111 protein-coding genes and 1 pseudogene (1 of these 112 running past the window's edge) are annotated in these 115343 nt (G+C 34.0%); 43 read left to right on the top strand and 69 right to left on the bottom strand.

Annotated features, from left to right (window positions below):
- Nucleotides 1–854, top strand: the 3' portion of a protein-coding gene (locus tag ACHRWY_RS17500) for an SdiA-regulated domain-containing protein (RefSeq protein ID WP_395356405.1). Its footprint begins 10 nt before the window's first position; 854 of the gene's 864 nt are visible here — the last part of the coding sequence; its start codon lies beyond the left edge, outside the window; its stop codon occupies nt 852–854.
- Nucleotides 855–941: 87 nt separating this feature from the next.
- On the opposite strand, the gene ACHRWY_RS17495 is transcribed toward ACHRWY_RS17500, so the two are convergent.
- The gene (locus ACHRWY_RS17495; protein ID WP_395356404.1) at nt 942–4676 is read right to left on the bottom strand and encodes a metallophosphoesterase; all 3735 of its coding nucleotides are present in this window, start codon (nt 4674–4676) and stop codon (nt 942–944) included.
- Nucleotides 4677–4702: 26 nt separating this feature from the next.
- Here ACHRWY_RS17495 and ACHRWY_RS17490 point away from each other — a divergent pair, with 26 nt between their 5' ends.
- Nucleotides 4703–5881 carry a Pycsar system effector family protein gene (locus ACHRWY_RS17490; protein ID WP_395356402.1) on the top strand — a complete coding sequence of 393 codons (1179 nt, stop codon included), beginning with the start codon at nt 4703–4705 and terminating at the stop codon, nt 5879–5881.
- A gap of 15 nt (nt 5882–5896) precedes the next feature.
- Here ACHRWY_RS17490 and ACHRWY_RS17485 read toward each other — a convergent pair whose 3' ends face one another.
- Nucleotides 5897–8266: a GAF domain-containing protein gene (locus tag ACHRWY_RS17485; RefSeq protein ID WP_395356400.1), complete on the bottom strand. Its 2370-nt coding sequence runs from the start codon at nt 8264–8266 to the stop codon at nt 5897–5899.
- Between the two features lie 231 nt (nt 8267–8497).
- Here ACHRWY_RS17485 and ACHRWY_RS17480 point away from each other — a divergent pair, with 231 nt between their 5' ends.
- Together ACHRWY_RS17480 and ACHRWY_RS17475 are read left to right on the top strand one after the other, a co-directional pair.
- On the top strand, nt 8498–9250 hold the full coding sequence (locus ACHRWY_RS17480; protein ID WP_395356398.1) for an SDR family oxidoreductase: 753 nt from the start codon (nt 8498–8500) through the stop codon (nt 9248–9250).
- A gap of 73 nt (nt 9251–9323) precedes the next feature.
- Complete coding sequence (locus ACHRWY_RS17475; RefSeq protein ID WP_395356396.1) at nt 9324–9905, top strand: TetR/AcrR family transcriptional regulator; 582 nt, start codon at nt 9324–9326, stop codon at nt 9903–9905.
- Between the two features lie 73 nt (nt 9906–9978).
- Here the strand turns inward: ACHRWY_RS17475 and ACHRWY_RS17470 are convergent, their stop codons facing one another.
- The 11 genes from ACHRWY_RS17470 to ACHRWY_RS17420 all read right to left on the bottom strand — a co-directional run bounded on the left by ACHRWY_RS17470 (nt 9979) and on the right by ACHRWY_RS17420 (nt 19385).
- A complete protein-coding gene (locus ACHRWY_RS17470) occupies nt 9979–10938 on the bottom strand; it encodes a hypothetical protein (protein WP_395356394.1) in 960 nt (319 codons plus the stop codon).
- A gap of 10 nt (nt 10939–10948) precedes the next feature.
- Complete coding sequence (locus tag ACHRWY_RS17465; RefSeq protein ID WP_395356392.1) at nt 10949–11989, bottom strand: hypothetical protein; 1041 nt, start codon at nt 11987–11989, stop codon at nt 10949–10951.
- Nucleotides 11990–12244: 255 nt separating this feature from the next.
- Nucleotides 12245–13303: a nucleoid-associated protein gene (locus ACHRWY_RS17460; RefSeq protein ID WP_316633601.1), complete on the bottom strand. Its 1059-nt coding sequence runs from the start codon at nt 13301–13303 to the stop codon at nt 12245–12247.
- Nucleotides 13304–13348: 45 nt separating this feature from the next.
- On the bottom strand, nt 13349–13708 hold the full coding sequence (locus ACHRWY_RS17455; protein WP_395356391.1) for a four helix bundle protein: 360 nt from the start codon (nt 13706–13708) through the stop codon (nt 13349–13351).
- Between the two features lie 116 nt (nt 13709–13824).
- A complete protein-coding gene (locus ACHRWY_RS17450) occupies nt 13825–14364 on the bottom strand; it encodes a hypothetical protein (protein WP_395356389.1) in 540 nt (179 codons plus the stop codon).
- Between the two features lie 160 nt (nt 14365–14524).
- Complete coding sequence (locus ACHRWY_RS17445; protein ID WP_395356387.1) at nt 14525–15124, bottom strand: HPP family protein; 600 nt, start codon at nt 15122–15124, stop codon at nt 14525–14527.
- 94 nt (nt 15125–15218) lie between these two features.
- Nucleotides 15219–16499, bottom strand: coding sequence for a chloride channel protein (locus ACHRWY_RS17440; RefSeq protein ID WP_395356385.1), 1281 nt, complete (start codon nt 16497–16499; stop codon nt 15219–15221).
- Nucleotides 16500–16872: 373 nt separating this feature from the next.
- The gene (locus tag ACHRWY_RS17435) at nt 16873–17262 is read right to left on the bottom strand and encodes a VOC family protein (RefSeq protein WP_395356383.1); all 390 of its coding nucleotides are present in this window, start codon (nt 17260–17262) and stop codon (nt 16873–16875) included.
- Nucleotides 17263–17265: 3 nt separating this feature from the next.
- Nucleotides 17266–17838 (bottom strand): sugar O-acetyltransferase, encoded by a 573-nt coding sequence (locus ACHRWY_RS17430; RefSeq protein ID WP_395356381.1) that lies wholly within the window; start codon nt 17836–17838, stop codon nt 17266–17268.
- Nucleotides 17839–18125: 287 nt separating this feature from the next.
- A complete protein-coding gene (locus ACHRWY_RS17425) occupies nt 18126–18584 on the bottom strand; it encodes a DinB family protein (RefSeq protein WP_395356379.1) in 459 nt (152 codons plus the stop codon).
- A gap of 72 nt (nt 18585–18656) precedes the next feature.
- A complete protein-coding gene (locus ACHRWY_RS17420) occupies nt 18657–19385 on the bottom strand; it encodes a carbon-nitrogen hydrolase family protein (protein ID WP_395356378.1) in 729 nt (242 codons plus the stop codon).
- A 147-nt stretch (nt 19386–19532) separates the two neighbouring features.
- Here ACHRWY_RS17420 and ACHRWY_RS17415 point away from each other — a divergent pair, with 147 nt between their 5' ends.
- From ACHRWY_RS17415 to ACHRWY_RS17380, 8 genes are all read left to right on the top strand, one after another.
- Complete coding sequence (locus tag ACHRWY_RS17415) at nt 19533–21692, top strand: TonB-dependent receptor domain-containing protein (protein WP_395356376.1); 2160 nt, start codon at nt 19533–19535, stop codon at nt 21690–21692.
- Nucleotides 21693–22041: 349 nt separating this feature from the next.
- Nucleotides 22042–22665: a hypothetical protein gene (locus tag ACHRWY_RS17410; protein WP_395356375.1), complete on the top strand. Its 624-nt coding sequence runs from the start codon at nt 22042–22044 to the stop codon at nt 22663–22665.
- A 22-nt stretch (nt 22666–22687) separates the two neighbouring features.
- Nucleotides 22688–24046: a 2TM domain-containing protein gene (locus ACHRWY_RS17405; protein WP_395356373.1), complete on the top strand. Its 1359-nt coding sequence runs from the start codon at nt 22688–22690 to the stop codon at nt 24044–24046.
- A 2-nt stretch (nt 24047–24048) separates the two neighbouring features.
- Entirely contained in the window at nt 24049–24351 is a 303-nt protein-coding gene (locus tag ACHRWY_RS17400; RefSeq protein WP_395356371.1) for a 2TM domain-containing protein, read from the top strand.
- Nucleotides 24352–24353: 2 nt separating this feature from the next.
- Nucleotides 24354–24683 (top strand): 2TM domain-containing protein, encoded by a 330-nt coding sequence (locus tag ACHRWY_RS17395; RefSeq protein WP_395356370.1) that lies wholly within the window; start codon nt 24354–24356, stop codon nt 24681–24683.
- A gap of 2 nt (nt 24684–24685) precedes the next feature.
- Nucleotides 24686–24991, top strand: coding sequence for a 2TM domain-containing protein (locus ACHRWY_RS17390; protein WP_395356369.1), 306 nt, complete (start codon nt 24686–24688; stop codon nt 24989–24991).
- 15 nt (nt 24992–25006) lie between these two features.
- Complete coding sequence (locus ACHRWY_RS17385) at nt 25007–25378, top strand: 2TM domain-containing protein (RefSeq protein WP_395356368.1); 372 nt, start codon at nt 25007–25009, stop codon at nt 25376–25378.
- A gap of 29 nt (nt 25379–25407) precedes the next feature.
- Nucleotides 25408–26175, top strand: coding sequence for a LytR/AlgR family response regulator transcription factor (locus ACHRWY_RS17380; RefSeq protein WP_395356366.1), 768 nt, complete (start codon nt 25408–25410; stop codon nt 26173–26175).
- A gap of 146 nt (nt 26176–26321) precedes the next feature.
- Here ACHRWY_RS17380 and ACHRWY_RS17375 read toward each other — a convergent pair whose 3' ends face one another.
- The 4 genes from ACHRWY_RS17375 to ACHRWY_RS17360 form a co-directional block, all read right to left on the bottom strand.
- A complete protein-coding gene (locus tag ACHRWY_RS17375) occupies nt 26322–27347 on the bottom strand; it encodes a COX15/CtaA family protein (RefSeq protein ID WP_395356365.1) in 1026 nt (341 codons plus the stop codon).
- 23 nt (nt 27348–27370) lie between these two features.
- Nucleotides 27371–28798: a CCA tRNA nucleotidyltransferase gene (locus ACHRWY_RS17370; protein ID WP_395356364.1), complete on the bottom strand. Its 1428-nt coding sequence runs from the start codon at nt 28796–28798 to the stop codon at nt 27371–27373.
- A gap of 14 nt (nt 28799–28812) precedes the next feature.
- A complete protein-coding gene (locus tag ACHRWY_RS17365) occupies nt 28813–28911 on the bottom strand; it encodes a GxxExxY protein (RefSeq protein WP_395356363.1) in 99 nt (32 codons plus the stop codon).
- A gap of 109 nt (nt 28912–29020) precedes the next feature.
- The gene (locus ACHRWY_RS17360) at nt 29021–29146 is read right to left on the bottom strand and encodes a GxxExxY protein (RefSeq protein ID WP_395356362.1); all 126 of its coding nucleotides are present in this window, start codon (nt 29144–29146) and stop codon (nt 29021–29023) included.
- Between the two features lie 404 nt (nt 29147–29550).
- On the opposite strand from ACHRWY_RS17360, the gene yaaA reads away from it, so the two are divergent.
- Nucleotides 29551–30309, top strand: coding sequence for a peroxide stress protein YaaA (gene yaaA / locus ACHRWY_RS17355; RefSeq protein ID WP_395356361.1), 759 nt, complete (start codon nt 29551–29553; stop codon nt 30307–30309).
- A gap of 295 nt (nt 30310–30604) precedes the next feature.
- On the opposite strand, the gene ACHRWY_RS17350 is transcribed toward yaaA, so the two are convergent.
- The 26 genes from ACHRWY_RS17350 to ACHRWY_RS17225 all read right to left on the bottom strand — a co-directional run bounded on the left by ACHRWY_RS17350 (nt 30605) and on the right by ACHRWY_RS17225 (nt 56188).
- Nucleotides 30605–32191 carry an MDR family MFS transporter gene (locus ACHRWY_RS17350; protein WP_395356359.1) on the bottom strand — a complete coding sequence of 529 codons (1587 nt, stop codon included), beginning with the start codon at nt 32189–32191 and terminating at the stop codon, nt 30605–30607.
- A 4-nt stretch (nt 32192–32195) separates the two neighbouring features.
- Nucleotides 32196–33275 carry an HlyD family secretion protein gene (locus tag ACHRWY_RS17345; RefSeq protein WP_395356357.1) on the bottom strand — a complete coding sequence of 360 codons (1080 nt, stop codon included), beginning with the start codon at nt 33273–33275 and terminating at the stop codon, nt 32196–32198.
- Between the two features lie 12 nt (nt 33276–33287).
- Nucleotides 33288–34616, bottom strand: a complete 1329-nt coding sequence (locus ACHRWY_RS17340) for a TolC family protein (RefSeq protein ID WP_395356356.1) — start codon at nt 34614–34616, stop codon at nt 33288–33290.
- The gene (locus ACHRWY_RS17335; RefSeq protein ID WP_395356354.1) at nt 34606–35235 is read right to left on the bottom strand and encodes a TetR/AcrR family transcriptional regulator; all 630 of its coding nucleotides are present in this window, start codon (nt 35233–35235) and stop codon (nt 34606–34608) included. Before ACHRWY_RS17335 ends, ACHRWY_RS17340 begins: the two co-directional genes overlap by 11 nt.
- 134 nt (nt 35236–35369) lie before the next feature.
- On the bottom strand, nt 35370–37052 hold the full coding sequence (locus ACHRWY_RS17330; protein WP_395356353.1) for a M1 family metallopeptidase: 1683 nt from the start codon (nt 37050–37052) through the stop codon (nt 35370–35372).
- Between the two features lie 86 nt (nt 37053–37138).
- Nucleotides 37139–38020, bottom strand: coding sequence for a hypothetical protein (locus ACHRWY_RS17325; protein WP_395356352.1), 882 nt, complete (start codon nt 38018–38020; stop codon nt 37139–37141).
- Between the two features lie 27 nt (nt 38021–38047).
- Entirely contained in the window at nt 38048–38809 is a 762-nt protein-coding gene (gene trpA, locus ACHRWY_RS17320) for a tryptophan synthase subunit alpha (RefSeq protein WP_395356350.1), read from the bottom strand.
- A 146-nt stretch (nt 38810–38955) separates the two neighbouring features.
- Nucleotides 38956–39693: a carbon-nitrogen hydrolase family protein gene (locus tag ACHRWY_RS17315; RefSeq protein WP_395356348.1), complete on the bottom strand. Its 738-nt coding sequence runs from the start codon at nt 39691–39693 to the stop codon at nt 38956–38958.
- A gap of 78 nt (nt 39694–39771) precedes the next feature.
- The gene (locus ACHRWY_RS17310; RefSeq protein ID WP_395356347.1) at nt 39772–40092 is read right to left on the bottom strand and encodes a gamma-glutamylcyclotransferase family protein; all 321 of its coding nucleotides are present in this window, start codon (nt 40090–40092) and stop codon (nt 39772–39774) included.
- A gap of 153 nt (nt 40093–40245) precedes the next feature.
- Nucleotides 40246–41427, bottom strand: a complete 1182-nt coding sequence (gene trpB, locus ACHRWY_RS17305) for a tryptophan synthase subunit beta (protein WP_056195987.1) — start codon at nt 41425–41427, stop codon at nt 40246–40248.
- Between the two features lie 12 nt (nt 41428–41439).
- The gene (locus ACHRWY_RS17300; RefSeq protein WP_395356346.1) at nt 41440–42072 is read right to left on the bottom strand and encodes a phosphoribosylanthranilate isomerase; all 633 of its coding nucleotides are present in this window, start codon (nt 42070–42072) and stop codon (nt 41440–41442) included.
- Nucleotides 42073–42265: 193 nt separating this feature from the next.
- Nucleotides 42266–43051 carry an indole-3-glycerol phosphate synthase TrpC gene (trpC, locus tag ACHRWY_RS17295; protein ID WP_395356344.1) on the bottom strand — a complete coding sequence of 262 codons (786 nt, stop codon included), beginning with the start codon at nt 43049–43051 and terminating at the stop codon, nt 42266–42268.
- A gap of 70 nt (nt 43052–43121) precedes the next feature.
- Entirely contained in the window at nt 43122–44114 is a 993-nt protein-coding gene (gene trpD, locus ACHRWY_RS17290; protein WP_395356343.1) for an anthranilate phosphoribosyltransferase, read from the bottom strand.
- Between the two features lie 76 nt (nt 44115–44190).
- Nucleotides 44191–44598 (bottom strand): GNAT family N-acetyltransferase, encoded by a 408-nt coding sequence (locus tag ACHRWY_RS17285; RefSeq protein WP_395356342.1) that lies wholly within the window; start codon nt 44596–44598, stop codon nt 44191–44193.
- Between the two features lie 93 nt (nt 44599–44691).
- Entirely contained in the window at nt 44692–45258 is a 567-nt protein-coding gene (locus tag ACHRWY_RS17280) for an anthranilate synthase component II (protein ID WP_395356341.1), read from the bottom strand.
- Nucleotides 45259–45388: 130 nt separating this feature from the next.
- Nucleotides 45389–45838, bottom strand: coding sequence for a hypothetical protein (locus tag ACHRWY_RS17275; protein WP_395356340.1), 450 nt, complete (start codon nt 45836–45838; stop codon nt 45389–45391).
- A 100-nt stretch (nt 45839–45938) separates the two neighbouring features.
- Nucleotides 45939–47339 (bottom strand): anthranilate synthase component I family protein, encoded by a 1401-nt coding sequence (locus tag ACHRWY_RS17270; protein WP_395356339.1) that lies wholly within the window; start codon nt 47337–47339, stop codon nt 45939–45941.
- A 391-nt stretch (nt 47340–47730) separates the two neighbouring features.
- Complete coding sequence (locus ACHRWY_RS17265) at nt 47731–49008, bottom strand: hypothetical protein (RefSeq protein WP_395356338.1); 1278 nt, start codon at nt 49006–49008, stop codon at nt 47731–47733.
- A gap of 197 nt (nt 49009–49205) precedes the next feature.
- Complete coding sequence (locus ACHRWY_RS17260; RefSeq protein WP_395356336.1) at nt 49206–49772, bottom strand: YceI family protein; 567 nt, start codon at nt 49770–49772, stop codon at nt 49206–49208.
- 30 nt (nt 49773–49802) lie between these two features.
- Entirely contained in the window at nt 49803–50435 is a 633-nt protein-coding gene (locus ACHRWY_RS17255; protein WP_395356335.1) for an NAD(P)H-dependent oxidoreductase, read from the bottom strand.
- Nucleotides 50436–50440: 5 nt separating this feature from the next.
- The gene (locus tag ACHRWY_RS17250; protein WP_089478747.1) at nt 50441–50902 is read right to left on the bottom strand and encodes a MarR family winged helix-turn-helix transcriptional regulator; all 462 of its coding nucleotides are present in this window, start codon (nt 50900–50902) and stop codon (nt 50441–50443) included.
- Between the two features lie 280 nt (nt 50903–51182).
- On the bottom strand, nt 51183–52760 hold the full coding sequence (locus tag ACHRWY_RS17245; RefSeq protein WP_395356334.1) for an FAD-dependent oxidoreductase: 1578 nt from the start codon (nt 52758–52760) through the stop codon (nt 51183–51185).
- Nucleotides 52761–53076: 316 nt separating this feature from the next.
- Nucleotides 53077–53598: a GNAT family N-acetyltransferase gene (locus ACHRWY_RS17240; protein WP_395356333.1), complete on the bottom strand. Its 522-nt coding sequence runs from the start codon at nt 53596–53598 to the stop codon at nt 53077–53079.
- 29 nt (nt 53599–53627) lie between these two features.
- Nucleotides 53628–54107, bottom strand: a complete 480-nt coding sequence (locus tag ACHRWY_RS17235; RefSeq protein ID WP_395356332.1) for a DUF6691 family protein — start codon at nt 54105–54107, stop codon at nt 53628–53630.
- Nucleotides 54108–54117: 10 nt separating this feature from the next.
- The gene (locus ACHRWY_RS17230) at nt 54118–54687 is read right to left on the bottom strand and encodes a YeeE/YedE family protein (RefSeq protein ID WP_395356331.1); all 570 of its coding nucleotides are present in this window, start codon (nt 54685–54687) and stop codon (nt 54118–54120) included.
- A gap of 85 nt (nt 54688–54772) precedes the next feature.
- On the bottom strand, nt 54773–56188 hold the full coding sequence (locus ACHRWY_RS17225) for a rhodanese-like domain-containing protein (protein WP_395356330.1): 1416 nt from the start codon (nt 56186–56188) through the stop codon (nt 54773–54775).
- A 443-nt stretch (nt 56189–56631) separates the two neighbouring features.
- On the opposite strand from ACHRWY_RS17225, the gene ACHRWY_RS17220 reads away from it, so the two are divergent.
- Entirely contained in the window at nt 56632–57225 is a 594-nt protein-coding gene (locus tag ACHRWY_RS17220; RefSeq protein ID WP_395356329.1) for an HD family hydrolase, read from the top strand.
- Between the two features lie 104 nt (nt 57226–57329).
- Here ACHRWY_RS17220 and ACHRWY_RS17215 read toward each other — a convergent pair whose 3' ends face one another.
- On the bottom strand, nt 57330–58370 hold the full coding sequence (locus tag ACHRWY_RS17215; protein ID WP_395356328.1) for an SMI1/KNR4 family protein: 1041 nt from the start codon (nt 58368–58370) through the stop codon (nt 57330–57332).
- Nucleotides 58371–58640: 270 nt separating this feature from the next.
- Here ACHRWY_RS17215 and ACHRWY_RS17210 point away from each other — a divergent pair, with 270 nt between their 5' ends.
- The 10 genes and pseudogenes from ACHRWY_RS17210 (at nt 58641) to ACHRWY_RS17165 (ending at nt 66777) form a co-directional block, all read left to right on the top strand.
- Complete coding sequence (locus ACHRWY_RS17210) at nt 58641–59987, top strand: cytochrome ubiquinol oxidase subunit I (RefSeq protein WP_395356326.1); 1347 nt, start codon at nt 58641–58643, stop codon at nt 59985–59987.
- A gap of 2 nt (nt 59988–59989) precedes the next feature.
- A complete protein-coding gene (gene cydB / locus ACHRWY_RS17205; RefSeq protein WP_395356325.1) occupies nt 59990–61066 on the top strand; it encodes a cytochrome d ubiquinol oxidase subunit II in 1077 nt (358 codons plus the stop codon).
- 218 nt (nt 61067–61284) lie between these two features.
- Nucleotides 61285–61722, top strand: a complete 438-nt coding sequence (locus ACHRWY_RS17200) for a hypothetical protein (RefSeq protein ID WP_395356324.1) — start codon at nt 61285–61287, stop codon at nt 61720–61722.
- Nucleotides 61723–61760: 38 nt separating this feature from the next.
- A pseudogene (locus tag ACHRWY_RS17195) lies at nt 61761–61958 on the top strand (cytochrome d ubiquinol oxidase subunit II); the annotation flags it as partial.
- A gap of 222 nt (nt 61959–62180) precedes the next feature.
- Nucleotides 62181–63782, top strand: a complete 1602-nt coding sequence (locus tag ACHRWY_RS17190) for a hypothetical protein (protein WP_395356322.1) — start codon at nt 62181–62183, stop codon at nt 63780–63782.
- 162 nt (nt 63783–63944) lie between these two features.
- On the top strand, nt 63945–64358 hold the full coding sequence (locus ACHRWY_RS17185; protein WP_395356320.1) for a helix-turn-helix domain-containing protein: 414 nt from the start codon (nt 63945–63947) through the stop codon (nt 64356–64358).
- 140 nt (nt 64359–64498) lie between these two features.
- Nucleotides 64499–64906, top strand: a complete 408-nt coding sequence (locus ACHRWY_RS17180; protein ID WP_395356319.1) for a hypothetical protein — start codon at nt 64499–64501, stop codon at nt 64904–64906.
- Complete coding sequence (locus ACHRWY_RS17175) at nt 64907–65290, top strand: hypothetical protein (RefSeq protein ID WP_395356317.1); 384 nt, start codon at nt 64907–64909, stop codon at nt 65288–65290.
- Between the two features lie 146 nt (nt 65291–65436).
- A complete protein-coding gene (locus ACHRWY_RS17170; RefSeq protein ID WP_395356316.1) occupies nt 65437–65877 on the top strand; it encodes a helix-turn-helix domain-containing protein in 441 nt (146 codons plus the stop codon).
- A gap of 453 nt (nt 65878–66330) precedes the next feature.
- Complete coding sequence (locus tag ACHRWY_RS17165; RefSeq protein ID WP_395356314.1) at nt 66331–66777, top strand: GNAT family N-acetyltransferase; 447 nt, start codon at nt 66331–66333, stop codon at nt 66775–66777.
- A 539-nt stretch (nt 66778–67316) separates the two neighbouring features.
- Here the strand turns inward: ACHRWY_RS17165 and ACHRWY_RS17160 are convergent.
- Entirely contained in the window at nt 67317–68102 is a 786-nt protein-coding gene (locus tag ACHRWY_RS17160; RefSeq protein ID WP_395356313.1) for a sulfite exporter TauE/SafE family protein, read from the bottom strand.
- Between the two features lie 285 nt (nt 68103–68387).
- Nucleotides 68388–69029, bottom strand: a complete 642-nt coding sequence (locus ACHRWY_RS17155; protein WP_395356312.1) for a Crp/Fnr family transcriptional regulator — start codon at nt 69027–69029, stop codon at nt 68388–68390.
- A gap of 675 nt (nt 69030–69704) precedes the next feature.
- Here ACHRWY_RS17155 and ACHRWY_RS17150 point away from each other — a divergent pair.
- The 5 genes from ACHRWY_RS17150 (at nt 69705) to ACHRWY_RS17130 (ending at nt 74952) form a co-directional block, all read left to right on the top strand.
- On the top strand, nt 69705–70016 hold the full coding sequence (locus tag ACHRWY_RS17150) for a rhodanese-like domain-containing protein (RefSeq protein WP_121329352.1): 312 nt from the start codon (nt 69705–69707) through the stop codon (nt 70014–70016).
- A 77-nt stretch (nt 70017–70093) separates the two neighbouring features.
- On the top strand, nt 70094–71674 hold the full coding sequence (locus ACHRWY_RS17145; protein WP_395356311.1) for an NADP-dependent glyceraldehyde-3-phosphate dehydrogenase: 1581 nt from the start codon (nt 70094–70096) through the stop codon (nt 71672–71674).
- A 212-nt stretch (nt 71675–71886) separates the two neighbouring features.
- A complete protein-coding gene (locus ACHRWY_RS17140; RefSeq protein WP_395356309.1) occupies nt 71887–73758 on the top strand; it encodes a M1 family metallopeptidase in 1872 nt (623 codons plus the stop codon).
- Nucleotides 73759–73778: 20 nt separating this feature from the next.
- A complete protein-coding gene (locus tag ACHRWY_RS17135) occupies nt 73779–74171 on the top strand; it encodes an ACT domain-containing protein (protein ID WP_395356308.1) in 393 nt (130 codons plus the stop codon).
- Nucleotides 74172–74334: 163 nt separating this feature from the next.
- Nucleotides 74335–74952 carry a hypothetical protein gene (locus ACHRWY_RS17130; protein WP_395356306.1) on the top strand — a complete coding sequence of 206 codons (618 nt, stop codon included), beginning with the start codon at nt 74335–74337 and terminating at the stop codon, nt 74950–74952.
- A 55-nt stretch (nt 74953–75007) separates the two neighbouring features.
- On the opposite strand, the gene ACHRWY_RS17125 is transcribed toward ACHRWY_RS17130, so the two are convergent.
- The gene (locus ACHRWY_RS17125) at nt 75008–75571 is read right to left on the bottom strand and encodes a hypothetical protein (RefSeq protein ID WP_395356305.1); all 564 of its coding nucleotides are present in this window, start codon (nt 75569–75571) and stop codon (nt 75008–75010) included.
- Nucleotides 75572–75748: 177 nt separating this feature from the next.
- Here ACHRWY_RS17125 and ACHRWY_RS17120 point away from each other — a divergent pair, with 177 nt between their 5' ends.
- The 5 genes from ACHRWY_RS17120 (at nt 75749) to ACHRWY_RS17100 (ending at nt 82769) form a co-directional block, all read left to right on the top strand.
- Entirely contained in the window at nt 75749–76153 is a 405-nt protein-coding gene (locus ACHRWY_RS17120) for a GNAT family N-acetyltransferase (protein WP_395356303.1), read from the top strand.
- 259 nt (nt 76154–76412) lie between these two features.
- On the top strand, nt 76413–76796 hold the full coding sequence (locus tag ACHRWY_RS17115) for a hypothetical protein (RefSeq protein ID WP_395356302.1): 384 nt from the start codon (nt 76413–76415) through the stop codon (nt 76794–76796).
- Nucleotides 76797–76975: 179 nt separating this feature from the next.
- Nucleotides 76976–78058 carry an efflux RND transporter periplasmic adaptor subunit gene (locus ACHRWY_RS17110; RefSeq protein ID WP_395356301.1) on the top strand — a complete coding sequence of 361 codons (1083 nt, stop codon included), beginning with the start codon at nt 76976–76978 and terminating at the stop codon, nt 78056–78058.
- Between the two features lie 99 nt (nt 78059–78157).
- Nucleotides 78158–81325 (top strand): efflux RND transporter permease subunit, encoded by a 3168-nt coding sequence (locus ACHRWY_RS17105; protein WP_395356300.1) that lies wholly within the window; start codon nt 78158–78160, stop codon nt 81323–81325.
- Entirely contained in the window at nt 81318–82769 is a 1452-nt protein-coding gene (locus ACHRWY_RS17100) for a TolC family protein (RefSeq protein WP_395356299.1), read from the top strand. Before ACHRWY_RS17105 ends, ACHRWY_RS17100 begins: the two co-directional genes overlap by 8 nt.
- Before the next feature lie 216 nt (nt 82770–82985).
- Here ACHRWY_RS17100 and ACHRWY_RS17095 read toward each other — a convergent pair whose 3' ends face one another.
- The gene (locus tag ACHRWY_RS17095) at nt 82986–83735 is read right to left on the bottom strand and encodes a DeoR/GlpR family DNA-binding transcription regulator (protein WP_395356297.1); all 750 of its coding nucleotides are present in this window, start codon (nt 83733–83735) and stop codon (nt 82986–82988) included.
- An 85-nt stretch (nt 83736–83820) separates the two neighbouring features.
- On the opposite strand from ACHRWY_RS17095, the gene ACHRWY_RS17090 reads away from it, so the two are divergent.
- Nucleotides 83821–84354: a 5'(3')-deoxyribonucleotidase gene (locus tag ACHRWY_RS17090; RefSeq protein WP_395356296.1), complete on the top strand. Its 534-nt coding sequence runs from the start codon at nt 83821–83823 to the stop codon at nt 84352–84354.
- 95 nt (nt 84355–84449) lie between these two features.
- On the opposite strand, the gene ACHRWY_RS17085 is transcribed toward ACHRWY_RS17090, so the two are convergent.
- The 3 genes from ACHRWY_RS17085 to ACHRWY_RS17075 all read right to left on the bottom strand — a co-directional run bounded on the left by ACHRWY_RS17085 (nt 84450) and on the right by ACHRWY_RS17075 (nt 86732).
- Nucleotides 84450–86165 (bottom strand): ATP-binding protein, encoded by a 1716-nt coding sequence (locus ACHRWY_RS17085; protein ID WP_395356295.1) that lies wholly within the window; start codon nt 86163–86165, stop codon nt 84450–84452.
- A gap of 53 nt (nt 86166–86218) precedes the next feature.
- The gene (locus tag ACHRWY_RS17080) at nt 86219–86407 is read right to left on the bottom strand and encodes a hypothetical protein (RefSeq protein WP_395356293.1); all 189 of its coding nucleotides are present in this window, start codon (nt 86405–86407) and stop codon (nt 86219–86221) included.
- A gap of 190 nt (nt 86408–86597) precedes the next feature.
- On the bottom strand, nt 86598–86732 hold the full coding sequence (locus ACHRWY_RS17075) for a hypothetical protein (protein WP_395356292.1): 135 nt from the start codon (nt 86730–86732) through the stop codon (nt 86598–86600).
- A gap of 244 nt (nt 86733–86976) precedes the next feature.
- On the opposite strand from ACHRWY_RS17075, the gene ACHRWY_RS17070 reads away from it, so the two are divergent.
- A complete protein-coding gene (locus ACHRWY_RS17070) occupies nt 86977–87615 on the top strand; it encodes a hypothetical protein (RefSeq protein WP_395356291.1) in 639 nt (212 codons plus the stop codon).
- A gap of 326 nt (nt 87616–87941) precedes the next feature.
- Here the strand turns inward: ACHRWY_RS17070 and ACHRWY_RS17065 are convergent, their stop codons facing one another.
- The 8 genes from ACHRWY_RS17065 to ACHRWY_RS17030 form a co-directional block, all read right to left on the bottom strand.
- A complete protein-coding gene (locus ACHRWY_RS17065) occupies nt 87942–89294 on the bottom strand; it encodes a GH1 family beta-glucosidase (protein WP_395356290.1) in 1353 nt (450 codons plus the stop codon).
- Nucleotides 89295–89504: 210 nt separating this feature from the next.
- Entirely contained in the window at nt 89505–89720 is a 216-nt protein-coding gene (locus tag ACHRWY_RS17060; RefSeq protein ID WP_395356289.1) for a hypothetical protein, read from the bottom strand.
- A 7-nt stretch (nt 89721–89727) separates the two neighbouring features.
- Nucleotides 89728–90138: a hypothetical protein gene (locus tag ACHRWY_RS17055; protein WP_395356288.1), complete on the bottom strand. Its 411-nt coding sequence runs from the start codon at nt 90136–90138 to the stop codon at nt 89728–89730.
- Nucleotides 90139–90313: 175 nt separating this feature from the next.
- Nucleotides 90314–90523, bottom strand: a complete 210-nt coding sequence (locus tag ACHRWY_RS17050) for a TM2 domain-containing protein (protein ID WP_395356287.1) — start codon at nt 90521–90523, stop codon at nt 90314–90316.
- Between the two features lie 3 nt (nt 90524–90526).
- Nucleotides 90527–91129 (bottom strand): PH domain-containing protein, encoded by a 603-nt coding sequence (locus tag ACHRWY_RS17045; RefSeq protein WP_395356285.1) that lies wholly within the window; start codon nt 91127–91129, stop codon nt 90527–90529.
- Between the two features lie 12 nt (nt 91130–91141).
- Nucleotides 91142–92197, bottom strand: coding sequence for a type I restriction endonuclease (locus tag ACHRWY_RS17040; RefSeq protein WP_395356283.1), 1056 nt, complete (start codon nt 92195–92197; stop codon nt 91142–91144).
- Between the two features lie 147 nt (nt 92198–92344).
- Entirely contained in the window at nt 92345–93013 is a 669-nt protein-coding gene (locus ACHRWY_RS17035; RefSeq protein WP_395356282.1) for a response regulator, read from the bottom strand.
- Nucleotides 93014–93019: 6 nt separating this feature from the next.
- A complete protein-coding gene (locus tag ACHRWY_RS17030; protein WP_395356281.1) occupies nt 93020–94486 on the bottom strand; it encodes an ATP-binding protein in 1467 nt (488 codons plus the stop codon).
- 112 nt (nt 94487–94598) lie between these two features.
- On the opposite strand from ACHRWY_RS17030, the gene ACHRWY_RS17025 reads away from it, so the two are divergent.
- A complete protein-coding gene (locus ACHRWY_RS17025; RefSeq protein ID WP_395356500.1) occupies nt 94599–94706 on the top strand; it encodes a hypothetical protein in 108 nt (35 codons plus the stop codon).
- A gap of 71 nt (nt 94707–94777) precedes the next feature.
- Here ACHRWY_RS17025 and ACHRWY_RS17020 read toward each other — a convergent pair whose 3' ends face one another.
- Nucleotides 94778–94969, bottom strand: coding sequence for a hypothetical protein (locus ACHRWY_RS17020; protein ID WP_395356280.1), 192 nt, complete (start codon nt 94967–94969; stop codon nt 94778–94780).
- Nucleotides 94970–95311: 342 nt separating this feature from the next.
- Between ACHRWY_RS17020 and ACHRWY_RS17015 the strand changes: the two genes are divergently transcribed.
- A complete protein-coding gene (locus ACHRWY_RS17015) occupies nt 95312–96283 on the top strand; it encodes a hypothetical protein (RefSeq protein WP_395356279.1) in 972 nt (323 codons plus the stop codon).
- Between the two features lie 110 nt (nt 96284–96393).
- Here the strand turns inward: ACHRWY_RS17015 and ACHRWY_RS17010 are convergent, their stop codons facing one another.
- Nucleotides 96394–96810 (bottom strand): helix-turn-helix domain-containing protein, encoded by a 417-nt coding sequence (locus ACHRWY_RS17010; protein ID WP_395356278.1) that lies wholly within the window; start codon nt 96808–96810, stop codon nt 96394–96396.
- A 439-nt stretch (nt 96811–97249) separates the two neighbouring features.
- Here ACHRWY_RS17010 and ACHRWY_RS17005 point away from each other — a divergent pair, with 439 nt between their 5' ends.
- Entirely contained in the window at nt 97250–97666 is a 417-nt protein-coding gene (locus ACHRWY_RS17005) for a lipocalin family protein (protein ID WP_395356277.1), read from the top strand.
- 99 nt (nt 97667–97765) lie between these two features.
- On the opposite strand, the gene ACHRWY_RS17000 is transcribed toward ACHRWY_RS17005, so the two are convergent.
- From ACHRWY_RS17000 to ACHRWY_RS16990, 3 genes are all read right to left on the bottom strand, one after another.
- Nucleotides 97766–101746, bottom strand: coding sequence for a PAS domain S-box protein (locus ACHRWY_RS17000; protein ID WP_395356275.1), 3981 nt, complete (start codon nt 101744–101746; stop codon nt 97766–97768).
- A gap of 12 nt (nt 101747–101758) precedes the next feature.
- The gene (locus ACHRWY_RS16995; RefSeq protein WP_395356274.1) at nt 101759–102208 is read right to left on the bottom strand and encodes a response regulator; all 450 of its coding nucleotides are present in this window, start codon (nt 102206–102208) and stop codon (nt 101759–101761) included.
- A gap of 397 nt (nt 102209–102605) precedes the next feature.
- The gene (locus tag ACHRWY_RS16990; protein WP_395356273.1) at nt 102606–104951 is read right to left on the bottom strand and encodes a mechanosensitive ion channel family protein; all 2346 of its coding nucleotides are present in this window, start codon (nt 104949–104951) and stop codon (nt 102606–102608) included.
- Nucleotides 104952–105199: 248 nt separating this feature from the next.
- Here ACHRWY_RS16990 and ACHRWY_RS16985 point away from each other — a divergent pair, with 248 nt between their 5' ends.
- Complete coding sequence (locus ACHRWY_RS16985) at nt 105200–106801, top strand: Na+/H+ antiporter (protein ID WP_395356271.1); 1602 nt, start codon at nt 105200–105202, stop codon at nt 106799–106801.
- 24 nt (nt 106802–106825) lie between these two features.
- Here the strand turns inward: ACHRWY_RS16985 and ACHRWY_RS16980 are convergent, their stop codons facing one another.
- The 5 genes from ACHRWY_RS16980 to ACHRWY_RS16960 form a co-directional block, all read right to left on the bottom strand.
- Nucleotides 106826–107674 carry a thiopeptide-type bacteriocin biosynthesis protein gene (locus tag ACHRWY_RS16980; RefSeq protein WP_395356270.1) on the bottom strand — a complete coding sequence of 283 codons (849 nt, stop codon included), beginning with the start codon at nt 107672–107674 and terminating at the stop codon, nt 106826–106828.
- Nucleotides 107675–107677: 3 nt separating this feature from the next.
- Nucleotides 107678–109876: a lantibiotic dehydratase family protein gene (locus tag ACHRWY_RS16975; protein WP_395356268.1), complete on the bottom strand. Its 2199-nt coding sequence runs from the start codon at nt 109874–109876 to the stop codon at nt 107678–107680.
- Nucleotides 109873–111549 (bottom strand): S8 family peptidase, encoded by a 1677-nt coding sequence (locus ACHRWY_RS16970; RefSeq protein WP_395356267.1) that lies wholly within the window; start codon nt 111547–111549, stop codon nt 109873–109875. Before ACHRWY_RS16970 ends, ACHRWY_RS16975 begins: the two co-directional genes overlap by 4 nt.
- A 9-nt stretch (nt 111550–111558) precedes the next feature.
- Entirely contained in the window at nt 111559–111738 is a 180-nt protein-coding gene (locus ACHRWY_RS16965) for a hypothetical protein (RefSeq protein ID WP_395356266.1), read from the bottom strand.
- Between the two features lie 154 nt (nt 111739–111892).
- Nucleotides 111893–113611: a helix-turn-helix domain-containing protein gene (locus tag ACHRWY_RS16960; RefSeq protein ID WP_395356265.1), complete on the bottom strand. Its 1719-nt coding sequence runs from the start codon at nt 113609–113611 to the stop codon at nt 111893–111895.
- 371 nt (nt 113612–113982) lie between these two features.
- Between ACHRWY_RS16960 and ACHRWY_RS16955 the strand changes: the two genes are divergently transcribed.
- The 3 genes from ACHRWY_RS16955 (at nt 113983) to ACHRWY_RS16945 (ending at nt 115202) form a co-directional block, all read left to right on the top strand.
- Nucleotides 113983–114144 (top strand): hypothetical protein, encoded by a 162-nt coding sequence (locus ACHRWY_RS16955; RefSeq protein ID WP_395356263.1) that lies wholly within the window; start codon nt 113983–113985, stop codon nt 114142–114144.
- 64 nt (nt 114145–114208) lie between these two features.
- Entirely contained in the window at nt 114209–114334 is a 126-nt protein-coding gene (locus ACHRWY_RS16950) for a hypothetical protein (RefSeq protein ID WP_395356262.1), read from the top strand.
- A gap of 73 nt (nt 114335–114407) precedes the next feature.
- Nucleotides 114408–115202: a type II CAAX prenyl endopeptidase Rce1 family protein gene (locus ACHRWY_RS16945; protein ID WP_395356260.1), complete on the top strand. Its 795-nt coding sequence runs from the start codon at nt 114408–114410 to the stop codon at nt 115200–115202.
- Nucleotides 115203–115343: the final 141 nt, after the last annotated feature.

The raw sequence follows: 115343 nt of genomic DNA, 5'->3' as shown, positions 1-115343 counted from the left end.
CTTTTTTAGTAGTAGCTTCTATTGTTTTATTAGCGTGCCAGCAACAATCAAATGATGATTTAAAAACACTCTATTCGCTTCCGAAAAAGTTAAAAGAAGTTTCCGGAATAACTTATTTTCCTGAAACAAAATTACTGTATACGCTAGAAGACAGCGGAAATAAAAATGCAATTTATGCACTAAATACGCAAGGAAAAATTGCTAAAACGATTACCATTTCAAATGCAACAAATGTCGATTGGGAAGATATTACAAAAGATAAAAATGGCAATATTTACATAGGGGATTTTGGAAATAATGACAACGAGCGTAGAGATTTATGTATTTACAAAATCAATAAAAATCAGCTCAATAGTGATACGGCTGTCGCCGAATATAAAATTTCATTTTCATATCCGGATCAAACCGGGTTCCCTCCAAAGAAAAAAGAGCTGTTTTACGATGTAGAAAGTTTCTTTGAACACGGAGGTTATTTTTATCTTTTTACCAAAAACAGAAGCAAAAATTTTGACGGAACAGCTTTTATATACAAAATTAAAAATGCGGCAGGAACTCAAAAAGCGACTAAAATTGGAGTGTTTAAAACATGTGACAATTACAATCACTGTGTGTTAACAAGTGGCACGATAAGTCCTGATGGAAAAAAAGTAGCGTTATTAAGTCACGATAAAATTGTTTTGTTTAAAGATTTTAAAGGGGATTTATTTCATAAAGGTTCACAGACTGAAATAAAACTGAATCATTTCTCCCAAAAAGAAGCAATTGTTTTTAAAGACAACACAACTTTATTAATTGCTGACGAAAAGACAAATAAAGTAGGAGGTAAGGTGTACGAGTTTAAATTAAAGCAATAAAAAAATGCCATGAATTCACGAATTTAATTGTACTAATCGTGAATTCATGGCAAAAAAACTTTAAACCTTTGTTACTCTGAACCTTTTCTAGAAACTATAGGCTGCTCCAAAAATAAGCCTTCCTACTTCATCAGGAGATTTAAAATAAGAAATCCTTGCTGTTAAAATATTGATTGCGTTTATCCAGAGTCCGCCACCATAATCCTGGTGCCATTTTTTTGAGTTTTCTCCGTTAAGCCAGATTCTTCCGTAATCAAAACCACCTAAAATCCCGTATGTTAACGGAGCAACGGTACGTTGAATTTTACCCAGGCTAAATCGCAAATCAGAACTTTGAGAAAAATAAGAGCTTCCTAAGAAGCGTTCGTTTCTATACCCTCTTAAATCAGTATCGCCACCTAAAGTTGCACCCTGATAAAATTCATAATTATTATTTAAGATTGCTTTTCCTTTCACATAAGTAGCCAAGATCAGCTTTCCGTTGTGATCAATTCTATGGGTAAATCCAAGAACACTTTCCAGAGTAGGGAAATTTTGTTTGGTTTCGTTTAGGTTTGCTGTCCAGGTTCCGGCAATCATAAAATACATTCCCAATGTTGGTTTGGCTGCAAAATCAGAATTTTTAAACTGATATTTTACTTTTAAGCCTCCATAAGTTTGGTTGTCAAATACATTTGGGTTAATAATATTAGGTAGATCAATATACCTGTTATCCGTATCTTCAACGGTCATTCTTTGCAAAATGGGCTGTAAGCTAAATTCACTTCCGTATCGTCCAACATGCCTGATAGCTCCCGAAACATTAAATTTTCGGATACGAACCCTGTTATAATCCATACCAAACTCATCATCATGATTCTGAGTTTCGTTCCCGTACCCAAAGTAATTCATGGCAAAATTTGGTGTTGTATATTGCGATTCCACATCAATTACCCATTTACCCAATAATCCGGGGAAATGCGCTGCATAATTGAATTCTAAACCTCCTGTAGCAAAATAATAGAAGGCATTTAAAACATGTCTTTGCGTGTATGGGTTTTGCTTAAAATTATTTACCGTATAATTGATATTGACACCCACTTTTACACCATCATCGGGATTATATCCAATATTGGGAAGACCTGAAATAACATTGTACTTCGGTTTCTCGTAATTGTATAAATTAACATTATAGTCGTCTGTTAATTGTGTCTTGGTTTTAGAATCCAGGTTATAGGTGTTCTCTTTTGATTTAAAATCGTAGACTATAACCCTTTTTCCGTTTTCGATGTTATAAGTGTCATTGTTCTGACCGCCAATCAAACGGATTTTAATTTTTGATTTCTGATCGCCTTTTACTTCAAAAATATCATTATCATCTAAACCATAAATCCATAAATTTTTAGTTTTTGCATCGCTTATATTTTTCGTATAAACCAATTCATCACCTTCTTTTTTAACGCGGAAGACCTGAATTTCGATGCTTTTTTTAGCATTATGATTGATGACAAATTTGTCTTTTTTATCTGTTCCGGCAATCATGATAGTATGGCTTAAAACATCAAAATATTCAGAAGCATATTTTTGTAGTTCTCTTTTTCTGTTTTTTAATTTTCTTTTGATATCCTCAACAGTTTCATCCTGCACTTCTTTTGGCATACTTTTAAAAGCATTATCGATATCACTGTCAGATAAGTTGTCCTGAATGTATTTTGCCTGTGCAATCCAGTCTTTTTCTTCGGCAGTTCTTAGAAAAGCTAAATCCATCGGATATGGTTCTCGGTTCAGCCACTTCACATTGTCAATTTTAGTTTTGAAAGAACGCATGTGTCGCAAGGCCGGAATATTCATTAAAAGGGAAAGTAAGGTTCCGTCATATTTTGAAAATGCCTGATCCCGATCTCTTGGAATTGGCTTATAGATTACTTTACCGTCTTTTTTGTATTCGCCCCAACGCCATTGATCGCTGTGCCTGTCCCAATCGCCAATGAGCATATCAAACAAACGTGCCTTAATGTATTCTTTTTCATCAACAGTATATTTCTCATCCTTATGAAGGTTTTTCATCAAATCATCAGTGCTAATGATGTCAGATGGATGGCCAAAGTTTTTTCCGTCAAGGTGATTGTCGGCCGGTCTTTCTTCCACCATATACAATTGATCACCATAACTGGCATTAAATTCTTTTAAACCATTTTGCTTTGGGATATAATATAAAACAGGATTGGTATGCGAAACGCCTATTTTGTCAGACATACTCGCTGTTACAAAAGGGGCGTAAGGATGAGAAGTGGTGTAAAAATCTAATAAAAAATTCTCTGTATACGTTTTTTCAAAATCGTTTACAATATATTGATCTTTAAAAGCCACAGATTGTAAAAAGACAGTTGCACTTTTTTTCATGGCACGCATTACATATTCCCTTCCTTTTGGATCTGACATTCTCAAGGAGATAGATTGATGCCCACCACCTTCACGAAGTGGTTTTAATCCGCCCATTAAAGTGTCTACAGTCGCCACTTTAACTTCAACTGGCATACTGTAATATTTTCTGTAATGTTGTCCGAATAAAAATTTATGGAATAAACTTTTATCCGTCATTTTTTGGGAATAGATAGAAGTCGTGATTTTTGAAGGGAAATTATTTGGAATATCAGCAGCCCAGTTAATTTCTTTGGCTTTGATAATTTCACGCTCAAAAAGCAGTTTCTCCTTATTGTTTTCATTTCCAAAATAAGAGACTTTTGCATCACCGCTTTTAAATAAGGTCAAAGTCACATAACCATTTCCACCGTACGAAAAATCATTTTCGTTTATGGCTCTCGCAGCTTCTGATTTTGATCCGGCGCCGCTAATAATTTGCTGAATATTTTCTTTACTGATAAATTGGAGGTTATGATCGTGTCCTGAAACTACAATAACATTTTTCTGTTTTTGCAAAAGGGTCTTAATCCTTTTTGCGTAAATGGTATACTGCTTATTTTGAAGGTCCTGCGGACTAACGCCGGATGTTTTTCGAAGTAAATTGATAAAAGATCCAATGATCGGAAGCGGAATTTTTTGCTCTAAAGGAAATAATTGTTTTTCCAGCGAAAACTGCCCGCCATGCGTTCCGTTGCTCAATAAAGGATGATGAATGGCCAGAATAACGGTTTTTTCCTGATTTTTATTCAAGATACTTTCCAGTTCGGTGAAAAAGTCTTCACGGGTTTTAACATCACAATTGTCATTTATAGTAGGGTGATTGTTCCAGTCTTCCAGAAACCATTCACTGTCAATAGTGATTAATGTCGCAGTACTGTCAATTTTTACATCTTCAATAGCACACGATTTTCTGGGTAAAAAAGCTTTTTTATCATTTAAGTACTGAGTCACAAAATCAGCCTGACGCTCCAGACCTTTAATCCCGCTGTACCAATCGTGATTTCCGGGAATAAAAATAGTTTTCCCTTTAAAACCTTTTGCTAATTTTAATTGATTAGTGAGTTTTGTTTCGGCCAAAGTTTTATCTTCGGCATTATTATCACTCGGGAAACCTTTTGGGTAAATATTGTCGCCTAAAAATAGTAAAGTGGCTTTTTTATTCGATTTTTTCAGCTTTTGATGTAAAAGTTCCAGTGTTTGCTGTGCTTGTTGTTCATCGGCATTTCCGGCGTCCCCAACTAAATAAAAAGTATGAGCAATTTTTATAGTATCTGTTGCGTTCTCTGTCTCGTTGGCACTAACATTTTTTCCATATTGCGGCTTATGTGTTGCACAGGAATGAATTAATATAAGTGTTGTAATTGCTAGGGAATAGTTTTTAATCTTAGCAATAAAATGATTATCCAAAAACAATTTCATAATTTAGTGGTATAAAAATATTCTATATGAATCTAATAGAACAATCCGAAGATTTCGTCAGTAATTTACTCAAAGATAAACTTTCTAATTTATATTCTTACCATAATTTTAACCATACTTTAACTGTAGTAAATGCAGTAAAAGAGCTTTGTAAAAAAGAAGAAGTTAAAGGAGATGAAAAAGAAATGCTTTTAGTGGCCGCCTGGTTTCACGATACAGGTTATATTGAAGGTTATGAAAATCACGAAGAAGAAAGTGTAAAAATTGCGACTGCTTTTTTGAAAGAAAAAGGACAATCAGATGAGTTTATAGCGATTGTTTCCAGTTTGATTTTAGCCACAGTTAAGGAATACATACCCAAAACTCATTTAGAAAAAATTATTAAGGATGCTGATTTTGCGCATCTTATGGGAGAGGAATATGCCACTACCTGTGAGTTATTGCGTATTGAATTAAAAAACACCTGGAATTTGAATTTCTCTAATGCGGAATGGGCAAAAGAAAACTTTAATTTTTTAATGAACAGGCACCGCTTTTATACGGATTATGCGTTAAAAAAATGGCAGCCTTTAAAAGAAAAAAACCTGCTTCTTGTACAAAAGAAAATCCAAAAACAGGAAAAAAAAGAAGCAGATAAAATTGAAGCCGAAATTAAAAAGAAAGAAAAAATAGAAAAACCGGATCGTGGTGTTGATACTTTATTCAGAGTTACCTTAGGCAATCATACGCGGTTAAGCGGTATTGCGGATAGTAAGGCTAATATTTTGTTATCTGTAAATGCGATTATTATCTCCATTGCGCTATCGTCTATTATCCCAAAATTAGACAGTCCTAAAAATGCGCATCTGGTAATTCCAACTTTCATTATGCTGATGTCGAGTGTTATTACGATAATCTTTGCCATTCTTTCGACCCGTCCAAAAGTAACTACCGGTGTTTTTACGAGAGAAGATATTGAAAACAAAAAAATTAATTTATTGTTTTTTGGAAATTTCTATAAAATGCCTTTAGAAGAATACGACTGGGCAATGAATGAAATGATGAAAGACCGTGATTATCTTTATTCTAACATGATTAAAGACTTATATTATCTGGGATTGGTTTTACAGCGAAAATATAATTTGTTGCGAATTGCTTACAACTTTTTTATGGTTGGAATTATTATTACCGTAATATCGTTTGTAATAGCCTTTAAATCTATATAAGAAAAGCTCAACTCGTTAGTTGAGCTCGTCTAATAAATCCTGATAAGTAATTTTTTTTGCTGTTGGATTTCCGGTATTATTAATCACTTTTACCCGAATAGCCCTTAATCCTGAGACACCCTGAAGATCTTCAACTTCAAATTGTTCAATCGACGGTTCAAGAACTTTCTTGTGTTGCAGGTATTTAATGTATTTTAAATATTCTGCTTCTTCACTGTTTTGTGAATAGACAATTGTAATTTTTTCTTTTTCAGTAATACGTTCATTCGTCCCTTTGATGTTCGATTTATCGATTCGTTTTTTTACGACTTCGTATCTCGCATTGTAAGTTCCGTCAACGTCAAAACGTTTTTCATCCATTCTGAAACGAATAGAAAGCGGTGAACTGAAAACCAAAATAAGTGACGTAACATCTAATTCGTATGGCAAGGATTCTTTAAGTTGATGATGCTCTAATTCCATTTCGCATAACGTTTGCAATTGCCACAAACGTAAATTATGCAAATACATAATATCAAAAGGCTTTGTTGGGGCAATTGAAGCGCCTATGTACAAATTGTGCTCAACACCATCTGTTTTAAAACGTTCGTAGTAATGCGGATAGATTTGTTGTGCTTCGACTTGCTTTTTATCTAAAACAGAAGCCAGTCTTTTATTAATAATCGACATTGCGTTATCAAATTTCTTTCTTTCCTGATAAAACATGCCTGTTTTTTCATCGAGAGTTGCAAAGTACAATTCTTCTAATTTTTGATTTTTAGCATTTTCCTTCGTGTTTTTTAATATTGGATGAATTTCTTCTTCAATATAACGCTGAATATGCTGTTCGGTATCTGCTTTTAAAGGAAAATCCAATTCATTTCGAAGCGATTCCAGTTCAAATTTTCGTTGTTCCAAAAGGACCAGATTCGAGTTTGGTTTCTGATTATCAAAAATTTCCAATAAAGCAGACAGTTGATTTTTTAAATCAATTTTTACAGTTTCATTTCGATGTTCAGAGGAACTTTTAATATCGATTTGACCGTATAACGGGAACACATTTTTAAAGACAATTTCTTTAAAAATATAATCTTTTGTATGATTTGTATTTTGAAAATAATTTTGGGATTCTTTCTTGAACTTCCAGTAAACGCTTGGGTGAATTGTAGTATATTCTCGTTGTATAATAGCCTCAATCTGATGCTGCATATCAGTATTGTAGCGATCAATAGTATCTGTTAGATACGGTAAAATCAATTCGAGTTTGGTTGCGTTTACACTATTCAGCTCACGCGGATTTTTAGAAACCAGTTCTACAACGCCCAATAAATGTCCGTCTTTTATAACCGGGGCAAAAACGCAGCTCTGGATCCCTTGTTTTAATAAATGCTCACCAAGTCTCCTGTTGGAGGATTCTTCTATGAATTTTTTGACATTGGAAATTACCAGAGGTTCTTTGTTGTCTAAAAGATTTTCAAAAGAACATCCGAAAAAGGCATTTTTACAATCGACTTCCTGATCCGATTTAAGTAAGAAACTTTGCAGCTGATTGTCAAATTTAACCGGTCTGATAAATTTTTCTTCTTCCGGATTGTAAATAATAAATCCCACTCTTAAATCTGATATTTTAAATATCGATTTAAAAATGTTCGTAATAATATCATCACTTGCCACTGTTTTGGCATCGGGTTTCAGTAAATTACTTTTTAGATTTGAGATAGCACTTTCAATCGTTGCATCAAATAACGAAACGATTCCAAAACCTTTTAAAATCCAGCTTCCTTTAGGAAATTTAGACTTCCAAAGCGCTATGTCATTATAATTATCAATCAACAGATCAATATCGTCCTGAGTTAATTGTACGGCATTCTCTGTTGGAGTTATCTCCATAAAATCAGCATTATAAAGAATGCGATAATGTTTCTCTACACCGTCTTCATCAGGAATGTCATAGAAAAAAGGCTTATTAAAATCTATTTTCTGATTGTAGTAAATAGCCAGGATTAGACAGCAGTTGTTAATGTAAAACTGATGCTCATCAAAATCACGAATTTCCATATAAAATTCATCACCTGCATTGCGTAAGATTTTCCTGAAACGCTCTGTATAATTGAAAGATAAATTCTGGAAGGGAATGGTAATAGCTTTTATTTCATTATTAGTCAATGCAGTAGGGAATAAATCTGCGACTAAATTTTTGATTAAAGCAGCATTGTTTTTAATGGTGCTGTAATCATGTATCCCGGTTCTGAATTCAGGATAGGCTTCAACTTCTTTTAAAATTGCTTTGGCGTAATTGGAGCGATAATCAACATCAGATAAAGCAATTTGCTCAAATGACTCAATTAATTTATGAAATGAGATTATCGTTTCGAAAGGACTTTCGTTGTGTAAAAGACGATCCATTTGTTTTTTTGTTTTTAGGATACAAAATTAAGCATAAATTAAGAATGTTTGACATTTTATGATTTCTTTCATTTATAGTTCGATAGATAAGAAGCCTTTAAAATTGCGGGTCTCAAAGCACGTATTTTATTTTAACTAAATTTTAACAACAATAATAACGGAACGATCGTTCCGTTATTATATCTTTGTACTATAATAATTGAATAATCAATAACTTAATAATAAAGCAAAATGAAAAATTTAGAAAATAAAGTAGCTATAGTAACAGGTGGAAATAGCGGAATTGGGTATGCAGCTGCAGCTGAATTAACAGCAAAAGGAGCAAAAGTAATTGTAACAGGAAGAAATAAAGAAGCTTTGGCAAAAGCCGAAACAGAATTAAACGTTACCGGAATCGTTGCTGATCAGTCTGATTTAAGGTCCCTGGATCATTTGGTAGAGCAGGTAAAAGCACAATACGGAAAAATTGATATCGTATTTTTAAATGCAGGGATTGCTTCTTTTGCCCCTGTAGATTCAGCTTCAGAAGATCATTATGACAGTATCATGAATGTAAATGTGAAAGGAACTTATTTTACAGTTCAGAAATTATTGCCAATTTTAAATGATGGAGGTTCTATTATTTTCAATACCTCAGTAAATGCTCACCTTGCAATGCCAAATTCAAGTGTTTATGCTGCCAGTAAAGCCGCAGTTTTATCATTGAATAAAGTATTTGCTGTAGAATTAGCTTCAAGAAAAATTAGGGTAAATGCTGTTTCTCCGGGTCCTGTTGAAACTCCTCTTTATGGTAAATTGGGTTTAGAAAAAGCCGAGGTAGAAGGATTTGGTGCACTTTTGGGCGGGAAAATTTTATTAAAACGTTTTGCTCAGGCTTCAGAAATTGCAAAAACAGTGGGGTTTTTAGCCTCAGACGATTCATCATTTATTACCGGATCAGAAATTGTTGTAGATGGCGGTCTTACTGTAAATGCAGTCGTATAATTTTTTGGACTAATTCAGGAACGATTGTTCCGTATTTTCAATATCTTTGTATCATAATTAATTTTTTGGAAGCATGGCTAGAACGAAAGAGTTTAACGAAGATCAGGTTTTAGATAAGGCAATCGAAATATTCTGGCACAAAGGTTATAACGGAACTTCGGCTCAGGATTTGGTAACACATTTGGGTTTAAGCCGCTCCAGTTTGTATGATACTTTTGGGGATAAGCAAAAACTCTTTGTAAAAGCCTTAAAAAGATATCATGATGGTAATTATGTCCGGATCAAAGAAATTCTCGAAACATCGGTAAATGTCAAAGAAACATTAACGGTAATCTTTAAACTGGCAGTAGTAGAAAGTCTTGAAGACCGGATTACAAAAGGCTGTTTTATGGTAAATTCTGCTGTAGAACTCGCTATGCATGATACTGAAATTGCTGCTATAGTAACCGATAATCGCAAAATTATGGAAGAAGTCTTTTATAATGCCGTTAAAAAAGGCCAGGATTCAGGACAGATTTCAACGAAACAGGATGCCCGTTTATTAGCCCGTTTTATCTTTAACAATTATTCCGGAATTAGGGTCTTGGCCCGGGCAGGCGAAAAAGACAAGCAAGTGTATGATGATATTCTGAAAGCAATGTTTTCGTTGTTCTGATTTAAAGCATTTTTATAAAAAAGAAACCTCAATTACGTTTTGTAATTGAGGTTTCTTTAGTGTTGTATGGTACTTATTTTAATCGCATCATTATATTTTCAACATTGATAAATCCATTTTCTTCTCCCTTTTTGTATTTAATTTGTTTCTCAACAAAATATTTATCAAGTTCATAGAAAACAGAGACAGAATCAGATACTTCTTTCAGGATTCTTTCTTTTGGTATTTCAAACGCTTCACTATTATAGTTTTTTTCACGAACATAAAACAATGCATGGCTTGCCGGTTTAATAAAAACAACCTCTTTTTTCAGGTTATTAATAAAACCAAAGCCTTCCTCTTCTGTCTGGTGCCGTTGCCAGCCGCTACTCATCTGATTTAATAATTTTTCCAGTTTTTCAGGTTCTTTTGCCGTAATAATTTTTTCTAAATCTTTAAATTCGATATCCCGGTTTGAAATATTTTTGAATTTTTTTACAGATTGATCGTCTACTAAAACCCTGAAAATTTTTGGGTTTTGAGGTAAATAAATGATTTCGACATCCAGTCCAACGCCTACTTTTCTATACGCTTCTGCGGAGACATTGTCTGCTACAAGTTTGTATTCCTTGTTATCATCGGTGGTCAACGTTAGCGCAAGGGTATTGTCTGAATAGTTACCACTTGAAGTTTGTGTCATTTCAGTAAAACCACTGTCAATAGTAGCTCTTGCAATTACACCTTCCTTCTTTATTTTTGCTTCAAGGCGATTGCTAAAATTGGTATTGATCCAAAATGTCCCAATTATAAAAATAGCAATCGGAATTAATAATGTAGCAGCATCTTGAGATTTTGGATTTTCCGAATAATAGGTTATTTCTGAAAACGAATCAATTTCTGCTATACCAAGAAAGACAAAGAAAGCTGCTAATACGGCAGTTCCAATTCCGATTGAGAATCCAAAAGAGTGGTATTGGGTTTCAGGGATCAGACAGAAGCACAATACAACAATCAAAATAGCGATAAAATACCATTTTAGATGTTTGATGTTCATAGTTTTGGGTTTAAGTTTTTGTAATTGAATTCGAGGAACCGTTACCGTCAATACGATAAGTGTATTCGATGTTGTTAGAATCTAATATTTTGATTTCGGTTATATAAGAATTGTTTCCGTAAAAACTAAATTTTTCATTTTCAGTATTTTCCAGAAGAAATACGGTTGGCTTGGATTTTGTTCCGGCGTTTACTTCAAAAGGTAATTTAGTATTCCAGGGTATCGCATTTGAAATGTTTTTAATAGACAAAATCCTAAAAGCAGTACTACTGTTGGTAAGTTCAATTTGAATTACTTTGTAGTCAATATAGGTTTTGGCAATATTTATTTTAGGCTCAAATTTTTGCTCAATTTTTGCTATAGCGTAGCTATTGTTTGAGTTTAATAAGGTTACGCCTTTAAAATTACCGGTTCTGGAAACTTCAAAATCGTTATTAATAGCCTTTTTTAATTCTGCTTTTTTTATAGAAATAGTATCTAAATTAGTTTTGTTTTGATTGTAACATTCTTCTAATTCTAATTGCGATGAATCAAGAAAAAAGCCCGGGATTAAAGTAAATAGAATTTTATCAGCGTATATTTTCTCTACCTTTAAATACATTGCAGATTCAGAACTAACTTCGGTCGTATTGTCCAGTGTAAAAATTTCATTGACTTTCGCATGGTCAATGTCATAATTTAAGGTTTGAATATTTTCTGTAAAAGACTTCATGTCCTGTTCGCGCCATCGATTTTCTTTTATCCGTTCATTAACCCCATAAATTAAAAATCCTAAACAGATCAAGATGGGCCAGGTGTAGGTATACCAAGGGCTTCGGACTTTTATTTTTCTCCTTTTGATTTCCTGAATGTATTGCACCGGAAGCTCATATAATTCACCATTCTTTCTTATTGCCCATATTTTTCCTAATCCCAAAAAGGGAATCCAGTAAATATGGAAATATTTTTGACGAATTTCTATGTTGAAATTAGTAGTATCGGTTGTTAAACCTAATTCATGTGGATAGATGTCTCTGATTTTAAAATTTCGGTGGCCGAAAACTATGCTCATGTTGGGGACAGTTTGGTTAGATTTGTTTTGGTTTAAGATTTTAATTGTTAAAATTAAATCCGTGGCGAATATATAAAAAAATGTTAAATAAAATATTAATGTCTATTTTGCATCAAATAAATAAAGGCTTATAGTTTTGAAACCGACAGAGAAATGAAAAAGTCTGATGGCGCTATTTTACAGACATAAAAAAAACGGCAACTACATAATGCAATTGCCGTTTTTTGTAAGTAAGTAATAGAAAATGAATAACTCCTAGCTTTTTTCTTCTTTATTGAAATACACTAAGTAGTAATACATTTGTTTTTCTTCATCCCAGCCTTTTTCAACGAATTTCTCTGCACTTTCAGGATTGATAAAATCCATTTTAATCTGAATGTGAGTGTCCAGGTTAATTACGTTTTTAATCGATTTTCTGGCGTCAGAAACTGCTGCGTTGGCAATAGGGAATGAGGTTACATCTTCGATGCTGTATTTTTCTCCTTTATCAACTTTATAATTTTTGAATTCAGGAATTAAATCAGGGTTGTCCAATACTTCGTTTAAGAAATTTTGCTCTTCAAACTGATCATTTTTTGCGAAATAATTCACAGATCGGTTCATAAACATTACTTCTTCTTTTTTGTCTTCTGCCGGTAAAACTACATCTTTTGCAAAGTTCTGGCAGAATTTTAAATATTTTTTAGTGATGAAGTTCTCATCTTCAAAAGCATCTACAGATAAAAAGTGCTCTAACCAGTAGCGGGCGTCATAACGGTTGCTGTCTACCGTTAAAATTTTGTATCCTTCTTCTTTTTTATAATTAAAGATCAAACATCCTTTGTCTAATTTGCTCAGGTTAATACCTTGTTGCAGAATCATTTCAAGGTTACTGTTTTTTTCTTCAAACTGTAAAAAGTCGGCCTGTAGTTCACTTTTAAAAATTCCGATCGCGTCAACAACATTATTGTCAATACTTAGATTGGTTAAATACGTTACATAAACCTCTCCGTTTTTAATGTGCGGATGGTTCGATTGTTCGAATAAATGCGTAGTAATTCTTTTTGAAATCTCCTGTAAATTACCCGGATTGTCAAAAATCTCAGTAGCATATTTAAACATGTCGTTGTAATCCAGATCGACTTCGTGCGCAAACTGATAATAGTTTTCTTCTTTCTCTCTAAAAGGCTTAAAAAAGTACTCTTTTATCAGCGGAACAATTTCATCATTTAAATTAAATGGCTGTTCTGATAAAAAAATAGCTTCGTTTCTGCTTTTGTTTCCTACGCGGTGTATCGCAAGCGTCTCGATGTGGGTGTTGAATAAGTTGATCATGTTTTTAATTAGGTTCAGAGGAGCAGAGGTTCAAAGGAACAAAGGTTATTTTCTATCTTTTATTTTTCTGATAAAAGCACTTAGCATTCGTTCTATTTCTCTGCTTTCTCCATTTATTTTGTTGAATTGATTCTCGTTTATATACTTTAAATTGAATGAGATTTCAAGTTGCGTTTGCATTTCGAATAATGATGAAATTGAGATATTTAAAAATCTTAAATAATCACTATTTCCATCTCTACCGTAACCCTCGGCAATATTACTTGGTATTGATATTGAACTTCTTCTTATTTGTGAAGATAGTCCATAAATTTCTTCTTTGGGGAATGAATTTGTTATTTGGTAGACTTCTGTCGCTAAATTCATCGATTTCTGCCAGATTAAAAGGTTTCTAAAAGTATTCATAGTTTTTATATTTAAAAAAATTAAACATAAAAATAAGAAAAATCGTTCTTTTTATAATCCGGATTTAAATAAAACCTTTGAACCTTTGCTACTCAGAACCTTTGAACCTCAAAAGACTAATTCCAATTCTCCTCGAAGCCGTAATCTTCAAAGCTGTCGTCTCCTTCAAACATATCAAGATCGTCTTCATCAAGATCATCTTCAAATTCTCCGTAGATATCGTCATGCATATCGGCTTCAAAGTTTTTTTCGATGGCTTCGTCCGGCATTTCCCCATGAGAGAATAAAGTTTCAGGGTAAGGTGCTCCGGCAATCTGATCTTCAATCGCAGCCAGTTCTACTAAGAAAGTCCACATGTTGATAAAATCGTAAACATAGATAATTTTGGTGTTTTCCTGATCCAAAATTGAAGATAACGGATAATCGCTCATCGTTCTTTGCTCGCCCGGAACATCACCGGTATCAAAAAGTGGAATTTCATCTTCCTGATTCCAAGTTTCATCGCAGGTATAAAACGAAGCTACTTCCATTCCGTCAAAACCAAAAGCGTTGAAGATGGCATTGTGTAAATCCTCAAGTGTATCGTCTTCAAGAATTGCAATGTCTCTAAAAATATCTTCTTCGGCGTCTAGAATTACTCTAAATTTATAAACCATAATCTTTGTTTTTATTGAAAGGTCAAAGGTAAAATATAAAAAACGAAATACGAATTGTGAATTACGATTTGTTGAAAAGATTTTTAAGTGGTCCGCCTGAATCACTTTTGTAATTGGTGAGTCTTCTTCGCCCAGATTGACAATTGTGTAAAAGAAATGATTATTTCCTGCTTAGTCTCTTTCTGATTTTATGGTAATGTTTGTGGTAAGTACTATGACTTGGATAACTTCTGCCCGAAGTCATATTGTTAAAAATAAGCGCTGTCAGAAATAAGATCAGTACACCCACTAATACCGGTGAAATCACATACATATAACCCAATGCTTTTATCTGAGCAGAACCTGTAACGGCAATAAGAGCTGTTGCACCTCCGGGAGGATGCAGGGTTTTGGTTATTTGCATGAAAATAATCGAAAGTGAAACTGCAAGCGGAGCAGAGATCCAGATAATATCAGGCACTAATTTGTTGACGGTTACCCCTATTAAAGCCGAAATAACATGTCCGCCAATTAGGTTCCTTGGTTGTGAAAATGGACTTTGGATAATTCCGTAAATTAAAACACCCGAAGCTCCAAAAGAACCAATTAGATAAACCACATCGCTACCCGAAAAATGTATGGATTCCAGATAAGCCAAAATTCCGATACCAACAAATGATCCTAAAAAAGACCAAAAGTGTTCTTTATAATCGATTAAAGTTTCTTTATAAAGGATGTAACGTGTTTTGCGGTAACCTCTTTTTATTTTTTGAACAGGCATGAATTTTTAAAATATTTATTTTGTGCGACAGATTTCTGATTCAGGATGAGTAATAATCTGCATGAATTTGTAATTGTAGCGAAAATTTATTTTTTTATTTGGTCAGGCTTGGGGAATAGCTGTATACAGTATAAGGGTAAATCATTTTTGCCGTATACTTAGATATCAGGCAAACGACAAGAATGGGCAGAAATAAGGTATAGTCGTTTGTTAATCCGCAAACCAGGAATATTGCGGTAAATGGCGCATGAATACTGGCGCTTAAAACGGCTGCCATACCAATTATCATAAAGTTTACCGGAATTACATTGACGTGAAATAGGGTATTTAACACAGATGCCAGTAACAAACCTAAGAACGCTCCAATAAAAAGACTGGGAGCAAAAACACCACCGTCACCGCCCGAAGCTAATGTTATAGAAGTTACAATTGGTTTCAGAACTAAGATTCCAACGAAAGTAAAAGCTAAAGTCAGGGTTAACGGAATTTCGGTCGAATTTTCAAAGATGCCTTTAATGGCATGATATCCTTCTCCGTATAATTGAGGAAAAACAAATAACGAAACACTTAAAACGACTGAACCAATTAAGATTTTATAATAATGTACCTCTATTTTTGAAAATTGAGATTTAAAAAACAGTACACAACGTGTTAAGTAAACGGAATTTATTCCGGCCAAAATGCCCAAAAGAATAAAATACGGAATCGCTTTTAGATGCCAGGTGGTAATCGAAACAGCAAATAAAGGCTCTTCTTTTAAGATCGAAAGTAATCCAAAAGCAATTGAAACCGCAATGACATTTGAAATAATAAAAGCACGGGTAACTTTTCGTGAAATTACTTCGAGGGCAAATAAAATCCCGGCAATCGGACTGCTGAATAAAGCTGTGACTCCTGCAGCAACACCAGCACAAATTAGCTCAGTTTTGTATTTACGAAAGACATTTTCTTTTTGTTGAGCGACAGAACCAATAGTTGCAGTGGCCACAACAGTCGAAACTTCTATTCCTGTTGAACCTCCAAAAACAACAGTCAATAAACCGTTTATAAAGTGTGAAGGAATTTTGTATGAAGGTAAATTTTTTGAATTTGATTTGGTGCTTTCAAAAACTTCTTTGATGCCTTTGTTTTCTTTTTTCTTAAAAAGATATTGTCTCAGAAAATAAATTACAGATAACCCGAAAACAGGAAAAATGATATAAAAAACAGGATTTACCGTGACTTCATGAAAGAAAATTTCTTCGTAATATTCGGTAATCTTTTTTAGTGAGATTCCTAAAAAGGCAGATAAAAAGCCAATTAAAATAGAAACGATAACTAATTTTTGAAGGACAATGAATTGATGATTCTTTTTGATTTGCGCCGTTTTGTTCATCAGAAGTAAATTTGTAGTACCACATTTTTTATGTGGATTACAAAATTAAGTATCAAATTCGGTTTTTTATAGAAAAAACGCAATATAATGTGTTAAAATGAATAAAAACAGGAAAAATCTTTCAGTGTATTTTTTTATTATGGGGTGTAAAATCAATCAGTCAAGGAAAATAAATTTAATTTAAAACCAATGGTATAAAGGCATTGTTTGTCATTTCGAGGAACGAGAAATCACACTAGCCGATCGACAAAGGTTGACGACATTTCTTTGCGTCCCGAAACTTCGGGATAGTGTGATTTCTCCTTACGTCGAAATGACATAAAATGAGAAAACCTTTATCCCTTTGAGCCTTTGCAACTCTGAATCTTACTTTCTATCGCTCATAAAACTCAATAGGCAATAAATCAGGATCCGCGATAAAAGTAAATCGTTTTTCAGTTGTTTCATCAACTCTTATAGGTTCTGATTCGATATTTTTGGTATCTAAAAAAGCAATAGTTTCTTCCAGATTAATGACTTCAAACGCCAGATGACGCAAGCCAACAGCTTCAGGTCTGGAAGGCCGTTGCGGAGGATTTGGGAATGAAAATAATTCGACAACATAAGTACCATTCAAAGCGAGATCCAGTTTATAAGACTGACGTTCTTCTCTGTAGATTTCTCTGATAATAGTCAGGCCTAAAACTTCAGTATAAAAAGTTTTTGATTTTTGATAATCAGAACATAAGATGGCAATATGATGAATTTTATTTAAGGTAAGCATTGTTTATTTTGATTCAGGTTCCTGATTTAATTTTCGAATTACTTTCGCCGGATTTCCAACAGCCAATGAGTTGTCCGGAATGTCTTTTGTTACTACAGATCCGGCTCCAATAACGCAGCCTTTTCCAATTGTTACGCCCGGACAAATAACAGAATTTCCTCCAATCCAGCAATCGTCTCCAATAGAAATGGGTAAGGCATTTTCTAGTGATTTTCTCAATTCAGCGTCAAGCGGGTGAGATGCGGTATAAATCTGAACATTTGGTGCAAAAAATACATTTGATCCAATGGTAACAGGTGCACAGTCTAAAACCACACAGTTTACATTGAAATAAACGTTCTCGCCGCAAACAATATTGTATCCATAATCACAGTGAAACGGAGGTTCAATATAAAAGCCTTTTCCGGCATTTGGAATTAGTTCTTTTAAAATTTCTTTGGCTTTTTTAGTTACCCGGTACTCGGTTACATTTAAACGATGCAATAGGTTTTTTGCTTTTCGACGGTCTTTTACTAAAACAGGATCTCCCGCAATATAATATTCACCGGCGATCATTTTTTCTTTTTCAGTTTTCATGAATGATTTTGTGTCTTTTTGCTGTTTTTTATTAATAAGTTGAATAACATCATTTATTGATTTTGAATGATTTATTTACTATGAAAAAATATATGATTTGAAGATAGAAAATTTTTAATTTAAAAATAATGAAATTCGATAAAATTAAAGCAGGTATCCTTCTTTAGAATACCTGTTTTTTAATACTCCTAATTAACAAATGATTAATTAATTGCATGATAAACTGCTACCCCTGCTAAAAAACCAAGTACGATAATTGGAAAAATTCCGCCTTCAGTTTCTAATTATTACAAAAGTTTCTTCAAAATAACAATCTGTCCCAAATGATAAACGTCATGCTGAATAATGCCATGTATGTGTTCGTAATAGGTATGATTGTTATGAGGGTAAATTTTTTCAAAATCCTGATCCTCAAAATCCTCAAAAAAAGCATCCCACAATTCTTGTGATTTTCCAAGACTTTGAAGCGATTGCTCCCAGGAAGCCTCTGATGAATCCAAAATAGGAACAAAATAATTATGATCCGGAGTTATAACTGTTTCTCCCTGCATACGTCTTAAAATGTTCCTTCTCCATTGTATAAGATGGTTGACAATTTCCCAAATGGTATTTAATTTTGGGTTTATTTTCCTGTAAGCCTGTTCGGCTGTTACATTTTCTAAAGTACGTGCCAAAGTTACCTCCAGCCACGGATTTCCATTATAAATGGATTGATATAAATTTGAAACTCTTTTGCTTTCTGACATATCTTATAAAATTATTATCTCTTAAATTAAATTTCTGATTTTAGTGATTATCAAAGTTATAAAATGATTTTTTTATAAAATCTGTTTTATAATCTTTTCGGTCTTGGTATTAAAAATGATAATGCCTTCGTTTTCATTATCAAGCTGTCCAACTAATTTTCCTTCTTTTGTCCAGACAGTACTAAATCCAACACTTACAAAATTATCACATTCTCCAATACAATTGGCCATTAAAACGGGCATTGCATATTTTTTTGCAACCTGAGGATAATGTTTAAACCCTTTTTCTACTCCGTTTTGAGATTTGGCTACACTGGCGAGATAGATTTCACCTCCCAGTTGAGTTGCTTTTTCTGCATGTGGTGTTTGTAAACTTTCATAACAAATAGCCGGAATAATTTTCTGGTTTTCTATTTCAATTATGAGTTGTTCATTTCCTTTTTCAAAATATGGAAATTCATCTTCATGAAGTTGTTGTTTAGAATAGGTAAGCCTTCCCTGATGCGGTCGAAATACAACCATACTAATTTGAATTCCGTTATCAGATTTTGTCGGGATTCCCACTCCAATTGTAATGTTTTTGCTGTTGCTGGCTTGCTGAAAGGTATCCAGTCGATGATCGTCCTGATATGTCGCAAGATCTCTGGCTAGTTCTGGCTCATAGCCTGTTAAAGAAAGTTCAGGAAAAAATACTGAAGTTGCTTGTAGTGAAGAGGCCAGTTCTATAAATTTGATGTGCCTTTCTATATTGGATGAAATGTCTCCTTTGGAAGGTTTTATCTGTGCAATCCCTATGTTCATTTATGTTTTGTCTTAATAGTGGCGTACTGAAAGCTAATATACAAATAAAGTATTTTACAACTCATCCATGAAATTCTACAATTGGGTTATTATATATTTTTTAACAGGAAATGTTAAAATACATTTGCTCCATCAAAAACCAAGATCATGAAAACCAGGATTACTTTTATTTTATTATTACTAAGTACTTTTACCTTTGCTCAAAATATTATTTCCGGAAAAGTTCTGGATCAAAAAGGGAAACCGGTTCCGGGCGCTAATATTTATATTGATGGAACTTATGACGGAGCGACTAGCTCTGAAACAGGGGATTTTTCTTTTGAAACATCGGAGACAGGGAATAAGACTTTAGTAGTGAGTTTTTTGCTTTATGAAACGTTCAAAAAAGAAATCGATGTAACGAATTTTAAGGATCAAAGCGTAAAACTGAGAGAAAACGTAAATGCACTTGATGCTGTTGTTATTACTGCCGGAACGTTAGAATCCGGCGATAAAGCAAGAGTTTCGGTTTTAAAACCTTTAGATATTGTAACCACAGCAGGTTCTGCCGGAAATATTATAGCTGCTTTACAAACTTTACCGGGAACACAAACTGTTGGCGAAGACGGACGTTTGTTTGTTCGTGGAGGCGAAGCCAGCGAAACGCAAACTTTTGTAGACGGACTTCGAGTAGCACAACCTTATGGCGCAACCACGAACAATTTACCAACCCGTAGCAGATTTTCGCCATTTTTGTTTAGTGGAATTGCATTTTCTACCGGAGGTTATTCTGCCGAATATGGCGAAGCTTTGTCAAGTGTTCTATTATTAAATACTCAGGATGAACCGGATCAGAATAAAACAGATATTGCCTTAATGACGGTAGGTTTAGGAGTCGGAAATACGCAAAAATGGAAAAAAAGTTCCTTTAGCATTAATACTAATTATATAAATCTGGCGCCTTATCAGGCCGTAATTCCTCAAAATGTAGACTGGAACAATCCGTATCAGTCTTTGGGGGGAGAAGCCGTATACCGCTATCATTTTGAAAGAGGGATATTTAAATTTTATGCCGCTTTTGATGCTGAAAGATTTGACTTAAACCAGAAAAATGTAAATTTTGTAAATCCGGTCAGAACCGATTTAAACAATAATAATTTCTATCTGAATGCCTCTTACAAAGGCGATTTTGGAACCGGCTGGCAAATTACATCAGGAATTAGTTATGGGTATAGCAAAAACAAAGTTAAATATGACATTAACGATGTCGATAACAATGAAAATGCTGCCCAGCTGAAATTAAAATTAAGAAAAAATATTTCCAACTACTTTAAATTGTCTTTCGGAGCAGATTATTTTATCACCAAATTCAATGAAAATTTTGATGATAATGTTTCCATAAAAACAGCCAACGGCTATAATTCAAATATTGCCGCTTTTTATACAGAAGGAGATATTTTGTTCTCGAAAAACCTGGCGATGAAAGTAGGTTTAAGACTTTCAAATAATAGTTTGTTAGACGAAACTAATATTGCGCCAAGGGCTTCAATTGCCTATAAAGTTTCAAAAAGCAGTCAGTTTTCATTTGCTTACGGTGATTTCTCCCAAACTCCTGTGGTAGATTATATTAAATATTCAAAATACCATCAGTTTGAAAGCGAAAAAGCAAGACATTATATTTTGAATTACCAGTTTACAAAACCGGGACAAACCTTTAGGGCCGAAGCTTATTATAAAGATTACAGCAATTTGGTTCAGTACAATACAAGAGATATTCAATACAATTCGGTTTTCAATAATAACGGCTCGGGATATGCAAAAGGCTTAGATTTGTTTTGGAGGGACAGCAATTTGTATAAAAACTTAGAATACTGGATTTCTTATTCTTACATCGATTCTGAGAGACAATACAAGAATTTTCCAACCATGGCAACTCCAAATTTCATTGCCAATCACAGCTTGTCTGTTGTAACTAAATATTTTATTACGGATTGGAAATCCCAAATAGGTTTCACGAACAGTTACAGTTCAGGACGTCCGTATAATGATCCTAACCAGGCGCAATTCATGAACGGAAAAACAAAATCATACAACAGTTTAAGCTTTAACTGGGCTTATTTAGTAACGACACAAAAAATCCTGTATTTCTCAGTTTCAAATGTATTAGGGACTCAAAATGTTTTTGGATACGATTATGCTAAATTACCAGACCCAAGTGGCGTATACCAAAGACAAGCCGTTGTACCAACCGCAGACCGTTTTTTCTTTGTAGGTTTCTTCTGGACGATTAGTGATAATAAAAATGAGAATCAGTTGAAGAATCTTTAGGATTAGGTACAAAGTGACAAAGGTTCAGAGGGACAAAGGTTAGCTCCTTGAAATTCAAAAAACCTTTGAACCTTTGTTTCTCTGAACCTTTGAGCCTTAGCGAAAAAACAATTCAGTAGCAAAAATCAACAACTCAGTATCATTTAATTTTAAAACAATAAAAAGCAACCTACTTTTGAAGTATAAATAATAAGTTGCTAAGATTTTAAGTCACTAAGAAAAGAACTTCGCTACTTAACTCTTTAAAAATCAGAACAACAAACAGCGTTTTAATCATCAATAAAAAAAACTTAGAGACTTAGATCTCAGAACCTTAAAAACTAAAAAAACAACCTTAAAACAAGAAATCATGACCAAAATTATTACAATGCTTACTTTATTTATTTGCAGTTTATTATCTGCTCAAACACAATTTGAACAAGGAATGGGAAAAGCTTTCGGGCTTTGGAAAGAAGGAAAAAGTACTGAAGCTTCGGCATTGTTTGAAAGAATTGCAGCAGCAGAAAAAACAAGTTATTTGCCTAATTATTATGTAGCCTTAATCAACACTACATCGGCGTTTAGTGAAAAAGACAAAACAAAGATTGATTTATTACTGACAAAAGCACAAGATGCATTAGATGTCGAATTGATAAAAGATCAAAACAATGCCGAGTTGTATGCCATGCAGGCTTTGATTTACACAGCCTGGGTAGTAGCGGATCCAATGACAAACGGAATGAAATATTCGGCTAAAGTGATGGAAGCTTACGCAAAAGGAAAAGCAATAGACCCAAATAATCCAAGAATCGTTTTTGGTGAAGCTGATTATCAGATAGGAGGGGCAAAATGGTCCGGTGTTGATACAAAACCATTATGTGCCCAGGTTGATAAAGCGATTGAACTTTTTGCTACTTTTAAACCAGCAACTCCTTTTTCTCCAAAGTGGGGATTAGACCGGGCTTTGGAAGTTCAGAAAAACTGTAAAAAATAAAATTAATCAAGTTGATAATATAATGAAAGATCATAGAAACGAATTTGCTGATTTAAAAAGTGGAACAATAATTTGTTTCAAGATTTCTATGGTCTTTACAGTAATATTCTCCGCTTTTTTAGGGGCAGATTTAAATATAAAAAACGTTGTTCTTACTTTTCTTTTAAGCTGCCTTTATTCTTTTGGACTTGGTTTAGGAAATGGTTTTTTAAGTGTGCTCTTAGATAGAAAATGGGATTGGCTGGAGCAGACTAATTTAAGGGTCTATTACGGAATTTTGGTTACAGTTTTATATACTGTCCCGGCTGTTTTAGGAATCAATTATATCATTTTTGTTTTAGTTCAGAATCTTCCAATAGAGAAGTTCTTCAGTGACAGAATGATTTGGAATCATGTTTTTTATATCATTTTATCCTTGGGAGTTTCGACTTTCCTTCAAGCCAGAAGTTTTATGGTAAAATGGAAACAGGCATCAAAATTTGAAATAACCCAACAAAAGATTATTGCAGGTACGGCAAATGCTAAATTCGAAAGTTTAAAAAATCAAATCGATCCGCATTTTCTTTTCAATAGTTTAAATGTTTTAAGTTCCTTAATTGAAGAGAATCCGGACAATGCGCAACGATTTACAACTTCTTTGTCAAAAATTTACCGCTACGTTTTAGAGCAAAAAGACAAAGAACTGGTTTCGGTTGAAGATGAATTGTCGTTCGCCAAAACGTATATGAATTTGCTGAAAATGCGTTTCGAAAATAGTTTGTTCTACGAATTGCCAACCACAAATATAAATCCGGATGCAAAAGTGGTTCCGTTATCGTTGCAGCTTTTACTGGAAAATACAGTAAAACATAATGTAGTAAGTGAACAAAAACCATTGCATATCAGAATTTTTATTGATGGGGATTATCTGGCCATTCAGAATGATTTTCAGAAAAAGGAAGTTTTGCAGGACAGGCAGGGTGTTGGATTGCAAAATATCGTCAATCGGTACGGGATTGTAACCAACAGAAAAGTATTGATAGAACAGAATGAGAAAAATTTCACCGTTAAAATTCCAATTTTAACCAAACAAATTACTGTTATGGAAACAAGTGCAGAATATAGTGATGAAAATAAGGCTTATTTCAGAGCTAAAAAAAGAGTAGAAGAACTAAAAGGTTTTTACGGGAATGTTATTTCATATTGTTGTGTAATTCCATTCTTAATTTTTATAAATTTGAGGTATTCTCCTGGATTTCAGTGGTTTTGGTTTTCTGCTTTAGGCTGGGGATTTGGAGTAGTAATGCATGCTTTTAAAGTTTTTGGTTACAGCTCAGATTGGGAAGAACGAAAAATCAGGGAGATTTTAGAGAGAGAAAATAACAAGCAAACCTGGAAATAAAGATGGAAACAAATTATACTCAGGGGGAACGCTATTATCAGGCTCAGAAAAAAGTAGCAGAAATTAGAAAATTTTACCAGCATTTGACGGTTTATCTGCTCTGCAACCCAATTGTAATAGTTGTAAACCTAATGACTTCACCAGGTTATTTGTGGTTTATATGGTCATTGATGGGCTGGGGAATGGCAATAGTTTTGCACGGATTGAAAGCTTTTGAATTCTCTCCATTTTACAATAAAGAATGGGAAGAACGAAAGATCAGGGAAATTTTAGAAAAAGAAGATAACAAACCAACCTGGAAATAATCATGGAGAACAGTTTTAGCAATGATCAGGAAGAATTTGAATTGCAAAAAATGGCGACCAAAAAAGTGGTTAAATTGAAAGCTTTTTATTCGCACATGTTTGTTTATGTTATAGGCGTGATTTTTTTTATCTTGAAGGAATATTTCGGAGTTCCGTTTAATTTCTTCCCTTTAAAACATATCAACCTGTTTGTAATGGCAGTCTGGACCGTTTTCTTCTTAGTTTCTGCAATAGACATATTTGCTTCTTTTAAAATTTTTGGAGAAGAATGGGAAGAACGTAAGGTAAAAAGTATCCTTGAGAAAAAAAATAAAAAAACAAAATGGGAGTAATCATGGAAGTAAATTTAAATGAAGAGGACAGATATTATCTGGCAAAAAAAAGAGTTGAGGAAATTAAAGGGTTTTACGGAAATTTAACGGCATTTATTGCTATAAATGTGGTTCTGATTTTTATTAATTTGTATACATCACCAGATCATTTATGGTTTTACTGGCCTTTAATGTGGTGGGGAGTCGGAGTTGTTTTTCATGGATTGAAAGTTTTTAAAGTATTTCCTGTTCTTGGAAAAGACTGGGAAGAAAGAAAAATCAGGGAATTGATGGAAAAAGAGAAAGAAGGAAGAAATAAATGGCAATAATTAAATCAAAATAAAATGGGACGACGATATAAAAAACAGATGTACGAAGAATACGGGCACGAGTTTAGTACAGACGAAAGCTTTAATTTAGCATATAGAAAAGTAAAAAGAATCAAAGGTTTTTACTCGCATTTAAGGGTATATTTTATAGTGAATATCATCATCATTATTTCGAGCCTGAATAAACCTTATGTAGATGGCCATTTTGTGATGAGAGGTTTTCAGAATTGGGAAATTTATTCAACAGCATTTTATTGGGGAATAGCGCTGTTGATTCATGCATTTGTGGTTTTTGGACCGGATGTGTTTTTTAGCAGGGATTGGGAAGAAAAGAAAATCCAAAAATATATGGAGAAAGAATCTCAGAATAAAAATAAATGGGAGTAATTTTAAATTCAATTTTTACCGCTTATTAAATGACCACATTAATTATAGAAGACGAAAAGCCAGCCGCAAGATTACTGCAACGAAAACTGGAAAAGTTAGATATTCCTGTAGAAACCATGCTGCACTCTGTAGAGGAATCCATTTATTGGTTCAGCAATAATGAACATCCTGATTTGATTTTTCTGGATATTCAGTTGTCAGACGGTTTATCGTTTGAGATTTTTGAAAAAATAAACATTCAGAGTGCTATTATTTTTACTACGGCTTATGATGAATATGCCTTAAAAGCCTTCAAATTAAACAGTATCGATTATCTTTTAAAACCTATTGACGAAGATGATCTGGAAGTAGCCGTTACTAAATTCAGAGCCAGGATCCCTAAAGCTAATGCAGGAAATCAAAACCTTCAGCTTGATTTTGAACAAATACGCCAAATGCTGTCAAATCCTTTTGAGAAGAACTACAAAAAACGGTTTACCGTTAAAATAGGACAGCATTTAAAAGTGATTAATACAGATGAAATCGAATGTTTCTTTAGTGAAAACAAAGGAACTTACATTCATACTTTCGACAATAGAAATTATCTGATAGACTCGACTTTAGAAATTCTGGAACAGGAATTAGACAAGAAGGAATTCTTTCGCGTAAGCAGAAAATATGTTGTTCCGCTTACTGCAATAAAAGAAATTCAGGTGTATACCAACTCTCGTTTAAAAGTAATTTTGCCTTCTTATAAAGAAGATGAGGTCATTGTAAGCCGAGAGAAAGTGCAGGATTTTAAAAATTGGTTAGGGTAATACCACAATCATTCCTGTAGCATTCAAAAAGGATCGTGAGCTGGATCTATTTTATAGGGGCAAATTTTAATCCGGTTTATGTTGGTATAGATTAAAAACAAAAAAATCCTTCAACGAAGGATTTTTTGTTTTTAAAAAGCTTTTTATTATTTACTCAATCGATGCAAAGTAAAAGTCATGGCGCTTAAAAGGAAGAAAGCCATAATTTGATGAATTAATCCTAAAGCCAGAGGAACACTATATAAAAGTGTAAAAACACCCAATGCAAATTGGATAAATACAAAAACAACTAAGGTTTTTACTCCGTTTTTTTGAGTTCTTGAAAGCGAAAATTTTGTGCTTTTGTAATATAAGAAAAGGATAAAAGCAACCACAACATAAGCAAAAGTCCGGTGTACAAACTGAACACCACTTTTTCCTTCAATTAAGTTTTTCACCAAAGTAGATTGTTCGATAAAAACAGAATCATGAATAAACTGTCCGTCACTCATTAATGGCCAGTGATTGTGTATTAAACCGGCATTTAAACCTGCAACAAAGCCACCGTAAATAATTTGAATCAACAGCGCTATCAAAGCAAAACGTGCAATATTGCGAAGCGGGACAATTTTGTTGAAATTTCTTTCCGGATAAATTAAATCCAATGCTACCCATAAGGTATAGGCAAAAGTAATAAAGGCGAAAGTAAGGTGTAGCGAAAGCCTGAAATGACTAACATCAGGATTGTCAATTAATCCGCTACGAACCATGAACCATCCAAGGAAACCCTGAAAACCTCCCATTGCCAGAAGAACGATACACTTTTTGATGGTGTCACGATCCAGTTTTTTTCTGATTAAGAAATAAACAAAAGGAACAAAGAAAACCAACCCAATGATTCGGCCAATAAAACGGTGAAACCATTCCCAGAAGTAAATAAATTTATAATCGGATAATTGAAAATCATTGTGAATGTTAATTTTTTGATACTCAGGGAATTTCTTATATTGTTCGAAAGCTTCGTTCCATTTAGCATCCGTCAATGGCGGAAAAGTATCGGTTACCAAATGCCAGTCCGTCATTGATAAACCTGAATTAGTTAGTCGGGTAATTCCTCCCACAACAACCATTAAAAATAATAAAACACAGCCTGATAGCAACCAAACGATTACTGATTTATTCTCTTTTTTCATTTTATAAAATAATACTTATTTCTCTATACTTTTTTTAAGCCTAGTTTTTCAGCTCTCTTAATAACAAAATCGTAAGCAGCCTGATATTCATTTGGAATATCTCCCTCTAAAATGGCTTCTTTTACGGCTTCTTTTAAAATTCCAATTTCGCGTGAAGGTTTCAAATCAAATATTTCCATAATTTCTTCTCCTGAGATTGGCGGTTGAAAATTACGAACATGATCGCGTTCTTCTACTTCGACAATTTTCTTACGGACAATTTCAAAGTTTTTATGGTATTTTTTAAACTTCGACGGATTTTTGGTTGTAATATCCGCTTCGCATAAAGTCATCAGGTTTTCAACATCTTCGCCTGCGTCAAAAACCAAACGGCGAACAGCACTGTCGGTTACAATATCCTCTGCCAAAACAATCGGGCGTGAACTCATAACAACCATTTTTTGCACAAATTTCATTTTGTGATTGAGCGGCATGTGCAGGCGTTCGAATATTTTTTTAGCCATTTTTCCGCCTAAAAACTCATGTCCGTGAAAAGTCCAGCCTTGTTTTTTATTAAAACGTTTTGTTGGTGCTTTTCCGATATCATGCAGCAAAGCAGACCAGCGTAACCAGACATCATCTGTGTTGGGGCAAATATTATCGACTACTTCAAGTGTGTGATAAAAGTTGTTTTTATGTGTATGACCTTCAATTTCTTCCACCTGATTGAGCGCCGTTAGTTCGGGCAGAATAATATCTAAAAGCCCGGTTTGGTACAAAAGTAAAAAACCGATTGAAGGTTTAGGCGTAGAAAGAATCTTGTTCAGCTCGTCTACGATTCTTTCGTCGGAGATAATTTTAATACGATCTGCATTTTTTGTGATGGCATTCAACGAATTTTCTTCAATTTGAAAATTCAACTGCGTTGCAAATCGAATAGCACGAAGCATTCGCAAAGGGTCATCAGAATAGGTAATATCCGGGTTTAAAGGTGTTTTTATCGTTTTGCTCTCCAAATCTGCCAAACCATTAAAAGGATCAGAAAGATCTCCAAAAGTTTTTTCGTTTAGCGATAAAGCCAAAGCATTGATGGTAAAATCACGGCGATTTTGATCATCTTCCAGAGTTCCGTTTTCAACAATTGGGTTTCGGCTGTCAAAATTATAGGACTCTTTTCGGGCTCCTACAAATTCAATATCCGTATCTTCAAAACGCAACATGGCTGTTCCGTAAGTTTTAAAAACCTGTACTTTTGGTTTTTTAGGAAGCAATTCAGATACTTTAAGAGCCAATTCAATTCCGCTTCCCACTGCCACAACATCAATGTCTTTTTTAGAACCGCGATTTAAAAGTAAATCCCGTACAAAACCGCCAATAACATAGCTTTCAACGTTGAGCTCCTGAGAAGCTTTCGAAATTATTTCGAAGATTTTATTTTGTAATGCAGTTTTATAGTTTGTTTGTATAGCCACGAATTCACTAATTTTTATAAAATAATACGTTTGTATTCAAGTGAGACAGAATTAAAGTTTGCTAAAAGTGCCAAATGCGTTTTAGAAACTTTTAGATAATTTAGACATTGCAAATAGGTTTGAGATGTAAAAAATCACTTGATTTTATTTCAAGTATAATTTTATCAAACAAAACAAAATCAGCATAAAATATCTGATTCTATAGTGTGTCTCTATAATTTACTAAATATTCTTTTTCTCTTTTAAATGGAATATCTGCTTTCTAAATTCATGTTCTAAAGCGTCTTTATAAACGATTTCAGAAAAACCTCCACCTAAATTTCTATGAACATAAAATAAAATTCTCATTTTTGATAACTTTCCGGTTGATATAATATTGGGTCATGATCTAATTTTTTTTCGCCCCGAATTCACGGCTAATTATTTAGAATCCAACTTTCAATTTTATATTGAAATGTTATTTAGAATTTTATAGCTGCAAATTTACAACATAGAAAACGCCTTTTATAATCTATTGTTGACTTTTTTGAACAAATTGACAGTTTGAAGTGCAGAATTTTATCAAAATAGAAATGGTTGCCACGAATAACATCAATTTGCACGAATCTTATTGGGTTTATAAAAATAAAAATCCGGGAAATTTGTAGAATTCGGGACTAAAAAAACATTTATGGCGCTATCAAACAAATCAATTGTGATCTCTTATTTTTAGAAATTCAATTTGTATTTTTGAATTCTATAAAAACGCACAAATGAAAATTGTTATATCGCCGGCGAAGTCTTTAAATTTCGAAAAGGAATTACCAACTACCCAATATACAGAACCATCTTTTTTAAAAGAAGCACGTCAGGTGCATAAAGTTTTAAAGGAAAAAAAGCCTGCTGAATTGTCTGAATTAATGTCAATTTCGGATAAATTATCAGACCTGAACTGGAAAAGAAATCAGGACTGGAAAACGCCTTTTACACCACAGAATGCACGTCCGGCCATTTATACTTTTGACGGAGATGTTTACACAGGTTTGGATGCTTATACAATTCCGCCGGAAAAATTAGAGGTGCTGCAAAGTAAACTTCGAATCTTATCCGGGCTTTATGGGGTTTTAAAACCATTAGATTTGATGCAGGCCTACCGTTTAGAAATGGGAACGAAGCTTCCTGTTGGGGAATATAAAAATCTGCACGAATTCTGGAAGCCAACCGTTACCAAATCATTAAATAAAGAATTAGAAAAAGGAGAATTATTCGTGAATTTAGCGAGTAACGAATATTTTTCGGCAGTGGATGTTAAAGCTTTAAAAGTTCCTGTAATTACACCGGATTTTAAAGATTACAAAGACGGAAAATTAAAGATAATAAGTTTTTTTGCTAAAAAGGCAAGAGGCATGATGGTACGTTATATTATTGACACCAATGCTGAAACGATCGATGATTTAAAAGGTTTCGATTATGAAGGTTATCATTTTGATGCCAATCTTTCAGAGGGAAATCACCTGGTGTTTACGAGATAGTTTTTTTTGAGGGGCAAAGATGCAAAGATTCAAAGGGACAAAGGTTTTGTTGTGATCTGAAAAAACAGCGTCGCGGATTTCTTTGGAGTTCAGAAATTCATGTCGCAAATTTTCAGGTTTGTCGTCGTAATAAAGAGAGTCGGAGACCTGGACCCTATTTTAGGGAGGAACTTCAAATTTTTCAAATGGCAAATGATCATTTCAGATCTAAATTTATATTTCCGAAATTTTATAAATAAAAAAAGCCGGGTTAACTAAATAGCCCGGCTTTTTCCGTATTATAAATCAATTATTATTAATGCATTGCATCAGCAGGATTAATCTTGTTCTTTCCTTTTTTAATGAAAAGGATGATCGGTATACAACATAAAAACATTATTCCTAAATACATGAATATATCCATGTATGCCATTACGGTACTTTGTTTCATTACGGAATATTCAAGGGCCTGATATGCTTTTTTAAGGGCAACATCGGCAGAATATCCTTTAGACATAAATGCTCTTTGCATTCCTGCAATACGCTGTTGAACATCATATTTTGCAGGATCTAAATTGGTTAATAAATCTACACGGTGTTCCTGGCTTAAACGGGTGATAAAAGTGGTAATAATAGCGATACCAAATGATCCTCCTAATTGTCTCATCATTCCGGTAAAAGCAGCACCTTCACCAATATGTTTTCCTTTTAAAGTAGAAAGAGAAAGTGTTGTAATAGGTACAAAAAGTAATCCTAAACCAATCCCTCTTAAAATTAAAGGCCAGTACATATGTTCTACACCAGTATCAGGTGTCATACGGGTTTGCATCATAAAAGTAAAGAAGAAGAAAACTAAAAATCCTACTCCAACCATATATCCCTGCGGTACCCCTTTCTGAATCATATTACCCACAAAAGGCATCATAATTGCCGTTGTAATCGAACCCGGAATCAATAATAACCCCGCATCAGTTGCTGTCCATCCTAAAATAGATTGCGTATAGATTGGGATAATTAAAGTAGATCCGTATAGACCGAAACCCAGGATAAAACACATTACGGTCCCAATTCTTAGATTTCCATCTTTTAAAACACTTAGGTTTACAATGGGGTGTTTATACGTGAGTTCTCTCCAGATAAACAGGACCAGTCCTAAAACCGTAACAACACTTAAGGTTACAATTAAAGAGTCGTTAAACCAGTCATCTTGCTGACCGTGTTCTAATACGAATTGCAAAGATCCAATAAAGGCACTTAGCAAAATGATTCCCCACCAGTCTACCTGATTGGCTTTTAATTTCTCTCCGTATTTAGGACTTCTTACGAAAGTAATTGCTAAAATTGTAGCGATAATTCCTAATGGAATATTGATATAAAAGATATAAGGCCACGAATAATTATCTACTAAATATCCTCCCAAAGGCGGACCTAAAGTTGGCCCCACAATTACACCCATTCCGTAAATCGCTTGCGCCATTCCACGTTTTGCTACGGGATAACTTTCGGTAATAATGGTTTGGGCTGTTACCAGCAAGGCACCACCACCCATACCCTGTACGAACCTAAAAGCTACAAGTTCCCAAATATTACTGGCATTACCACACAAAAAGGAGCAGACTGTAAATATTATGATAGAAGCCACAAAATAATTACGTCTTCCAAATTGCTGCGAAAGCCAACTCGTCATCGGAATTACAATAACATTCGCAATTGCGTATGCTGTAATTACCCAGGCCACATCAGTCAAAGTAGCGCCAAGGCTACCTCGCATGTCTGTTAGCGCTACGTTTACAATCGTTGTATCTACAATTTCTAACAGTGCACAAAGTACTGCAGTAATCGTAATGATCACACGTCTATAACCGTATTCTACTAAATCGTCATCTGCTTGTACTGCTGTCATTATTTTATTTTAAATGTACATCTACATCAACATTCATCCCTGGTCTTAGTAATTTCACTTTTTCTGGATCGTTTGATTCGTCTAAACTGATTTTTACCGGTAATCTCTGAATTGTTTTTACGAAGTTACCTGTTGCATTATCAGGAGGTAATAATGAAAAACGAGATCCTGTTGCAGGAGAAAATGAAGTTAAAGTACCTTTAAATTCGTAGTTTGGATAAGCATCAACTTTTAAGCTTACTTTTTGTCCCACAATCATTTTGTTTAATTGTGTTTCTTTAAAGTTAGCTACAACCCATGCTTCGTTATTGTTGATGATATAAAATAAAGATTGTCCCGGCTGAACCAATTGTCCCGGCTGAATATCAACTTTAGAAACCTGACCATCGATTGCTGCAGTTACTACAGTATAGCTAAGGTTTAAGTGCGCAACATCTAGCATTGTTTTTGCTTTTTTGATGTTAGCAGCAGCAACTTCTGTTTGTTTATCTGAAACTTTTGATTTAGATTGAATTACCGATTTTTGGTAAGAACTTGCTCTTTGTTGTTGTTCTAAAACACGTACCTGGTTTTCAGCTTCTTCTTTTGCAGTCTGGGCCTGCTCAAATTGTTGTTTTGTAATTGTATGTGTCTTGTACAAATTATTGTAACGGTTGAAATCGTTTGTAAGCTGTCTCAATCTAATTTTTGCACTTTCGATAGAACCACCTGCAGATCTCATATTGGCATCAGAAACAGAGATGCTTGCATATGCACTTCCAATATCAGCTTTTGCAGCTTCGTATTGACCTTCAGCACCTAATAAAGCAGCATTGGCTTCGTCAATTTTTAATTGATAATCTCTTTTATCGATAGTAAATAAAGTATCTCCTTTTTTTACAAAGTCATTATCTTTTACATACACTTTACTAATATATCCGGATACTCTTGGAATAATTGGATTCATTTTTTTCTCAATTTGAGCATCATCCGTTTCTTCGTGCGCTAAAGAGTGCATGTATTTTGTTATTCCGTAAGTTCCACCCACTAAAATCAATACGGTTAGTATAATGATGAATTTAGTATTTGTTTTTTTCTTTTCCATGAGAGCTATCGATTATATTTTAGAAAGATTGAATGATTGAGATAATTGTCCTGAGACTGAAAGTAATTCGTAGTATTTTTGAATAATAGTAGCTTTAGATAAAGCTGTATTTATTTTAGCACTTAAATGCTCCACATCAGCTTCAACTAAATCATTGGTATCTGATAAACCGTTATCAAATTTATCTTTTACAAGTCTGTAGTTTTCAGCAGCTTGTTGCAATGCTTCATCATATACCACACTTTGATTAATTGCCAGGTCGTAATCTTCGATAGATTTTTGAACCTCAACTTTAATACGATCCGTCATTACAGCTTCGGTGTTTTTTACTTCAGTTGCTTTGCTTTCAGCAGCTTTGACATTTGCACTGTTTTTTAGGATTCCTGATAAATCATAAGACAAACCAAGTCCAAAATTCATGGCATATTTTACAGTAATGAAATCTTTAAGGTCTAACGCAGTGTAGCCACCTAATAATGAAATTGAAGGGTAATAACCTGATTTTGCAATTTTTACATTTGCTTCACTGGCTTTTTGTTGAAAGCGAATGGCTTCTAAATCTTTTCTGTTTTCCAGTGCCAGTACATCCGATGTTGGTGCATTGCTGGTTTTTAGATTAAAGAAATCAGCTTCGTTAACCTGAAGTTTTACACTTGGCTCTAATTTTAATAAAGTCGTAAGGTAGAAGTTAATGTTATTGATGTTGTTGTTGGCTTCATCAATAGATAATTGCGTTTTTGAAACCAGTAACTGAGCTTTCAATAAATCATTTCTCGGAATGATTCCGTTTTTCTCTAATTCTGTAAAATCAGTAACACGTTGTTTGGCTTGTTTCTGATTCTCATTTAAAAGATCTAAAGTTTTTTGTGCTTTGTACAAGGCAGTGTAATACGTAATTACGCGTAAGGTAACATCTTCTTTTGTTTTGGCAGCGTAAGCACTTTCAGCTTCGTATAAGTTATCAGAAGCTTTAATGCTATTTTGAATTTTAAATCCTGCAAATATTGGTAAGCTAAGATTTGCCATTCCTAGCATTGCCTGATCCGGAGATGGCATTGGGTCAGAACTGGCCTGATCACCGCTATTGTGCATGTCGATTGAAGCTTTTGTCAATCGCTGGTATTGTCCGGAAATCTTCAAATCCGGATACTGATTGTTTCTGACTTCTTGTAATTCGTATTTTTTTGTGTTTACCTTAGTATTGGCAAGAGTAACCTCGTTACTTTTTTCCCAGGCCATTTTCACGGCTTCGTCTAAGGTTAAACTTGTTTTTTCTTGTGCTTCTATTGATGAAATTCCAATAAAGAAAATCCCAAAGAGCATTAATTGATTAATTTTCATAAACAAGTAGAGCTTTTATAGTTTGTTGAATGTGCTTTGTAAGACTGGTTTTAATGTAATCATTGTACATCGCTTCTGTTTTTAGATTCAATAATTCTTCGAAGAAAGGTTTGTTCATGTGAAAATGAAAAAAGGTTCCAATTATAGTTGGCGTAATGAGCGGAATAATAACATCTTTCCTGAAAACTCCTTTTGCCTGACCCTGAGCTATAATACTTTCAACAGATTTTAGATTTCCTTTCTTCAATTCTGTAAAGGCAATAAAGCTCTTTTCTCTCTTTTTTGCGTTGATTTCAAAATGTAAAACTCTGAAAATCCCTTTATTACAACTTATTCTGTTAATGTAAATTTCGATTAATTTATTGACTTTTTCAATAGGTTCGAGATTTTCCTGTAATAAATTTTCGAGTTGTAATTTTAAATCAGAAGTTTTGTAGATAATTAGGGCTTCTAGTAACCTTTCTTTAGAACCAAAATAATACGATACCATTGCAATATTTATTTTTGCATGTTTTGAAATATCTCGTATCGAAGTTCCTTCGAATCCTTTTTCAGAGAATAGCTTTTCGGCAACCTCAAGAATCTGAATTTTTTTATCGTTTAATTCGAAGTTTGACATAGTATTGTTTCTAATCGGGTACAAAATTAAACAAGCGTTTAAATTAAACAGTTGTTTAATTTTGTTTTAACATAATTTTAACAGAAAACCGTATAGTGAATTTGTGTTTGATATAAAGCCTAATTAGATTCCCACTACTTGATTTCTTTAGTGTTTATATAAAAATTAATGTCAACTTTTATGGGGGCTTTAAGATTTTGTTTTTCTGTTTTAAATGATTTCCATGTCGTTGTTGGATAAATCCAGATATCTTTTGTCCAGCTTGTTTTGATCGGCATGGCAAAATTCTCATTACAATTTGAGTACCGATAAGTCAATTCATCATTAGCTGTCTGATATTCAAAAACCGGAACATTCCTGGTTCGTAAATATTGATCAAAAAGATATTTGAAGTCAATTCCTGCTGTTGAACTGATATAATTTTCGATCTGATTTGTTGTAACAACCTGATGATAGAAAGTGCTGTTTAAACCTTTTAGTATTTCCTGAAATTTTGCATCGTCATTTATAATCGTTTTAATCATGTGTAGAATTGCCCATCCTTTTACATAATTATCCTGACTTCCGTCTTCATTTATTCCGTATCGTGCAATGATGGGTTTATCGTTTTCTATTGTTCTGAACCTCCCTGACATAAATTCGTTACCGGCTTGTTTTCCGGATATATCAGCTATAACAAGTTCCTCGGCTAAACCTGCAAAACCTTCCTGGATCCATCTGTCGGCTATATCTATTGCTGTAATATTGTTGCCAAACCATTCGTGCGCTATTTCATGAACAATAATTTTATCTGTTTTTTTACCCCAGCCTGTATTAGAAATGTCTCCGCCTTTTTTATTGGTTCCTTTTTTGTATGAACTGCCGTATGCAATCGCGCTTTGATGCTCCATGCCAATGTATGGTGCATCTACTATTTTAAATCCGTCTTCATAAAATGGATAAGGGCCAAACCAATGTTCTAAAGATTTTAAGGTAGTATTTACCTCGGGAATCATATGATTTTCTGCTTTTGGTTTGTTGTAATCAAGAATCCAGTAATCCAGGGATAGATTTCCTTTTTTGCCCTTATAAATTTGGCTGATGTTTACATAGCTGCCTGCATAAAATGAAATAGCATAATGGCTTATAGGATTTCTAACTTCCCATTTATAAGTTAAAGTATGATCCAAATTTTTGGTTTTGCTTTTTAAACGTCCATTTGCAATGGCCACTAATGTATCCGGAACGGTAACAGAAATTCTGGCTCCTTTATCCGGTTCATCATACATTGTATTTTTGCAGGGATACCATAAACTGGCTCCTTTATATTGGCAGGCAACCGACATCCAGGGACGATTTAATGAATCCCTGGCCCAAACTAAACCGCCATCCCAAGGAGGTTTTATAGAGGCTGTGGGTTTGCCTGAATAATATATTAGGATCTTATTATGTGTAGAAGTTTGATTTTGTGGGATTTTTAAATACCAAATATTCTGGTCCTGAGTATAATGAATTTTTTTGCCTTTTTGAAAAACACTGTCGATTTTAAGCGGGCTTACTAAATCAATTTGCATTAAGTCTGAATGCTTTTTGTTTGTAACGCGATACTCAATTGTATTTGTTCCTGTTAATGTTTTATTGCTATAGTCAGGTTTAATAGCTAAGTCGTAATGTTGAATATCCCACCAAATTCGTTCGGGAGTAATAGAACCATTCAGGGTATCTTGTCTGGTTGGGATATTCAATATTGGGTTTTTCTGGGCTTGCAGTGAACAAAAAATCAGATTGAGAATCAGAGAAAAAAGTAATTTATAGGTAATTATCGAATGTTTCTGCATGACACGGATTTTGCAAGGGATTAAAAATCAGTGTAAATTACATTTTATTCACGAATTTCTGCAATTTTTGATAAGGATTACAAATCTTATTCTTCACTTATAAATTTCTTTTCATAAGAAACCAAAATTTTCTCCATTGTAGTCAAAAATTTAGCTTTGTTGAAATCCTTAGGTTTTTTATCTAATTGATCCACATCATTAATGGCTTCTATAATAGTATCTTTTAAAACTTTGAACTGATCGTTAGCTCCTAAATCTTTCAGCTTGTTGTAGTCAAATTTCTTTACCATTAATAAGTAATTGAACTTTTTCCCGAATCTTTTCAGATTAATCATAGGTTCCATAAAGTTGGCATGGTCCCGTGTAAAATCAAAGATTTCATACCCCAGATAAAAGTACTTTATCGAAGTTCCAAAGGTCTGCCCGGCTAACTTTGTATGGATAAAACGTTGAATCTCATTTAAATCATAGTAGATCTTATCTTCTCTGATTCCTAAACTGCTTGTTACAACAAATTTGAATCCGATAGGATCAAATTGTTTTACAATAGTTTTTGGATCGTGACGAATTAAAAATTTGCTTTTCGATAGATATGCTTTGTATTCTTTAAAGAAAATTTTAGACTGAAAAGTTTTGGGCAGCGCCATTTTTTCAGCCAAATATTTGATCATTAATAATGATGCATTGAGAAGCAATTTGATTTTTCCGCTTTCGTCTGCATCTTCAAAGATTTTTTTGTCAATATGCGATGATAAATGTGCGAAACCCATAAACAAAGAATCTTTCTGAATTTCATAATTGACTTTGTTCTCCATATAAATATCAAATTGAAAAGAATTGATTTCTATACCATAGTTTTTGTCTTCAATAAAATTAAGAAAGATATCTGAGGCTTGCTGCTCCAATTCTTCAAATTTGCTTTTCCCTTTGTTCGGATTAATTAAAAAAGAGCATTTATACTTATTCATTTATATGTTTTACAGAATGTTATCTAACTATCTAATGGCGCTCACAAATTCATTAATTTTTTTGGAGCCGTTTTCGCTTAAATGTTTGATAAAAGCACTTCCGATAATCGCACCTTTTGCAAATTTAGTTGCCTGATTGAATGTTTCCTTGTTCGAAATTCCGAAACCAATAATTTGTGGGTTTTTCAGGTTCATGTTTGAAATTCTTTCGAAATAATCCTCCTGGATGTTTCCAAAACCAGATTGAGATCCCGTAACACTTGCAGAACTTACCATATAAATAAATCCGTTTGAAACGCTGTCGATAAAGCGAATACGTTCGTCTGAAGTTTGTGGCGTAATCAGGAACACATTGATTAATCCGTGTTTTTCAAAAATAGCTTTGTATTCATCTGCGTAAACGTCAACCGGTAAATCAGGAATAATTAAACCGTCGATTCCAATTTCGGCACATTTTTCACAAAAAGCTTCTACTCCGTATTGTAGCATTGGATTGAAGTATCCCATAATAATCAACGGAATTTTTACGCTTTCGCGGATGTTTTTCAACTGATCGAAAAGAATTTGAGTGGTCATTCCGTTATGAAGCGCCTGAGTAGAACTCGCCTGAATTGTTGGTCCATCTGCCAAAGGATCACTAAAAGGCAAACCAATTTCGATTAAATCCACCCCATTTTTTTCTAAATCCTGAATAATCTGAACCGTATCATTGAGATTCGGATATCCAGCTGAAAAATAGATCGAAAGTATCTTTTTATCTTCTTGTAATTTTTGAGTTATTCTGTTCATTGTTTTTATTTTTTTTCTCCTAACAGGTTTTAAGAACCTGCCAGGTGTTTTATAATTTTTATTTTTTTTTGCCACTCCTGAGCTATGGGGATAAAAAGATTTTAATGATTTAATCTGTGAGAATCCATGTAATCTGTGGCATTTTTTTAATCGGTAATAATGGTACTTGTCCAATTATCAGTATGCTTTTCTACAATTAACAATCCGGAATCTGAATCCTTCATTTGGGCAATAAGTTCTCCTTTAGTATTCCAAAAAGCACTTTGTCCTGCTGAAGGAGAGCCCCAGGATTCTCCGCTGAAATTTGACATTAAAACATTCATTTTATGTTTTTGGGCATAGTTTTGTAAATCTCTGTAAGCATTCGGAATTCCGTTTGGCGAAAAGAAAATACTGGCAATATAAATATCAGTTTCCTTTTTAGAGGCATTTTCCGGATGCAGCGAATTATCAATGTCAGCGCAGATGGCAAACGAAATCTTTTGATTCTCAATTTCAAGCATCGGATTATAATCAAAAGAAGAGTGAAAAAACGAATCTTCGCCCTTATGCAAGAATTGCTTTGTATAAATCTTAACTGAATGATCCGGAGAAATAATAAATTCTCCAATAAACAATTCAGATTCTATTTGAATGGGCGCTCCGGCAATAATTATGATATTATGATCGACTGCTAATTTTTGTAGATGACTCAAACGCGAATCATCTTTTTTGAAAGCCAATTGCTGAGCATTTTCTCTTTCATAGCCTGTCATCGACATTTCCGGAAAAGCAATTAATTGCGCTTTATTTTGCGCAGCCAATTCTATAAGGCGATAGTGATCTGCTAAATTAGCATCAATATCGCCTCGTGTTGGTTGTGTTTGTGCAGCCGCTAGAATCATTTTTTTTTACTTCTGATAGTATTCTGTTATCCTAATAGGTTTTTGAAACCTTTTAAGTATCCGTTTATTGATCTGTAATTATTTATTTTCGATATAAACCCAGGCAGCTGTTCCGGATTTCAAAGTGACCTGAACTCTTTTGTAGGCATTAGATTCGAATATATCTACTTTAGCTAAATCTGAAGCCAAAATATTAAAAGCAACACCGTGTATAGGATCTGAAGAATCTGCGCTGGCTACCGCTACAACATAGTCTGCCATTCCAAATTCTTCTTCAATTTGCAGACTTTTTAGTTTATAGCCCAACAGCTGGTCAGGAGTTCCCGTGAGGACTTTATTAAAAAGCTGCATTTGAATTTGTTTCGATCTTAATGTTCCGTAAGAGAATAATTTTTCCATAATTGCTATTTTTCTCGTTGTTTGTTTTTGCGTTAGGGATTACTTCACTTAGTATTATTTGAGTTCAGTGAACTTCGTTTGAGGCGGTATCCTTTTGCCAGTGAAGCAAAAGACATAGCCGAAAGCCCGCGCGAAGGGAACGCCAAATTAATCTTATAATTTAAAATAATCGATATAATTGTCTAAATCTTTATCGCCACGACCAGAAAGACTGATTACCACAATATCGGTTGGTTTGAATTTCTTTTGATCTAAAACGGCAAAAGCATGTGCACTTTCGATTGCAGGAATAATACCTTCTAATTTAGTCAGTTGTAAGCCTGCGTTCATGGCGTCATCATCAGTAACTGAGAAAAATTCTCCACGCCCTGTTTGTGCCAAATGCGCGTGCATTGGACCAACTCCGGGATAATCCAAACCGGCAGAAATTGAATACGGTTCTGTAATTTGCCCGTCAGGAGTTTGCATTAAAAGCGTTTTACAACCGTGAATAACGCCTACTTTTCCTAATTTACTGGTTGCGGCACTATGACCGCTGTCAACACCTTTTCCGGCAGCCTCAACAGCAATAATCCCCACTTCAGGTTCGTGTAGAAAGTGATAATAAGTTCCTGCTGCGTTACTTCCGCCACCAATACAAGCGACTACATAATCAGGATTTTCACGTCCTTCTTTCTCTTTTAACTGCCATTTTATTTCCTCCGAAATGACACTCTGGAAACGTGTTACCATATCGGGATAAGGATGTGGCCCAATTGCAGAACCAATAATGTAATGTGTATCAACAGGGTTATTAATCCAGTCACGAATGGCTTCATTAGTGGCATCTTTTAAGGTTCTTGAACCCGAAAGTGCCGGACGAACCTCAGCGCCCAGCATTTTCATACGCGCTACGTTTGGTGCCTGACGTGCAATGTCAATTTCACCCATATATACAATACATTCCAGTCCCATTAAGGCACAAACTGTTGCAGTTGCCACACCGTGCTGACCAGCTCCGGTTTCGGCAATAATTCGCTTTTTACCCAAACGCTTTGCTACTAATATTTGTCCAATCGTGTTGTTGACTTTGTGCGCTCCGGTATGATTTAAGTCTTCTCTTTTTAAGTAAACTTTGGTATTGTATTTTTCAGACAGACGTTTTGCAAAATAAAGCGGACTCGGACGTCCAACGTAATCTTTAAGCAGTTGGTCAAACTCGGCTTTAAAATCGGGTTCGCTTGTTATTTTTAAATAGTTCTGGCGTAATTCTTCTACGTTTGGATACAACATTTCAGGGATGTAAGCTCCTCCAAATTCTCCGTAATATCCTTTTTCGTTGACGTTAAAATTCATTTTATTCCAATTTTAAAAGTTGGCAACATCAAATTTTCGTTTGAAATTGCTAAATAGATTTTTGTTTTTTAGCCCGGGTTCGATTTCAAATTTACTATTTATATCGACTGCATAAATAGGAAGATTTGTTTTTGAAATTTCTTCGATAGCTTTTAATTCGTTAATTCCGATGCCGCCACTTAAAAAAAACGGTTTATCTGAATTGTATTTTTTTAATATCGTCCAGTCAAAAGTGGTTCCGTTTCCGCCGGGTAATTTTCCTTTGGTATCAAACAGAAAAAAATCAGAAACCGGTTCGAAAGGTTTTATAACTTTAAAATCAAAATTTTCATCGGCTGAAAATACTTTTATGACTTCAATTTTCTTCGGTAATTGCTTTTTTAGTTCGGATAAAAATTCAACAGATTCATTTCCGTGTAACTGAACGGCTTGTAAGTTGTATTTTGTTACTTTTTCCAGAATTTCTTCCTGACTCTGATCGACAAAAACACCCACTTTTTTGATGGTTTTGATCAATTCCGGAATGGTTCCGTTAAAGTATCTCGCGGACTTTTCCCAGAAAATAAATCCCATATAATCGGGTAGGAGCGTGCCTACTTCGAGAATGTTTTCCGGATATTTCATGCCGCATATTTTGAGTTTCATTGTACTGTTTTTTTTACCGCAAAGGGCGCTAAGTTTTTTATATTTTGATTGTATTTAAAAAACGCTGAGTTCGCAAAGTTTTGTGTTTGTTTTGTCACGAAGGCGCAAAGTTTTTTTATTTCTTTTTGTCACAAATGACATAAATTAGCACGAATTGAATTAGTGAAAATTAGTGAAATTCGTGGCAAACTTTTTAAGCCTTTAAATTGTTTATAAATTCTGTTGCTGCTTTTCCGGCGTTATCGGTTTTCATGAAGTTTTCTCCAATTAAAAAACCGTTGTAACCGTAAGGTCTTAGTTCTGAAATGGCTTCGATAGATGAAATTCCGCTTTCAGAAACTTTTACAAAATCATTCGGAATTTGTGATGCTAATTCTTTACTGAAATCCAAACTTACTTCGAAAGTTTTTAAGTTTCTGTTATTGACCCCAATCATATCTAAACTTGGCATAATCGACTTTTCTAATTCTTCCTGATTGTGAACTTCCAGTAGAACTTCTAAACCAAGTTTCTGAGCAAATTCAGATAATGATTTGATTTCTTCGCGAGTTAAGACTGCAGCGATTAATAAAATCAAATCAGCTCCAAAAGCTTTGGCTTCCAGAATTTGATATTCGTCGACAATAAATTCTTTTCGCAGTAGCGGAATATTGACACTCGCTCTTGCCAAAAGTAAATCGTCGAGAGAGCCACCAAAGTACTTCCCGTCTGTTAAAACGGAGATTCCGCAAGCGCCTGCATTTTCATACCCTTTGACTACTTCCTCAACGGTGAAATTATGATTGATAACCGACTTTGAAGGAGAGCGGCGTTTGTGTTCTGCAATAATTCCCGTTGCACTTGTCTTTAGTTTTTGACTTAAGGAAATCGTTTCTCTTTCAAAAAATACTGAACTTTCCAATTGCGAAACCGGAATGATTGATTTCTTGAGAATGACTTCTCGCTTTTTATCTACAATTATTTTATCTAATATGTTCATTGTTTGTTTTGTTTCAGGTTTCAGGTTTCACGTTCCAACAACTTGAAACCTGAAACCTGAAACTCAATTTTTATCTGCTTAGTTCTTGTAAATTTTTTAGTGCCTGATGTCCTTTTCCAGACAATAAACTTTCTTTCGCTAATTCAAATCCTTCTAGTGGAGAACATTTTGTAACCGTTGCAATGGCCATTGCAGCATTGGCTAAAACTACATTATTCTGTGCTTCAGTTCCTTTTCCGGAGAGGATATTGATAAACATATCTGCTGATTCTTCGATGGTTTTTCCGCCTTCGATTTCACTTTGTGATAGAAGCCTGACACCAAAATCTAAAGGGTTTAACATTCCTTCCATGTGTGATGTTATCGTTTTGGTCGGACCCGTTAAAGAGATTTCGTCATAGCCGTCAAGGGAATGTAAGATGGTGAAATTGATATCGGTGTTTTGATATAAATAGGCATACATTCGGGCCAGTTCAAGATTGAAAACCCCTACCAATTGATTTTGTGGGAATGACGGATTTACCATTGGTCCCAACATGTTAAAGAAGGTTTTTACAGCTAATTCTTTTCTGATTGGTCCAACATTTTTCATCGCCGGGTGAAATAGGGGAGCGTGCAAAACGCAAATTCCGGCTTTGTCGATACATTTTTCTAAAAATGATGTATCATTGCTGAATTTGATTCCCATTTTTTCCATCACGTTGCTCGATCCTGAAATCGATGAAACGCCATAATTTCCGTGTTTCGCTACTTTTATTCCCGCTCCGGCAGAAATAAATGAAGCTAAAGTGGAGATATTGAAAGTGTCTTTTCCGTCACCACCGGTTCCGCATAAATCGATCGTATTGTAAGCTGATAAATCAACGCGAACACACAATTCTAATAAAGCTTCGCGAAATCCCGAAAGCTCGTCAATCGTAATACTTCGCATCATAAATACGGTCAAAAATGCCGAGATCTGACTCGGATTGTATTGACCACTTGAGATATTAATCAATACGTTTTTGGCTTCTTCTTTTGTAAGCACTTCGTGATTGATTAATTTGTTTAATATATTTTTCATTTTTTCTTTAAGGTTCTGAGTTGCTGAGACTCTAAGTTGCTAAGATTGTAAACTGTGACTGAGACTGTGTACTTTTTTAATGTTCATTCCCTTGATAAATCCACATGGGTTCTGTTTTTCCGGCACGTTCAAATCCGTTCTTTTTATAAAAGTCAACGGATCTTCCGTCAGCGGTTAGCATTTGCATATGGAAGTGACTGTATTTCTCCTGCATTTTGTCCATAATCAATTTCCCGATTCCTTTTCCCTGATACTCCGGAAGTACTAATAAATGCGGATAATAAACGGTTAAATGTCCATCGGAAATAGCATTTCCTAATCCAATTAACTTTTTTTCGTCCCAGGCTGTAATCAAGGTTTCGGAATTCAAAAGTCCGTTATACAATTCATTTGGTTTAGAAGCTGAACTCCATTCGTTTGCTTTGTACAAAACCAATATATCTTCAATATTGATTTCTTTAGTTTCTAAAATAGTTATTTCCATTTTTAAGTTGCTAAGGTTCTAAGTTGCTAAGTTTTTTTACAGTTCAAGTTAATACTGAAACTTTAAACTGTGACTGAGACTGTAAACTAAATACTAGCTCTTTATCCAGTTCTCTAAAATTCTTTTCCCGTTTGGTGTAAGAACACTTTCCGGGTGAAACTGAACACCTCTTACATCAAAAGTTTTGTGTCTTAGCGACATAATTTGTCCGTTTTCGTCTATTGAGGTGGCTTCAAGAACTTCCGGTAAATTACTGTCAACCACCCATGAATGGTAACGTCCCACTTCGAATTCATTGCCTAAACCTTCGAACAAAATTTCGTCTGAAACTACTGTTTTTACATTTGTTGCAACTCCGTGGTATACTTTATCAAGGTTCGAAAGTGTTCCTCCAAAAACTTCTCCAATGGCTTGTTGTCCTAAACAAACGCCAAGTATACTTTTTGTTGGGGCATATTTTTCGATTACCGCTTTTAGCAAACCTGCTTCATCCGGAATTCCGGGACCCGGAGAAAGTAATATTTTATCAAAAGTTGCGATTTCGTCAATTTCAAACTCGTCGTTTCTGTAAACGGTTACTTCGCAGTTCAAATCTTCCAGATAGTGCACTAAATTATAAGTAAAACTATCGTAATTGTCTATAACTAATATTTTTTTCATTTTGTTTTTTTGTTTCAGGTTTCAGGTTTTTTTGTTTCAAGTTTGCTTCGTCAATTCAACTATAGCCTTGTATTAATTTCCAGGTTCTATAAATTGAAACCTGAAACAAAGAAAACCTGAAACTAAATTTTTACTTTTCTCGAACGTATTTTTCAGTGATAATACGGTTGATGCCTAATTTTTCTACTTTTTCAATTCCTTTTTGAGTTAACGTGTCATTTTTAATTTTTACGGTAAACTCAAATTTGCCATTTTCCCATTGTCTGTTATTGAAATACTCTAAATTTTCTGTGTACGTACTATCCTTTAAAGTATATTTTCCGCCTCCTCCAAAGAATATTGCTGCCGTACTGTCTTTTCCGTTATTCAAGTCATGATTAAAAAAGGCGAAATGCGTATCATTTATAATCTTAATCATTTTTGTCTTTGGATTGAAAGTTGAGAACGTTGAATCTTTTTCAGTGGTTTCTGCTGATATGAGACGCCAGGTTCCAGCTAACCGAATTGCATTTGATTCTTTCTTCGTTTCACAAGAAATAAATAATAAGATTGTAATAACAAATGGAATTATATTTTTCATAGTTTGTATTTTTTGTTTCAAGTTTCAAGTTTTTTTAGTTTCAGGTTTTCTGTTTGAAGTTTCAACAACCTGGAACTTGAAACCTGAAACAAAGAAAACCTTATATGTTCTCCGCCATTTCCAGTGCTGTATTCAATGCTCTTAATTTATTGTACACTTCCTGCATTTCGCTTTCTTCATCAGAACTGGCAACGATTCCGGCTCCGGCCTGACAATGAAGTTGATGATTTTTACTCAGGAAAGTCCGGATCATAATGGCGTGGTTAAAATTGCCTTCAAAATCCATGAAACCAATTGCGCCGCCGTAAAAATTACGATTTGTTTTTTCATAATCTTCAATCAGTTGCATCGCTCTGTGTTTTGGTGCTCCGCTTAGAGTTCCTGCCGGAAAAGTATCTGCTACAACCTGCATCGTGGTAGCTTTATCGTGTAAATGTCCGGTTACTTTAGAAACCAGGTGAATGACATGCGAGAAAAACTGAACTTCCCTGTATTTCTCCACATTTACATCGTGACCGTTTCGGCTTAAATCGTTTCTGGCCAAGTCAACAAGCATTACGTGTTCACTGTTTTCTTTTTTATCTTCAGAAAGTTCTTTGGCTAAAAGGGCGTCGCGTTCGTCATTTCCGGTTCTTTTAAAAGTTCCGGCGATGGGGTGAATTTCGGCTTTTCTGTTTTTTACGATAATTTGCGCTTCGGGCGAAGACCCGAATATTTTGAAATCTCCATAATCAAAAAAGAACAAGTACGGAGATGGATTTATGCTTCTTAAAGCTCTGTAAACATTGAATTCATCGCCTTTAAAACCTTGTGTAAAACGACGTGATAAAACCAATTGAAAAACATCTCCACGGAAACAGTGTTTTTTGGCTAAAGCAACATTGTGTTTGAATTCTTCGTCGGTTAAGTTAGAGAAACCTTCACCTTCTTTAGTGAATTTGTACGAAGCAATATTTCTTGATTGTAACAATTGCTCGATTTCAGAGATATTGTTTCTTCCATCAACACTATGACAAAAAATGTAAGCTTCATTTTTAAAGTGATTGATAGCAATGATATTTTGGTAAACCGCATAAAATACATCGGGAATTGAAGTAGCATTATCTTTTTTGGCAATCGAAACTTTCTCGAAATAACGAACAGCATCATAAGAAATGTATCCGAATAAACCATTGTTAATGAATTTAAAATCATTTTTCTCTGATTGAAACTGACTTGAGAATTCCTGAATAACTTCCGGAATATTGGTTGAAGCACCAATCGAAATTTGTTCTGATGTTCCGTCAGGAAAAGTTTTTGAGATAATTTCGTTTTCGATCTTAATCGTCGCAATCGGGTTGCAGCAGATATAAGAGAAACTATTATCATTTCCGTGATAATCACTACTTTCCAGTAATAAACTATTGGGAAATTTATCTCTGATTTTAAAATAAATACTTACCGGCGTAATCGTATCTGCCAGAATTTGTTTGTAATGTGTGTTGAGTATAAAAGGTTTCAAAGTATGTTGTTTTTTAAGTTTTATATATTTTCTATTTAAGTTTTGACCAAAAAAAAAGGCTTGTCGTGATGACAAGCCTTTTATATTTTATAGTTTTACAATACCATAGGAAGCTTTGTTCACGACGTTTGACGTAAATTCTTCCACCACCAAGTATTGTTCATTATTGTTTTCATAGCTGCAAAGTTGTTTTTTATCGGTCAGATAGGATATCGCTTTTTCTTTATGGGTGTTTGTTTTACAACAAACTTTTTTAGGGGCGATTTCGTATCTTATTTTGATGTGACAAATATATAAATGTAATTTGGATTAGAATACAAAAAAAATAAAAAAAATCTTTTCTAAAATTTAAAATTTGTTAAATTTTAAATGGTAAACAGAATTTAAAAGTTTAATTTCCAATCGCAATGGTGTTGTTTTGGTTCATTCTAAAATCTGGATTTCCTTTAATATTGGGCGTTGTAAACAATTCACTGTTTTTGATACTTGTAAAATTAATCTCAAAATCCGGATTACTGTAAAATTTCTGAAGAGACGGATTTGCTCCACCTGCTTCGCTAGTAATGCCGCCATTACAATTATTAACGATTAGATTTTTGAAGCTGATCTTAGCTAAATTAACATCTCCATTTCCAATATTTCCTTCTAATAATACAAAAGGAGTAAAGCCGGAAATGATACTATTTGTTAAAGTAAAGAAAGTATTTTCCCTAACATATACAGATTCTCTCACCAATCCCTGATTGTTTTCTTCTAAGTTAACCAAGGTAATATTGTTAGCATTTATTTTGGTTAATTTTTTACTCATATCCGTATTTTGAATTTTATCATAAGAATCTACCTCAAAACATCTTGAACCTGAAATGTCTGATGAAAACGGATGACGAATGGCAATACTATTGCTAATATTGATTTGAGCACCTTGTGTAAAATCGAAATCATCATCTGTAGTTCGGTATGAAATTAGGTTGCTCATGTTTAAATCTCCTCCGTAGCATTCAAAAGAATCATCATTAGAAAAACTAATCTGAATGTTATTTAAAACTGTTTTTCTGCCCACTCCTGCCAAAGAAAGACCATTAAGTTCTTTTGCTGCACTTAATTTTCTGCCTGAATATTCAATTCGGACATATTTTAAAATTCCTGAATTGTCTTCGGCATCCTGGCCTCCGTAATGGTTTAACATGGGTTCTAAATCAAAAGGTAAAGTGTGTATGCCGCCAATCGTATTTATTGGTGCTTTTCCAAGAATAATAATTCCGCCCCAGTCACCAGGTTTTCTTTCTGTAATTTCCTTGTTTGAAGTAAAAACGATTGGATCTGTTTCCAGACCTTCGGCCATAATTTTTGCACCGTTGGTTACAACAAGAGTTCCACAGGTTTTATCATCGCCACGGATAACAGTTCCCGGTTCTATAGATAATGTAGCATTATTGGTTACATAAACAACCCCTACTAATTGATATGTATTTCGTTTGTATAGTTTGGTATCTTTATCAATATTTCCGGCGATGATATTGGTGGCTTCGCTGTATTCTATATTGGCAGGTTTAAAATTGGTCCAATTGTTCATCCAGTTAGTGTTGCCAATAATTCCCTTAGGTTGTTGAGCTTGTATAAATAAAGTGCTGAGAAGAGTAATAATTGCAATTCGTACTTTTGTTTTCATAGCTGAGATTTTGATTCTGGTTGTTTTTTTATTAGCCCAAAATTAAAGCCCGAATGTTAATCAAAGTCCTGTATGTTGTTACGAAAGGGTTATCTCATTATTAAGGATGTTATTTTTTTGAAAATAAAGAAACCCCAATAGTTCTGTAACTATTGAGGTTCTTTGGGTATTATAAGAATGCTGTAAGTCTTAAAATATTAGAATTTTAAAGCTACAGTTAATTCGAAATCATCACTGATAGTTTTATCTCCTAAGTTTTGGAAGAAGTTACCAGAGTTGTATTTAATATCGTATTTAGTTCTGTCAACTTTGAAAGCTGTTGTAGCAGTGTTCCCGCTTACAGCGATGTCAAAAGTTACAGGTTTAGTAATTCCTTTGATAGTTAAGTCAGCAGTTACTGTATAAACGTCAGTTGCTTTAGCTCCGATAGTTTTGAAAACTAATTTTGCAGTTGGGAATTTGTCAGTTCCAAAGAAATCATCAGCTTTTAAGTGACCGTTTAATTTTCCTTGGTATTCTCCGGTTAAATCTGTAGAAGTTAATGAAGTCATATCAACAGTGAAACTACCACCAGTTAATTTTTTTCCTTTGAAAACTACAGACCCTTCTTTAAAGTTTACAGTTCCAGAGTGCTCTCCGGTTACTTTTTTTCCTACCCATTTGATAGTACTTGCTTTTACGTCGATTTTTTTAGTTTGTGCGTTTACTGAAACGCTGGCTACTGCTACGAATAATGCTAATGCAATTGTTTTTAAATTTTTCATGTTGTAAAATTGATTTTGGATTAATAATAATTATATAGTGATAAATAATTCTTCGTGAGATTTTCTAACTTTTTTGTAATGTTGCGTATCGTCTTCATTATGTCTGTACCCCACAGTTGCAATAACTGAAGCGTTTAAGCCTAATTTGTCGAAACCTAAGATTTCGTTGAATGCAGCTGCATTAAATCCTTCCATTGGAGTGGCATCGATTTTCAATTCAGAAGCAGCGCTTAATAAAGTTCCTAAAGCAATATAAGTTTGTTTTGCAGTCCAGATGTTTTTATTGTCGCTTGATAAGTTAGCAATTGTACCTTTCATCATATCGCTAAATCCAGCCAAAGCATCAGCAGGAACACCTCTTGTTTCGCTAATGTTTTTGATGTAAGCATCTACAGATTCTGCTCCAACATTTAAGTCGTTTGCAAAAACAAACAGCTGAGAAGCATCTGTAATTTGAGTTTGTCCGTAAGCAGCAGCTTTTAATTGCTCTCTTATTTCGGGATTTTCTACGATAACAACTTTATAAGGTTGTAATCCGTATGAAGAAGCACTTAGTCTAACGGCTTCTTTTAAAGTATTTAAATCTGCTGAGGAGATTTTTTTGGTAGCATCGAACTTTTTTGTTGCGTATCTCCAGTTCAGATTGTCTAATAATGTACTCATAAATATTAATTTTGTTGGGTTCTGTATTTTTCTAATAACTGATTTAATAATTCTAATTCTTCAGGACTTATATTCTCAGCAAATGCACGTTCATGTTCATCTACCTTCGGGTCCAATTCTTTTAATACATCTAATCCCTTTTGGGTGATTAAAACTTCTATTTTACGTCTGTTGCCGGGGCAAACATTTCGGGTAACAAAATCCTTCAGTAATAATTTGTCCACCAATCGTGTTGTGTTGCTCGTTTTTGCCAGCATACGTTCCTGTATCACACACATATTAGCAGGATTTCCTTTTTGTCCTCTTAATATACGTAACACATTATATTGTTCTCCGGATAAATCATACGGTTTTATCAACTCGTTGAAATGATCCTGAATCACGTTTTGCGTGTACATGATATTCAGAATAACTTTTTTCGCATTATCCATCTTAACTGTACTTTTTATAACCTCTTCAATTGTCATAGTCGTAAGTGTATAATTTGTATATACAAATGTATATCTTTTAATATTTGTATATACAAATGTCATGTTAATTTTTTGTTAATTGAAATGACAGGAAATTTATAAGTAGACCTTCTCTATATAATTACTATAAAAGTACTTTATTATTTTAATTTAAAATATTGATTTTTTGATCTTTAACGATTATTTAAAATCGAATTGGCTTTGTGGAATTCAAAAAAATAAACCCGACAGGTTTTTATTGTCGGGTTTGGTTATCTTATAGAAAAGAGAATCAGGCTTATTGAAATTCCGGTAATAGAAATCCCTTTGCTATTTTTTTGAAATTTAATATTTCTTTATTGATCCATACTTCATTATGTCCGAGTTCCTGGGCAAGTAATCGGGCTACTTTTTCTGAAGACTGAATAGCGGCTCTGGCATCCAGGAACAATAAACGAACGCGTCTGGCTAAAATATCGTCTACCGTTCTGGCCATTTCATGGCGAATGGCCCAAAGTACTTCTGCCATTGTAAACTCATGGTCCGGATGTACTTTTTCTTTTAATTCAGGATCATTTTGTTGCCATTCGATAATTTTAGGAATATCTGAACCATAGATATACAAGTGGTTTTCTCTGTCCAGAGTCGTGGTAGTTTTATTTCCGTGAATGGCGAGATGTTCAGTGATGCAGGGTTTCTTTTGTAATTTTCCGGTATTAATGGCTTTATTAATAATGTCTTCAGCAATTTTTCTATAGGTGGTCCATTTTCCTCCTGTAATGGTAATTAAACCGGTTTCTGAAACGATTATTTTATGGCTTCTGGAAACTTCTTTCGTACTTTTTCCTTCTTCCTTGGGCGCTGCCAAAGGTCGTAAACCCGCAAAAACAGATAAAACATCCGCTCTGGTTGGTTTTTTTGCCAAGAAACGTTTTGCTGTTTCGAGTACAAATTCTATTTCGCTTTCTAAGGCAACAGGTTCTAAACTCTGTTTTTTGATTAAAGTATCTGTAGTCCCTACAACAATTCGGTTATGCCACGGTACTGCGAATAAAACCCGTCCGTCACTTGTTTTGGGAATCATTAAAGCATGATCACCGGGCAAAAAAGATTTATCAAACACCAGATGAATTCCCTGGCTCGGAACGATATATTTTTTATAAGCAGTATCATTGAGTTTCATGATGGCATTTGTAAAAACTCCTGTAGCATTAATTATCGCAGCACCTTTTAAAATATATTTGTCTCCCGTTTCGTGATCTTGCACCTCAACGCCAATAACCTGATTCTTGTCGTCTTTCAACAAGTGAACAACTTTCATGTAATTTAAAAGACAGGCTCCTTTTTCAACCGCCGTCTGAGCGATATTAATGGCTAGACGCGAATCGTCAAATTGTCCGTCATGATATATAACGCCGCTTTTTAAACCATTTTCTGCTACATTAGGGAGCATTTCGATTGTTTTTTTCTTCGAAATATATTTGGAACTTCCTAAACTTAATCTACCAGCCAGTATATCATAGATTTTTAATCCCATGGTGTAAAAAGAACCGCCCCACCAATTGTAGTTGGGGATTACAAAAGATTGGTTTTTAACCAGGTGACCTGCATTTTTCACCATCAATCCTCTTTCTTTCAAAGCTTCTCGTACCAGATGTATGTCGCCTTGTTCTAAATAACGTACGCCGCCATGAACTAATTTTGTGCTTCTGCTCGAGGTTCCTTTTGCAAAATCGACAGCTTCGACCAAAATGGTTTTGTACCCCCGGCTTGCAGCATCAAGAGCAGTTCCCAGACCGCTTGCTCCGCCACCTATTACAATGACATCCCACTTTTCAGTGTTTTTTAATATCGAAAGCTGTTCTGCATGTTTCATATCGTATTGCTTTGGTTTCTTTTTGGCGGTTATAATTTCTGTAACAAACTTAAGGAAACAAAACGGAATTGAGTGAAATAGGGGTGGAGGTTATATTGCATTTAAAAAGAAATTTAGTGTTTTAATAGCAGGGCGTGCCACCATCCCGATAAGAGGGCAAAATTACTTTGCGCCTATACGCCCTCTTATCGGGATGCTGTCGGGCTTTCGCTGCTACTTCGGTAGCTTAGCTCTATCCCTCACGCAAGTAACCAAATAAGAAACCCGACAGGTTTTGAGACCTGTCGGGTTTAATTGTAATTTTTAAATTCGATATTTAAATTAACTTTTTTTCGAATGCTTTTCGTGCTGATCCTCTAAAAAAAACTTCCCCGCAATAGGTATAATTTAGCTTCTCCAAAATTTTCAGCATCGGAATATTGTCAAAATTGGTATCTACTTTTATGCTATGTATATGGTTTGTAAGGCAGATATCTTCTATATTTTTAAAAAGTTTTGTAGCAATGCCTTTGCCTTTTGCCCGTTTTGATGCCGCTACACGGTGCACAACAGCATAATCACCATCAGTGAGCCATTTGCCTTGTATTTCTTCGTAAGCAGGTTCTTTGTCAAATATGATAGCGGTGTAACACAAAATCGATTCGTTCTCTGTAAGTACATAAGCGTATCCATTTTTGATGTCATTCTCAATCGTAAGTTCATTGGGATATCCATCCTGCCATTGTGTACTTCCGTCTTGTCGTCTTTGTTCGATAGCATCCTGCAGGATACTCCAAATTATAGGGATTTCGGAAATAACCGCTTTTCTTAAAATTAATTCTTCTGTTATGTGGCTCATTTTTTAGGTCTTAAACTGTAAATAGAATATTAATGAGGCAATTTGTCTTTGATCAGACCATAAACCCAGGTTCCGAAAATAGCACTTACTAAAGTCACCACAATTACGGTAACTCCAGTCCCAATCTGAGCAAAAAGCGGTCCGGGACAAGCTCCGGTGATTGCCCATCCAAAACCAAATAATAATCCGCCGTAAATTTGCCCTTTGTTGAACGTTTTGGGCTGAATTTCTATTTTTTCTCCCTGAATGGTTTTAATATTGAATTTTTTAATGATTTGAACCGATATAAGTCCAACTGCAACGGCACTTCCAATTACGCCATACATAAAGAACGATTGCAGGTGAAACATTTCCTGAATACGAAACCAGCTGATGATTTCGGCCTTTACGAATACAATCCCAAAAAAGATTCCAACGATAAGGTATTTTAAGTTTGAGAATCCTGAATCTTTGATTTGGCTTCCGTTGATTCCTTCTGTATCCGTATTTTTATTTTCTACAGTATTCATTTTTGAAATTTTAAAGTGAAAGAATATAAGGTAAAATCAAAAGAGACATGACAAAACCGCCAATCATAAAACAGATAGTGGCTACCAATGAAGGCCATTGCAAATTTGAAAGTCCCATAATCGCATGTCCGCTTGTACATCCTCCTGCATAACGCGTCCCGAAACCTACTAAAAACCCACCCACTACAATCATAATAAAACCACGAAGTGTCAATAAGCTTTCCCAGGAGAATAGTTGTGAAGGAACCAAACCGGAATGATCTGTGATACCATAAGACGCTAATTGCTGTGAAAGTTCCGGAGTAATCTGAATATCATTTGGATTAGATAAAAAATAAGCCGCAATCGCACCACCAAGAAAAATTCCGAACACAAAGAATAAATTCCAGCTTTCTTTTTTCCAGTCGTATTTAAAGAAAGATATATTTGCCGGAATGCAAGCCGCACAAATATGACGAAGCGACGAACTAATCCCAAAAGATTTATTTCCGATAAGCAATAAAACAGGAACGGTTAATCCAATCAGGGGACCTGCAACATACCAAGGCCATGGTTCTTTTATAATTTCTAGTAGATTCATTTTTTTAAGGTTTTGAGGTACAAAGGCTCAAAGGCTCAAAGGCTAAAACCTTTGTCGCTTTGTAACTCTGTACCTTTGTTACTTTTTACTTTAATACTTTACTCTGGCAAACAAAATCTGATTTTGGAATATTGGTTTTTGCAATCGCTCCAAAACCACCTTCGATTTCGGTAAAGTTTCTAAAACCGCGGGCTTGCAAAATCGAAGCTGCGATCATACTGCGATATCCACCGGCACAATGCAAATAAAAATGCTCATTTGGGTCAATGTCTTTTACCCAGTCATTGATAAAAGCCAGAGGTTTATTGTAAGCATCGTCGATATGTTCTGCGCTGTATTCGCTTTCTTTACGAATGTCAATTACTTTGTCTTCTTCGATTTTGAATTCGTTTGCAAATTGTTGTGCTGTAATTCGGTTCACCGTATCGACTTCAAAGCCTGCTTTTTCCCAGGCTTCAAAACCACCGTCTAAATGTCCGATGATCGAATCGAAACCTACACGGCTTAAACGCGTTACCGTTTCTTCTTCAAGACCTATTTCAGTTACTAATATAATAGGTTGTTTAACATCGGCAACTAAAGTTCCAACCCACGGCGCAAAATCACCGTTAATTCCGATGTTGATAGATTGCGGAATAAATCCTTTATGGAAATCGGCACTTTTTCGGGTATCCAGAATTAACGCTCCGGTTTCTTCGGCCACAGCCTCAAATTCTTTGACATCAATTGCTTTCATTCCGTTATGCAAAACTGATTCGAAACTTTCGTAGCCACCTTTGTTCATCGCCACATTCATACTAAAATAGGCTGGAGGAGGCAATAATCCGTCGGTAACTTCCGTGATAAATTCAGCTTCGGTCATATTGGCGCGCAAAGCATAATTGGTTGCTTTTTGATTGCCAATAGTCGAGACGGTTTCTTTGCTCATGTTTTTTCCGCAGGCGCTTCCCGCACCATGTGCCGGATAAACGATCACGTCATCGGCCAGCGTCATGATTTTATCTCTTAAGGAATGAAATAAAATCCCCGCCAATTGATCTTGTGTCATTCCGGCCGCTTTTTGAGCTAAATCCGGACGGCCAACATCTCCAATAAACAAAGTATCTCCGGAGAAAATAGCGTGATCTTTTCCGTTTTCGTCAATGAGTAAATACGTCGTGCTTTCCATGGTATGCCCCGGAGTGTGCAAGGCTTTAATCGTCATTTTTCCAACTTTGAATTCCTGTCCGTCTTTGGCAGAAATACAATCAAATTCGCAAGCCGCATTGGGCCCGTAAACGATTGGCGCCTGCGTTTCTTTGCTTAAATCGATATGACCTGAAACAAAATCTGCGTGAAAATGCGTTTCAAAAATATATTTCAGTTTCACCTCATCACGTTCTAAACGATCCAGATAAGGTTGAATTTCTCTTAACGGATCAATAATTGCAGCTTCTCCGTTTGAAGTAATATAATAAGCACCTTGTGCAAGGCATCCGGTGTAAATTTGTTCTATTTTCATGATATGTATTCTAAAAATAAGGGAATACAAAGGTAACCTACTTTTTGCTTAAAATAGGTGACTAATGTTACACAAATTTGATTTTTGTGTAAAAAAAAGAATTTAAGCATATAAGTGATATAAGTAAATTTAAGGTAGACTATAATTATGCACAAAGCTAAAATGAACGTATATCACTTATATGGTAAAAAGAAAAAACTGCGTAATTTTACAGCTATGGGAACTTATTCAATAGAGATCCTTTTTCAATAATATAGAATAAAACATTTAACACATAGAGACATAGATTTTTATCAATAATAAAGATGACAAAAAAAAACTTGTTTCTTCACACATAGCTATGTGAATTGATGTAAAGTGAAACGCCTTTTTTAAAGTTTTAAAATCTATGTTTCTATGTGTTATAAAATTGCGCCCAGTAGATTAATACAAAAATCATTGACATGAACACAGAAGATTTATTGAATCAAATTGCTTTTATCAAAGAGATTGATAAGGTTAAATACATTCAGCGAAAAACAAAGCTGTTTAACAGCGACCGAAACGAAAACGACGCTGAGCATAGCTGGCATCTGGCTCTAATGGCGATTGTTCTGGCAGAACATTCAAATGAGCCAATTGATGTTTTGAAAGTGGTAAAAATGGTTTTGATACATGATATTGTAGAGATCGATGCCGGAGATGTTTTTTTATACGATTTACAAAAAAATCACGATAATACTGATGAAGAACGACTGGCTGCCAATCGCATCTTTGGTTTACTTCCGGAAAAGCAGGCTCAGGAAATGATTGCCATTTGGGAAGAATTTGAAGCCGGTGAAACCCACGAGGCAAAGTTTGCCAGATCGATGGACAGGCTGGAACCTTTATTGCAAAATACCTCTAATAATGGCGGAACCTGGAAAGAGTTTGGTGTGGGCTATAATAAGGTGTATGAAAAAAAGAGTGTCATAAAAGAAGGCTCAAAAATGTTATGGAATTACGCCGAAGGATTAATAAACGAAAGTGTTGAAAAAGGGATTTTGAAGAAAGATTAAATTTAACTATATAAGTGATATAACTAATTATAACTTGAAGCATAATCTGCGTAAAACTAAAATGAACTTATATCACTTATATGATGCAAAAAAATGTAAAATATTTACTCAGTAATATCTTTTAAAAAATCAATAAATGATTTTGAATATTCTTCAAATTCCCATTCGCCTGCGCCATGAAAACTAGAATAAACAGGAGCATCATTATTTGTAATGTTTCCAATGTCAATACAATACGGATCAGCACCTGCATCTGCAATAACAATATAATTTGATGGCCATTCCTGAAGATTTTCTCCAGTTACCGGATTGAAAGAGTATCCATTTTGATTCTTAATTAAATCATCTGCTCCATACAATGATAAACCCTGAAAAAATTTTTCATCGTCATCAATAAAAACATTAATGGGGGAGAAGTTCTTTAGAAATAACAGATAATTTTCAGGTAAGTTCCATTTTTTCTCTATTTCTATTATTTTGCTTTCATCAGCAATAGCAAGCCAATTTGATGGGTTTGATAGATCCTGATTGTTTTTTCGTTCTTTCTCTAGTAAATCGTTCAGTTTATAAACTGCTTTTTCAAGTTCAGTTTTAGGGTTTTTTAAATTTGGGTGAATATTTGGGGCTTTATAACTATTTCCTTGATTGTAACCTTGATTTTGCCAATGTATTAATTCCTCAATCCTTAAGTTTTCAATTTTCCAGTAACCTGGATCTTTTGGTAAATTTCGGTCAAAAGGCTGTTTACTATGAACAGCAATGCTTTTCATTGCCTTTGCACGAGTTTCTACTTCTAAAGTTTTATTTAGGACTAAGTTGCTTAGGGTTTCATAAGCTTCTTCTCCTTGCGTTTTTAAAAGCCCGTCAATTCCCCAATAGGTTAGTTCAGGCTTAGTAATTGTCCATTGAAAAAAAATACTATAAGCTGTTTCATTTTCTTTTACAAGAGCAATGATATCCGTAAGCAGGAAATTTCTCCAATGCAGCAGCCTGCCGGATTTAGAGTATTCAATAAAAATTTCAATTACTTCTCTTCTACTATCAGCAGAAAAACCTTTTATAAGTTTGTTTTTTATTTTGTCAAATTTATTTCCGTTAGTTTCTGAAAATAAGTCTTCTCTTAATTGTTTAATTGTTTGTGCCATTGTTTATCCTGATTCATTGCTATATCTTTCTCAAGCATTTGCTAAAGTAAAAAAATAAAAGTATTTGTAAGTTAATTCTTTTTCTTTTTTAGTAAAAGAACTTAACTGGCTGCTAAACACGAATTAATATACAATTTTTGCGACAGAAAAAATAAATGTTGCAAAAACACTAAAAAGTTTAACAAATATTGGGCGATAAACTTTTTTTAAAGGCAGGAATTTCGGGTTTTAATGGGTAAATTTGTGGGACTTCATAAATAAATTACCGCTATGGAAGAAATGCTTTTTTATGACCGAATGCAATTCGCCTTCACTATTACTTTTCACTATCTTTTTCCGCAACTTACAATGGGTCTTTCGCTGATCATTGTTTACTTCAAATGGAAATACCTACGAACTAAAGACGATCAATACAATCATGCCACTCATTTCTGGATGAAAATCTTCGCCCTGAATTTTGCGATGGGCGTTGTAACCGGAATCCCAATGGAGTTTCAGTTTGGAACCAACTGGGCAAAATTTTCTGAACTAACGGGTGGCATCATTGGACAAACCCTTGCAATGGAAGGAATGTTCTCCTTTTTCTTAGAATCATCCTTTCTTGGGATCTTTTTGTTTGGAGAAAAGATAATTGGACATAAATGGCATTTTGTAACCGGATTATTAATTTGTATTGGTTCCTGGGCGAGTGGCTACTTAATTATTGCGACACACTCGTGGATGCAAAATCCTGTAGGTTATGAAATATTAGAAAACGGAAAATTTGTTCTCACGAATTTTAAAGCCTTGTTCCTGAATCCGTGGTTATGGCCTTCTTATTTGCACAATCAGGCTGCATCTTTGGTAACGAGTTCATTTGTGGTGGCCGGAATTGGGGCTTTTTATATTTTAAGTAAAAAGAATGTTTCTTTTGGAAAATTGTTTCTTAAGACCGGAGTGATTTTCGGATTGATTTCGAGTTTGATAGTAGCTGTTCCAACGGGAGATTTACTGGCTAAAAATGTTGTGAAATACCAACCTGTAACTTTTGCCGCAATGGAAGGTATTTTTCATACCGAAAAAGAAGGATCCGAAATTGTTTTAATTGGTCAGCCCGATGTAAAAGATAAAAAACTGGACAATAAAATCGCTGTTCCTAATATCCTGAGTTTTCTGACTTACGGAAGCTGGCATCAGGAAATTAAAGGTTTAGACCAGTTCGAAGAAGACCTTCACCCCACCAATATTTCCGGTTTGTATTATGCGTATCATATTATGGTAGGACTCGGCACGATATTCATAGGTTTGATGGCTTTTGCTGTTTTTCAATTGATTAGAAAGAAGTTATTCGAAACCAAATGGGTTTTATGGTCTTTGATGTTCATGATGCCATTTCCATACATCGCCAACACCACAGGCTGGTACACGGCAGAATTAGGAAGACAGCCCTGGCTGGTTTATAATTTATTGCGGACTGCCGAAGGTGCTTCGCCAACCGTTTCGTCCGGTAATACCTTGTTTACTTTACTGGGTTTTATAGGATTGTATCTTTTACTAGGAATGTTGTTTTTGCTTTTGATTGGAAAAATTATCAATAAAGGGCCTCATAATGTTGACCTTAATTCAGAAAAAATATAGATATGGAATTTTTTTGGTATGTAGTTTTAATGGGAATTCTGGCCGTTTATATTGTCTTAGACGGTTACGATTTTGGCGCAGGAATTATTCACTTATTTTTTGCCAAGACAGAGAAAGATAAAAAAGCGATTACAAGTGCCATTGGTCCGTTTTGGGATGCCAATGAAGTTTGGATTATTGCGGCAGGAGGTGTTTTGTTTTTTGCTTTTCCCACTTTGTATGCTTCCTCTTTTAGCGGATTTTATTTGCCGCTGATCATGATATTATGGTTGTTGATTTTCCGCGCGATCGGATTAGAAATGCGCGGACAAGTGCATCACCCCATGTGGGAAGCCATTTGGGATAAAGCTTTTGGAATTGCCAGTTTACTTTTGGCCTTGTTTTTTGGGATTGCTTTAGGGAATATTGTTCGTGGTGTAAACCTCGGAATGGTAACCAATGGTGTTTCGACACAAGAAGCACATTTTTTCTTTTTGCCTTTGTGGAACCCGACTTTTAGCCCTCAGGCAAATGAATTAGGAATCATAGATTGGTTTACCCTTTTTCTGGGAATTGTGAGTGTTGTCGCTTTAACGATTCATGGTGCGAACTGGATTATCTTTAAAACCAATTCGTCTTTGAATACAAAACTTAAAAATCTGGTTTTCAAACTCAATATTGTTTTATTGGTTTTAGTGATTATTTCGTTGCAAATCTGGCATTTTATCGAACCGCAACCGTTTCATAATTTTATAGAAAACCCAATTCTTTGGTTTTTTCCTGTAATGACTTTTGTTGGAATCGTAGGTTTGTTCAAAGTGCGTTCGTATCAAAAAGACGGTATGGGATTTTTATTCTCGACTTTGTTTCTCGTTGGCGGATTTGCCTCGACAGCCGTTTCGATTTTTCCGAATGTTTTGCCTTCAACCAATACTGTAAATCCGTCATTAACCATTTACAATACTGCCGCCGGAGCATACGGTTTAAATGCCGGAATGAGCTGGTTTTTTATCGCTTTGTTTCTGGTGATCATTTATTTTATTATTCAGTATAGAGTATTTAGCGGAAAAATGGATGATGTTGGGTATGGCGAGCATTAGGGGTTTTAAGTTTTTTTTAGCCACGAATTCACGAATTTTTTACTATTGAATATCCTTTGGTTTTAACCAACGGTTTGAATTAAGAAAAGCTGGCCGGGAGGTTCCGGTACTAATCCGGGTAATCTGGGACAAGATGTAAGAGCTATGCCAGTACCTGCTGGTGGCAGTAAAAATACAACCGGTGGAAAAGCACTCTCTAATACTAAATGTAACTAACTATGAAATTCCTATCATTCTATTTTCTAATTTTTCTTTTCGGGTGCACGATTCAAAATCAGGACGAAAAGCTAATCCTTGACTTTGTTATTTCGTGCAAGGATAAAAAAGCTAATCCTGAATTACTAAGAAATAAATATTTTTGCAAAAGCAAAAACACTAAGGTGAACCAAGGCGCTCTGAATAAATTTATCGAAGATCAGATCAGTGAGCTATGCAATGAAATGCAGTCTCAGGACTTAGCAGCATTGAAATTATCAAGAGCAGATGAAGATCCGGAGGTTAAGAAAGAGTTTTTAAATGAAGATTTCTCAAAAGTCTTTATTTTAAAAGCCGGACAAAAAAACGTTCGGTATTTTTTAATTAACAATGGTAAAATAGCATCCTTTATTGTAATGAATAAGGGGGGTATTAAAAGTTTTATGCCCTTGTGTAATTAATTGAATTAGTAAATCTTTACTCAATATTATTTGGTTAAGTAATGCAAAATGTTTTGCCTTCAACCAGTACTGTAAATCCGTCATTAACCATTTACAATATTGCCGCCGGAGCATACGGATTGAATGCCGGAATGAGCTGGTTTTTTATCGCTTTGTTTTTGGTGATTATTTATTTTATTATTCAGTATAGAGTATTTAGCGGGAAAATGGATGATGTAGGGTATGGGGAACATTAGTTTTTTGCCACGAATTACACGAATTAATTATATGAATAGCCGTTGGTTTTAACCAACGGTTTTTTTAGTTTTAGAGGATTTGGACTTTAGCCAAAAATGGGTATATTTGATTAAAGCCGAGAAGAAATGTTTTCATAATCTCCTTGGTTAAAACTAAGGACTGTTCAAATTATAATTTTAAAGTTTTAATTATTTATGTTTTTTAAAAGGAAAAAGAAAATATTGACAGAAGAAGAATTTGTAAATAAGCTTGGTGAAAAATTAGAATCAAGTATTGATGGTCTGGAAGTAAGTATTCATGCTTCAATTCAGCTGTTGCTGGGATATAAGAATTATAGAAAAATTTTTAGTTACGGCGAAGAATATCAAAAATATCTAGAGGATCCCGATTCGATTGATGAAATTCATACAAATGTAAAATCTGCTTTTCTTTCTCTTGTGGAATTAACAAAAGTGGATGCCGAAAAAATTCTCCCCCGTATAGAAAATAAACAATTTATAAAAGAGCATATTGAAGGTAATTCTGTTATGGATAATGTGCTCTATCGCCAAATTAATGAAGAATTGGTTGTTCTTTTCGTCGAAGAACGTGAGGATAAATTTTATCCCCTTCAAAAAAGTGACTTGGCAGATTTGAATTATTCAATGGAAGAATTATTTTTAAAAGCAGCAAACAATCTTGCCAATCTACCAGGAATTCAAAGTCACGACACAAATGGACTTATCAGAGTTAGTGCCGGCGGAATATATGAATCAAGTTTTATACTTCTGGACTTATTTCTTAGAAAGCAATTCTCTGTTCCCGGATATATTGTTGCTGCAATTCCTACGCGAGATACCTTTTTTGTTACAGGGAGTGAAGATCAGGAAAACATCTCTAAACTTTATGATATTATAAAAAAACTAAAGGAAGAAGGGCATCCTATTATTTCTGACAAAATATTTTTACTAGATGATGCTAATAAAATGGTGGGTTTAGAACGATATCTAAAGGATTGTTTAACTGCTCAAAGTTTAAAAGAGCTCAAGCAAAAAAATGAACTGCTATTTGAAAAAGAGTTGTTGTCAGAAAATGAATTTGCTGAGTTAATTATAAAAAAATTAAGTGAAAGAATTGAAGGCGTAAAAACTATTTCGCAAAATCAATTGAATATAATTACAGAGTACAGAAATCAAACTTTTGAGTTTACGTATGTTAAATGCTACGAAGATTATTTAAGACGGCCTGATTTAATTGATGAAACAATTGATCGTTATCTTAACGTAACTTTTGATACTCATATGCCGAAAGAGAGAGTGAAAACTGAAAAAATTCTTCCAGTATTAAAAGGTAAAGAAGCTGTGGAAATCCTTTCCTTTGGTCATCCAGGTTTTGAAGAAATGATTTTTGATCGCTACAATGAAGAATTATCTGTTTATTACGTAGAAAGCAAAGAAAAATTACTTTATTTTATTCAGAAAAATGATTTGGCAGATTTGAATTATTCAATTGAAGATTTAAGAGCTAAAGCATTAGAAAATCTTAGTGCTTATCCCGAAATCAATATTGATGGGGGTGAGGGGCTATATGCTGTAAAATATAAAGGGGAATTTTCTTCGAGTTTGATTTTAGTGAAAATCTGGAATCATGAAAATTTTTCCGTATTTGGAGATATTGTTGTAGCAATTCCCAATCCAAATATAGTTTATGTCACAGGCAGTAAAGATCAAAATAATATATCTAAACTTTATGATTTTATTGAACAACTTAAGGGAGAAGGATTGAATATTGTTTCTGAAAAGTTGTTTGTTTATAGAGGAGATCGTTTTGAGGTTTTAGAATAGATATTTGATCATTCTTAATTTTAACCTTTACGTTTTCATCTTTGTCAAAGTTTAAAACTTTGACAAGAATTATTTAAGGCATGTAAAACGTATCTTACAAAAAAAGAACCTGTATTTTACCACATCTATATTTTTCTAAAGAATTTTAAATATCTTTGAACTATGAGCACAGCAACAAAACCAAAACATATCGGACGTAATATAAGCCGAATCAGAGAGCTTAAAGGAATGAAACAAGAAGCACTTGCGCAAGCAATTGGTTCAAACCAGCAGGCTATTTCGATTATTGAGTCAAATGAATCAATTGATAAAGTAAAACTTGAACAAATTGCAAAAGCACTAGGAGTTACAGTAGAAGCGATTGAAAATTTTTCGGAAGAATCAGTTTTTAATTTTTTTAATAATTTTTACGACAATAGTGCAAGTAATGGTCAAGGTGCATCTGGGCCTATTTTTACTTTCAATCCTTTAGATAAAATGGTTGAACTTTACGAACGTTTGGTTCTGGCTGAGAAAGAATTAGTTCTGGCGGAAAAAGCAAAAGTAGAATATCTTGAAAAGCTTTTGAACAAATAGGCCGAAGGTCTAAAATCACTAGCGTAGTGTATCGCACTACGAACAAAACGAAAAGCGAATATCGCCCTGAAAGGGCAAAAGCAAATAGACATAAAACTATAAAGAAATGGAAAGTTTGAGGTCTTAAAAGTTTAAAGAGATTGAAAACAGATAATTCAAAAAAGAATATTACAATTGCAGCTCTTAGTCGTAAAATCATGCACCCAGAAGAATGGATCTATTCAAAGGTATATTTTCTAGGGAAAAGTTTAGACTTTGATCTTGAAGAAAATGAGTTATCTGTTTTTGAAGTGAAAAGCCCGAATGTTACTACACTCATAACAACACGTCGTATTATTGAGAAATCGAATAACAGCATTCATTCTTTGAAGTTTGATGATGTTGATAGCGTGAAATATGGTAATTTTAAAGGAGATCTAAATAAGCCTCAGCTATCAATATGTAAAATTATTGATATTCATGGAAAAGAATTCAGTTTTCAAATGGAAACAGGCAAAGCATCTATTGGATTTATATATGCTATAAATACTTTGTTACGATTAAAATAAATGAAGAAAGCTTTAGAATTGTCAAATAAGCAATGGAAAATAATTCTGAATATCGGAATAACTATTTTTGCTGTTTTTCTTTTCGTAAAATCATTTACCATAGATACAGATAGAAGTAAATATGAAAGATCATTAAAAAATATTCAGGAACAGAGTTTTGAAGGGATTGTAATTGATAAGGGATTCGAAAAATTCAATCATAATGCGGCAATGATATATTTAAGTAATGAAACTAAATTTTCTCCTTTTGGTCAATTTTGGCCGAAAATTAAAATTGGAGATTCAATTGTCAAGAAAAAAGGAGAAACAGTTATCACAGTTTATAGAAATAATGAAAAATTTATGTTAGATAATAAAGAAATATTGGAGTCATGGAAAAAATAAATCTGTGCTATCTTTACGTTTTCCTCTTTGTCAAAGTTTAAAGCTTTGACAAAGATTTATTTAAACCCGTAAAACGTATCTTACAAAAAAGAACCTGTATTTTACCAGATCTATATTTTTTTAAAGAATTTTAATATCTTTGAACTATGAGCACAGCAACAAAACCAAAACATATCGGACGCAACATAAGCCGAATCAGAGAGCTTAAAGGAATGAAACAAGAGATTCTTGCAGAAGCAATTGGTGTAAGTCAGCAAACTGTTTCCAGTATTGAAGGAAGCGAGGAAGTTGACGATAAAAGACTTGTAGAGATTGCAAAAGTACTTGGAGTTACGGTAGAAGCAATTGAAAACTTTTCGGAAGAAGGTATTATCAATTATTTCAACACTTTTAATGAAGCTGTTTCAGGTAGTTTTGTAACCAATAATGAAGCTGTTTCTGATAGTTTTATAACCAATAATTCTTGTACTTTCAATCCTTTAGATAAAATGGTTGAACTTTATGAACGTTTGGTTCTGGCCGAGAAAGAATTAGTTCTGGCTGAAAAAGCAAAAGTAGAATATCTTGAAAAGCTTTTGAACAAATAGGCCGAAGGTCTAAAATCACCAGCGTAGTGCATTGCACTACGAACTAAACTAAAAGCGAATATCGCCCTGAAAGGGCAAAAGCAAATAATCGCTTTCTTAGAAAATACATATAACACACAATGAAGTTTTTCTTTGCGGTTAGGCTTTCGCCCTTTCAGGGCTAAATAACAAATGTTTTTATTCATAGTGTTTTGCAATATGCTATTGCTAAAGCTCTTTCAGAGCGTTATGCTTCGAATACTTTTTTTTAATCTGCACTTTTTTTTCTCTTTGCAAAACTCTAAAAGTTAGATAAGAATTGATTTACAGAAAAATAATTTTGTTGATTTACTTACTGCAAAATGCTCTTTTTGATGTTTTAAATACTGGATGATCTTGTTTTGTATAAACTGGACTGTAAGCGAATTTGCCCTTTGGAATACTTTCGTTTTTTAATCAAAATATTTAAAAACAATGGATTACAAAATCAAAAAAGCAAGTATCGAAGACCTTAACGAAGCCGCAAACCTTTTTAACCTTTATCGTGTCTTCTACCGTCAGGAATCTGATGTCGAAAAAGGAAAAGCATTTCTTAAAGAACGTTTACTGAACAATGAATCGGATATTTTTTTAGCAATTGTGGACGGAAAAGCCGTTGGCTTTGTACAACTTTACAAATTATTTCACTACACAAAATTACAAAAACAATGGCTGTTGAGTGATCTTTTTGTACAGCCGGATTATAGAGGCAAAGGACTTTCGGTAGCCTTAATTGACAGAAGTAAACAATGGTGTGAAGAAACAAATGCCTGCGGTTTGATGCTGGAAACTGAAAAGACAAATGATATAGGCAACACTTTATATCCGCGTTGTGGTTTTGAATATGACGGATTACATAATTATTATCATTGGTGGAAATAGAGGATAGAGGATAGAGGATAGAGGATAGAGGATAGAGGATAGAGAATAGAAAATAGAGGATAGAGAATAGAGGATAGAGAGTAAAGAGTAAATAATGGGAAGCGATATTTGTTTCCTCATTTTTAGTTTTCGTCTTTGTCAAAGTTAGTCCGCATATTTTTTGTCATCCCGAGGAACGAGGGATCTCCGCAAGTAGCTCTGCAAAGATTGGCGATTTTGATTGTCGAGTTTTTTGTGGAGATCCCTCGTTCCTACCAATGACGTTTTAAATTTTAATCTAAATTAATGAGCGTATGATCAGTTTTATTTTCTCCCTTTTTTTTCGCAATCCCTTTGCGATCTCAAAGCAAAGCGATCTCAAAACAAACTTTGCGAACTTTGCATAAAAACTTTGCGGTCTCTGCGGTAAAAGTCATTTATATTACTTTTTTTAGGATAAAAATTAGACCTCGGGATGACAATGATTGTGGTTATGCTGCAATTAAGAAGCAAAAATTGTAGTAAAATAAAAATCTGCTAAATCTGCGAGAGAAAAAACTTTAAAACAAAACCTCCTTAGTAATAATATAAAATCCCATCACCAATACAAACCATCCAAAAATTGGTTTTAGTTTGGTACCATCAATTTTCTTAGAAAGCTGACTGCCTATAATCATTCCTAAAAGTGGCATTCCGGAAACGCCTAATAAAAAAGGATAGTTTATAGGAGTTCCAATATAAAGATCACCGCCAAAACCAATAGATGAATTAATTGTAATAATTAACAATGAAGTTCCTACGGCTTGTTTCATGGGTAAATTGGCAAAAAAGAGCAGGGCAGGAATAATCAGAAACCCTCCGCCGGCACCAAGAAATCCGGTTATGATACCGACAATGAAACCTATTATGGCTAGTTGGGTATAATTAGTTTCTGTGGCTTTTATTTCGGGTTTGTTTTTTCGGATCATGGAGATTGAGGCTGTAATCATCAATATCGAAAAGATAATCATAATCAGAAAATCTTTGGAAACGGAATACGAAGCAACAGAAAATAAGGTAGAAGCAATTTGAGGAAAAATAACTTCACGAATAATCAAGATCGAAATTACAGACGGAACCGCAAAATACAACGCCGATTTGAGTTTTAGATTTCCCATTTTATAATGGCTGTAACTCCCAAACATAGCCGTTAGTCCCACAATAAATAAAGAGTAAGAAGTGGCCTGCTCCGGATTTACTTTAAACAAGTACACTAAAATAGGAATGGTTAAAATCGATCCGCCTCCGCCAATTAAGCCAAGGGAAATCCCTATAATGATCGAAGCAAAATAACCTAAATATTCCATTGCATTAGTTTTATGCAAAGGTGCTTTGATAAAAAGAAATCTACAGTAACATTTATCACATAAGGAATTTTTGTTACTGATTTATAGCCCAAGGATTTGACGGATGAAACGGGTTTTCACAGGTTTGTTTTGAAATGACAAGAGTTGTCTAAAATAGTTTTTACCATTAAGATATTAAGAAAATTAAGTTTGCTTCTTTGTATATCGTAATTAATCAAGAAGATTAAGTAACTAAGCCTTAATTTTTCTTAATTTCTTAATGGTTCAAATAAAAAAAACTTAGCGTTAATTTGTGAAATTCGTGTTTAGTAACTCAATTTGGTTGCGGTTGAGTTTGACCAAACCTCTTTGTTCCATTTTTTTGAGTAATCTTGAAACGACTTCTCTGGAAGTGTTTAATTCAGTTGCAATTTCCTGGTGTGAAAGATTAACTTCAGAACAGCCGCAGGCATCAGAATGTCTTTTGAGGTAAAACTCCAGACGTTCGTCCATAGAACGGAAAGCGATATTGTCTACCACTTCCAGGACTTCTTCAAAACGGCTTCTGTAGGTTTCAATTACAAATTCGTACCACGATCTGTGTTCCATCATCCATTTGTCCATCATTTGCAGCGGAATCATCATCACCTCAACATCTTCGACCACTTTTGCCATAATCTGGCTTTTCTCGCTTTTGGCGGTACAAATCATCGATATGGCACAGGCTTGTCCGGGTTGTAAATAATACATTAAAAATTCGCCGCCATCTTCGCCTTCGCGATAAATTTTGATTTTTCCTTTGGTAATTAAAACCGTGTTTTTAATGTATTGTCCGGTTCGCATTAAAATGGTTCCGGCTTCAAAGTCCTGCAGGCTTCCGTTTTCTTCGATTGTTGCAATAAGTTCGCTGGAGAAATTAGGAAATATGTTTTTTAATGAATTTTGCATGGGTTAAGTATTGTAATTATTGGGCCACGGATTTTACGGATTGAACTGGTTTGCACAGATTTATTTATTTTTAATCAAAGTTTAAAATGTTTTAACACATAGAAACATAAGCTTTTTGTTACTTAAAAAGGGCGTTTCACTTTGCATGAATGCACATCGCTATGTGTAAATAGTGTGTTATTTTATTTTGCTCTTAACCTTAAAAAAAACCTGTGTTTCTATATGTTTAAATTTTTATTTTTTTTCAGATTTCAGAAATTAACACAAAATCAATTCGTGAAAATTAATGCCATTCGTGGCAAACATTTTAATCATGGTAATCTTTATAGTCTGTGGCAAAAAATAGATTTCAACACAAAGTATGAATAAAAAACAGCATAATTATTTGCAAACAATTTTATCAAATAGAAATCAAAAATTATAATTTTTTACAAAGATAGTAGTTTGAAGTAGTATTAATTGTCAGAAAACTATATTTGAGATGTATTTTGTGTAAATGAAAAAATCCTATTTTCTATCGAGTTTATAGGTTATATTTTTAAAAATAGTAAGTAAATTTGTTTTTCACTGATTATAATAGTTTCTCTAAAACGTTTTCTGAGAATAATAATCGAAATCGCATTTGGCACGTTTTTAATTAATAGAAACGTCGTAATTTTACAAAAAACACATATTATGAATTTATCACAAGAAGATTGGGTTAATCAGCTTGCTGCTGACGAGAATGCAGTTATACTGGACGTAAGAACTGAAGACGAATTTAATGACGGTTATATCGAGAATGCCGTGAATATTGACATTAATAAAGGTCAGGGTTTTATTTATGAAATCGAAGAATTAGATAAAAATAAAAATTATTATGTGTATTGCCGTTCTGGAGCCAGAAGTGCTAAAGCATGTCAGATTATGAATGAATTAGGTATTAATAATGCCTACAATTTGCTTGGCGGAATCCTGGATTGGGAAGGCGAAACCGTAAATCCATAAGAAAGAAAAAGAGGCACAAAAAGCCTCTTTTTCTTTTTTAAAATGCTATTAATAACCAAACTATAAAGTACCAGATTATGAGTTTAATACCCGAAGAATATCAGATTAAAACCCTTATAAATCAAGACACCTATCTTGTAAATGGCGAATTAAAACAATGGACAGGACAAACCACACCTGTTTTTTCTACCATTTCATCAACAGAAAAATATACACCAACTTTATTAGGATCGATTCCGTTTATGGCAGAAAAAGAAGCTGCCGAAGTGGTTGAAGCTGCAAATACCGCCTACAACAAAGGACAAGGTTTATGGCCTACTATGAAAGTGGTAGACCGTATAAAATGCATGGAGAATTTTGTTCGACAAATGAAAGAAACCCGTGAGGAAGTGGTTAAACTTTTGATGTGGGAAATTGGAAAAAATCTTGGCGATTCGCAAAAAGAATTCGACAGAACGGTTGAATATATTTATGATACTATTGCCAGTTATAAAGAACTAAACGGACGCAGTTCGCATTTTGAAAAAGTACAGGGCGTGAATGCGATGATTCGTCGCGGACCTCTTGGCGTGGTTTTGTGTCTTGGACCTTACAATTATCCTCTTAATGAAACGTTCTCCTTATTAATCCCGGCTTTGATTATGGGGAATACGGTGATTTTTAAACCTGCAAAACACGGTGTTTTATGTATCTCGCCATTGTTAGAAGCATTTAGAAGCAGTTTTCCAAAAGGAGTTATCAATATAGTATACGGAAGAGGCCGTGAAGTAGCTTCGCCAATTATGAAATCAGGAAAAATAGATGTACTGGCATTAATTGGAAACAGTAAATCGGCGATTGCTTTGCAGGACCAGCATCCAAATAAAAACCGTTTGCGTTTGATTTTAGGATTAGAAGCTAAAAACCCGGCGATTATTTTACCGGATGCCGATTTAGATCTGGCTATTCAGGAATGTATTGCAGGAACTTTATCTTTCAACGGGCAACGTTGTACCGCTTTGAAAGTTTTATATGTTCATACTTCTATCGTAGAGGAATTCAACAAGCGTTTTTCTGAAAAAGTAGACAGCTTAGGATTTGGAAATCCATGGGATAAAGGTGCTTCATTAACGCCGCTGCCGGAATCAGAAAAACCAGCTTACATACAAGGTTTAATTGATGATGCTACCAGTAAAGGAGCCAAAATATTGAACGAAAAAGGCGGAAAACACACTGATAATTATATTTTTCCGGCGGTTTTATATCCGGTAAACAAAGAGATGCGTGTTTATCATGAAGAACAATTTGGCCCCGTAGTTCCGGTTATTTCTTTTAATGATATTAGCGAACCGCTTGAAGATATGGCAGAATCAAATTACGGTCAACAAGTGAGTTTGTTTGGCAAAGACATTAAAACCCTTGCACCGCTTATTGATGCTTTAGTAAATTTAGTTTGCAGGGTAAACCTCAACAGTTCTTGTCAGAGAGGCCCGGATGCGTTTCCGTTTACAGGTCGTAAAGATTCTGCTGTAGGAACCCTTAGTATTCCTGATGCTTTGCGTTCTTTCTCTATTCGTACGTTCGTGGCTTCAAAAGATATCGATTATAATAATGAAATTTTGCAGGAATTGCTAAACAGCAAAGAATCAAATTTTATTAATACCGATTATATTTTGTAGGTACCAAGGTTATATATTAATTGTAGATGCCGTCTTTTTCTTTTGAAATAAGACGGTTTTTATTTTTAAAAGTTTCTAAGGTTCTGAGTGTTTAAGATTTTAAGTTTTTTTTGAAAATGGCGTAATAAATTTTTTAGTCGTTATTGTAACAAAAAGTTAAAAAAATCACTAATATTATAACTGATATTCAATCAACAAAATATAATCACTTTATGGAAAAAAAATCGATACAATTTGTACTTATTGCATTTTTGTTTTTGGCACAAAATGGTTTTTCGCAAGAACTTTATATGCCCAGAAATATAAAGGAAGCTTACACTAAAGGAACCCGTTCTAAAGACGGAAAACCGGGTAAAAACTACTGGCAAAACCATGGGAAATACAATATGGATATTGCTGTAGATGCAAAGACTAAAATAGTTAGCGGAACAGAAACTATTGTTTACGAGAATAATAGTAATGATACTTTACGAAATCTTGCCATTAGATTTGTAAATAATTTGCACAAACCCTCTTCGCCCAGAAGCGGAAATGTCAATGATGATTTTTTGAGTAACGGATTAACTATTACTTCTTTAAAAATTGAAGGTGAAATTTACAAAGAAGATGCCAGAAGCTGGGGAACGGTAGGAAATGTAAAGATGAACAAAGCACTTCTGCCACATTCAAAAATTACAATTAATATCGATTGGAATTACCCTTTGTCAAAAGAGAGCGGGAGAGAAGGACAAATAGACGAAACTACTTTTTTTGTAGCCTACAGTTATCCCCGTGTATCTGTTTTTGATGATTACAACGGATGGGACAGATTGCCTCATACAGATCGTCAGGAGTTTTATAATGATTTTAATGATTATACTTTTTCAGTAAAAGCGCCTAAAAATTATGTTGTGTATGCGACGGGAGATTTACTAAATCCTGATGAAGTTTTGCAACCGGAATTTTCGGCACGTTTAAAAAAATCGTATGCTACAGATGAAATTTTGCATATCGCCAACGAAAAAGAATTAAAAACAGGAATTGTAACCAAACAAAATGAGTGGAATGTCTGGAAATTTGAAGCCAAAAACATTTCAGATGTTTGTTTTGGATTAAGTGATCATTATTTATGGGATGCCAGCAGTGTTTTGGTAGATAAAAAAACAAATCGTCGCGCAAGTGTTCAGGCGGCGTATGATATAAAGGGAACTGATTTTGTAAACTCGGTAAAAAACAACCAATATGCACTGGATTTCTTTTCGAACAATTGGCCGGGAGTTCCATATCCTTTTTCAAAAATGACCGCTTTTCAGGGCTTTGCAGACATGGAATACCCAATGATGTGTAACGATTCTCAGATGGGCGATCCTGTTTTTGCCCAATTGGTTCAGGATCATGAAGTAGCACATACGTATTTTCCTTTTTATATGGGAATCAACGAAACGCGTTATGCTTTTATGGATGAAGGCTGGGCAACGACTTTTGAATATTTAATTGGAATTGCCGAACACGGAAAAGAAGCAGCCGATAAATTCTACAAAGATTTTAGGGTTAAAGATTATATAAGTGATCGTTCAGCAGAAGAAGATCAGCCTGTTATTTCAATGTCGACACAGGTTTCAGGTCCCGGATACGGGAATAATTCATACGGAAAAGCCTCACTTTCGTACCTGGCTTTAAAAGATATGTTAGGCGATGATTTGTTCAAAAAATCGTTGCATGCTTATATGGACAACTGGAATGGTAAGCATCCTATTCCGTGGGATTATTTTAATTCTATAAATGCAGCTTCCGGAAAAAATCTGAACTGGTTCTTTAATAATTGGTTTTTTACTAATAATTATATCGATGTATCAGTTAAAAGCGTTTCCAGGAATGTAGTCTCCATCGAGAATGTGGGAGGTTTTGTGATTCCGTTTGATGTCATTGTTACTTATTCGGACAACACAACAGAAACAGTTCATCAAACGCCATCTATTTGGGAACGAAATCAAAAATTAGCTACAATTACTTTAAAAACGAATAAACAAATTAAACAAGTAAAAGCTGATGGCGGTATTTTTATGGATGCTACACCGGAAAATAATACTTTTATTGTAAAATAAATAGAACAGAAACACATAAAATGTCCGGAGAAAAAGATTTACGACAATTGCTCAAAAGCATGAAACCCGAACAGGTTTTGGGAGATTATGTGTTTTGTAAAGTCGAAAGTTTAGAAAAAACAGATCTCAACGAAATTGAAATGTTTTTTAAAGAAAAAGAAGCGGTTACCCTGATTCTTAAAAAAGAAATAGCCGATAAATTGAAACTGGATTATTCGGTTGTAATGTCCTGGATCACGCTTACGGTACATTCGTCATTAGAAGCCGTTGGACTAACAGCTGCATTTTCGAAAGCGCTTTCAGCACATAATATTAGCTGCAATGTAGTAGCTGCTTTTTATCACGATCATATTTTTGTGAATAAAAAAGATGTCCAAAAAGCAATGGAGATTTTAAATTCATTTTCAGTTTAAACCTGAGAATAAGCATGATAAAGAAGAGAATCTAATTATTTAGATTCTCTTCTTTTTTTAATTCATTTAAGTTTTTTCTTAGAATAAAATAAATTTGAGAAACTGTAAGAAAATATGGGATTAAAAAACTACGTTTGCAAAAAATGAAAAACTTGCTATATAAATGAAAAAGTCCCTAATTTTGATTGTTTTTTTGATTGTTTCTAAAACAATTGCTCAAAATGATCCGAAAACTGCATTTCAAAAAAGCCGATATGAATTAGCTGTCTCTTATTATAAAAAGGCTGATTTAAAAAAGGCTCTTGATTTATTTCACATTGCTTCGACCATTAAACCCGAAACTGAAATTGGTAAAGAATCCCTAAAACAGATCGATACTATAAAAAACGTTTTACGGGAAACTATTTTGGCACAGGCCCTGGGTAACTGGAAAATGATGGGAGATAAACCAATCTGGGCTGTTAGCCAATCTGTAAGTTATGCCGAAAAAGATTTTGATGAGTTAGTAACCATTACTCAAAACGAGATCGTGTTTTATGAAATAAACAAAAAGACCGGGGAAAAGAAAATCATCAAAACAGAAAATTTAGTGTACTACAACAAGAACAAATCCGACTCACTGTTTTCGGATATCATCTTATCAGATGGTACCATATGGAATTGTTCTATTAATGAAGATTCAGATCAACTTCACGTTATTAACGTAGGTATTAAAGATGAAAACGGTGTAAAGAAAATTGAAAGTGATAATATGGAACGTTACTATGTTAAAGTAAAATAATACAAAAGGGAATCTAAACAGTTAGATTCCCTTTTGTATTTCAGGAGTTATTATTTTATAAAAATTTAAATCCTAAAGAGATATTAGACACAGCTGTTTTAACCTTTCTTCCTGAAGGATCGAGATCCGTAACTCCGGCAAGATACCGGTAATCTAAAGTCAGCTTCCATAAGTCAACACCAACTCCTCCAAGAATGCTGCTGTTGTTTTTTTCAAGAGCAATATAATTTAAACTATTATTGGCCTTTATATCTGAATAATTTTTCCAGTTGTATCCGGCAAAAATTCGAACATTCCCTAATTTTCCCAGAGGAACAATTTTAAAACCAATCAGTAAGGTAGCGTCAGTACCTGATAGCTTATATTCGGTTTCTCCAATCCCGGTTTGAGACACACTAAATTTTGATTGTGCATAGCCAAATTCGCCCTGACCATAAAAGAGCAACAAATTTACCCTTGCAAATCCGGCAACACCATAACCTGTTCCGGAACTTTTTGAACTAAAATCGTCCGTAAGCGGAGAAGTAATATTATAAGAAAACTGAGGTCCAAATTGTATCAATTGCGCAAAACCATTTACACTAATACATAACAATACTGCCAGAATAAATTTTTTCATAACGGGATTTATTTTTTAGATAGCATAAAAATAAAAATTATTAATTTAAAAAGAATGATTTATCTTATTTAATTTGTGTATGTTTTTGATAATGAGTGTAATGTGATTTGGCTCTCAGGCAAGGATATACCAATTTAAATGCATTAAATTTGAAATTCTTAAAGAAATAGGTATTGAATGGACATTAAAAAAATAAAACCTTCTGAAACTTGGAAAATCAGGCACGAAGTAATGTGGCCGGATCTGCCTTTTGAATTTGTACAATTAGAAGAAGATCATTCAGGATTGCATTTTGGAGTTTTCGAGAAAGAAAAATTAGTTTCGATAGTTTCCTGTTTCATTACTGAAGATGAAATGCAGTTTAGAAAATTAGCCACTTTAAAAGAGTTTCAGGGAAAAGGAATTGCTTCGGTTTTACTACAATATATTCTGGATCTTGCAAAAGAAAAGAAATTAAGCAAAGTTTGGTGTAATGCCCGAACCCATAAAAAGTCATTTTATGAGAAATTTGGTATGATGGCTACACAACAAAATTTCATAAAAGAAGGACAGGAATTTACTATAATGGAAGTTTTGCTGTGAAAAAGTGTATGAAATTTACATATTAAAATGTTAAGAGTCTAATATTTGCGATTTTGACTGTTTTTCGTTCATTTCTTCCCTTTTACCAATCTGATTCTAATATGAAGCTGTTTTTTTGTGATTTTTTAGCAAAAAACTATAATATTTTATAATAATTTATATTTAATAAAATAATGAAAACGTTTTCGCTTTTATTAAATGTTAAAGCTTATAAAAAAATCTTTTTTTCTTTCGATACTTTGCTTACTTTCGCACCCAAATGAGAAAGTTAATAGTATTTTTAGTATTCATGAATTTGCTTCTGTTCGGCGGAGGTCAATATCTTAATGCTGGTACTCCTCAAAACTTTCATCACCATACTCTTGAGAAAAAACACCGTGTAAAATTCACCAATCAGGATCAGGGCAGTTCTATTATTGAAGATGCCGATGTGGATCTTGAAGAAGAATACCTCGGAAGTGATGATCTTAAAGATGGACTTACGAATAAGTTTTTTGCAACAAACTACAGTTTACTTGACAATTGGTATCTTTCCTTTTCAAGTCAGACTATTGTAAATGATTACAATCGTTTTAAAATCTTCGTGCCATTCTGTGGCCAGTCAAATCCTATATACATTACTCAACGAGTTTTAAGAATTTGATTTACCCGTATACATCGGTTACCTAAGTTGTGATTCTCCATATCTTGTTGATGTATATTTTTTTTCTACTTCTTCTTAATATGAAAGTTAAGTTCTGACTTAAGGCTGCTGATGCATTTTTCCATCTAAAGGAATCTTTGTATTCCAAGCATTCAATCGCTTAATTTCCAAACTAAATCATGAAAAGAATTATCTTGTTCACAGGCTTAATTGCCCTTGTGTGCCTTACTAGTTGTACAGCTAAAAAAGAAGAAAAAGAAGAAGCGGAAAAATTTACCGCAACAAATCCGGTATTAATGGATACTTCGTTTGTAAAAGAGTATGTTTCTCAGATTAAATCTGTGCGTAACATCGAAATCCGTGCCCAGGAAAAAGGGTTTCTACAAAATATTTATGTTGATGAGGGGCAGTTTGTAAAAGCGGGACAGCTGTTGTTTAGAATTATGCCCAACATGTATCAGGCAGAATTGCTTAAAGCACAAGCTGAACAAAAATCAGTAGAAATCGAATTACAAAATTCAAAATTATTAGCAGATAAAAATATCGTTTCTAAAAACGAATTAAGTGTTGCTCAGGCAAAACTACAATCAGCAAAAGCTGAGGTTGCATTAGCAAAACTACATTTATCATTTACCGAAATCAGAGCTCCGTTTGACGGAACGATTGACCGTATTCCTTTAAAACTGGGAAGTCTTATCGACGAAGGTGAATTATTGACCAGCCTTTCAGACAACAGTCAGATGTTTGCTTACTTCAATGTTTCGGAACCGGAATATTTACAATATCAGACCAATGTAAAAGACCGTGCTGATAATAAAGTGAGTTTAGTTTTGGCCAATGGTGATACTTTCAAAGAAAAAGGAAAAGTAGAACTTATCGAAAGTGAATTTAACAACGAAACGGGAAATATCGCATTTAGAGCAAGATTCCCTAATTCAGGAAAATTACTAAGAAATGGTGAAACCGGACAAGTTCAAATGCTGGTACCTCTTAAAAATGCTGTGATAATTCCGCAAAAAGCGACTTACGAAATCCAGGATAAAAAATATGTTTTTGTAATTGATAAAAACAATAAAGTAAACTCAAGAGAAATTACAATTACAGGTGAAATTCCTGATTTATATGTGATTAAAACCGGACTTACTCAAAATGAGAAGATTTTACTTGAAGGAGTTCAGAAAGTAAAAGAGAATGACAAAATTAAATATGAATTCCAGTCTCCAAAAGAGGTAATGAATCATTTGCGCGTAAAAGCAGAGTAATTTTTTGTTTTAAGCTTCAGGTTTCGTACTGAACCTGAAACTTTAAACCTGAAACATTTGTGAAACTCCAATTTGGTTTAATCATTAAAAAAATATAAAATGTTTAATAAATTTATTCAAAGACCTGTACTGTCGATAGTAATATCGCTTATAATTGTCTTTTTAGGGGTACTGTCGGTATTAAGTTTACCTATTACACAGTTCCCTACAATCTCACCACCAATGGTGAATGTTACCGCAGATTATCCAGGATCTAACGGTGAATTGATGATCAAGGCCGTTGTAATTCCTCTGGAAAGAGCTCTAAATGGAGTTCCCGGAATGAAATATATGGCTTCTGATGCCGGAAATGATGGTGAAGCTACGATAAAAGTGGTCTTTAACTTAGGAACAGATCCTAATCAGGCTGCGATCAACGTTCAAAACCGTGTAGCTTCGGTTACCAATAAATTACCTCCTTTAGTAATTAGAGAAGGTATCAAAATTACCCGAGAAGTGCCGAGTATGCTGATGTACGTGAATCTTTACAGTACAGACAAAAATACCGACATGAAGTTCTTGTACAACTATGCTGATATCAACGTACTTTCTGAATTGAAAAGGGTAAATGGTATTGGTTCAGGAGATATCTTAGGAACACGTGAATATGCCATGCGTATCTGGTTGAAACCTGATCGTATGCTGGCTTATAAAATTTCTGCTGATGAGATAATGGATGCTTTATCAAGCCAAAGTTTGGAGGCTTCTCCTGGTAAAACAGGTGAAAGTTCCGGTAAGCGTTCTCAGGCATTTGAGTATGTATTAAAATATTCAGGACGTTTTACCACCAAAGAGCAATACGAGAATATTGTAGTAAAATCAAATGCTAACGGGGAACTTTTACGTTTGAAAGATGTTGCCAAAGTAGAATTTGGTAGTTCGATGTACGATATTTATTCGAACTTAAATGGTAGGCCATCTGCAGCAATTGTATTGAAACAATCGTTTGGTAGTAATGCCAATCAGGTTATTGAAGAGGTAAAGGCTAAATTGGAAAAAATTAAGAAAAGATTTCCTAAAGGAATGGATTATGAAATTTCCTATGACGTTTCTAAATTCCTGGATGCTTCTATCGAAAAAGTAATTCATACACTGGTTGAAGCTTTTATTCTGGTAGGTATAGTCGTATTCCTTTTCTTAGGAGACTGGCGTTCAACGGTTATTCCGGCAATTGCGGTACCCGTATCCTTGATAGGAACGTTTGTATTTATGACATTCTTTGATATTTCATTGAACTTAATCACATTATTTGCCTTAGTTTTAGCTATTGGGGTCGTCGTCGATGATGCGATTGTAGTAATCGAAGCGGTTCACGCCAAGATGGAGGAGGAGCATCTTTCACCACTTAAAGCGACTAAAAAAGCAATGCACGAAATTGCGGGGGCAATTATTGCGATTACCTTCTTAATGGCGGCGGTATTTATTCCTGTAGCTTTTATGTCTGGTCCTGTAGGGGTATTCTACAGACAGTTCTCGGTTACTATGGCAACTGCTATTATCCTTTCAGGTATTGTGGCTTTGACTTTGACACCGGCACTTTGTGCAATGATGTTAAAAAATAATCATGGAGCACCTAAAAAGAAAACACCTGTAAATGTATTTATAGATGGATTTAACAATAAGTTCAATTTAGCACAGGGCAAATACCAAAACTTATTAGGTAAAATTGTAAACAGGAGAGCGGTTACTATTATTGCACTTCTTGGATTTTGCGCCGGGACATGGTTGATTAGTAGTACTGTTCCTTCCGGATTTATCCCGAATGAGGATCAGGGTATGTTTTATGCTGTTATTCAGACACCACCGGGTTCATCATTAGAAAGAACCAATAATATTGCAGAAAGGCTGCAAAAAATTGCTGAAAAAATCGATGGAGTAAAATCAGTTTCTTCTTTAGCAGGTTATGAAATTCTGTCTGAAGGTACAGGTTCAAACTCAGGAACTTGTTTGGTCAACCTTAAAGACTGGAGTGAAAGAAAACACTCTGTTCTTGAGATTATGGCCGAAATGGAAGAAAAATCTAAAGATATAGCGGGTGCCAATATTGAGTTTTTTCAACCGCCTGCTGTACCGGGATATGGTGCTGCCGGAGGATTTGAGCTTCGTTTATTAGATAAGACGGGTTCTAATGATTACAAAAAAATGGAGCAGGTAAATAACGATTTTGTTAAGGAGTTAAATACGCATCCGGAATTATCTAATGTATTCAGTTTTTACAGTTCCAGTTTTCCTCAATACATGATGAAAGTCGACAATGATATGGCACAGCAAAAAGGAGTGTCTATCGAAAATGCCATGAATACGTTGTCAACTCTTGTGGGAAGTAACTACGAAATTAGTTTTATTAAATACGGAATCAACTATAAAGTAATTGTTCAGGCTTCTCCGGAGTACCGTGCTCAGCCGGATGATATTTTAAAGTTGTATGTAAAAAACAATCGTGATGAAATGGTTCCTTTTTCAGCTTTTATGAGATTAGAAAAAGTATACGGACTTTCTGAAATTACGAGACATAACATGTACACTTCCACACAAATTAGTGGTTCTGCTGCAGCGGGCTATAGTTCAGGAACAGCGATTAAAGTAATTCAGGAAGTTGCAGCTGCAAAATTACCTAGGGGATATGACATTGACTGGGCAGGTATTTCTGCCGATGAGGTGGCACAGGGTAATCAGGCCATTTGGGTATTCTTAATCTGTTTAGGATTCGTATACTTGGTTTTGGCTGCCCAATACGAAAGTTTTATTTTACCATTATCCGTAATCCTTTCTTTACCAGCGGGTATTTTTGGAGCTTTCTTATTGTTGAAATTAACAGGATTAGAAAACAACATTTATGCTCAGGTAGCAATGGTCATGCTTATTGGTTTATTAGGTAAAAATGCCGTACTGATTGTAGAGTTCGCGATACAGCGACATGCAGCAGGAAGATCAGTACTTGAAGCCGCAATGGAGGGAGCGAAAGCGAGGTTCCGTCCTATTTTGATGACTTCTTTTGCTTTTATTGCGGGATTATTGCCACTTGCTTTTGCTACTGGTCCGGGTAAAATTGGTAACAGAACTATTGGTACTGCAGCTGCCGGAGGTATGCTTATAGGTACTATTTGCGGAGTATTTGTAATTCCTGGGTTGTATTTTATTTTTGCCAAAATTGCAGAGAAACATAAATTGGTAAAACATGAAGAAGAAAATCCATTAACAGAAGAAATTGATAACAATCATGTATAAATTTAAATCATATCAATATGGTATTGCATTAGGTATATGTCTTACGGTTGCAGGGTGTAAAGCCCCTGCGCCTGAGGCAGCACCTACTACAAGTGCGCCGGTTCCGGAGTCATTTGGTACAACAACCCAAACTCAGGATGCCAACAATAACACCTCAGCTTTAGCCTGGAAAGATTACTTTAAAGATCAAAATCTGGTAGACCTGATTGATGTTGCCCTGAAAAACAATCAGGAATTAAACATCACTTTGCAGGAAATTGAAATTGCGAAGAATGATATTCGTGTCAAAAAAGGACTTTTATTACCAACGGTAGGTGTTCGCGCCGGAGCTGGTGTAGAAAAAGTAGGTAGATATACCAGTCAGGGTGCCGGTGATGCTACTACAGAAATTAAGCCGGGTGTAGAAACACCTGATCCTTTGGGAGATTTTACGATCTCTGCTTATGCAAACTGGGAAGTAGATATCTGGAAAAAACTGCGCAATTCTAAAAAAGCAGCTTTAAACAGATATTTGGCTACCGTTGAAGGTAAAAACTTTGTGATTACCAATCTTATTGCTGAAGTTGCTGATTCTTACTATGAATTACTGGCTTTAGATACGCAGTTGGATATTGTGAACCAAACGATCAAATTGCAGACTAATGCTTTGGAAATTGTAAAAATCCAGAAACAGGCTGCAAGAGCAACAGAATTAGGGGTTAAGAAATTTGAAGCAGAGGTTTTAACTTCAAAAAGTATGGAGTTTGATATTCGTCAGCAAATAAAAGAAGCTGAGAATAAGATCAACTTTTTGTTGGGTAGATATCCACAGGAAATTAAAAGAACAAACAGCACCAACTTCTTAAGTTTATTGCCGGCAGCTGTAAGTTCAGGAATTCCGTCTCAATTATTATCGAATCGTCCTGATGTAAAGCAGGCAGAATTAGAATTGGTCGCTTCGAAATTAGATGTAAAAGTAGCTCGTGCTGAGTTTTATCCGTCATTGGATATTTCGGCTGCAGTAGGAGTAAACGCTTTCAAGCCTTCTTATTTGTTTACGTTTCCTGAATCAATTTTGTATTCATTAGCGGGAGATCTTGCTGCACCACTGATCAACAGAAATGCGATCAAGGCAGAGTTTGCCAGTGCCAATGCAAGACAGCTTCAGGCGTTGTACAATTACGATCGTACGGTTTTGAATGCTTATTTAGAGGTTTCAAACCAACTTTCTAAGATCGAAAATCTTCAAAAAGGATATGACTTGAAATCACAACAAGTAGATGCTTTAAATACGTCTATTGATGTTTCTAATGATTTGTTTAAATCAGCCAGAGTTGATTATTTCGAAGTGTTGATGACACAACGTGATGCCTTAGAAGCTAAACTGGAATTGGTAGATACTAAAAAAGAACAATTGAATGCTGCAGTCCATGTTTATAGAGACTTAGGCGGCGGCTGGAAATAATATTGCTAATTAATTTGTAGAAAAAAAGCCTTTTAAGAGTAATCTTGAAAGGCTTTTTTGTTTTGGGTTATCCTGAATGTTTTATGAAAAATGAGCAACCTGGCGATTACCTGACTTCATTTTTATTTTAATCAGGGTTCAGTGAACTTCGTTCGAAACCTATAGGAGCAAATAGCTCCGTATTGATCGCCTGTAGATTTTAAATCTATCCGAGAATTAAACAATCGTTACACCGCATTCCTTGTATGCTTTAAAAGTTTCATCTTCCGGAGAGATATTCGTTACCAGCACATTAATATCTTTAAGAGGGCAAACGAAGTAAGATTCGGCAGTGTCAATTTTTTCAGCAGACCCCAGTGCAATAACAAAATTTGAATTTTGAATCATGTTCTTTTTAATTTGTGAGTCGTCGTATAAAATACCGGTCACACCTCTTTCATGATGAATGCTGCAAAGTCCTAAAATACAAATATCAGCTCTGAAATTCCTAAAGAAATCTATGGTTTCGATACTGGCTGTGGTAAACGAAGTTTTACACATTTTTCCGCCCGCAAAAATCAGTTCAATATTAGGTAAATCCTCTACGAGTGCCGCAACCGGAAAACTGTTGGTGATGACGGTTATTTTTAAGTCATAAGGAAAACTGGCTACCAGAGCCAATGAAGTTGTTCCCCCGTCAATAAATACGACCTGTCCGTCTTTTAAAAAGGGAAGTGCTTTTTCGGCAATGATTTTCTTGTTTTCAAGATCGTGTTTTTCCCTGTTTCTAAAGTGTAACGGAATGGGAGAAGGAGCAACTGCGCCACCGCGGACAGCTTTTAATAAACCCTGGTCAGAAAGTTCTTTTACATCTCTGCGAATAGTGTCTTCGGATACATTTAAGTATTCACTAAGTTCCAGTAAAGTAACTCTGTGCTCTTTTGATAAATATTCTAAAATTACTTTTTGACGTTCTTCCTTTTTCATTTGATGCAAATTTATATTGCAAAAATAAGTTAAAATTGCAATAATTTGCAATATTTGCGTAAATTTGTTGCAAAATAAATTTATAATGAAAAAGAAAACGATTGCCGTTGATATGGATGGCGTGCTGGCTGATATAGAAGCACAATTAATAGAGCATTACAATAAAGCACATGGAACAACGCTTTCTAAAGAAAGTATTCAGGGATTATCTGAAGAAGATGCTTTTAAGGAAAGAGATCTGGTACGTGGCATTTTAAATAAAGATAATTTTTTCAGATCGTTGCCTGTAATGCCGGATGCAGTTGAAAGTTTGCGAAGATTACAAGATAACTTCGAAATTTTTATTGTTTCTGCTGCGACAGAATTTCCGGTTTCTCTTGCTGAAAAAATAGATTGGCTTGGGGAACATTTTCCTTTTATCAAATGGGAAAATATCATTTTATGCGGAAGCAAAAGAATTATCAATACCGATTATATGATCGATGATCACTGTAAAAACCTGGATTATTGCATAGGGAAACCCATTATGTTTACGGCATTTCATAATGTTGATAAAACACATCACTTAAGGGTAAACAACTGGAAAGAAGTGGTGGATGTTTTAGAACAGACACTGTAACACTAATTAAGGTTATAATTAGCTTGTTTTTTGAAGAGAAAAGCCTTTCGGGAGTAATCCTGAAAGGCTTTTATTTTACAGTGTTATGCTTTAATTTATGTTTGTTTGGGCATGGATATTTTTACCCTAAACCCTTTGTCGGGTTCTGTATCAAAATCAATGGTTCCTTTAACAGCCTGAATACGGTTTTCCATGTTTTGGAGGCCATTTTTTACCATCTCTGTTTTTTCGCAGCCTTTACCATTGTCTATATAGTTTATTAAGATTGATTTGGGATCACTTTCAAATTTTATAACCACTAGATTTGCCTTACTGTGTTTCTTCATATTGACCATTAATTCCTGTAAAATTCGACTAATGGTAATCTTTTTTATATCATCAATAATTTCCCAGTTTATATCTTCTAAATGCGTGACCATAATATTTCGTTCGGAAGTATTGTAAGCCGAAAGCATTTCTTTTATGCTTTTGGTAAAATCTATGCCGGTATCAATTCTATTGTTTTCTCTTGAAATACCTCTCACACGTCCGTAGATATCATCTAATTTTTGAAGTAGATTCTCTTTGGTACTTTCTACAGACAGAGGCTGTGATTCGGCAAAAGCAATCGCATGAAATACGTCGTTTGCCAGTTCATCGTGTATTTTTTTAGCGATTCGGGTTTCGGTATTGTACGAAGTCCTGAATTCTATAGCCCTGTTTTTATTTCTATAATAACGTATTAAAATTGCTATCAAAATAACCAGAAAAATAAAAGCAATGACAAATACAATGCGCAGATATTTGGCTTTTTGAAGGGATAAGAGGTTTTCTGCTTTTTCTAAACGAAGTTTGGCGTTTTCGTCTTTTTCTTTTTTAGAATCGTATTTAATTTTAGCAAACTTATTTTTAAAGTTATTTCTAACCTTAATAATACTGTCGTTTAAAGAAAAGTACCTCTGCACATAGTGGTTGTTTTGCGCACTGTGATCATTTGAAATTAGAATTTGCAGCGCTTCTAATCTTTCGTCAACACTATTTAGTTTTGTGGCTGCATGGTAAGCCGCAAGAGCATTTTTATTTGATTTTTGAATGTCTTTTTTAGCATAATAATCGGCAAGGTGTAAATAACTTTCAATACTTCCATAAGTATCTTTAAGTTCAGTTCTAGTCTGGAGTGCTTGATTCATTAAAGAGAATCCTTTTTCATCCATTGAATTCTTAAAATAAGCATATCCTAAGTTATCTATCATTGTGGCTACAGTAGTGGACTGAGATGTCTCCTTGCGTACTTTTTTGTTCAAAAGAGATTCTAAAAGTGTGATTGCCTTACCATATTTTTTTTGTTGGATATAAACTGGTGCAATATTACTTAAAGGCATTTGCTTAAGAATAGGATCTGTATGTTCTTCTGCAGATTTTTTATAGTAAAGAATGGCATCATCGTACAGAGAAAGTTCTTTATCAGCAATACCTAATCTATTATTTATATCAGCGGTATACATATTCTTTTTTTTAAAATATGATAGCGCTTCGGTTGCGGTTTCTTTACTGCCATAGTAGTCCCCGTTGACTTGCTGAATTGTTGTTATTTGAGTAAGTATCCACCCTATATTAGCACTGTCTTTTAAAGTTTCATAAAGTGCTTTTGATTGAGTAAATTCATGAAAAGCAGTATTAAAGTTTTGTTTCTTAAAGTGTTCAATACCTTTATTTCGTAAAGTAAGTGCCTCTTTTCGTATAGGTTCTGTGTTTATATTGACAGTCTTTTTTTCCTGACAGGAAAAAAGAAAAAAAAGCATAATAAAACAAAAAAACGGGGACCGTAACATATAAATTTACTTTCCCCGAAAATAGTAATTAATTAGATACTAAAAATATATATTTAGTGATCAGTTTCCGGTGTCGGAGGTGGCGTTCCCCCATTGTCCCCTGGACCGTCAGCATAAGTTGCTTTTAATGGATTTACAGTTTTTTCTGCTTCTTGTTTTTGCGGAGTTTCGTATTCATCCGGAGTACAAGAAAATATGGTAAATAATAACGCAAAAGCGATAAAAAGTAATAGTTTTTTCATTTTGATTTAATTTAGAAATTAGACATGAGTATTGCTGTCCGGAGTTTATCCAGAGCTTGTTTATGGCAATACCAATTGATTTTTGGGAAGTAAACGGTGTAGAACTGTAAGACGTTATTTATACTTCCCGAATAAACTTGGTCTTACGGTTTTTTACACTGTTAATTTGAACTAGTTTTATATATTTGTTTTAGTCTGCAGACAAAACCTGAACTAATTTCTGATGCAAAGGAAAGGCACTTTTAGACCACTGTAGATAAGGGATTCCCAGAATTCCTGCGTTTTCCTGGGATTCCCATGAATTCCCAATAATATAAAAATGCAAAGCCTGTTTTTTTTATTAAGGGTTAATTATTACGGAACAAATCTCTATTATAATAGAGGCAATAAACCAGACAAAAGTTGGCTCAACTTTTAAAAAAAAATGTAGAAATAAGATGTAATTGGAATAAAAATTGAATGTGCTGGTAGAGATTTGAATTGTAGCAGTCAAAAAATAAAAGCATAGAAAAATTTTTGTGGTGAAAAATAAATATAATGTGGACAAAGAGGTTCTTAAAAAAGGCAAGATGAATAATACATTAGAGGAATATAAAAAAGCGATTAAAATTAAATACGAACTCGAAAAAGACGGAGAATACTTTGATTATTTGTATAGTCCTTCTCGCGGAAAACTCCGCGATTTGTGCTGGCTTATTTTCGAGAATAACCCAACTCAGGATGATTTAAATGTTTTTCGAAATTTATTCTGTCTGGATTTTGATCACACCAAAAAAAACAAGTTTAAAGAACAAAAAGATAAGTTCCGTCCTATTGAAACCTTTTTTAAAGGTGAAACAGATCCATTGAATATTGACGCCATAAATCTTGCAGCCGTTATAGTTGATTTTCAGCCACGCCCTTTTAAAAAGTTTAATGAAAAGTGTAGAATCGAAGAGGCAAAAGAAATTGAAAGTGCTGATAAAGCTAAACCAGTTGTTGAAAGAGAGAAAAAAATCATAGCGACAGAGGGTTTTGTGGAAAATAAAAATAAAAATGAAGAGTCGAAAGAACATCCTAAACAAGGAAATTCTTTTTTAAATTTTGCCGGTATATTTTCGAAAAAAATTGCTCAGAAAATATATCCAAGAAAAATAATTACGATAGGAATTGGAACTGTCGCTTTGGTGTCTTCTGCGCTTTTATATTTGGTGCAGAAAAAAGATTAGAAAAACTGGTTTCTAAAAGAAATTGTGAAGCATTTTGAAAAATAAAATGCGCGTAGTAGTAAAAAGGATAATTTTTTGAGGAGTAAATGAGGTCTTTGAAAAGTTTGTTTTTTGGCATATATTATCTGTTATTTATACTATAAAGATAAGCAAAAACAGCCAATAAACCTACTGTTTATCAGTGAAATGATTGATTTTTTTTGCTTTTTAACAGATGTTTTTACTAGAATTTATTCGCTGTATCTTACTAATTTTAAAGGCAATAAAACGTACTTTTTTGGGTAATTGGATTGTAGTTCAATTATTTTTTTACCACTGGTCATTCTCTAGGATAAAAAATCCCTAAACCACAATCCTGAATGCTTTATTGTTCGTTGTTGTGTTTCAAAATCAACATGAATTAATCCAAATCTCGCGTTGTAACCTTCTGCCCATTCAAAGTTATCGGTCAGGCTCCATACAAAATAACCTTCGACATTGAAGCCGTCTTTCTTTGCTTTAAGAATCTGTTCTAAATGATCCTGAATGTAATGGGTACGTTTGATGTCGTATACTTTTCCGTTAGTTAAAACGTCTGGAAATGCAGCACCATTTTCGGTTATGATGATTTTTTTTATTCCTTTGTAATTGTTGAATTTTTTCAGGACATGATAAAGGGCAGGAGGGTAGACTTCCCATCCCATATCAGTTGAAATTACGTTTCTTTTTTCGGCACTGATTAATTCGGCACCAATATACGGAATCAGCATTGCTGATTTTACAACCTCACGTGTGTAACATTGCAGGCCTATAAAATCAAAATCAAAAGCCAGATTGTTGAGATCGTCTTCTAAAATATAGTTATTGAGTTTTTTGAGCACGGGCAAATCTGCCTGAGGATAGCCTAATCCTAAGATAGGTTCTATAAAAGTTCTGTTGAGTAATGTATCGACACGTTTTGCGGCTTCAACATCTTTTAGACTTTCAGTGGCCGGCTCAATATGGGTACAGGAAAAAGTAGTTCCAATATTTGCTTCGGGTATTTTATTCCGAAGTATTTTTGCCCCGGCAGCTGTTGCTAATGTAACGTGGTGCATGGCTTTAAGATAATTGGTAATGCCTTTTTTGCCCGGAGCATGAATGCCCAGAAAGTATCCGGCACCTGTAAAAACCGAAGGCTCGTTGATTACCATCCAGTTTTTGACGCGATCTCCAAAATGTTCCGCACAAACGGCAACATATTCTGAAAACCACGAAACAGATTCGCGATTCGTCCATCCGCCTTTTGTTTCTAAAGCATGGGGCAGATCCCAGTGATAAAGTGTAATCCAGGGTTCTACTCCTGCTGCCAATACAGAATCAATAATCTTGTTGTAATAATCAATTCCGGCCTGGTTTACGGGATGAATTCCTGTAGGCATAATTCTGGGCCAGCTAATGGAAAACCTAAAATTCGGAATGTTTAATTCGTTAATTAAGTCGATATCGGTTTGGTAGGAATTGTAGAAGTCGCAGGCCGTTATTGCATGATGTCCGTTTTTGATCTTTCCTTTTTGTGATGTAAAAACATCCCAGATTGAAGTACCTTTTCCGTCAGCATCATGGGCGCCTTCAATTTGGAAAGCAGCGGTTGAAACACCCCACAAGAAATTATCGCCAAATTGGTCTTTGTGCAAAAATGAGGTCTCAATTTTATTCATTCAAATCAGTTTTTCCCTTTTTTAATGGTAATTTATTAATGAAGGAAAGACGATTGCATAGCTCTTAAAAAAAGCCATTCTTTGAAGGAAATCAGAAAATTTAGATTGAAGAATTTCATAACGTTTAGTTTTATTCAAATTAATAAAACTAATGTGAATTTATTGTAAAGGCATTATTATCAAATGATTAAATAAAAAATGGGAAGATAATTAATCTTCCCATCCGCAAAGTGTTAAACCCAGGCCCTGCGCTTTTTTGAGCGAGGTTTTTGCGACTTCACTGCGACAGCCTGATAAGCCGCGACAGGTTTCTTTATAATGGTATTTTTTTGCTCCGGCAGAGCCGCATATAAATACGCTGGTTTCAGGAGGACAAAAAGAAGTTGAAAACACAAATAGTACTAATACGGGTAAACTATATTTCATAGGTTGTTTATTTTACGATTAAATGGTATTCATTACCCTTTTTATCTAAAGCTTTTAGTTTTCCGTACGAAATCCATTCGGTGTTGATTTCAATTTCAGCAATTGTATCGCTCGTTAAAATTCCGGCACCATATTTTCCCTGAACATTGATATTTCCGCAAACAGAATCGCCCCTGATGTTTATGCCTTTTACATCGTAATTGTATTCGTAATGTCCTGGATTTCCGGTTCTGTACTCGTATTGATACGTGTCGTTTATGTGATATGTTCTGGCTTCTTCGGGTGTAATGGTTTTTCGATCATCTGGCGTAATTATCGCTTTGTAAAAAGTGTTAATTTGTGCTGGAGGAGGAGCAGAAGCTTTTTCGCAGGAAAGTATAACAAGTAATAGAAATAAGACTAGGTAGTTTTTTTGCATAGGCATTTTGGGTAAATGATTTTAAATGTGAAATATAAATTCAAAGAATGGCAACAGACTTTCAGTTGCTAAATCTAATTAGAAATATGGTTCTTAAAATGCGTAGTTATACTGGATTTATATTTAAATATTATAGATTGTTAGATCTAATGCTTCATATTTGCAGCCGTTTTATTTAAAAACCATTGTTGTATTTTACATTAAAGGAATGATCAGACATAAATAAAAGTCCGAAAAACTGAAAAAATGCTATTATCGAAGGAATGAATGTCCAGCAAAATAATAAATAAAGAATTCCTTGACCAGATTGGCCTAAATAAAATTTATGGATTCCAATTCCTCCAAAAAAGAAGGCCAAAATTGCAGCGGTTAGTTTACTTTTCATAATTTACATTTTAGATAAAATTTCTGTTTTTTTAGTATCAAATTCTGATTGTGAGATTATATCACTATCTAATAATTTTTTCAATTTTTGAAGGGTTTCCAACGGATCTTCTTTTTGTTCAATATTTTGAGGAATTGGTAAACTGGCATTAACTGTGATTCCACCTCCGGCAATTGCTCTTTTGGTTTCTAAATCATGTTCACGTCTGTATAAGACCATTTCTTCTTCTTTTTGTTGTGCAAATTGATATAGTTTTCGAGCTTGGGCCTTTGGTAAATAATCAAGCATATTCATATTACCTTTTATTGTTTTCATTGAAAAGGTTGCTCCAATAATTCCTTCTTTCATGTGACAGTCTAGTATTTCTTTCCAGGCATAGTCCTGAAAATCCATTGACAGGCCTAAATTTCTGGGTCTGCAGAAGATTATCCTTTTATTGGTTAAGGCGATACAATCCGGTGACAGGTTTATGGCAGGCTTTTTTTGCACGGCAATATATTCTACTTGTTCTCCAGAGGTTAGTAAACCATTTACTTTTACTAATAGTTTTTCAACCGCTTTTGGGTCTTGTTCTTCGTTTAGGAATTTTTTTAAATCGTTTATCATAATAATTGTTTTTTATTCGGTTTCATAAAGTGCAACAGTTTCTAATAATTCTTTTTCAAATTGGTAAATATCGTCAATGGATGAAATTGCAATTTTTGATTCATTTTTGTTATCATTAAAAAGGCTGATATATTTTTTATTGCCATTTAAGTGAAGTCTTGTTAGTGGTTTTCTATTATTGTCGTCAAGCAGGATTCCAAAATATGATTGTGTGTCGCGATAGACAATTCTATGTGTTGGAAGTTTTCGGCGTAAAATGGCAACTACTATCCGATAACTATCTAATTCCTCTTCGGTTGTAATAATTTTATTATCATCTTCAACCGTTAAAATTTCTTCGTTTTGCTGTTTGATAGTTTCTTTAGTAAGGGCAGCATTTAATCGATCATTAATTTTTTCGTTAATAAATTGACTAATAGATTTTTGAACTAAGTCTTTAAATTCATCAACTACTTTTTCAGTAAGTCTGCCAGTGTAAACTTTACTTGCAAAGAGTTTAGTAAAATCAGTAGATGGATTCTCTAGTTCTGTATTGATTTGCTTTTTTATTTCTTTAATATATTTTAAAGAACTTGCATTAGTGACAATATTATCAACATTAAAATTCGCTTTATGAAACTTAGCAATTTCATTGATTATATTTTCCTTAAGATTTGTAATGTCAAACTCAAGAAAAGGTTTTTCATCCATTTTATTTTGGTTATCCAAATCAGTAAAAAACTGATAAGTAATACCATTTGTTAAAAGAGCAAAACGGGTTTTAGTAACATGAAAATAACGAAACAATTGAGAATTATGAATCGTCAATTTTTCTTTCCAGCTTTTGCACTCTACAATTATAATAGGTTCTCCATTTTGAAAAATGGCATAATCTACCTTTTCTCCTTTTTTTAGACCTAGATCTGCTGTAAATTCAGGAACGACTTCAAGCGGATTAAATGCGTCATAGCCTAAAATATGTATAAAAGGCAGAACAAAAGCATGTTTAGTAGATTCTTCTGTTTCGATTTTAATTTTTAACTGATTTATTTTATCAGCTAACGATTTAAGTTGAATATTAATTTCCATCGGTTTTTAGTTTAATTAATTATTCAAATGTAAAACTGATACATATCAGTATTTTACGGAAATCCATAATGCATGATTTTTTATATTTCAGGAATAAAAAAAAGCCCCCGAAGGAGCTTGAAAAAGTTATAATAGCAGTAGTAAATTTTAAATGATTCCCATGTCTTTTGTAATCGAAACCAAATGAACTGTATTATTGGCTTTGAAAAAATCTTTTAGTCTGGAGATTCTTTTTTCCATCGCACTTTTGCTGTTGGGTTTTACGCCTAATTCTTTAAAAATTTGGATAATATCATCCTGAGCAGTTCCTGATGATAGATGTTTTAAGATCAAAATGTCCAGATCGTCTATTTCAAAATTGCTTTTTTCCTGCAGGGCAGAAGCAACTTCAGGAGAAATAAATCTTTGATCTGAAGTCGAAATAATATGGATTGCTTTTTTTAGTTCTTCAATACTGTTTAAGCCTTTGAGCACAAAACCATCAATTTCGGCATTGTCGAACAACGATTTTATACGATAACTTTTGTCTTCGACCGAATAAGCTATGATTTTAATGTTGGGTTGCAATTCCCGAACTTTTTGAACCAGTTCGTCACCATTAGCAATTTTTACATCACGATGATCTGTTTTGAAGGAAAGGTCACTAATCAATAAATCATAAGGTTCATTTTGTGTAATCGCAGCACGTATTTTAAGAAAAGCTTCGTCGCAATATTTTGAATGTTGAAAATCGACAATATTTAAATCTTTTAAGACTTGCTGGATTCCCAAATTCATTGCATCCAGATCTTCGGCAATTATTACTTTTTTAAACATATAAAATTATTTAGGCATGGATATTTTTACTTTAAAACCTTTATCTGGTTCAGTTTCAAAAGTAATAGTTCCTTTTATGGCCAGAATACGGTTTTCCATATTTTGTAAACCATTTTTTTTAATTTTTTCTTTTTCGCAGCCTTTTCCATTATCTGTATAGTGGATCAAAATAGTATTTGCAGTATTTTCAAACTTTAGAACGACTATTGATGCCTGGCTGTGTTTTTTCATATTGACCATTAATTCCTGTAAAATTCTGTGAATGGTAACTTTTTTAACATCATCAATAGTGTCCCAATTTATTTTTTCAATACTGTTAATAATGATATTGGTGTGCTCACTATTGTAGGTAGAAAGCATTTCTTTTAAAGATACAGCATAATTGGTTCCCGTGTCTATAGTATTGTTTTCTCTTGAAATTCCGCGTACCCGGGTATAAATGAAATTTAATTTTTGTAGCAAAGTTTCTTTAACCTCTTCTTTTGTTAAAGATTGTGTTTGTGTAAAAGTGATGGTATTAAAAACATCATTGGCCAATTCATCGTGAATATCTTTGGCTATTCTCGTTTCAGTATCGTAGGCTGTTTTTATTTTTTCAATTCGATTTCTATTCTGGTAAAATTTTCTCAGATATAATAGCAAAAGGATCAAAGAAGCCATTCCTATGATAAAAAATATCCGTTGATATTTTGCTTCCTGTAATGCATATAGATTTTCAATTTTTTCTAAACGCAGTTTCTGATTTTCGTCTTTTTCTTTTTTAGAATCGTATTTTATTTTGGCAAACTTATTTTTAAAGTTGTTCCGGATTTTAATGATGCTGTCATTTAGTGTGATATATTTTTGTGCGTACTGAGTATTCTCATTGCCGGAATGATTCAGAATTAAAAATTCAAGACCTTCTAACCGTTCATCAATGCTGTTGAGTTTAGTCGCTATTTTATAAGCATTTAGTGCATATTGGTTTGATTTTTTCGGATCGGTTTTAGCAAAATATTCAGCCAGATGCAAGTTACTTTCGATGCTTCCGTAAGTATCATCATCCTGATTTCTCATTTTAAGACTTTCATCCATTAATAAAAGGCCTTTTTCATTCATTCCTTTTTTAAAATAAGCATATCCTAAATTGTCCTTAATTCTTGCTTTACTTAATGTAGTAGGTGTATCATCAGGTACTTTTTTTAAAATAGAATTTAAAATAAGTATTGCTTCGGTATATTTTTTTTGCTGAATGTAAACTGCTGCGATATTACTGAATGGGATCTGTTTGGTTATAGAATCAGTACAATCTTTCATCGCTTCTTTATAATAGTATATGGCATCATTGTAGAGATAAAGCTCTTTGTCAGCAATGCCAAAAAAATTATTGATTGAAACGGTATAAATACCTCTTTTTTTTATAAAAGGCAATGCCTCAGTAAGTGTTTCTTTGCTTCCGTAGTAGTCTCCGTTTATTTGTTGAATAGAAGCCATTTTAGTAAGACAGAATACTATATTTGAACTGTCTTTTAATATTTCATATGCTATTTTTGCTTTATTGAAGTTGTAAAAAGAAACGTTAAAATTTTTCTTTTCGAAGTTTTCTATCCCCATTTCCCGAAAACTAATTGCTTGTTTTCTAATAGGTTTTATATTGGTTGTGATTGGTGTTTTCTCCTTGCAGGAAAGAAGAAAGAGAAAAAAAATGAAATAAAAAAAAGGGGATCGTAACATAAAATTTACTTTCCCCTAATTTAGTAATTATTTATAAACTAAATATTTTATTTAGTGATCATCTGGCGGCGGTGGCGGTGGAGGAACTGTGCCATCGCCGGGACCATCGGCATATGAAGGTGTTTTAGGATTATGATTCTTTTTTATCTCATTTTTCGTTTGAGTTTCATATTCATCAGCAGTGCAAGAAAACAATGTAGTACTCAATAGCACAAACGCACCCAATATTATTAGTTTTTTCATCTTTTTAGGATTTAAAAATTAAGCATGAGTATTGCCGTCCGGAGTCCATCCGGATCTTGTTAAAGCAATAATCATTTCGTGTTTTGGGAAGTGAAGCACGTAGAACAGTAAGATTTATTTATACTTCCCGGATAAATTTCGTCTTACGGTTTTCCGTACTTTTAATTGAACTAGTTTTGTATTTTTGTTTTAATACGATATCGAATCAGAACTAATTCTGAGGCAAAGTAACAACGCTTGTAAACCTTTATCGATACGGAATTCCGGGATGTCCGAACTTTCCTGAGATCTCCTAAAAAACCTGAAAAGTCCTAGAAAAAATCCTGAAAATCCTGAAAGCTTATGGAAAAAATTACTCGAGAAAATATTGAAAATCTTTATAAGGATGCTATTAGAGCAAAATATCAGAAAGAAAAAGAGGGAGGAGAATATTATAACTTTTTAGAGATTCCAGGACAAGCTAGTCTAAGGGATTTATGTTGGAAAATTTTTAAATCTAATCCTAAAGCTGATGATTTAAAGGTATACTTTGATTTTTTTAAGTTTGAATTTGATCCAAAAGAAGAAAATACTTCAACGCAGTATACAGACAAATTTAAAAAAGTAGGTACTTTTTATAAAGAAGGAAAGAAACCAGCAAAAAGTAGTACCATAGAGTTAGCTGCAATTTTAGTTGATTTTAAAGCAAGACCCTTTAATAAATTTAGAATTCAAAATTTATATGGAGATGAAAATCAAAGTGAGAATGAAAACCACCCAGAAGTATCAAATGCAGAAAAGGAACAAAGTGAAAGCTCCGGAGATCTGGAATTATTTCTTGATAAAAAAGAGAGAGAAAAAGGAATTGGTCTTGAAGTAATACAACCAACATCAACGCAAATAAATTCATTTGCGGGTGTAGAGAAGAAACCAAAGAAATCATGGGAAATTCCACCAATAAATTGGAAATACACTACTACGGTAGCTTCAATATTTTTATTTATAGGATTTGTAGTGGTCTATTTCGCTTTTCCAAATAAGGAGTGTATGCAATGGTCTGGCGACCATTATGAAATTGTAGATTGTGAATTGAAAATACAAGACGTAGGAAGCTTTAGTAACATTGAAATTTTAGATCCAACTCTTGTTAATCTTAAAAAACTGAAAGTGTGTGATACCACAACGTACTTTGATAAAAACGGAGTTGCTATTATATGGTATGCAAAAACAGCAAATGGAGTAGATTTTTTTAATATTCATGGCAGGCATCCCGAAAATAATAGTCCGTTGAGGCCTGTGACGCATTATATACTGAATAAGTATGTAAAAAAGTAAACACTGCAAGTCATTTTATATTCCGTTATCTTTCGTGATGTAACTAAATAAAAAAAGGACGAGGCTTCGTATGAAACCTCGTCCTTTTTTTTTGATATGTTTACAACGGATTATTTTCCGTTTAATAATTTCTCTACATATTCGAGTTTGTCTTTTTCAGCCTGCAATAAACGCTCATAAAGTTTTTTGTTTTCGTCGTAAGCTTCAATCAATTTATCTAATGGATTGAAGGTACAATTATTTGCAAAGGCACCTTGACTACCATTTTTACTGTTATCATATAAAGTATTAAAATAATTAATTGCGGCTTCGTCTGAAAAGTTTTTAATGGCTTCGACACTTACGCCCAGGGCTTTTGCTACTTCAGTAAGTTTTTCATCATCTACAGTTTCACTATTTTCTATTGCAGATATCGTTTGTTGGTTTGTTCCCATAGCTTGCGCCAAAGCTTCCTGCTTCATATCCCGAAGTTCACGAATACGGCTGATTTTTCGCCCTATATGATTTTGTTTTGTAAATGTGCTCATAATTCAAAGATAATAATTAAGTATAATCTGGCAATATGTAAAAAACATATTAGGCACGATACCATACCGTTAAAATAATCTGATACCGTTCAATCCATTACCGGCTCGCCTTTATAAAGTAAAAATACAATTTTTAGCAGATGTAATTATTAAAACACGACAACTTGTTTCAATAAAAACGGAGTACCTGTTACAGGATATGCTAAAACCGCAAATAAAGCAGATTTTTTATGATGCGCCTGGCAAAGATCCTGAGTTGTAATTATTGCGCTTTATATTTTTTTGAGATAAATACTACTGCATTTCTTGCAGTAATGCTATTTAGTAAAGCAATTCTTTAAACTTAAATGAAATTATGTAAATCAAACCGAAAATTATAGAACATTGTTGGAAGACTTTAAAACTAATTTAGCATAAAATAATTTTAAAGAAATCAAACATGAAAACTAAAAGAATATTATTCGGATTATTATTGAGCATTGGTTTATTTGCAGCATCTTGTAGCAGTGATGACAATGACGGGGAAACAATCATTCCAATTCAGGGGAAATACAACCTAAGCCAGACCGGAACAATTATTGACGGAAAAGAAGTGCTTATTAATGCTCCACAAAACACAACAGGATGTCCTAGTGATTATTTAGATCTTAGATTGAGTAATGCAGCAGTGATGGGGGATTATTCTGGAAGTAGCTGTTCTCTAACAGAAACTACAGGGACTTACGTGAGATCTCATAATGATCTAACTATTAGTGTTGGTGGTTCAAGTACAACCAGCGACATCATGAACCTTACGAATAAGGAATTAAAAATTAAAGATAAAACTACGGGTATCATTACTGTTTATACAAGATAATTGTAACCAAAGTAAAATCTTTGATTCTTAACGGGATTCAAAATAAAAACGGAAATGACTTCTTAAAGTTATTTCCGTTTTTTTTATGAGTATATATTTTTAGAGTACCGGTATATAGATGTCAAAAGTGGCGCCTTTGTTTTTTTCTCCTGTTGCGGTAATCACTCCGTTGTGGTTTTCTACAATTTTTTTAACGATGGCAAGCCCAATTCCTGTTCCGGTATATTCGAGTTTTCCGTGTAAACGCTGAAAAACTTCGAATATTTTTTTGTTGTACTGAGGTTCAAAACCAATACCGTTATCTGCAATACTAATATGGCAGTAAAGGACTTCTTTGGCTAAGGTTTCGTTGTTTAGATCTTCTCCTTTAGCAAATGTACTTTTTATTTGTATTACCGGGCGAACATCGGGATTTGAAAATTTCAATGAATTACTGGCCAGATTGTATAATAATTGCCTGAATTGAAACGGGATAATACTTACTTCGCAGGTTTCATTACTTTCGATTATCGCATTTTTTTGTTCCAGCTCTTCTCTCAGGTCTTCTTTGACCTCATCGATAATTTTAGAAAGGTTTACTTTTTCGAATATTCTTTCCTGAATGTTGGTTCTGGAATACGAAAGCAAATCATTTATAAGGGTTTGCATGCGTTGTGCAGCATTTTGCATACGCTGGAATTTGTCTTTTCCGTAATCTGATAAATTCTCTGATTCTTTTTCTATAATTTGTGTGGCAAAGGTTTGAATTTTTCGTAGCGGTTCCTGCAAATCGTGGCTCGAAATATAGGCAAACGACTGAAGTTCTTTGTTCATTTGCTCCAGTTCTATATTTTTATGCTCCAGTTCTTTGGTTCTGGCAGTAACTTGTTTTTCTAACTCCTGGGTAAATGCTTTTTCTGTCTGTATATCGGTAAAAGCCCCAACCCATTTAATGATTTTATTGTCTTTGTTCAGGACAGGTTCGCCAATTACAGCATGCCATCTGTAGGTTCCGTCTTTTCGTAAAACCCTGACATCTGCGCGATATACTTCTCCGGTAGCTAAACTGTTACTCCAGATTTTATTGTTTTCGTCAAAATCATCAGGATGAATCATGGCTTTCCATACCGCTTCGCCGGTAGGGACAACGCCTGTATATTCGAACCATTTACCAGAAGTAAACAAGGCATTTCCTTTTTCGTCTGTTTCCCAGATAAGCTGAGGTATACTTTCGGTCAGGGAACGGAATCTTTTTTCGCTTTCCTCTATTTTTTTTCGGGCTTCGACTTTTTCAGTAACATCAATCAGGGTTATTTTTATACCTGAAATCGTATCGTCTAACTCACGTTGTGGGGCATATTCAAAATCGATGTACATTTTATGTTCAGTATTATCATGATTTAAATAAAACAATGATTCTGATTCGGAGTGTACATTTCCGGTTGTGTAGACTTCATTTAGTAGTCGGGCATATTTCTGTTTTTTGAGTTCCGGAAATACATCTAATATGTTTTTGCCCTGAACATCACTTTCTTTTTTTCTCCAGATATTTTTCAAAAGTGCAGCATTGGCCATTTCAATAACCATATCCCTGCCTTTAAGAATCGCTTTGGGAACAGGGGATTCCATGACTAGTTTACGGAACCTTTTTTCGCTGGCCTCAAGTTCCTGCTGGTGATTTTTTTCATCGGTGATATCCCGTACAGTGCCTAATAGTTTTTCAGGAGTAGCATCGGGGCCGTAAAATACTTTTCCTTTGGCTTCAACCCAATGAATCGACTGATCTTCCCAGATTAGTCTCACTTCATATTGAAGATATCCTGATGAAATGGCGTCTTTAAAAGCTTTTGCCCGAATGTTTAAATCGTCGGGGTGAACATGACTCAGTAATTGTGCATGGGTTAAATTTACCTTATGTTTACGACCTGTAATGATCTCAATATATCTTGTTGAATACTGTAGTTCTTTTGTTTTTACGTGTAATTCCCAGGTACCCAGTTCGCTGGCTTCGACTATTATGTTAAGTCTTTCTTCGTTAAGTTCTGTTTTCTTTCGGGCTTCGACTTTTTCAGTTACTTCGGTCACCGTTACTATCACACCTGAGATTTCTCCGTTTTCTTCTTTTAAGGGATGGTATAGAAAATCAAAATAAAAAATTTCCTGTTTTCCATATCGGCTTAACGGAATTGGCAATTCATTTCCATGAAAAGGGATGCCTGTATTTAAAACATTATCTAAAAGGGAACTTACCGATTCTCTTACTTCGGGCAACGAATCGAATAATGGCCTGCCTACAAAAGTTTTTTCTTCTCTGTCTACAAGTTTCAGATACGATTCATTGGCCATTTCAACAATATGTTCCGGTCCTCGTAAAATGGTGATGCCAACAGGTGCCTGTTTTACGGTATTACGGAAACGTTTATCTGCTTCTTCAATTTTTTGTCTGGCAATTACCTGTGGGGTATTGTCAAGTACCCAAATCGCAATTTTGGTGACTTTGCCTTCAATGTTTTTCAGCGGGGCATATACAAAAGTAACATAGACGGTTTCTTTGTTCCCGTGCCTGATTAGTATCATTTCGACTTCATTGGCAAAAAAAGGAACGCCTTCTTTTACTACTTTTTGAAGTGCCTCTTCATAATAAAGTTTTACCTCGGCAAAAGTCTCCCAATAAGGTTTTCCTGCAATTTCTTCGCGGGTCTTTCCGGCTACCTCAATAAAGCTTTCATTTACAATTTCGCTTATTAGAGTATCGGCATCCAGTACGCAAATACCAATTGGCGATTGCAAAACCATGCTTTGTAAGTTTTGTTCGCTTTCTTCAATTTTTTTCTTGGCTACGTTGAGGTCCGTCAGATCGACCCCCGTGTTCATTACACCATAAACGTTTCCGTTTAAATCATATATTGGTGTTAAGCTGTAATTAAAATAATAGGTCCCTAAATTCCCGTCAACTGTCAGGTCCAGTGGCGTATTTTTGGTATGAAAAGATTTTCCGCTGGTTAAGACTTCATTAATCTGTTCAAAAACCAATTGATTGTCCAGTTCGGGAACCACATCTTTAAATGATTTTCCAATGACATCATTGCCTTTTCCCCATACTTTGATGATAGAATCATTGGCGAGTTCAACCATCATTTCTTTCCCTGTGTATAAAGCAATTGGAAAAGGGGCATTTTCAACCAGTTCTCTTACTTTTTGTTCACTTTCTTCTATTTTCGAACGCGAAACGACTTGGGCAGTTACTTCTATGGCAATGCCTACAACGCCGGAAATACTTCCGTCAGCTTCTCTTAAGGCTTCGTAAACAAAATTTAAATAAGTATCTTCTATTTTGCCGTCACGTGGCAGCTTAACCAGTTGTTCATTGGCAATAAATTTTTTTCCGGTTTTGTACACATTATTCAGTACATCTTCGAGATATTGATTCCTTGTTTGCGGGAGGGCATCAAAAACAGGTTTGTCAAGAATTTCGCTGGCTTCAACTCCCCATAACTGAATCATTTGATCGTTGGCAATTTCTACAACATGATTTTCTCCTCTCATGACACACATGGCCACGGGAGCCTGCATGATATTATTTCTAAATCGGGCATTGCTTTCTTTTAGCGCTGCTGTAGCCCTTACTTTTTCTGTAGTTTCGATCACCGTAACCAAAAGGCCGCCTACTGTGCCATCTTCTTTTTTTATGGGGCTGTACGAGAAATCGAAATAGCAATCTTCATCATATCCATTTCTGTCTAATGTTAATTTAAAATCCGGAAAACTAACCGAACTTCCTTTCATAACATCATAAAACATAGGGGCAAGGGTATCCCAAACTTCTGAAAATGTAATTTGAGAACTAATTCCCAAGGCTTTAGGATGTTTGGAACCCAGAATCTGACTATAGGTATCGTTGTATATTTGCGTAAAATCGTCACCCCATACTATTAACATTCCAAAGGGGTTGTTGAGCATTAGGGAAACAATGGTTTTGAGACTTTGAGGCCAGTTGCCAGGATCGCCTAAAGATGTTTTACTCCAGTCTTTTGAGCGTATCAATTTGCCCATTTCGCCACCATCGGATAGAAAATAATGTTTATGATCTGTAAAGCTCATTCTGGAAACAAATTAGGGTTGGAGTATAAAATGCTCTCTTAAAGGTCGCTTAAAATTATTTTGGGAGGCTATGGTAAGCGCATTTTCGATCACTTTTTTTAATTTAGAAAATTCGCCGGGTTTGCGAATGTAATATGTTGCCCCTTTTTCATACATGATATCGACAATTTCATTGTCGAGCGAAGTCGAAAAAATAATGACAGGAAGTTCTTTAAGTTCTGCTCTTTCTTTTATTTCTGTCAAACATTCAGAACCGTTTTTACGGGGCATATTCAGATCCAGAAAAAGAAGGTCCGGTAAGTTACCGGAGAAATTTTTAGCTAAAAAATCCATAAGCTGTACGCCGTCATTAACAGTCACAAGAGATACAGGAAGCGATAATTCATCCAGTGCTTCTTTAAAAAAAGCGCAATCATCTTCATCATCATCAGCTAGTAATAGATTGTAATGCTGTGTATTCATTTTGAATATTATAAAATTTAATATGTTGATCCGGTTCCGGGATTTTTCTGGATTTACAGAAAGTACCGTTAGTGTACACTTTTATCTGTTTGAAATTCAGTGTTTTTTCTAATTGAAATAATGCCTCGTCTGAGCTTTTTTTTCTCGTATCCCAAAGGCATTTAAATCCCAAAAGGATATTATTCTGCTAAGATAAGATTAATTGTATTACAAATAAACATGTATATTTCAATAAATTTAACTCTTTATCGTCTAATTCTGTAATCGTTTTGTTTAAAGTTTAACATCTTTTAAAACAGAAAGTTGTGTGTTTTAGTTGCTGATTCTGGAAATAACATAAAAAAAATCCGTCAAACCTTTAATTTGACGGATTTTAAGAAAATTCTAAATTGTTTTTTTATGTCGATAAGGTTAAACCTTTTTCTTTAAAATTACTAAAAAGTACCTGGCGGGCTGTACTTATTGTTTCTTCGGTACGGTAAATGCTGCACCAGAATTTGATTTGCAGGTTGAATTTCCCCTCAGTAATAGCCGTGTAATAAATTTGCGGCGGTTTAGCATTATTTACTAAATCCATGCTTTCAAGCGATTCTAAAATCAGGGTATTAATTTCTTCGGGCATAATCTCGCCGCTTACTTCTGCAGCGATTTCTACCAGTTTAAAATTATCTGTATACGTCCAGTTGGTAATGTTTTGCGACAATAAATTACCATTCGGGATAATGATCTCGGCACCGTTTGCCGAATTGATTTTGGTGGTACGCAATCCCATCGATTTTACACGACCGGATTCAGAAGCAATATTGATAACGTCTCCAATTTGTATGGGCTTGTCGAAAATCAGGATAATACCCGAAACGAAATTGTTAACCACACTCTGAAGTCCAAGTCCAACACCAACACCCAAAGCTCCCAGTAAAATACTTAATTTATCCAATGGCATTCCGGATGCGGCAACAGCCAAAAGATACCCGCAAATTAAAACCACCAATCTTGTAATCAATAATTTAGAATGCTGTTTTTTGTTGATGTTTTCTTCGTTTTCATCGTCAACTTCTCCAAAAAAGTACGCTACGTAATTTTGCAATAAATGCGCCAGCCAGATAATGATAAAAAACAATACAATGTTTCCTAACGTAAAAGTGATGCTGCCTATGGTATTGGGATGGCTTAGTAATGAATTTAAACCGGCGCGTAAAGATTCCCAGATGTTTAAGTTGGCTGCGATTACGACAATCCACATATAACTAATTACGATGATAAAAGGTTTTTTGAGTGTTTCAGACAGGCTTTCGAAATCAAAAATCTTTTCGATACCACGTTTAACCCTGGTGGTATAAATTTGTAAAAGGATAATTTCTAGTACAATTTTTAAAAGCACACTTAGCGCCACAATTTGGGTAAGTGATATAAAAGCCGTTAAGCTTAACATATTGGCAAGTGAAACCCTTCCGAAAAGATTATTTAGCAGTGCCAGAATATTTAGCCCAATAAAAATAATTTTCGCCCATTTAATGAATCCTTTAATGTAAAGCTGATCTTTAAGACTTTTAATCTGAACCAGCCCATAACGGATTCCTAGTATATTGATGACGATAAAAGCACAACGTTGTATAAAACCAACGGCAATAAATAGGTCTAAGAAACACAGCACAAAAAATAATACCAGCAGAAGTGACCAATTGCGCATCGACGCTTTTGACCATTTATCTTTAAACAGAAAAGTGATCAGCCCCAGCAGAACCAGCTGAATGAGTTCGATAAACATGGCCGGTGCATATAAATTACTCACCACGGCAATATTAAGGCCAATGACAGCTACCGGAATAATCACGCCACGATTTAAATATTTAAAGTTAAACTGAGACAGATTGTCTGCATGTCCGTTATTTTTCAGGTATTTTAAGTTGCGTGAAATATACCAGCCCAATAAACCCATTAGTAAAACCAGCGAAATTAATCCGCCCGCCCTGTAACTCAGATAATAAGCAGCGACATTTTCCTCAATAATTATTTTAGCCTTAATATTTTGTCCCACTATTTTTTTAGCTGCAGAATCGCGGCTCCATAAAGCGGGATATTCTTTTTTCAGCATGCTTATTCCGGATTGTTCCAGTTTACTTTCGACTATAATTAAAGCATTCGAAACGGCAATTTTTCTTTCAACAGTCAGTCTTTTATTTTTGTTTAAAATACCCTGGTTTTTGGTCATTAAACTGTCCGTGCTCAGGTATCTGTTTTTAAGATTGGCGAATTCGGTTTTAAATTGTTTACGACGAATAGTGTCTTTCAAAAGTCCCATTAGGGTTTTGTCCTTGCGCAAATCAATAACCCTGCTTTTGATTTTTTCAAGATTCTTATTTCTTAAGTTGATTGCCGTATTTTGTTCGTCAAGCTCCTGTTCGATTTCTTTCAGGACAATACGGTACATTTGCTGGTTGCGCACATTGGGATTTGCCCCTTTTAAACTTGCCAGAATGAGATCAAGTTTACTTTGCGTTCTTTTAATTTCTCCAAACAAACGATGGCTGTTTCCATCAAACTCCGTGTCATTATGAGCAGATTCCAAAACCTCTCCGGCTTTTTCGATCGATATTAAATAATCACTGTCTGTAGTCGTTTCATCAAAAAGTTTGGAACGATTTTCAGTTTTTGGCGGTGCGGTTTGCGAGTAGGTAAGTGGTGCGTAAAAAAAGACGGCTAATAAGGCCAGTAAACCAATAAAATTTCTTTTCTGAATCATAATTTGTGGCAATGTATTTAAGATTCAAATGTAATTTTTTTTAAGATATTTATGACTTAAAGGGATAATAAAATTTGGTTAAGAGATTTTGATGAATTGGGTTTAATGATGTTGTGTATAATTTTTTTTGCGACTCCCGATAGCTATCGGAAGTGGCAAAAAAAGAACCCATAAAATCATAGTCACAACAAACCTTTAAAAATATTATATTCGTACCCTAATACCAGAATTACCAAAACAATCACAAAATGGAAAATATTACCGTAATTATCATGTTACTATTTGGCGTCGCATTCCTAAGCCTGATCAGTAAAAAATACAATTTTCCTATTCCGATTGTGCTGGTCCTTTGTGGTGTCATTATTAGCGTTATTCCGGGACTTCCGGTTATTGCTTTAAGTCCGGAGGTTGTTTTTATTGTCTTCTTGCCGCCACTTTTGTATCATGCGGCATGGTACACGAGCTGGTCTGATTTTAAGCAAACCATTCGGCCTATTACTTTGGCAGCCGTTGGTTTGGTACTTTTTACCACTGTTGCCGTCGCTTTTGCTGCCCACATGTTAATAGATGATATCTCCTGGCCGTTAGCTTTTTTACTGGGTGCGATTGTTTCGCCTCCTGATGCGGTTTCGGCGACTTCTATTACAAAAGGTTTGGGTTTACACCCCAGGTTGATTGCGATACTCGAAGGCGAAAGTCTGGTAAACGATGCCAGTGGTCTTGTTGCTTACAAATATGCTTTGACTGCCATTACTGCCGGAAATTTTGTACTCTGGCAAGCGGGACTGAACTTTGTTGTGATGTCGGTTTTAGGAATTGCCATTGGTTTAGGCGTAGGATATATCATGAGTTTTATTCATAAAAAGTTTGTCTGCGATGAGGTGATCGAAGCGACTTTGACTTTGCTGACGCCTTTTGCATCCTATTTAATTGCCGAACATTTTGAAGCTTCGGGAGTTTTGGCCGTTGTGGCAACCGGACTTTTTCTTTCGGCAAGATCAGGAACGATTTTTACGCACGAAAGCCGAATCATGACGGGAACCATCTGGAGTGTTTTAACCAACATCTTAAACGGACTGATCTTTATCTTAATCGGGTTGCAGCTGCGCCAGATTATCGAGGGAATCGGGGATTACTCCGGCTGGTCTTTGTTTGTCTGGGGCGCTTCGGTGAGTTTGGTCGTGATTTTGGTGCGTTTTTTATGGGTGATTCCGGCGACTTTGCTTCCAAGATATATCAGTAAAAAAATCCGCTTGCAGGAAGAATTCGATTTCAGGAATATGATTGTTTTTGGCTGGTCCGGAATGCGTGGCGTGGTGTCGATGGCGGCTGCGTTGGCATTGCCTTTAATGATGAATGAAACCGAAGAATTCCCACTCCGAAACCTCATCATTTATCTGGTGTTTTGTGTAATTCTTTCCACCTTAGTCATTCAGGGACTGACTTTACCCTGGCTGATTAAAAAACTAAAAATCGAAAAATATTCTATCCTTGCCGAAGAATACGAGATCCGAAACATTATCGTTTCGCAAACCATTACGCATATCGAAGATAATTTCTCCTTACTCAACGATGACTTGCTCCACAACATCAAAAGCAAATACGAAGTAAAATTCAACCGCCTTCAAAAAACGGAACTCCCTGCCAACTTCTTCGGAAAAGGAAATGTAATGGGAGGGGAAATTTTCAACGATTTCACCAAAATACAAATTGATCTCCTGAATGTTGAACGCAATAAACTGGAATCGATGCATAAAGCAGGTTCTGTCAATGAAGAGATTTTCAGGAAGATTGAGAAAGAACTGGATTTGGAGGAGACGAGGCTGTGGATGGAGATGTATGAGGATTGATGAATACTCTAATATTTCTGAATGCTATCTTTTGTAGTTTAAAGTTTTATAGTATCGATACATGTGGTCATAAATAATAAGTTCATATATTCTTTGTTTTGATGTATATTGTCTATTAATCATCATATGAATGTGACTTGATAGAAAATCATTCAACGGAATTTCGATTTTCTTTATTATTTTTAAAGCTATGTCTTTGATTTGATTTGACCTTTCGTTTACAATATAAAAGATTTCGGGAATAGTATTTTGATCTGAAGGTTCTAAAAAACGTTCTAATTGCGGATATAATGATCGATAATGGATGTCCATTTTCTTTTTTTGAATTTTATCTGTTTCAAATTCTTTTTTAAAAGCAATCTGAAGTTCATTCATGAAAGTCAGCTTCTCTAAAGAGGACAGCATAAACAAATTTAAAAAAGAGTCAATGGCCAAAAAACTAAAAAAAAGTGGCATTTCTTTCTCCAAAAAAGAAGGTTTCAGGTTCAAATATTTTAAAATCATCTTACTGTCTTTCCAAAAAAGAAATTCAGAATAATACATCGTTTCTTTCCCATATCTTTCGATTTCTCTTTGATAGGTATCAGTCTGTATTTTCCAAATCAAATTTTCATCCATAAGTTCTTTAAAAACAGAATGAAGTGCCTTGATAATTAGAGCTAAATTATCAGTATCATCGACCAAAAAACGAAGTCTTATATGGTTTTCAGGATCCCTATATCGTATAAAAAACCATTTTTGTATCTTTTTCTTTCCTTCTAAATAAGATATAACAGGGTTTAGTTTTTCTAATAAGATAGAATCGGCTGTCATAATACCGGTATAAATTTTATAGTACAACCATTGACTGCCTAAACAAAAATCTCTTTGCATTTTTTATTCTTTGTAAAATGATACTATAAACTGATTACAAAAAACATCGTTATTTTTATTCTTCACAACAGATTCTTTTGTAAATAAAAATTCTTCCAAAGTAATTTTTTCCCGGTTTTGAACTGATTTTAAAAATAATTCCACTCCAATCTCAGTTTCAAAATCAAATAATAATGTATTGTCTCCGCTAGTCCAGTTTATATATTGAGGAATATTTCGGGAGGACCTCCATATTAAAAATTTTTCATAAGATTGTTTATCATTGATTTTATAAAAAGCTGCTATCTCTTCTTTTTTTATAATCCATTTAGCTTTTGATAAAATAATATCCCGGTACATTACTCTTGGAAAAAAATTATAATGTTTTTTTAGAACACCCCAGTCAAAAGAATCAATTGGCTTTGATTGTTGCGCTTGCAGGTCGCATAAAAAATGGTAAATAGGCAAAGAACCTTTAGCAAAATTATGGGCATTTGATAAGCAGGGAATCACTTCTTTATGGTGCTTTTTTGAGAACACTATTATGGTATCATTTTTAACAGAAACCAATAAATCGTTCAGATCAATAGTTTGATTCTCAGAGACACCAGATTTTGCTAAGTAGCTTATTTCATGATTTCGTAAAACAGGCCGGCGTAATATGTTTCCTGTTCTTGATTCCGGAATATGAACCACTTCCGCCATTATTTTATCTGAATAATAAGCTTCTTCTTTTTGGATTATTTGTTTAGTTAAAGTATGAATAGCCGGATTTATATTACAAAATCGGCCTAATAATTTAGCAGCACTAACATTTCCTGAAGATTCGATTATGATTTTATCCTGATCAAGAACTTCAATCATTACAGAGAATGTGGCAGGCAGATCTTTACAGTCAGTATTAAAATCGATAAAATCATGCTCACTTAGTGCTATTACTTTTTCATCTTTTAAGATGCATTCCTGCATTTTTTTCTGCAAAATAAAGTCATAAGAAGTCCAAACCTGATTTTCCTCTTTTGATTCTTTAGGCTTAAGCTTAAGAAATTCCAGGATCTCATGAGTGTCATTCATATCCTGATTTTGAAGATAACCAATTCCTGTTTCTGTATCTAAAACTGTTGTGAGCGGCATCATTTTGCTCTCATATCTTTGAATAAATGCCTTTTTAAAATTTTCCTGATTTTGAAATTTTTTTTTAGTTTGAATTCCATTCAAAAAATGAAGAGCCTGTACTACTTTTTTGGAAACATTTACATTTACAGTATTTACAGCAGCAATTGAATTTAAATCGGTCTGAAAAAGGTATTTGTCTTCAAACTCAATTCCTGTTTTTTTGATATCGTATTTGATTTCTTCGTATTCTTTTTCAGAAGGGATAAGAACTGTATCTAAACCGGAAAGTTTCTTTTTGATTTGTTCTAAAATTTCATATTCTTTATCCAGGGCGGGGATTTTCTTAATAAGAGATAAAACCCTGTTCCATTCATTATCTCCCGTAACAACCACATCCAGCTCACTTACTAAAAATTGAAAATCGATAAGTTTTAAAATAAATTCATAGGCTTCTTGCTTTTCACTTTCATTATCTGACAAAAGAACAACCATTTCTTCAATAGAGATTCCTGATTTGGCATTATAAAGCAATTTAGTTAGCGCAACAGATTTTCGTAAGGCTGTAATACTGTGTTCTCTTTTTGTTTTTACATATTTATACTCTACATATCTATAGAATTCCCCAATTTTATAGATACTAGTATTGGGATAAAATTTCAAATGTGGCTTTACTTCTTTTTTATTCGCAATTTCTTGCAGCAACGTACTCCAAAATTGCATGTCAAATTGCGTAATACGTTGAAATTTGTCAGAATCCTCCAGAATAATTTTAGTTTCGGTTGCTATTCTCCCCATTGAACAGCCTGCAAACAGACCAAAAGGGGTACATCTGGAGGACATTCTGGCTAAATATTTTAAAAAAGTAATCTCTAATTTTTTTGCTTTTTCATCAGATAAATGCGAGTCATTTTTTACCCATTTATCGAGTTCTTTTATCAAATCCGGAGAAGCCAGATGAATAGCTTCTCTGATTAAAGGGTTTTGATACAGTTCTTTTGCTTTTCCTTCTGAATAGTTTTCGATAGTGTCAAGATACAAAGACAAAGGTAATAGGGGAGTTCTTAGTACATATTCATTAAAAGGCAGAATTTTGTAGTCTAATGTCATTTTTTCTTGTTGTTCACTTCTTTGGCTAATTTCATGGCGTTGTAAACATTTAAAACTTTACCTGATTTGGATAGTTCTGAGAAGGGAACTTTTTTATCTTTTGTTCCCGGTACAATCACCTCTAAATTATAGGGTGTTCCCGAATCCAATATAATTTGTTTTACCTCAGTAGCTGTAAGATTTGGATAATAGGACCAGATTAATGCTGCTGTACCTGAAACCATTGGAGCTGCTAGCGAAGTGCCAGAATCAAATTTATAAGTATTACCGGCAGCAGTCGTGTAGATTTCTTCTCCCGGAGCAAATAAATCAACATTTTCCTTACCATAATTTGAAAAATCAGAAACAAAAGTCGTATTTAGTCGAGTTGATATTGACCCAACATTAATAAAATTATTACAGATCTCTGCACTTCCGTCAAAATTATTATCACTAGGATAAGTAGGATTTTTATCAATGTCAAAACTTTCATTTCCGGCAGCATGTACTAATAAAACATTGTGCTTTTCTGCATATTTAAAAGCTTCTGAAACCCATTGCTGGCGTAATGAAAATTCTTTTATAAATGACATATTAATCACTTTTGCTCCATTATCAACCGCATAGTAAACTGCCATTGCAATATCTTTGTCATGTTCGTCTCCCGAAAAAGAAATAGTAAGTGGCATAATTTTGACATTTTCAGCAATTCCTTTAATTCCAAGATTATTATTTCTCTTGGCGGCAATAATGCCTGATACTTTTGTATTATGATCCTGAAAAGATCTATGTCCTTCCTTAGAAATAGTTATATTCTTGCTGCCGTACCCTTTTTCTAAAATGTTAGGATTATCTCCTATAAATTTTCTTTCATCAAAATTTATATTCAGATTTTTATTTACGATAGAATCTGTTTGAATTTTACTTTCAATAACTTCTGTCAATGTCTGTTCATTAGACTCTAGTCTAAACATCAAAAAGCCAATCATTGCTCCCAGGTCTCTATCATTATTTTCTCTTCGCTGACGAAAAGTTTTATCATTTATTTTGTGAATTTTGTACAAACTATCCAGTTGTTCATAAGTGTAATCTTCTTTAGGAAAATAATGTCTCAAGCTATCTTTGGCAATAGGGAAAATATTAATACTATACTTGAGAGATTTTAACCTGGTTTTATAATAGCTTGATTCTTCCTCCAGTTTTTTTTTCGCGCGTAGATACTCCTTATAATAAAATAGGTCGTCTTTAGAAACCGTAGTTTCTGTTTGATTCTCAAACTTGTTTTGAAACTCTCTTACTAATCTTACATATTCAAAATTCCCCCAAACAATATAGCTATCCTTTTTTGCAGTAAAATTCCATCCCTGTATATCATCTACATATCCATTTTGGTCATCATCAAGATTATTATTCGCAATTTCTTTTGTGTTTAACCAAATTTCATCCTGTAGATCTTGATGATTTTTATCAATTTGCGTATCAATTACAGCAACGATAATAGTTTTTTTTGCCTTCTTTTTATTTTGTCTGTACCATTTATCTAAAGAGATTCCGGGTAAACTATCTATCTCAAAGTCTTTACAGTACCAGGTTTCTTTAAAATCTTTTCCTGTTTTTAAATTAATAGTTTCTTTTGAAGATTTGCAACCAAATAAAAGAAGACAAGCAAAACAAATCACGTATATTATTTTCATTCTGCGGTTTTATTGTTCCTGATCCTTTTTTCTATTGCAACGATTACTAGTTGCTGTACCTGTATCTGGATCAGGATCTTCAAGATCAATTTGTCCACCATTAATCAAATGCATATTTTTTAGTTTGGCAAATTCCATTTTTTCTAAATCAAACTTATTGCTTTCTTTTTTAGAGTTATTAGTCTTCATATTTGTTTTTTTATAATGTTATCGCACAAATATAAATTTTGTTTAATATGAAATACTAAATTCTAGTTTCTATTTATCGAAATTCAGGAATTTCGGTATCAAAGAAAACATTATTAAATATTTAAAGTGTTTAAAATTATTGATTATTAAGTCTTTATGTTTTATTTAGTTTTTCCAATTGCTTTATGAAATAAACAGGCTTAATACCTGATTTTTTATAAAAAGCAGTTGAAAATGATTCTGCATTATTAAAACCAAACTCAATTGCCAGGGCCTGAATGGTATATTTTTGCAATTTAGGATCTTTTTTTAAAGACTGTAAAGCATATTCAATTCTTAAATCATTAATGTATTGTATAAAAGTTTTTTCTTTATAAGTATTAACCACTTTAGAGACATATTTACTATTTGTTTCAAAAGTATCTGATAGTGACTGAACGGTAATATTTGATAATAAATATCCTTTTGTTATTTCAAACTGATTTAACTTTTTTAATATCTGTTCGACAAGTTCTTCGTTGATGCCAATGTTTTCTATTCCAGATTTAATAGTTTTAAATTCTTTTTTACCTGTTTTGATCGTTTCTGGTTCACTAATATTTGTTGATGTATGCATTACTTTTTCGAATTGAACATACTGTCTTTTTTTTGTTTGATATTGATAAAATCCGAAACTTGTGGTGGCTATTACTAATAAAAATAATAAACCAATACCCCAATATGATTTAGTCTTATCATTTGTAAGTTCTTGTATCAAATTTTCTTTTTCTAAGATTAAATTGGGAGTGTCATATTCTTTTTGCAGTTTTTTAGTTAGTTCTTTATAATTATTCTGCAAAATACTATCAATATTCATGTATTGAGAAAGATACTTTAGCTGGTTTTCTTTGTCTTTTTTATTTTTAAAATAAGAAATTAAATAGAGGTACCCACTTGTGAATTCAGGAGTTATTCTTTTTGTTTTATTATAAATAGAATCTACTTTCATAAAGTTTTCGACAGCTTTATTCTTTTTTCCTAAACCATCATACGCTTTTCCTAAATAATAATAAGAGGCTAAAATATTTTCTGCATTTTTATAGAAAATCATTTTCGGCAAAGCTTTCTTAATACTGTCTACAGCGGTATTATACATTTTTTTTTCTACCAGATTGGCTCCTTCATTTAACACAAAAAGGGCATTATATTCATAATCTTTGGTAAGTTTTGATTCATGATATCCTAATCTATTGTAGTAAGTTGCTGAGTCAGATTGTTTCAATGCCTTGTATGCATCTGCTAATCCAAATAGAACATCTTGGTAGTTATATGAATATTTATCATCTTCGACATTTTTTTCTTTATAGTAATTAAAACACTCTTTGTATAATTTTAGTGCTTCGTTTATTTCTCCTAATTCTTCGGATCTTAAAACTGCTATAGAATATTTTACGTCGTAATAAAAATCAGTATTATTTTTTTTAGCAATACTTTCTGCAAGTAAAAAATTATCTATAGCTTCTTTGTACTTAGACTGATATTTTAACTCATAAGCTTTTCTGGAATAAGCATAAGCAGGATACTTTACATCATTCAAATTTTTAGAATACTGAATTGTACTGTCTAAATAACGAATAGCTGTATCTCCTTTACATAATAAAGAAAGCAAATACCATCCTGTTGCCTTTTGAATTGAGTTGTTTTCTTTGTTTGCCTTAGCTAAATAAGCATTAGCATAGACCAACTGTTTATTTTCATCTTTCTCATTCTTTTTAAAAAACTCTTTTAATTCCTGATATGAAAGATTTATAAGTTTCTTTTTTGGAGGTTGAGCTAATATAAAAATAGGAAATACTATAAAAAAAAAGATTTTTAGAAACCTAAAGTGAGTCATAGTTTTTTAATTTCTGACAAAAATATAGTATCGGTACAGAATTTAAGGCATAAAATCTTAAAAATAATAAATTGTTAAGTTGTTGATAAATAGCTCTTTGTGTTTTATTTTGTCTGAAATTCAGGAATTCCGTATCGAGATTCCTGAATTTCGCTATGTAACAATTGTAGAGATTATGATGTTTCTCTAGTTTTGACATCAAGAAATTGAGATACATTTTTCAGTTTGATATCGCTGCAAGAATTTAGATCAGTTTCTTAAATGTAATTGGCCAATTACAGGGGATGTATTCAGCTTTAAGTACTTCTTAAAAATACTTAGCAATTTGGTAAAAAAGTTACCAAAAATGTTTAACCATTAAAACATACATTATGAATTTAGAAAAATTAAATTTAGTAGAGCTTAATGCTCAGGAAGCACAAGAAGTTGAAGGCGGTTACTGGTGGCTTCTGGCAGAAGTTGCATATGAACTTATATATGCGCAAGACGATGTCAAAAAAGGATACAATGCCGCAAAAAACCTTATGAAATAAATATAAATAATTAAATAAATAAAAAATAAATATGGAAAATTTAACAGCCCTAACGAACGAAGAGATGAACCAAATTGATGGAGGTTCACTTATTGGATTTGTAATTGGATTTGTAGGATATTTTGTAGAACAGGCAGCAGATGTTATTGCAGCTCATCCAGTAGGAGGTCCTAGACGTTATGAAATTTAATCTGGTATAGACTAAATCACAGTATTATCCTTTTAGTAAAAACTTTAAGGATAATACTATTTTAATTTACAATATGAAAAAAATATTTAACTTTTACGTTAGAGCCTTTTTAATTATATCTTTTATATCCATACCTTTTATTTTTGTTGCTTTTGAAGATTTAAATACAAAAACATTCAGTTATAAAATATGGATAGCTACATTTTGTCCTCAATTTATATACATACTATATTTAATCAGGAAAGAAAAATTATATGATAATTTTAAAATTAATTTTTTCCGTACAGGTATCTATACTACTACAATTTTGCTTACTTGTTTGATACCGTTTATTGTCTATTTTTTTCTTATTGGATTTAAATTAATCAAAGTCTACAACTATAATAATTGGGATATTGAAATTATTATTTATTTTATTTTAATATTTCTTTCAGCATTGTTAGAGGAAATACTATTCAGATTTATTCCTTATAAAATGCTGGTTAACGATATTTCAATAAAAAATATAATATTGGTTTCTCTATTTTTTAGCTTTTTTCATTTATTCAATCCCAATACCAATATAGTAGGTTTGGTAAATGTTGCGATAGCAGGTGTTTTTTTTAGTTTGATTTACTTAAAAAGTAATTCAATTCTATTGACTAGCTTCATACATGCATTTTGGAATTTCTCAATAGGTTGTTTATTGGGCAGCAATATTAGTGGTATAAAGGTAATAAGCATTTTAGAATATGTTCCTGAAAAACCGTTTTTTTTAAGTGGAGGAGACTTTGGATTTGAAGGATCGATTGTAACTACTATAGTTTTTTCAATCTCCTGTTTCTTTTTATATAATTTAAAGCCAAACGAATTTTTCAAAAATATATGAAACAAATGAACTTCAGTTCAGACGCAATAAATACACTTGAAAATCTTATTGCAAAAAACAAAACAAAAAGCTTTTCGATTTACCTTATTATTGTTTTAGCAATCTTAATTTCTTTAGTATTATTACCCCTAATAAAAGTAG

The sequence above is a fragment of the Flavobacterium sp. FlaQc-48 genome, from assembly GCF_044007335.1.
Classification (GTDB): domain Bacteria; phylum Bacteroidota; class Bacteroidia; order Flavobacteriales; family Flavobacteriaceae; genus Flavobacterium.
Note: the sequence above shows the minus strand (reverse complement) of the source record. Positions and strands in the feature narration are given on the sequence as shown.

Bases quoted from the DNA above. Each gene is read 5' to 3' on its own strand.
- ACHRWY_RS17495 (WP_395356404.1), bottom strand. From the start codon at position 4,676: ATGAAATTGTTTTTGGATAATCATTTTATTGCTAAGATTAAAAACTAT.
- ACHRWY_RS17490 (WP_395356402.1), top strand. From the start codon at position 4,703: ATGAATCTAATAGAACAATCCGAAGATTTCGTCAGTAATTTACTCAAA.
- ACHRWY_RS17485 (WP_395356400.1), bottom strand. From the start codon at position 8,266: ATGGATCGTCTTTTACACAACGAAAGTCCTTTCGAAACGATAATCTCA.
- ACHRWY_RS17480 (WP_395356398.1), top strand. From the start codon at position 8,498: ATGAAAAATTTAGAAAATAAAGTAGCTATAGTAACAGGTGGAAATAGC.
- ACHRWY_RS17475 (WP_395356396.1), top strand. From the start codon at position 9,324: ATGGCTAGAACGAAAGAGTTTAACGAAGATCAGGTTTTAGATAAGGCA.
- ACHRWY_RS17470 (WP_395356394.1), bottom strand. From the start codon at position 10,938: ATGAACATCAAACATCTAAAATGGTATTTTATCGCTATTTTGATTGTT.
- ACHRWY_RS17465 (WP_395356392.1), bottom strand. From the start codon at position 11,989: ATGAGCATAGTTTTCGGCCACCGAAATTTTAAAATCAGAGACATCTAT.
- ACHRWY_RS17460 (WP_316633601.1), bottom strand. From the start codon at position 13,303: ATGATCAACTTATTCAACACCCACATCGAGACGCTTGCGATACACCGC.
- ACHRWY_RS17455 (WP_395356391.1), bottom strand. From the start codon at position 13,708: ATGAATACTTTTAGAAACCTTTTAATCTGGCAGAAATCGATGAATTTA.
- ACHRWY_RS17450 (WP_395356389.1), bottom strand. From the start codon at position 14,364: ATGGTTTATAAATTTAGAGTAATTCTAGACGCCGAAGAAGATATTTTT.
- ACHRWY_RS17445 (WP_395356387.1), bottom strand. From the start codon at position 15,124: ATGCCTGTTCAAAAAATAAAAAGAGGTTACCGCAAAACACGTTACATC.
- ACHRWY_RS17440 (WP_395356385.1), bottom strand. From the start codon at position 16,499: ATGAACAAAACGGCGCAAATCAAAAAGAATCATCAATTCATTGTCCTT.
- ACHRWY_RS17435 (WP_395356383.1), bottom strand. From the start codon at position 17,262: ATGCTTACCTTAAATAAAATTCATCATATTGCCATCTTATGTTCTGAT.
- ACHRWY_RS17430 (WP_395356381.1), bottom strand. From the start codon at position 17,838: ATGAAAACTGAAAAAGAAAAAATGATCGCCGGTGAATATTATATTGCG.
- ACHRWY_RS17425 (WP_395356379.1), bottom strand. From the start codon at position 18,584: ATGTCAGAAAGCAAAAGAGTTTCAAATTTATATCAATCCATTTATAAT.
- ACHRWY_RS17420 (WP_395356378.1), bottom strand. From the start codon at position 19,385: ATGAACATAGGGATTGCACAGATAAAACCTTCCAAAGGAGACATTTCA.
- ACHRWY_RS17415 (WP_395356376.1), top strand. From the start codon at position 19,533: ATGAAAACCAGGATTACTTTTATTTTATTATTACTAAGTACTTTTACC.
- ACHRWY_RS17410 (WP_395356375.1), top strand. From the start codon at position 22,042: ATGACCAAAATTATTACAATGCTTACTTTATTTATTTGCAGTTTATTA.
- ACHRWY_RS17405 (WP_395356373.1), top strand. From the start codon at position 22,688: ATGAAAGATCATAGAAACGAATTTGCTGATTTAAAAAGTGGAACAATA.
- ACHRWY_RS17400 (WP_395356371.1), top strand. From the start codon at position 24,049: ATGGAAACAAATTATACTCAGGGGGAACGCTATTATCAGGCTCAGAAA.
- ACHRWY_RS17395 (WP_395356370.1), top strand. From the start codon at position 24,354: ATGGAGAACAGTTTTAGCAATGATCAGGAAGAATTTGAATTGCAAAAA.
- ACHRWY_RS17390 (WP_395356369.1), top strand. From the start codon at position 24,686: ATGGAAGTAAATTTAAATGAAGAGGACAGATATTATCTGGCAAAAAAA.
- ACHRWY_RS17385 (WP_395356368.1), top strand. From the start codon at position 25,007: ATGGGACGACGATATAAAAAACAGATGTACGAAGAATACGGGCACGAG.
- ACHRWY_RS17380 (WP_395356366.1), top strand. From the start codon at position 25,408: ATGACCACATTAATTATAGAAGACGAAAAGCCAGCCGCAAGATTACTG.
- ACHRWY_RS17375 (WP_395356365.1), bottom strand. From the start codon at position 27,347: ATGAAAAAAGAGAATAAATCAGTAATCGTTTGGTTGCTATCAGGCTGT.
- ACHRWY_RS17360 (WP_395356362.1), bottom strand. From the start codon at position 29,146: ATGAGAATTTTATTTTATGTTCATAGAAATTTAGGTGGAGGTTTTTCT.
- yaaA (WP_395356361.1), top strand. From the start codon at position 29,551: ATGAAAATTGTTATATCGCCGGCGAAGTCTTTAAATTTCGAAAAGGAA.
- ACHRWY_RS17350 (WP_395356359.1), bottom strand. From the start codon at position 32,191: ATGACAGCAGTACAAGCAGATGACGATTTAGTAGAATACGGTTATAGA.
- ACHRWY_RS17345 (WP_395356357.1), bottom strand. From the start codon at position 33,275: ATGGAAAAGAAAAAAACAAATACTAAATTCATCATTATACTAACCGTA.
- ACHRWY_RS17340 (WP_395356356.1), bottom strand. From the start codon at position 34,616: ATGAAAATTAATCAATTAATGCTCTTTGGGATTTTCTTTATTGGAATT.
- ACHRWY_RS17335 (WP_395356354.1), bottom strand. From the start codon at position 35,235: ATGTCAAACTTCGAATTAAACGATAAAAAAATTCAGATTCTTGAGGTT.
- ACHRWY_RS17330 (WP_395356353.1), bottom strand. From the start codon at position 37,052: ATGCAGAAACATTCGATAATTACCTATAAATTACTTTTTTCTCTGATT.
- ACHRWY_RS17325 (WP_395356352.1), bottom strand. From the start codon at position 38,020: ATGAATAAGTATAAATGCTCTTTTTTAATTAATCCGAACAAAGGGAAA.
- trpA (WP_395356350.1), bottom strand. From the start codon at position 38,809: ATGAACAGAATAACTCAAAAATTACAAGAAGATAAAAAGATACTTTCG.
- ACHRWY_RS17315 (WP_395356348.1), bottom strand. From the start codon at position 39,693: ATGATTCTAGCGGCTGCACAAACACAACCAACACGAGGCGATATTGAT.
- ACHRWY_RS17310 (WP_395356347.1), bottom strand. From the start codon at position 40,092: ATGGAAAAATTATTCTCTTACGGAACATTAAGATCGAAACAAATTCAA.
- trpB (WP_056195987.1), bottom strand. From the start codon at position 41,427: ATGAATTTTAACGTCAACGAAAAAGGATATTACGGAGAATTTGGAGGA.
- ACHRWY_RS17300 (WP_395356346.1), bottom strand. From the start codon at position 42,072: ATGAAACTCAAAATATGCGGCATGAAATATCCGGAAAACATTCTCGAA.
- trpC (WP_395356344.1), bottom strand. From the start codon at position 43,051: ATGAACATATTAGATAAAATAATTGTAGATAAAAAGCGAGAAGTCATT.
- trpD (WP_395356343.1), bottom strand. From the start codon at position 44,114: ATGAAAAATATATTAAACAAATTAATCAATCACGAAGTGCTTACAAAA.
- ACHRWY_RS17285 (WP_395356342.1), bottom strand. From the start codon at position 44,598: ATGGAAATAACTATTTTAGAAACTAAAGAAATCAATATTGAAGATATA.
- ACHRWY_RS17280 (WP_395356341.1), bottom strand. From the start codon at position 45,258: ATGAAAAAAATATTAGTTATAGACAATTACGATAGTTTTACTTATAAT.
- ACHRWY_RS17275 (WP_395356340.1), bottom strand. From the start codon at position 45,838: ATGAAAAATATAATTCCATTTGTTATTACAATCTTATTATTTATTTCT.
- ACHRWY_RS17265 (WP_395356338.1), bottom strand. From the start codon at position 49,008: ATGAAAACAAAAGTACGAATTGCAATTATTACTCTTCTCAGCACTTTA.
- ACHRWY_RS17260 (WP_395356336.1), bottom strand. From the start codon at position 49,772: ATGAAAAATTTAAAAACAATTGCATTAGCATTATTCGTAGCAGTAGCC.
- ACHRWY_RS17255 (WP_395356335.1), bottom strand. From the start codon at position 50,435: ATGAGTACATTATTAGACAATCTGAACTGGAGATACGCAACAAAAAAG.
- ACHRWY_RS17250 (WP_089478747.1), bottom strand. From the start codon at position 50,902: ATGACAATTGAAGAGGTTATAAAAAGTACAGTTAAGATGGATAATGCG.
- ACHRWY_RS17245 (WP_395356334.1), bottom strand. From the start codon at position 52,760: ATGAAACATGCAGAACAGCTTTCGATATTAAAAAACACTGAAAAGTGG.
- ACHRWY_RS17240 (WP_395356333.1), bottom strand. From the start codon at position 53,598: ATGAGCCACATAACAGAAGAATTAATTTTAAGAAAAGCGGTTATTTCC.
- ACHRWY_RS17235 (WP_395356332.1), bottom strand. From the start codon at position 54,107: ATGAATACTGTAGAAAATAAAAATACGGATACAGAAGGAATCAACGGA.
- ACHRWY_RS17230 (WP_395356331.1), bottom strand. From the start codon at position 54,687: ATGAATCTACTAGAAATTATAAAAGAACCATGGCCTTGGTATGTTGCA.
- ACHRWY_RS17225 (WP_395356330.1), bottom strand. From the start codon at position 56,188: ATGAAAATAGAACAAATTTACACCGGATGCCTTGCACAAGGTGCTTAT.
- ACHRWY_RS17220 (WP_395356329.1), top strand. From the start codon at position 56,632: ATGAACACAGAAGATTTATTGAATCAAATTGCTTTTATCAAAGAGATT.
- ACHRWY_RS17215 (WP_395356328.1), bottom strand. From the start codon at position 58,370: ATGGCACAAACAATTAAACAATTAAGAGAAGACTTATTTTCAGAAACT.
- ACHRWY_RS17210 (WP_395356326.1), top strand. From the start codon at position 58,641: ATGGAAGAAATGCTTTTTTATGACCGAATGCAATTCGCCTTCACTATT.
- cydB (WP_395356325.1), top strand. From the start codon at position 59,990: ATGGAATTTTTTTGGTATGTAGTTTTAATGGGAATTCTGGCCGTTTAT.
- ACHRWY_RS17200 (WP_395356324.1), top strand. From the start codon at position 61,285: ATGAAATTCCTATCATTCTATTTTCTAATTTTTCTTTTCGGGTGCACG.
- ACHRWY_RS17185 (WP_395356320.1), top strand. From the start codon at position 63,945: ATGAGCACAGCAACAAAACCAAAACATATCGGACGTAATATAAGCCGA.
- ACHRWY_RS17175 (WP_395356317.1), top strand. From the start codon at position 64,907: ATGAAGAAAGCTTTAGAATTGTCAAATAAGCAATGGAAAATAATTCTG.
- ACHRWY_RS17170 (WP_395356316.1), top strand. From the start codon at position 65,437: ATGAGCACAGCAACAAAACCAAAACATATCGGACGCAACATAAGCCGA.
- ACHRWY_RS17165 (WP_395356314.1), top strand. From the start codon at position 66,331: ATGGATTACAAAATCAAAAAAGCAAGTATCGAAGACCTTAACGAAGCC.
- ACHRWY_RS17160 (WP_395356313.1), bottom strand. From the start codon at position 68,102: ATGGAATATTTAGGTTATTTTGCTTCGATCATTATAGGGATTTCCCTT.
- ACHRWY_RS17155 (WP_395356312.1), bottom strand. From the start codon at position 69,029: ATGCAAAATTCATTAAAAAACATATTTCCTAATTTCTCCAGCGAACTT.
- ACHRWY_RS17150 (WP_121329352.1), top strand. From the start codon at position 69,705: ATGAATTTATCACAAGAAGATTGGGTTAATCAGCTTGCTGCTGACGAG.
- ACHRWY_RS17145 (WP_395356311.1), top strand. From the start codon at position 70,094: ATGAGTTTAATACCCGAAGAATATCAGATTAAAACCCTTATAAATCAA.
- ACHRWY_RS17140 (WP_395356309.1), top strand. From the start codon at position 71,887: ATGGAAAAAAAATCGATACAATTTGTACTTATTGCATTTTTGTTTTTG.
- ACHRWY_RS17135 (WP_395356308.1), top strand. From the start codon at position 73,779: ATGTCCGGAGAAAAAGATTTACGACAATTGCTCAAAAGCATGAAACCC.
- ACHRWY_RS17130 (WP_395356306.1), top strand. From the start codon at position 74,335: ATGAAAAAGTCCCTAATTTTGATTGTTTTTTTGATTGTTTCTAAAACA.
- ACHRWY_RS17125 (WP_395356305.1), bottom strand. From the start codon at position 75,571: ATGAAAAAATTTATTCTGGCAGTATTGTTATGTATTAGTGTAAATGGT.
- ACHRWY_RS17120 (WP_395356303.1), top strand. From the start codon at position 75,749: ATGGACATTAAAAAAATAAAACCTTCTGAAACTTGGAAAATCAGGCAC.
- ACHRWY_RS17115 (WP_395356302.1), top strand. From the start codon at position 76,413: ATGAGAAAGTTAATAGTATTTTTAGTATTCATGAATTTGCTTCTGTTC.
- ACHRWY_RS17110 (WP_395356301.1), top strand. From the start codon at position 76,976: ATGAAAAGAATTATCTTGTTCACAGGCTTAATTGCCCTTGTGTGCCTT.
- ACHRWY_RS17105 (WP_395356300.1), top strand. From the start codon at position 78,158: ATGTTTAATAAATTTATTCAAAGACCTGTACTGTCGATAGTAATATCG.
- ACHRWY_RS17100 (WP_395356299.1), top strand. From the start codon at position 81,318: ATGTATAAATTTAAATCATATCAATATGGTATTGCATTAGGTATATGT.
- ACHRWY_RS17095 (WP_395356297.1), bottom strand. From the start codon at position 83,735: ATGAAAAAGGAAGAACGTCAAAAAGTAATTTTAGAATATTTATCAAAA.
- ACHRWY_RS17090 (WP_395356296.1), top strand. From the start codon at position 83,821: ATGAAAAAGAAAACGATTGCCGTTGATATGGATGGCGTGCTGGCTGAT.
- ACHRWY_RS17085 (WP_395356295.1), bottom strand. From the start codon at position 86,165: ATGTTACGGTCCCCGTTTTTTTGTTTTATTATGCTTTTTTTTCTTTTT.
- ACHRWY_RS17080 (WP_395356293.1), bottom strand. From the start codon at position 86,407: ATGAAAAAACTATTACTTTTTATCGCTTTTGCGTTATTATTTACCATA.
- ACHRWY_RS17070 (WP_395356291.1), top strand. From the start codon at position 86,977: ATGAATAATACATTAGAGGAATATAAAAAAGCGATTAAAATTAAATAC.
- ACHRWY_RS17065 (WP_395356290.1), bottom strand. From the start codon at position 89,294: ATGAATAAAATTGAGACCTCATTTTTGCACAAAGACCAATTTGGCGAT.
- ACHRWY_RS17060 (WP_395356289.1), bottom strand. From the start codon at position 89,720: ATGAAATATAGTTTACCCGTATTAGTACTATTTGTGTTTTCAACTTCT.
- ACHRWY_RS17055 (WP_395356288.1), bottom strand. From the start codon at position 90,138: ATGCAAAAAAACTACCTAGTCTTATTTCTATTACTTGTTATACTTTCC.
- ACHRWY_RS17050 (WP_395356287.1), bottom strand. From the start codon at position 90,523: ATGAAAAGTAAACTAACCGCTGCAATTTTGGCCTTCTTTTTTGGAGGA.
- ACHRWY_RS17045 (WP_395356285.1), bottom strand. From the start codon at position 91,129: ATGATAAACGATTTAAAAAAATTCCTAAACGAAGAACAAGACCCAAAA.
- ACHRWY_RS17040 (WP_395356283.1), bottom strand. From the start codon at position 92,197: ATGGAAATTAATATTCAACTTAAATCGTTAGCTGATAAAATAAATCAG.
- ACHRWY_RS17035 (WP_395356282.1), bottom strand. From the start codon at position 93,013: ATGTTTAAAAAAGTAATAATTGCCGAAGATCTGGATGCAATGAATTTG.
- ACHRWY_RS17030 (WP_395356281.1), bottom strand. From the start codon at position 94,486: ATGGCTTCTATTCAACAAATAAACGGAGACTACTACGGAAGCAAAGAA.
- ACHRWY_RS17020 (WP_395356280.1), bottom strand. From the start codon at position 94,969: ATGAAAAAACTAATAATATTGGGTGCGTTTGTGCTATTGAGTACTACA.
- ACHRWY_RS17015 (WP_395356279.1), top strand. From the start codon at position 95,312: ATGGAAAAAATTACTCGAGAAAATATTGAAAATCTTTATAAGGATGCT.
- ACHRWY_RS17010 (WP_395356278.1), bottom strand. From the start codon at position 96,810: ATGAGCACATTTACAAAACAAAATCATATAGGGCGAAAAATCAGCCGT.
- ACHRWY_RS17005 (WP_395356277.1), top strand. From the start codon at position 97,250: ATGAAAACTAAAAGAATATTATTCGGATTATTATTGAGCATTGGTTTA.
- ACHRWY_RS17000 (WP_395356275.1), bottom strand. From the start codon at position 101,746: ATGAGCTTTACAGATCATAAACATTATTTTCTATCCGATGGTGGCGAA.
- ACHRWY_RS16995 (WP_395356274.1), bottom strand. From the start codon at position 102,208: ATGAATACACAGCATTACAATCTATTACTAGCTGATGATGATGAAGAT.
- ACHRWY_RS16990 (WP_395356273.1), bottom strand. From the start codon at position 104,951: ATGATTCAGAAAAGAAATTTTATTGGTTTACTGGCCTTATTAGCCGTC.
- ACHRWY_RS16985 (WP_395356271.1), top strand. From the start codon at position 105,200: ATGGAAAATATTACCGTAATTATCATGTTACTATTTGGCGTCGCATTC.
- ACHRWY_RS16980 (WP_395356270.1), bottom strand. From the start codon at position 107,674: ATGCAAAGAGATTTTTGTTTAGGCAGTCAATGGTTGTACTATAAAATT.
- ACHRWY_RS16975 (WP_395356268.1), bottom strand. From the start codon at position 109,876: ATGACATTAGACTACAAAATTCTGCCTTTTAATGAATATGTACTAAGA.
- ACHRWY_RS16970 (WP_395356267.1), bottom strand. From the start codon at position 111,549: ATGAAAATAATATACGTGATTTGTTTTGCTTGTCTTCTTTTATTTGGT.
- ACHRWY_RS16965 (WP_395356266.1), bottom strand. From the start codon at position 111,738: ATGAAGACTAATAACTCTAAAAAAGAAAGCAATAAGTTTGATTTAGAA.
- ACHRWY_RS16960 (WP_395356265.1), bottom strand. From the start codon at position 113,611: ATGACTCACTTTAGGTTTCTAAAAATCTTTTTTTTTATAGTATTTCCT.
- ACHRWY_RS16955 (WP_395356263.1), top strand. From the start codon at position 113,983: ATGAATTTAGAAAAATTAAATTTAGTAGAGCTTAATGCTCAGGAAGCA.
- ACHRWY_RS16950 (WP_395356262.1), top strand. From the start codon at position 114,209: ATGAACCAAATTGATGGAGGTTCACTTATTGGATTTGTAATTGGATTT.
- ACHRWY_RS16945 (WP_395356260.1), top strand. From the start codon at position 114,408: ATGAAAAAAATATTTAACTTTTACGTTAGAGCCTTTTTAATTATATCT.